Below are 112187 nucleotides of genomic sequence, written 5' to 3' on the forward strand. Positions count from 1 at the left end.
CCGGCCTCGACCGGGAACCCGGCGAGCAGGCTCTGGCAGAAGCCGTGGATCGTTTGGATGCGTACGCCGCCGCCCGGCGCGTCGAGGACGCGGGCGAACAGCGTGCGCGCGCGCGCCAGTAGCGCCGGGTCGTTCACATCCTCGCCCAGCGCGAACAGGTCGGCCTTCAGGTCCGCAGGGGCGAGGCGGACCCAGCGCGCGAGACGGCTGGCGACGCGCTCGGCCATTTCCGCCGCACCGGCCTTGGTAAAGGTCAGGCACAGGATCGCGGCGGGATCGACGCCGCGCAGCAGCAGGCGGAACACGCGCGCCGACAGAACGTGGGTCTTGCCGGTGCCCGCCGACGCCGACAGCCACACATGGCGGTGCGGGTCGCTGGCCGCCGCCTGGTCGTTCTTCAACCGCTGGAGCGCGCGAACCTCACTCACGGCCATACCATTCGTCGCGGCGCATCAGCTGGTCGTAATCGGCATAGGCGGCATATTCGGGCACCAGTTTCGCGACGAATGCTTCGTCGCCGGTCAGGAAGCGGGCGACCGCCTCCTCGAAATGCCGCTTCGCGAGCGCGACGAACTCGGCGGTGGCGATCCGGCCGCCGGTGCCCGCGGCGTTGACCGGGGTGGTCATCTTGCCGAAACTGTCCTTGTCCTTGATGAGCGACCAATATTCGAACGCCGCCGCCGTGCCGCGCACCTGCGGGAAACAGCCGCGCTCGGCCATAAGCCCCAGCAGCCCCAGCTGCAGGCTGTAGCCGGCAGCGACTGCCTTGCCGCTGGGCGCCTTGCCGGTCTTGTAGTCGATGATCGCCAGCGTGCCGTCGGCGGCGCGGTCGATCCGGTCGGCCTTCCCCGACAGCTCGACCCCGGCGATTTCCAGCACGCCGTCGCATTCGACGCCCACGACGTCGCGCCCCTCGGCCAGCTTTTCGTGGGTCAGCGCCGCGACCCAGTCGATCGCTTCGCGCAGGCGCGGCACCCACAGCGCGCGCAGCAGCGGATGGGTGCGCGGGTCGTCGGACAGCGCCTGCAACCGCCGCCGCAGCTTCGCGGGGTCCAATCCATCCTCGCGTGCCCAGCGTTCCAGCACGCCATGCACCGCCGTCCCCCGCCACGCGGCGGTCGCATCGGCATCGACCGCATCCAGCGGCGACAGGCGCAGCATCCTCCGCGCATAAAAGGCGTAGGGATCGGCTTTCATCCGGTCGACCTCGGTCACAGAGATGCGGCGCGGGCGCAGCGCCACCGGCGGGCGGGGTGCCGGACGCGATGCGGCGGCATAGGTAGCGGGCCGGTCGATCGCCCGCGCCCAGTCGCGCAAATGCCCGGCGCGTTCCAGATTGTCGTCGAGCGCCTGCAACCGCAGCCACAGCCGCGACGCGATGGTCGGCGCGGTGGCATCGCGCGCGGCGCGGGTCAGCACGACATCGGGCGCGCCCATCGCCCCGGCAAAGTCATGCGCGGCAAGGCCGATGCGGCGCTCCAAGCCCGGCAGCCCCAGATCGGCGCGGATGCGCGGGGCGAGCCACGGATCGGGCGACGGCAGCGCGGGCCATACCCCCTCATTCAGCCCGCCGAGGATCATCAGGTCGGCGGTCTGCAACCGCGCCTCCAGCAGCCCGAGGATGGCGAGGCGAGGATGCGCACCCTGCGGCGGGCGTACCGCCACCTCGTCCAGCAGCGTGCGCAGCAGCGCGGGCAGGACGCGTGGGTCGACCAGCGGCGGGCCGATCGCCGCCTGTTCCTCCAGCGCGGCGATCAGTTCGGCAGCGGCGCGGCCTTCGGGCCGACTCCACGCCGCATCGCCGGCCAGCGTCGTCGCGGTTTCGCGCAGCACGGTCAGCAACCGGACCAGCGGCTGTGGCCCGGCGGTGAAGACCTCGGCCAGCGGGGTCAGCAGCGGGCAAGCAACCTCCCAGAAGCTCGCCGCCGCCGCGCGGATCGCCGAGTCGCGCGGCTCCCCCTCGCTCAGATGGCGGTCGATCCCGGCCAGTCCCGGCGCGGGCCGCGGCCCGCGCAGCGCCCGGTCGAGGCGACGGACGCCATCGAGCCACACCACCCGCTGTTCCGCTTCGCCGCTCTGGACCAGCGGATGTTTGAGCAGCGACAGCAGCGCAACCGGGGCGAACACCTGGGCCGCCGCCTCGACCAGCGCCAGCAGCAGCGTGCCCGGAGCCAGCAGCGACAGCGGCTGCCCGGCGGAATCGTCGACCCCGACGCCCCAGCGCGCCATGTGCGCCGCGACCCGCCGCGCCAGCATCCGGTCGGGGGTCACCAGCGCGGCGGTGCGGCCCGGCGTCTCCAGCGCCTCACGCAGTGCGACGGCGATCGCCTGCGCCTCCTCGGCCGGGGTCGCCAGCTCAACCATCCGCACGCCCGACAGGCGCCGGTCGGCGGCGGGGACGTCGATCCAGTGATGGGTGCGCTCGGCCGGGCTGAGCGCGGTGGCGATGGCGCGGCTGCGGGTCGGCGTCGCGTCATGCTCGCTCGCCGCCTGCCACCGCACGAATTCGTGGCGGCTGACGCCCATCCGGTCGAGCAGCAGCTTCAGGTGATATTGCGGATGGGTCTCGATCGACCGCCTGCGCCGCCCCGTCACCGGATCGGGCGCATGGGGGCCAAGCGATTCCCATGCCTCGTCCTCCATCGCGAGGTCGAGACCGGGCAGCACGACCATGCCGCGCGGAAGCCCGGCGACGCAGCGCTGGATGCGGGCGATGGCGGGCGCGTTGGTCGCGATGCCCGCCGCGCAGACTAACCCCTTGGGCGGATCGACCGCCCAGCGCGCGCCGAGCCGACCGAGCAGCCGGGTGCGCCGGTCGGCGAGGTCGATCCGCCCCAGCGCCGCCAATTCGCCCGGCCAGCGATCGAGCACGATGCGGAACAGCTCCAGCGACCGCTCCCAATGCGCCGATAGCGTTTCGTCGAGATCGAGGGTGCGCAAGCGCGCCGGATCGATCTCCTCGACCAGCAGCTGGTCGAGCGTCGCGGCAAGGTCACCCGCCAGCCGCACCGCCTCCGCCGCATCGACCGGGCGGCCGGCACGCTGGCGTTCCTCGGTCACCAGCCGGGCGAGGATCATCCGCCGGGCCAGCGGGTCGATCGCGGGCGGGATCGGCGTCTGATCGGCCGGGTCGGCGAAACTGCCGATCCCTTCGTCCAGTTCGGGATCGCCGATCGCGACCAGCCGGGGGAGCAGCAGCCCGCCACCGCTGGCGCGCACGAACGCTTCCTGCACCGTCCGCTTGGCGCGGTTGGTGGGCACCAGCACCATGCCCTGCGCCAGCGCGAGCCGGTCGCCGCCGAACCGGCGGATCAGCCCGACCGCCAGTGCATCGGCGAACGCCCGGTGGATCGGGATGGTGTAGAGGCTGAGGCGGGTGCCCTCAGCCATCGGCAAGGACGGCTTCGGTCATGCCCACCGCCGAAGGGGTGCCGACATCGAACCACAGCCCCTGATGCGCGACGCCATAGGCGCGCCCCGCCTCGATCGCGCGGTTCCAGAACAGGTTGGTCGAGAACGCACCCTCGGGCCAGTCGGCGATGATGCGCGGCGACAGGATCTGCACGCCGGTGAAGACGAACGGTGCCAGCCGGCCGGGCTTCCGGCGGCCGGTGATGCGGCCCGCCGCATCGATATGGAAATCGCCTTGGCCGCGGTGGCCATGTGCCAGCGCCTGCGGCACCAGCAGCAACAGCGCGTCCATCTTCGCGTCATCCCACAGGCTGCTGAGCAGCTTGATCGAATCGACCGGCCCATCGACCCACAGATTGTCCGAATTGACGCAGACGAACGGCTGGTCGCCGATCAGGTCGCGCGCCTGCACCAGCCCGCCGCCGGTCTCCAACAGCTTCGCGCGCTCGTCGGACACCGCGATGTCGATGCCCTTCACCCGGTGCTTGAGATGCGCTTCCATCGCATCGGCGAGGTAGTGGACGTTGACGACGGCGCGCTTGACCCCTGCCCCGCGCAGCCGGTCGAACACGTGATCGATCAGCGGCTTGCCCGCGACCTCGACCAAGGGCTTGGGCCGCATCGCGGTCAGCGGGCGCATCCGCTTGCCCAGCCCCGCCGCCATCACCATCGCGGTTTCGGGCACCGTCGCTTGCGGATGCGGGCGGATCGAACGGAGGGTGGTCATGCAAGTTCCTGCGGATCGCCGCGCTTGGGCGACGGGATGTTGAGATCGAACCAGCGCGCGACCCCGGCGAGCGCCGGATGGGTCAGGTCACGCTCCAGATAGCGCCAGACGCGCGGGCACAGCGCGCCATAGCGCGGCTTGCCGTCGCGCCGCCACAGCCGGGTGAAGATGCCGAGGATCTTCGCATTCCGCTGCGCCCCGAACAGGTGATAGGCAGCGTCGAACCCGTCCCCCGCGCCGGTCGATTCGCGGTAGCGGGCGAGCATCGACGCCTCGACCACCGCCGGCACGTCGCGCCGCGCGTCCTGTAGCAGCGATACGAGGTCGTAGGCGGGGTGGCCGGCCAGCGCGTCCTGAAAATCGAGCAGGCCCAGCCGCGCATCGTCGAGCAACATCAGGTTTTCGGCGTGATAGTCGCGCAGCACGGTGACGACCGGCATTTCCGGCAACGCGTCGAACGCCGCGTTCCATGCCGCGACATAGCCCTCGATATCGACCGACAGCCCCAGCGCATCGCAATACCATTCGATCAGCAGGTTCGCTTCGCGCAGGATGAATGCACGGTCGTACGGTGGCACGGGCGCGGGTTCATGGCGTTGCAGCCGCAGCAGCTGGTCGACGGCGGCGGCGTACAGCCGGCCCTCGCTTTCGGGCGCGGCGTCGACCGTCTCGCGCATCCGCATGTCGCCGAAATCCTCCAGCAGCATGAAGCCGGCAGCGGCATCGTCGGCCAGGATCGCGGGCGCCGAAAAGCCGCGCTCACCCAGCCATGCCGCCATATGCGCGAACTTGCGGGTATCCTCGGGCGGCGGCGCGTCCATCAGCACCGCGCTGCGCCCCGCCTCGATCACGCGGTAATAGCGGCGGAACGACGCATCGACCGCCAGCGGCAATATCTGCGCATCGCCCCAACCGGCGTCGGCAAGAAAAGGGACAGCCGCATCGCGCGGGTTCAGGTCAGCGGCCATCGCCCTTCCCAAGCGTCCGGCACGCGCGCTGTCAAGCGCCGCCCGCCGCCGTCGTCGAACGCGAGGCTCAGCCACAGCGCTTCCGGCCAATGGTCGTCGCCCAGCCGTTCGGGCCATTCGACCAGCAACAGCGCGTCGTCCGCTTCGTCCAGCCCCAGCTCGCGCGCTTCTTGCCGATCCTCGATCCGATAGAGATCGACGTGCAGGACGCTCAGACGCACTTCGGGCGGGTCATAGGGCTGGACGATGGCGAAGCTCGGCGACGGTGCCTCCCCCGCCAGCCCCAGCGCCGCCAGCAGCCCGCGCGCGATACTGGTCTTGCCGGCACCCAGCGGGCCCGACAGCGCGATGACGTCGCCCGGCCGCACCACCGCCGCCAGCCTCGCACCCAGCGCGTGCGCCGCCGCTTCGTCCGCCAGGTGCATCACGGCTCGCGCGGCAGGTCGATCGTGACCAGCGTCCCGACGCCCTTCTCCGACACCAGTTCGATCGTCCCGCCATGCGCCTCGACCGCCTGCCGCGCGAGCGGCAGGTCGAGGCTGAGCGCCCGTTCGCCGACCCGCGTCGCCCCGGCCTGCGCAAAGCGGTCGAACGCGCGCGCCACCGCATCCTTCGACATGCCCGGCCCGTCGTCCGATACCACGATCCGCGCGCGCTGTGCATCGCCATCGACATGCAGCAGCACGCGCCCGCCCTGCCGCAAGCCGCCGATCGCATGGTCGAGCAGATGGCCCACCGCCTGGCGCAGCCGCCGCGCATCGCCCAGCATCACGCCGGCGGTCGGCGCGATCTCGACGGCCAGCTCGACCCCCCGCGCCGCCGCCGCCGCTCGTGCCGCATCGGCCGCTTCGCCCGCGATCATCTTCAGCGGCACCGTGGCCCGCGCGACCGGCGTGCTTTCATTGGCAGTCAGGTCGAGCGTGTCGTCGATCAACCCGCCCAGCCGCTCGACCGACTCCAGGATCGCGTCGGTATAGCGCGCGCCATCAGCGGTCAGCTTGCCGGCATATCCCGCCTGCAACATCTCGGCGAAGCCCTTGATCGAGGTCAGCGGCGTGCGCAGCTCATAGCTCATCGACGCGACGAACGCGGTCTTCACCCGGTCGGCCGCCTCCAGCGCCTCGTTGCGGTCGCGCAGTGCCTGTTCCATCCGCCGGCTGTCGGAAATGTCGAGCATGGTCAGCAGTGCATTGCCATCGGGCAACGGCACCGCGCCAAATTCATAATGCCGCCCATCGGCCATCGCGAACCGGCCCGATCGCTGCATCCGCTGTTGCGTGGCGAAGCGGACCAGTTCGGGGATCAGCGCCGCCTTGCCCGGGCTGGCCAGACTCTCGGCGACCCGCTCAGCCAGCGCATCGACGCGCGGATGGCTGTCGAGGAAGGCGTCGTCCAGGCCCCAGACCTGCCGGAACTTCGCGTTCCAGATCTGCAACCGGCCATCGGCCGCGAACACGCCCAGCGCCTCGAACAGATTGTCGAAGGTCGCGGTGCGGACCCTGAGCAGCGTGTCGCGCGCGCTGGCCAGCTGCACCTGTTCGGTGCGATCCTCGAAGATCAGCAGCAGGCCGCCCTCGGGCAGCGGCTGCGCCACGACGCGCAGGTGCGTGCCGCCGGGCAGATGCCATTGTTCCTCGATCGCGCCCTCTGCCGCGCGGAACCAGTCGCGCCGCTCGGTCTTCCACCCCGGAAAGTCGCGAACCTCGGGCAGGCGCTTCGCCTCGCGCATCCGGTCCAGCACCCGGTCGAACTCGGGCCGGTCGGCCAGCCATTCGGGCTTCATCGCAAAGGTGCGGCCGAACGGCTGGTTATAGAAGACGAGCGTGCGGTCGGGCGCGAACTGCGCCACGCCCGCCGACAGCCGGTCGAGCATCGCGCGCTGTGCCTCGCGGCTGCGCTTCAGCCGGCCACGGGCCTCCTCGATCTCGTGCACGTCGATCGCGAAGCCGCCGGTGCCGCCATCGCGCAGCGGCATGTCATGGACGCGCAGCATCCGCCGTTCGCCACCGATCGTCGCGGGCATCGCCGCCGCCTGCGGCTGTCCCGTGTCGCGCGCGATCGCCGCGCTGGCGAGCGGCCCGCCCATGCCGACGCCCTCGACCAGTTCGACCTGCCGCGCGATCACTTCCGCCGCGTCACCCGCATCGACCGCGCGGACATAGGCGGTGTTGACCATCGCCAGGCGCAGCGTGTCGTCGCGATACCACATCGGCATCGGTGCCGCTTCGATCAGGCTGGACAGCGCGTCGAACGCGGCGCGATATTCCTCTGCCTCTGCGCCCAACGTCGCGATCTCATTATGAAATTCGGTCGCGTCGAAGAACCAGACGAGCACCCCGCCCGGCGTGTTGAGCGCCGCCGGTGCCCGGTCGCCGATTGCGAACAGCGACCGCGCCGAACCGGTCGCGCGGACGACGGTGCGGAACGGCTTGCCCCCGCGCAACGCGGCGGTGATCGCATCGACCAGCCGATCGGCGCTGCCCGGCTCCAGCCCGCTATCGGCATTGCCCAGATCGGCGACCGACGCCGGCAGGTCACTGCGCCCCAATCGGTCGGCCAGCGGCCGGTCGAGCAGCAGCCGCCCATCGGCGCGCACCACCATCGCCAGCGCAGGCGATGCGGACAACGTGGCGCTGAGCGAATCGAACATCGCCCCCGCCGCCGCCGCCTGCCGCCGTGCGGACAGGCCGGCCTGCAGCATCCACGCGCTCGCGCCGACCAGCAACGCCAGCACGACGCCGCTCAGGACGGCCGTCATCAGGGTCAGGGTAATCAAGCAAGCGCCTCGCGGGCAGACGATGGGACGGCAAAAATGGGCACGCCCCTGCCTAGTCGTTACGGCGGGCATAAAAAAGGGGCAGCGCCATGCGGCACCGCCCCTTTGTCGCATACCGGCGGCGGATCGCCGCCGCCGGTCACGACTGTCGTTACATCTTCACCCGCGCACCGGCGAAGAGATACCGGCCAAGATACGACACGGGATAGGTGATCGTACCGATTTCAGGCTTCTGCCCGAAGACGTTGTTGACCCCGCCGAAAAACTGGAACCGGTCGGTCGCGTCGACACTCACGAACACGTCGTGCTGCCACAGCGCCTTCAGATACTTGTATTCGGGTGCCACGACATCGGGGTTGCTCTGATTGGTCAGGTTCGAATAGCGCAGCGTCTTATCAAACCACGACAGGCCATAGTTGATCGTCACGTTTTCGATCGACCAGGTAATGTCGCTGTTGATGGTATATTTCGGCGCACTCGATTCACCGCGGCTGTCGGTCACGTCCGCACCCGGCGTGCCGATGAATTCCAGCTTGTCGAGATAATTGCCGATGACGCGGACGTTGAACTTGCCGATCGAGCCAGCGTCGAAATTGTAATTGACGTTCAGGTCAAGACCGGCCGTGCTGAACCGGGCGACATTCTGCGGCGTAACGGTGAAGCCGACGATATTGCCCGGATTGGCCGTGGCGGAGGCGACATTGGTCCGCGTGATCGAACGGCAGAACACGTTGTCGAGCGTCGCCTGGTCAACGCACAGGCGCGCGATCTCGCCCGGCGTCACGGTGTTGATCGCACCGCGCAGGTTGATGTCGTACCAGTCGGCCCGCACCGACAGCCCCGGAATGAATCGTGGCTGCAACACGGCGCCCGCCGTCCAGGTCGTGGCTTCTTCCGCGTCCAGGTTGGGATTGCCGCCCGAGAAACCCGAGATATTCGCCGTCCGGGCATCCTCGTACGTGGCGGGATTGGCCACGCCGAGGCCGGTCAGCAACGTCCGGCAATTCGCGGCGCGCGACGCGGTGCCGTTCTGGATTTCGCCAACGCTGCACGGATCGGTGATGAACTGGAACGTCTGCGACAGGCCGCTGAACAGTTCGCCGATGTTGGGTGCGCGCACCGCCTTCGAATAGGTGCCGTTGAACGTCAGGTCACGCACCGGCGCATAGGTCCCGTTGACCTTCCATGTGGTCGTGCGACCGATGGTGGAATAGTCGGACAGGCGGACGGCCGCCCCGAAGCTGAGCCGATGGGCGAACCGCGCGTCGCGGAACACCGGCACGTCAAGTTCGGCGAACCCTTCCTTCACGTCATACTTGCCCTCTTCACGACCGAGCGAGTTGGTGAAGGTCAGCCCCTGTGCCGCGAGCGGATCGGGAACGAACCGGCTCTCTTCCTTGCGATATTCGCCGCCCAGCACAAAATTGACCGCACCGCCCGGCAGCTTGAAGAACTGCCCGAAATCGCCCGAGACCGATCCCGACACGACATGCTGACGCAGGCGCGAACGATCCGTCGTGGTCGCCCGAACGAAATCAAGCGCAGCCTGGCTCGGCGCGCCGTCGCCGAACAGGTTGAGCGGCACGCACTCGCCGGGGCGGAAGGTCGTCGGGTTGACGACGCTGCGGCTCGCATAAGGCTGGTCCGGGCGCCAGTTGGGGTCGAGGTTCACGCGGCAGGTGATCTGCCCGTTGGCCGGATTGCGTACCGCGTCCAGCGCCGCATAGAAGCGATCGTTGTAGGTGTTGTTGACGTAGCGGTTCGCCACATTCGACTGGCCGAAAGTATACGACACCTCATAGCTGGCGTGATCGTTGATCTCACCCTTGGCACCTACGACCCCGCGATAGGTTTCGCGGGTGATCGTCTCGCCGCGCTGACCGATATCGAAATTGTCGCGCGTCACCAGCACACCGCCATTGCCCAGATTCGGCAGGCCCGCCGGCAGGAACGGATTGTCGTCCTTGACCAGCAGGTAATAGTCGAACGACGGCTGACCCAGCGTAAACGCCTTGTTGTGGGCGTATTTCGCATCGGCGAACAGCGTCAGCGCCGGCGACACATCGAAATGCGCGATGGCGTTCACGACATGCCGGTCGATCTGCGGCAGCAAGTCGTTCTGATAATCGGCGACGCGGGTGCCGCTGCCGCCCTGCGAAAAGCCGGGGCGCAGCACGGTGCCAAGCTGGAACGGGACCAGCTGACCCGCGCCGTTCACTATGTAATCGGGCTGCCCGTCAAAATCGACATCGATGCCGCCTTCACGCGCGGTATCGTTGTAGCGCACGTCGCGCGTCGGTACGTTGTCGGGGATGCCGTTATTGGCACCACCGGTATAGCCCGGCTTGAATTCGGGATCGTTAGGGTTGCGGTAGAAACCGACCAGATTCGACCCACGCAGCGCGCGACGATCGCGCGACTCCAGCCGGCTTTCCGAGCCATATTCATAGGCGACGGCAACATTGCCGCGACCCTCGGCAAAATTCTTGCCGACCGTGACCGCCAGCAACCGCTTGCCCGCATCGCCATATTCGGTGATCCCGGCCTGCCCACGCGCGGTGATCCCGTCGAAATTGCGCTTCAGGACGAAATTGACGACGCCGGTGACCGCATCCGCGCCATAGATGGCCGAGACGCCGCCGGTCAGGATATCGACCCGTTCCACCAGGTCGTTCGGGATCGAATTGATGTCGATCGCCTGGCTGCCCGGCACCGATGCCACGTGCCGGCGGCCATCCACCAGGACGAGCGTCCGCTCGGTGCCCAGATTGCGAAGGTTCAGCAGGTTGAGACCGGTCCCACCAATGCCGGCGCGGCTGCCCGAATTGTCGGCCGAGGTGGACGAGCCCTGCAATGCCGGAAAGCCGGTCAGAAAGTCGGTGAGGTTGGTCGTACCCGACTGCTGGATCGTTGCTGCACCCAGCGCGATGATCGGGCTGGGCGATTCGAAATCGGTACGCCGAATACGCGTGCCGGTGACGACGATTTCCTCGCCGTTGCTCGCATCGGCAGGCGTCTGTGCAGCGGGGTCCGCCGGGATCGGCACATTGTCGGTGGTGCCGGGCGCTGCGGTCTGCGCGACGGCGGAGGCCGACGCCATCAGCGCGGCGATGACAACGGCACTGCGGGCGACACCGGCACGCAGACGCGACGTTGACTGGTTCATGAAACGGACCCCTTTTTACAAGTTACGCGTATTCTTTATCGATACGCTCTCTTACAGGATTGCAACGCGTCGACATCGGTTCCGCCCCCTTGATACGACGTTTCCGTGACACCCGTTGCAAACGCGCAACAAAAAGGGCGGACACCCATCGGATGCCCGCCCCTTCGGCGCCAGTCTCGCAGCAGCGATCAGTAGCGGTAGTGGTCCGGCTTGAACGGCCCTTCGACCGGCACGCCGATGTACGACGCCTGCTTCTCGGTCAGCTTGCTGAGCTTCACGCCCAGCTTTTCGAGGTGCAGCGCCGCGACCTTTTCGTCGAGGTGCTTGGGCAGAACGTACACTTCGTTCTTGTAGTTTTCGCCCTTGGTCCACAGTTCGATCTGCGCCAGCACCTGGTTGGTGAACGACGACGACATGACGAACGACGGGTGGCCGGTGGCGCAGCCCAGGTTCACCAGGCGGCCCTTGGCCAGCACGATGATCTGCTTGCCATCGGGGAACTTCACCAGGTCGGTGCCCGGCTTCACTTCGTCCCATTCATAGTTCGACAGGGCGGCGATCTGGATCTCGCTGTCGAAGTGGCCGATGTTGCAGACGATGCTCATCGGCTTCATCGCCGCCATGTGCTCGGCGGTGATGACGTCGGCATTGCCCGTCGCGGTGCAGAAGATGTCGGCGCGGGTCACCGCCTCGTCCATCGTCACGACCTCGAACCCTTCCATCGCAGCCTGCAGCGCGCAGATCGGATCGACTTCGGTCACCATGACGCGCGCGCCACCGTTGCGCAGCGACTGTGCCGAACCCTTGCCGACGTCACCGAAGCCGGCGACGCAGGCGACCTTGCCGGCCAGCATCACGTCAGTCGCGCGACGGATCGCGTCGACCAGCGATTCCTTGCAGCCGTACAGGTTGTCGAACTTCGACTTGGTGACCGAATCGTTCACGTTGATCGCCGGGAAGGGCAGTTCGCCCTTCTTCGCGATCTCGTACAGGCGGTGGACGCCGGTCGTCGTTTCTTCCGACACGCCCTTCAGGTTCTTGACCGTCTCGGTCAGGTAGCCCGGACGCTTGGCGATGAACGCCTTCAGCGCGCGCTGGAACTCGACCTCTTCCTCGTTCTCCGGCTCGCCCAGCGTCGCGCCGGCTTCCAGCTTCGCGCCCCACAGCGCGAACATGGTGGCATCGCCGCCATCGTCGAGGATGATGTTGGCGGTTTCATCGCCCCAGTTGAAGATGTCGCCGACATAGTCCCAGTAATCGGCCAGGCTCTCGCCCTTGATCGCGAACACGGGAACGCCGGCGGCGGCGATGGCGGCGGCGGCATGGTCCTGCGTCGAGAAGATGTTGCAGGTCGCCCAGCGGACGTCGGCGCCGAGCGCGGTCAGCGTCTCGATCAGCACGGCGGTCTGGATCGTCATGTGCAGCGAACCGGTGATGCGCGCGCCCTTCAGCGGCTGCGACGCGCCGAACTCGCTGCGCAGCGCCATCAGGCCCGGCATTTCGGTTTCGGCGATCTCGATTTCCTTGCGACCGAAATCGGCGAGGCCGATGTCCTTGATGACGTAATCGGTCTGCTTGTTCGCAATGGCGGTGGCCATGGGATGCTCCTGCGTGGGGCCATGGGCGCACCCATGGCGGATGGCACGCCTCTACCCAGCCGGCCGTCGAAACGCAAATCCTATATAAAGATATCTTTATATGCTGGTGTCAGGCGGTGCCGGCCCCCAGTGCCAGCAGCCGCGGATCGATGCCCGCGCCCTCAAACCCGCCCCGCCACCGCGCACCCGTCGGCACGTCGAACAGCAAGGCGGCATCGCCCGCGACATTCATCCAGCCATGGCGCGACAATTCGCTTTCCAGCTGCCCCGGCTCCCACCCGGCATAGCCCAGCGCGATCAGATAGCGTTCCGGCCCGGTCCCTGCCGCGATGGCGCGCAGCACGTCGATCGATCCCGACAACGCCCATTTGCCCGCGACGTCGATCGTGTCCTGCCCGCCCCAGCTGTCGTCGTGCAGCACGAAGCCGCGCCGCGTCTCGACCGGGCCGCCCAGATGGATCGGCGCGTCGGGCGCCTCGCCCGGTTCGATATCGAGCTGCTTCAACAGCGCATGCAGCCCGAGGCCGTCGATCGTGTCGCCGATGCCGACCCCCATCGCCCCGTCCTCGTCATGGGTGCACATCGCGATCACCGCATGGTCGAAACGGCGGTCGCCGATGCCGGGCATGGCGAGCAATATCTGTCCGGCAAGGAATCGTGTCTGTTCCATCATGGTAACGACGCTAACCGCCGCTGCGGTCGAGCGCCATGGTTGAAAAGGTCCGCGTGCGCTCCCACGCTGCATGACGGCGCGCATGACGTGCCAAGCCTGAAGCGGAGACATTCATGACGATCAAGGTCGGCGACCGCCTGCCCCACGCCACGCTCGCCAAGGTCACGCCCGACGGGCCGGACCAGGTTTCGACCGAGGATTTCTTCGCCGGCCGCCGCGTCGCGCTGTTTTCGGTCCCCGGCGCGTTTACGCCCACCTGCTCGGCACGCCACCTGCCCGGCTTCGTCGATCAGGCAGCCGCGTTCCGCGAAAAGGGCGTCGACGAAATCGCCTGCACCGCCGTCAACGACGCGTTCGTCCTGTCGGCCTGGGCCAAATCGGCCGATGCGGGGGACAAGGTGACGATGCTGGCCGATGGCAACGCCGATTTCGCGAAGGCGGTCGGGCTGACGATGGACGGCTCAGCTTATGGCATGGGCACCCGATCGCAGCGTTATGCGATGCTGGTCAATGACGGCGTGGTCGAGGCACTGCACGTCGAGGCACCGGGTGAGTTCAGGGTCAGCTCGGCGGAAAACCTGCTCGCGTCGCTCTGAAACCATCCGTCGTTTCCCGCCGGCCGTAACGGAACCGGCGGCGACGGTTCGAGTTAGTTCGGTAGTTACGCAGCCATATCGATCAGGAAAGGGAACGTCATGACCTCCACGACGACCACCGACACCGCCAAGGACATCGCCAACGACGTCGCAAACGACGTCGCAAACGACGTTGCCGAAACGTCGGGCACGCTCGCTGAAAAGGCATCGGCGACCTATGCCACGGCCAAGGAAAGCGTGAGCGATGCCGCCGCAAAGTCGCGCGACGTCGTGGCCGATGCCGCCGCCAAGTCGCGCGACGCGGTGACCAGCGCCGCCAAGTCGACCGCCGAAACCGTGAAGGCGCATCCCGGCGCGACCGCCGCGGTCGTGGTCGGTGCCGCCGCCGCGATCGCGGGTGCCGCGTTCGGCGCGTCGAAGCTGATCGAAAAGAAGCGTGAGGCCGACGCGCTGCCGAAGGTCCCGCCTTCGGCCACCTGAACTTCACGTCAGCTTCTCCGTTCATCCTGAGTAGCCATTGAGCTTGTCGAAAGGGCGTATCGAAGGACCGTCGCCGCATGGTGCTTCGATACGGACCTTCGACAGGCTCAGTTCCTACTCAGCACGAACGGGCGGTTCGCTATCGCCCCCCTCTTGACCTGTCGCGGCGGAACGCCTTAGCCACGGTCGATGACGCAGGCTTCCCAAATCGTCGCCGAACTCGATCGGCTCTACACCGCCTCGGTCGCGCGCCTTCGCGCCGCCTTGGACCTCTATCTCACCGATGGCACGCCGCCGCCCTCCTCCGCGCGGGTCGACGGATCGTTTGCCTATCCCGAAATCCGGCTGACCTATCGCGGCAGCAGCGACCGGCCGACGCCGTCGCGCGCCTATGGCCGGCTGACCACGCCCGGCGACTATCGCATCAGCGTGACGAAGCCGGCGATGTTCGCGGCGTACCTAACCGAACAGCTCGACCTGCTGATCGAAAACCACGACGTGACCGTCGAAGCGGTGGCCGGGCGGCAGGAAATCCCATTCCCCTACGTCCTCGATGCCGGCCACGCGCTCAGCCTCGACGCCGTATCGGCGACCGAACTCGCCCGTCATTTCCCGGCGACCGAACTGGCGCATATCGGCGACGAGATCGCCGACGGCCTGTGGGTCAGCCAGGACGAGCACCGCCCGCTGGCGCTGTTCGATGGGCTGCGCACCGACTTCTCGCTCGCGCGGCTGCGGCATTACACCGGCACCCCGCCGGAGCATATCCAGCAGTATGTGCTGTTCACCAACTATCACCGCTATGTCGATGAGTTCGTTCGCTGGGCCGGGGACCAGCTGAAGCCCGCCGCCAATGGCACGCCCAGCCGCTACACCGCGCTGTCGGGCGCGGGCGGCGTGCTGGCGACCGCCGGCGACGATGCCGAGCGGATGGTCAGCGACAGCGCGTGGCGGCGGCACCAGATGCCGGCCTATCACCTGGTTGCGCCCGACGGCACCGGCATCACGCTGGTCAATATCGGCGTCGGCCCGTCGAATGCGAAGACGATCTGCGATCATCTAGCGGTCATGCGGCCCGAGGCGTGGCTGATGATCGGCCATTGCGGGGGCCTGCGCCCCAGCCAGCGGATCGGCGACTATGTGCTGGCGCACGCCTATCTGCGCGACGATCATGTCCTCGACGATGTGCTGCCGCCCGAAATCCCGGTGCCCGCCATCGCCGAAGTGCAGGTCGCCATGGCCCGCGCGGCGGAGATCGTGTCCGGCCAGTCGGGCGACGAGCTGAAGAACCGCCTTCGCACCGGCACCATCGTCACCACTGACGACCGCAACTGGGAACTCCGCTTCAGCCGTTCGGCGCTGCGCTTTTCGCTATCACGCGCGGTCGGCATCGACATGGAATCGGCGACGATTGCGGCGCAAGGGTACCGCTTCCGCGTCCCCTATGGCACGCTGCTCTGCGTGTCGGACAAGCCGCTGCACGGCGAACTGAAGCTGCCGGGACAGGCCAACCGCTTCTACGAACGCGCGATCAACGAACATATGCGCATCGGCATCGAAGCCTGCGAACAGCTGCGCCAGGAAGGCGCCCGCCTGCACAGCCGCAAGCTGCGCGCGTTCAACGAACCGCCGTTCCGGTAAGTTTTCCCACGTCGCCCCGGCGAAGGCTCGGAGATTCCGGCCTTCGCCGGGATGATGCATCAGGCAGCATCACCCGCGCACTGCGCAGCGCAACCCTACACCCGAAACCGGTCGGTCGGGATAGTGGCTTCCCCCGCCGCCGCGCTCTTGTGGAACAGCGCCTTATCCTCCGGACGGAACGCCCAGCGCCACAGGATCGCGAAATAGGTGGCGAGGATGATCGGGATACCGAACAGCATCTCGGCCCATTCGAACCGCTTGGGCAGTTCCATGATCGCCACGCCGATGATCGTCGCTGCCAGTACCGCCCACAGGAACGCCGGGCGGAAATCGCGCACGTTATGCCCCAGCAGCTTCGACAACAGCCCCGATTTCAGGATCGATCCCAAGGCGACCGACAGGCACAGCGCCATCGCCGGCCCGGTCGCCGCGTAATTCTGCGGCAGGCCAATCGAGCGCATCACGAACACCAGCGCAAAGCTCAGCACGACCTGGAAACTCAGCAGCCCGATCGACAGCATCAGGTTGCGGTGCCGCGCGATATAGACCAGCGCCGCCTCCGACACCGCGCCCTTCGCCGCCAGCACTTCGGCGACCAACAGGAACGACAACGCCGCCGCGCCGCTCACGAATTCGCGCCCGACCACGCCCATCACCCCGGTCGCCGGAATGCTGCCCGCCAGCGCCAGCGCGGCCTGTGCGGTGATGATCCAGAACCCGACCTGCCGCACCTGCCGCGCGACCGCGGCCTTATCGTCCGCCGCCAGGCTCTGGGTGATGACCGGGCCGAGGACAGGATCGAAACTGGTCTTCAGCTTCTGCGGCAGCGATGCGACCTGCTGCGCCATGTAATAGATGCCGACGATCGCCGGCCCGAACAACAGCCCCAGGATGAAGCGGTCGACGTTGCGCGTGCCCCATTCGATCGCGTCGGCCCCGGCCAGCGGCATGTTGCGCTTCACCAGCGCCAGCATCGGGCGCAGATGCGGCGACCAGCCATAGGGCAGGCCATAGCTGCGGATGAACGGCACGATCGACGCGACCAGTGCCGCCGCCATCGCCAGCACATAGCTCATGATGAGGCCGTCACGGGTCGAATAATAGCTGAACGCCCAGGCAGCGATCGAGATCGTCCACGGCTCCACCACCGCCCGCGCGGTCACCGCCGCCTTGACGTTCAGCCGGTAGGCCAGCGCCGCCAGGCTGACGTCCGACCACGCGATGGCAAAGACGATCAGCGGCAACAGGCGCTCGAACCCGATCACCTCGCTGTTGGGGTACATGATCTGCGGGAACACGAACAACACGGCGCTGGCCGCGACCGACAGGATGAACGCGACCGCCAGCGCGTCCCACACGACATGCGCGTGCGGCCGGTCGGTCGACGACAATGCCTGCGCCAGCCCCCGCTTCAACCCCAGTGTCGCGACCAGCGCGGCCAGTTCGACCACCAGCACCGCCAGCGCGAACCGCCCGACGATTTCGGGACCATAGATGCGGCCGGCGATAAACAGGAACGGCAGCCGCGCGACGAGCCGCAGGACGAATCCGAACACGTTCGTCCGCCCGCCCTTGGCCAGGGCGGCGATATCGTCGGTCGGCGGGGTCGGCGCGTCGGTCATGCGACGCGCGAAGGATCGATCATCGCGGCCTCATACGCGAGGGCGTGCGCTCCCCATAGCCCCCGTGTACGCTTTGGCCGCGGGGTGCGGCTTGCGGGCAACGGTCGTCGCCGGGAACGATCCGCCGCGCCGCGTCTTCGATCCCCGATGACCGATGGAGACGATCGATGAAGCCGTTCGCAACGATCCTGGGATTGGGCCTGCTGGCTGCCTGTTCGCCGCAATCGGCTCCCGGCAATACCGCCACCGATCCTGCGCAGGCCGGCATGTCGCACGATGCGATGGCGACCCTGAACGCCGGCGACTCCGATGCGACCCGCGGGTTCAAACAATCGATGGCCGACATGATGACCGACGCCCCGGCCTACACCGGCGATGCCGATGTCGACTTCATGCAGCAGATGCGCGTCCACCATGTCGCGGCGGTCGCGATGGCCCGCACCGAACTCGCCCACGGCAAGGATGCGCAAGCCCGTGCGCTAGCGCAGGCGGTGATCGGTGCGCAACAGAAGGAGATTGCTCAGATTGATGCGTGGCTGCGGCGACGGACCTCCGCAGGACAATAAAAGGCCACTGGCAGCGGCGCACGATCCGCGACAATATAGCAAATGGACCGCCGCCACCTGCTAGCGCTCGCGCCGCTACTTCCCTTCCTCGCCTCGGCACCAGCAGAGGCTTGCAGCTATGGCCTACTCTCCACGGCGATATCCGCACGGCGGCGGAAGATCGTCACGACTTTATTCCAACACTGGTGGGCGCGCGACCGGGCGGCCTTCTTGAAAGGCTTCACGGACATCGTGCGATCGGACGGCACGACGATGCCGCCAAAGGAAGCAAAGGCGCTGTACCCGTCCCGATCGGTGTCAGCCGCCACCATGTCGCTCTTCGATCGCTTCTTTGCCGATGACAGCAGGATTCAGCGGATTCAATGGACACTGGACACGCCTGCCGGAATGATCGTCGCCTGTAGCGAGTTCGACAAGGTTTATGACGCGAACGTACCCTGCTCACCGAAACCGGTCCTACACCTGTTCATGGTCGAAATGCCCGGTCTCACCCTTGAAGCCATGACCCATATGGCAATGACGGCGACGCCCCAGTCCGACGTCTTTCACCTATCGGTTGGGGATTAAAGATGCCGGGAGCGCCGCACCCTCAATGTGCCGCGCCCCAGCTCTTGCCCGTCCCGATCTCCACGCCCAGCGGCACCGACAGCTGCACCACCGGCTCGGCCGCCGTTTCCATCACCCGTCGGATCACCGGCGTCGCCGCCTCGACCAGCCCCTCGGGCAGTTCGAACACCAGTTCGTCGTGCACCTGCAACAGCATCCGTACCTCGCTTAAGCCAGCCTCGGCCAGCGCCGGCCCCATCCGTGCCATCGCGCGCTTGATGATGTCGGCACTCGTCCCCTGGATCGGCGCGTTGATCGCGGCGCGCTCGGCACCCTGCCGTTCGTGCTGCACCTTCGACTGGATGCGTGGGAAATGCGTCTTGCGCCCGAACAGCGTCGTGGTGAAGCCGGTGGTCCTGACGCTCTGCGTCGTCTCGGCAATATAGCGGTTGATGCCGGGGAAACGGTCGAAATAGCGATCGATCATCGCCTGCGCCTCGTCCGCGCTCACGTCCAGCCGACCGGCCAGCCCCCAGCGGCTGATGCCGTATAGGATCGCGAAGTTGATCGTCTTGGCCCGGCCGCGCGTGTCGCGGTTGACCTCGCCGAACAGTTCCTGCGCGGTGATGCTGTGAATGTCGTCGCCGCGCTCGAACGCCTCGCGCAACTGCGGCACGTCGGCGATATGGGCGGCCAGCCGCAGCTCGATCTGCGAATAATCGGCCGCGAGGATCACATTGCCCGGTTCGGCGACGAACGCATCGCGGATTTGCCGGCCGACTTCGGTTCGGATCGGGATGTTCTGCAAATTCGGATCGGTCGACGACAACCGTCCGGTCTGCGCACCGGTAAGGCTGTAGCTGGTATGCACGCGCCCGGTCGCCGGGTTGATCTGCGCCTGCAGCGCGTCGGTGTAGGTACTCTTCAGCTTCGACAGCTGCCGCCAGTCCAGAACCTTCGCCGCGATCGCCGCGCCAGGTGAGTCCTTGTCGGCGGCGATCCGCTCCAATTCGTTGACGTCGGTCGAATAGACGCCCGACTTGCCCTTGCGTCCGCCCTTGATCCCCATCGTCACGAACAGCACGTCGCCCAGCTGTTTGGGGCTACCGATGGTGAACTTCGTGCCGGCCAGCTCGTGGATTTCGGTTTCCAGCGCGGCGATGCGCGTGGAGAAATCCTCCGACAGCTTCGCCAGCACGCCGGCATCGACCTTGATCCCGGCCTGCTCCATGTCGGCGATGACGCGGACCAGCGGGCGATCGACCATCTCGTACACCTTGGTCGCCTGTTCGTACGGCAGCCGCGGCTTGAACCGACGCCACAGCCTGAGCGTCACATCGGCGTCTTCGGCGGCGTAGCGCGTAGCGGTCTTCAGGTCGATTTCGCCGAAGCCGACCTGCTTCTTCCCCGTCCCCACCACATCCTTGTACGCGATGCAGCTATGTTGGAGGTGGGTCGCCGCCAGCTCGTCCATGCCATGCCCGTGCAAGCCCGCGTCGAGCGCAAAGCTCATGACGATCGTGTCGTCATAGGGCGCGACGGCCAGCCCGGCGCGCGCCAGCACGATCATGTCGTATTTCAGGTTGTGGCCGATCTTCAGGACGCTTTCGTCCTCGAACAACGGCTTCAGCGTCGCCAGCACGGCGTCGCGCGGCAGCTGTTCGGGCTTTTCGGCGAACATGTCGGTGCCGCCATGGCCGATCGGAATGTAGCAGGCCCGGTTCGGGGCGAGCGCCATGCTGACCCCGACCAGTTCGGCGCGCGTCGCGTCCAGCCCGGTCGTCTCGGTATCGATCGCGACCCAGCCCTGCGCCCGCGCCTCGGCAACCCAGCGGTCGAGCGCCTCCTGCGTCACCACCGTCTCATACGCATCGTGATCGCAGGCCGGCTCGTCGTCCTGCGCGACCGGCGCGGCGGGGGTCTCGACCGGCGTGTCGGCGACCGTGCCGAGCTTGTTGAGCAACGTGCGAAAGCCATGATGCTCTAGGAACGCGCGCAGCGGCGCCTCCGGAATCCCCTGAAGTTCCAGCGCGTCGAGCGGTTCGGGCAGGGCGCCATCGCATTTCAGCGTCACCAGCACCTTCGACAGCCGGGCATTGTCGGCATGCTCGATCAGATTGTCGCGCAGCTTGCCCTTCTTCATCTCCGGCGCGGCGGCCAGCACCGCCTCCAGATTGCCATGCTCGTTGATCAGCTTGGCGGCGGTCTTCGGCCCGACCCCCGGCACGCCCGGCACGTTATCGACACTGTCGCCCATCAGCGCCAGCACGTCGCCCAGCTTGTCTGGCGTCACGCCGAACTTCTCGACCACATGTTCCGGCCCCAGCGTCCGGTTGTTCATCGTGTCGAGCATGTCGACCGACGGATCGGTCATCAGCTGCATCAGGTCCTTGTCGGCGCTGACGATCGTCACCGCCCAGCCCTGCGCCAGCGCCGCCTGCGTATAGCAGGCAATGATGTCGTCGGCCTCCAGCCCGAGCTCCTCGATGCACGGCAGGCTGAACGCCCGCGTCGCGTCGCGGATCATCGGGAACTGCGGCACCAAGTCCTCGGGCGGCGGCGGCCGGTGCGCCTTGTACTGGTCGTACAGGTCGTTGCGGAAGGTCTTCGACGATTTGTCGAGGATCACCGCCATGTGCGTCGGCCCGTCCGCCTTGTGCAGCGCATCGGCCAGCTTCCACAGCATCGACGTATAGCCATAGACCGCGCCCACCGGCTCGCCATGGATGTTCGTCAGCGGCGGGAGCCGGTGATAGGCGCGAAAGATATAGCCGGAGCCGTCGACGAGATAGAGATGGGGCATGGGGGCCAGATAGCAGCGCGGGCGAGCGGGCGCGAGGGGGGACCCGCTTGACTTCGCATGGGCGTACGGGCCAGATTTCGCGCACGGGCCAGCGCGGACGCCCGTTCAGGCGGGCCAACCGCCCAAGCTCCGCTCCATCGGCCGCCTGTGGCGGCCCCTAGGAGCGTACCCCATGGATACCACCCCGCCCCGTCCCCCTGCCCTGTCGCTCCTCGCATTGTTCGGCAAGTTCCTGCGCTTCGGCTGTCTCGCCTTTGGCGGCCCCGTGGCGCAGATCGCGATGCTGCGGCAGGCACTGGTCGAGGAGGAACGCTGGATCGACAAGGCGCGGTTCAACCGGCTGCTGGCGGTGTTGCAGATCCTGCCGGGGCCGGAGGCGCACGAGCTATGCGTCCATTTCGGCGTGCTGGCGCGCGGGCGGATCGGCGGGCTGCTCGCTGGCCTCGGCTTCATGCTGCCCGGCTTCTGCCTGATGCTGCTGGTCGGCTGGCTCTATGTCGGTGTCGTGCAGGGGAGCGGCGCGCCGGGCGGGCTGCTGCTCGGTATCCAGGTCGCGATCCTCGCCGTCATCCTGCGCGCGGTGGTGCGGATCGGGCAGCATGTCGTCGAGGACCGGTTGCTGGTCGCCATCGCGCTGGCGGCGGTCGCCGCGACGCTGGTCGGCGTGCCCTTCTGGATACCGTTGCTGGTCGGCGGCGGCGTCTATGCCGCGAAGGATCGTCCGGCCGTGGCCATAGCGATCGGCTTGTCCGGCATCGCCGCCGCCATCGCCGCGCTGACGATCAGCGCGTCCGCCCCGGTCGCATCGGCGGCGGCACCGCTGACCATCCTCGCGCTCTTCATCGCCGGGCTGAAGGGCGGGCTGCTGACCTTTGGCGGGGCCTACACCGCCGTCCCCTATGTCCGCGCCGATACGGTCGGGCGCGGCTGGATCGGCGACGCCGCGTTCCTCGACGGGGTGGCCTTTGCCAATGTCATCCCCGCGCCGCTCGTCATCTTCGCGACCTTCGTCGGCTATGTCGCGGGGGGCATCGGCGGCGCGCTGGCGATCACGCTCGGCATGTTCCTGCCCGCCTTTGCCTTCTCGCTGCTGTTCTTCGAACGGCTGGAGGGGATCGTCGATGCGCCATCGCTCCGCCACGCGCTGACCGGCGTGGCGGCGGCGGTCGTCGGGATCATCGCCGCGACCTTCGTACAGTTGGGCGTGGCGACCGGCGCGCGGGTGGACGCAACAATAACAGCGGCGGTGCTGTTCGCGGTCGCGCTGGCGATGGCTTGGCGGTTGAAGGGTGGCTGGGTAACGCCGGCCGTCGTTGCGGTCGGGGCGGTTGTCGGGTGGGCGCTGCTGTGACGCCCGCTTGACGGCGACGCCGGCGCGAAGAACACTGCGCGCGGGGGAGACAATCGATGCGTAACTGGATTCTGCCGCTCGCCGCGCTGCTCGCCGCGACGCCGGCCGCCGCAAAGGAATTGAAGGTCGGCCAGCCCGCGCCGCCGATCGAACTGACATTGGCCGACGGGACCAGGACCACCATCGCCGAACATCGTGGCGAGGTCATCGTCGTCAATTTCTGGGCGACATGGTGCGTACCCTGCCGCGCCGAACTGCCGCTGCTCGACGCCTATTACCGCCAGATCAGCAAGCACGGCGCCCGCGTGTTCGCGGTCACCACCGAAGGATCGGTGCCGATCTACAAGATGAAGGCACTGTTCGCCGCGCTGGCAATCACCCCGGCGAAGGGGATCAAGGGCATTTCGCGCGAAGTGCCGGCGGTGCCGACCAACTACATCATCGATCGACAGGGCGTCGTCCGTTACGCGAAGGCCGGGGCGATGGACCTCGACGATCTGAATCGCGAGCTGATCCCGTTGCTGCGGGAACCGGCACCGACGAGTTGAGGAGGTAGCCGCCGGGCTGGCCCGGCCTTGATCCGCGGTTCCGCTTCTTCGCGACTGCCCGGCATAAAAGACCCTTTCGAACAGAAACGGCCCCGGAATCGCTTCCGGGGCCGCTTCTGTTTCTGGTGGCCCGACGTGGCGAAGCCACGTCGTCGGTCCTTGCTTATAGCAAGGCCGGCCGGGCGAGCCTTTAGGCTCGGCCGAGCTTACGCTGCGGCCTTGGCCCGGCTCGCCTTCTTCCGCTCATGCGGGTCCAGATGGCGCTTGCGCAGACGGATGTTCTTCGGCGTCACCTCGACCATCTCGTCGTCGTCGATATAGGCAATCGCCTGTTCCAGCGTCATCTTCTTCGGCGGGGTCAGGCGGATCGCGTCGTCCTTGCCGCCCGATGCGCGGAAGTTCGTCAGCTGCTTCGCCTTCATCGGATTGACCTCGAGGTCATCCGTCTTGGCGTTCTCGCCGATGATCATGCCTTCGTACAGCGCTTCGCCGTGGCCGACGAACAGGATGCCGCGCTCTTCGAGCGGACCCAGTGCATAGCCCTGCGCTTCGCCAGCGCCGTTCGAGATCAGCACGCCGTTCTTGCGGCCTTCGATCTGGCCCTTGTGCGGGCCATACTTCTCGAACAGCCGGTTCATGATGCCGGTACCGCGCGTGTCCGACAGGAACTCGCCGTGATAGCCGATCATGCCACGCGACGGTGCCGAGAAGGTGATGCGCGTCTTGCCGCCACCCGACGGGCGCATGTCGGTCATCTCGGCCTTGCGCAGGTTCATCTTCTCGACGACCGTGCCCGAATATTCCTCGTCCACGTCGATGATGACGGTTTCGTACGGCTCGGTCTTCTTGCCGTCCTCGTCCTCGCCGAACAGCACGCGCGGGCGGCTGATGCCCAGCTCGAACCCTTCGCGGCGCATCGTTTCGATCAGCACGCCCAGCTGCAATTCGCCGCGACCCGCGACTTCGTAGCTGTCGCGATCGGCCGCTTCGGTCACCTTCACGGCGACGTTCGATTCGGCTTCGCGGAACAGGCGGTCGCGGATCATGCGCGACGTGACCTTGGTGCCTTCACGGCCCGCCATCGGCGAATCGTTGACGGCGAAGCGCATCGACAGCGTCGGCGGATCGATCGGCTGCGCGTGCAGCGGCTCGGTGACCTGCGGGTCGCAGATCGTGTTCGACACGGTCGCGACGGTCAGGCCGGCCAGCGAGATGATGTCGCCTGCCTTGGCTTCGTCGACCGGCACGCGGTCGAGGCCGCGGAACGACATGATCTTCGACGCGCGGCCGGTTTCGACGATGTTGCCGTCGTTATCCAGCGCGTGGATCGGCTGGTTCAGCTTCACCGTGCCCGAATTGACGCGGCCGGTCAGGATGCGGCCGAGGAAGTTGTCGCGGTCCAGCAGCGTGACGAGGAAGGTGAACGGAACGTCCTCCACTTCCACCTTGGGCGCCGGAACGTGGCTGACGATCGTCTCGAACATCGGGATCAGCGTGCCTTCGCGCGCGTCCATGTCGGTCGAGGCATAGCCGTTGCGACCCGACGCATAGAGCACCGGGAAATCGAGCTGTTCGTCGTTGGCGTCCAGCGACACGAACAGGTCGAACACTTCGTCCAGCACTTCCTGGATACGCGCGTCGCTGCGGTCGACCTTGTTGACCACGACGATCGGCTTCAGGCCCAGCGCCAGCGCCTTGCCGGTCACGAACTTCGTCTGCGGCATCGCGCCTTCCGACGAATCGACCAGCAGGACGACGCCGTCGACCATCGACAGGATGCGCTCGACTTCGCCACCGAAATCGGCGTGGCCGGGGGTGTCGACGATGTTGATGCGGATCGATTCATCGCTGCCCGGCGGGGTCCAGTCGACCGAGGTCGGCTTGGCGAGAATGGTGATCCCGCGCTCCTTTTCGAGGTCGTTCGAATCCATCGCGCGCTCTTCGACGCGCTGGTTGTCGCGGAACGTGCCGGACTGACGGAACAACTGATCGACGAGCGTGGTTTTGCCGTGATCGACGTGGGCGATGATCGCCACGTTGCGAAGGCTCATGGTATTTCCTGGATCATGCGGGAGTGCAATTGGCCGCGCGCTTAGCGTATTTCCTTGGAAACCGGAAGTCCCCCGTTCGCTGCGCTGCGGCGAGCTGCACGGCCTGTCGGTGCCGCCGCCATTGCAACTGGGCCGTGTATTATCTACCTACCACAGTTGTATCGAGTGGCCTCCGCATGGCATCAAGCGGGCCCAAGTGGAGGATATATGGCGACGCAGACTGAAGAACCCGCTCTGGTGCTGACCCCGCCCGATCCGGTACCGACCGTCGCGCCGGCCAAGGCCGCCGGACTGGTGCCCGTCGACGATACCAAGCGCACCGAACTGCAGCGCCGCGTCGACGACTTCATCGACCAGCTGGTGGCGCAGGACGCCAATTCGCCCGAATTCGGCAAGCGGGTCGATGCGATCAGCAACCTGGGCGCCCGTGAAATCCGCGAGGCCGCCGGCCAGTCGAACCGCTTCCTCGACCGTCCGGTCAAGGCGATGGACCAGGAATCGGGCGTCGGTGCCGACCTGGCCCAGCTGCGCCGCACGATCGAGGACCTCGATCCGGGCCGCCAGGGCAACCTGCTCGAACCGAAGAAGCTGTTCGGCATGATCCCGTTCGGCAACAAGGTGCGGGATTATTTCGACGGCTATAAATCCGCGCAGAGCCACATCGCCTCGATCCTGAAGCGACTCCAGTCCGGCAAGGACGAGCTGCTGATGGACAATGCCGCCATCGACACCGAACGCGCGAACCTGTGGACCGCGATGGGTCGCCTCGAACAGATGATCTATCTGTCGAAGGAGATGGACCAGAAGCTGGAGGATCGTGCCAACGAACTCGACCACAGCGATCCGGCCAAGGCGAAGGCGATCCGCGAAACCGCGCTGTTCTACGTCCGCCAGCGCAGCCAGGACCTGCTGACCCAGATGGCGGTGACGGTGCAAGGCTATCTCGCGCTCGATCTGGTCAAGAAGAACAACGTCGAGCTGGTGAAGGGGGTCGACCGCGCCAGCACCACGACGGTCGGCGCGCTGCGCACGGCGGTGACGGTCGCGCAGGCGCTGACCAACCAGAAGCTGGTGCTCGAACAGATCACCGCGCTCAACACCACCACCGCCAACATCATCGATTCGACCGGCAAGCTGCTGCGGTCGCAAACCGCGACGATCCATGAACAGGCCGCCGCCTCGACCATCCCGGTCGAGGTGCTGCAACGCGCGTTCCAGAATGTCTATGACACGATGGACGCGATCGACACCTTCAAGCTGAAGGCGCTGGATTCGATGAAGACAACCATCGGCACCCTGTCGAACGAGGTGGAGAAGTCGCGCGGCTACATCGCCCGTGCCGAAGGCGCGTCGCAAAATGCGCAGGGCGGCGAAACCTTCAAGCTGGAGGCGATGTAAGCCGATGTCGCGCAGCGACGAGGTTCTCGAACGCGCCAACCTGACGCTGGAGCGCGCCCGCGAACGCCATGGGCAGGTCGCCCCGCGCGCGCGGCGTCGGCGCGAGGCGGAGGTGCTGCGGCGTCTCGGCCGCATCGCCGCCGCCGATGGCGCGATCCTGCTGGCGGCGTTGGTGTTCGGCTGGTTCGTGCCGCTGGGGTTGGGCGGCGCGATGCTGGTCATGGCGCTGCTGATCGCCGCCACCGCGCTGTTCGCGCTGATGCCGGTCACGCGCGAGGTCGCGGTCGAAACGCTGGTGCAGGTCCCGATCAAGTCGCTCCCTGCGCAGACCGAACGCTGGCTCGCGACCCAGCGCCCCGCCCTGCCCGCGCCCGCGATCACGCTGGCCGACGCGATCGGGATCAAGCTCGACACGCTCTCGGCGCAGCTTGCCACCCTCCCCGACGACGAACCGGCGGCGGCCGAAGTCCGCAAGCTGGTCGGCGAACAGCTCCCCGAACTGGTCCGCGGCTACCAGCGCGTCCCCGAACCGCTGCGCCGCGTCGAACGCAACGGCCGCACCCCCGACCAGCAGCTGGTCGACGGGCTGAAGATCATCGACACCGAAATCGCGGCGATGACCCAGCAACTGGCGCAGGGCGACCTCGACAGCCTGGCGACACGCGAACGGTTCCTGCAGATCAAGTATCAGGGCGAGGAATAGGGGCCGTCTACCTTGCCGGTCAGGGCACGCCGGGGAAGGCGATCGGTTCGGTGGAGATATAGCTGATCCGCGCCCCTTCGGCGGTCGGGAGCCGCCGAAACACCCGGGCCTTTGAATCAAAGGCGATCGACAGCTCGCCCGGCCGACGCCAGACGACGCCGATCGCCATGTTCGGAAACTCCATCGCCCGCGCGAGGCCGTGATCGTCATCGGCGACGAACACCTCGACCGCCGCGTCGGGCGACCTGCTCGCCCGGCCGACCCGCACCACCGTCGCCTTTCCGGTCGTCGCCCCGCAATCGCGTTCCTCGACCACGGCATAGCGGTCGCTGCCCGGATCATACGCCTTGTGGATCAGTCCCGACGCGCAGTCATTTGCCAAACTACAGCCGGCCACGCCCAGCGCGCATGACAGGGAAAGGGCGATGCGAAGCATTCGACGATCTTGGCGCGTGACAGGACATCCGGGCAAGACGCCGGATCGCCTCCCTCCCAACCCGCCGTTCTTCATTCCCGCCCCGGAAGGCTTCCGCGAAAATCACTCCTCGTACCCCGGCGAAGGCCGGGGCCCAGTTGGGGGGACATCGGTAAAGTACGGAAATGCCTCCCCAACTGGACCGCGGCCTTCGCCGGGGTACGGGAGTTTTCGGGTAATCGGGCGATCTTCCCAGAGGTCCGGCCTGCGCAGGAAGGTTGCCCTCCAACGAAAGCGTTTTCCTACAAAGCAGCCGACGCCTACCCTCCGCACAGCTCTTTCTCACCGTCGATCCACCGCATCCCGCCAGCTGCGAATGCTGCGCAAGAGCACGCGCTGCACAAAAGCGCCACTAGTGTGAACTTCGTGAACTTTGACCCGAAATCCGCGCTAATAGCGGTCGCGTTCCACATCCCAATAATGCCGCTGGACCATCACCGACGGCACCGGCCGCCCCCGTCCATCCAACGAGGGCCGGAAGCGGAAGGCGCGCTCCACCTGCCGGCAGGTCGCGGCATCGATCGCGCGGTTGCCGCTGGAGCGCATGATCTGGCACTCGCTCGCCCGCCCGTTGGTCTCGACGATATAGCGCACCTCGACCGATCCTTCGAAGCCGTTCTCCTCCAGCTCCGGCGGCAACCGCGCACCCTGCAACGACCCGCCGATTTGCTCGGGCGGCGTGTCGCCCCCGCCGCTGCCGTCGCCATCGCCCTCGCCGCCGCTGCCCAGCCCGTCGCCGACGCCGCCGGCACCGGTTCCCGGCCCGACCCGATCGGTCGCGCCCGACGACGCGTCATTGCCCGGCCCCGCGACCGGGGCGGTGACGACCGGCGGCGGCACCGGCAGCGGCACGACCGGCGGCGTCGCAACGATCTCGGTCGCCTTGGACCGGATATTGGGCGGCGCGGCGCGCCCCTCGGGCCGCCCCTGCCGCACGACCTGCGGCACCGGCGGCGGGGGTGGCGGATCGGGCGGTGGCGGCACGATGTCGAACGTCGCCAGCGTGCTCTGCGCCGTCCGCGCCACATCCACCCCCAGCCCGACGATCAACGCCCAGCCCAGCAGCACATGCAACGCGACGGTCACCACCATCGCGCCGATACGGCTCCGGTCGGGCAGGGTCGTCGTCATCGCCATCACTTGCCACAACGCCGATGAATGGCGGGTGATCCGGTGTCAGCCGATCGATTTCCAATCCCGCACATAGCGCTCGACGAAATCGGTAAAGCTATCCGCTACCACGACAATCCTGTCGCTGACCCGAACGACCTGGCCATAGGTCGGCCCCGGCTCGCACGAGATCGCCCAGGCATGGCACCACATCAGGAGATCCGCGAACAGCAGATGCCGTGCTCCGTCGCCGGGCAGCTCAGGCGCAGGACCGCATCCCTCTTCCTCCGGCAGGTTGCGGATACGTTCCAAAGGCCACCATGTACCCATTTCATGATCCAGACCGCCCTCGGTGATCGGGCAACCGTGCAGGAGATAGGCATGGAAGTCGGCGGGTAACGTCACGTCGTACCGTGCTGCCATCGCCGCCACGGCATCCGGCGAATTGCTTCCGGTCCTCACGTCGCTGCCGGTCGCCTGCCACCACAGGCCGATCAACAGCCGGGCACGATCAGGGCCATCGCCAACCTGCTGAAGAACGGACAAATCCGGCTTGGGGATCGGTGTGACGGCGCGCTGAAAGACATTCAGCAACCGTCGCAGCATCACCTTTTCCCCAACGCCACGATCGCCCGTTCGCGCAGCCGTTCGACCGCCGCGCCGTGGATGCCCGGCGCGGCCGCCATCACGCCGAAAAACTGCGGGCGTGGCTGGTTGAAGCGGAGCTTGCGCCCGATCGCGTCGGTGACGGTCGCCCCCGCCTCCCGCGCGATCAGGATGCTAGCCGCCACATCCCATTCATTGCCCCAGCGCAGCGTGGCGAGAAAATCCGCCTCCCCGCTCGCCACCATCGCCATGCGCAGCGCGATCGAATTGGGCTTGGCCACCATCAACAGGTCGCGATCCGCCTTGGGCAGGGCGTCGACGGGCGTGCGGCTGCCGGCGAAGTCGACGCGCGGGCTAACCGCCAGCCGCTCGCCGTTCATCCGCGCGCCCTGCCCCGCCGCGGCCGTCCAGCGCTGCCGCCGCACCGGCGCGTCGAGCACGCCCAGCACCGGCTGGCAATCCTCGATCAGCGCAACCGACACCGCCCATCCGTCGCGCCCGCGAATATAGTCGCGCGTGCCGTCGATCGGGTCGACGATCCACACCTGCCGCCGCGCCAGCCGGATCGCGTCGTCGGCCGTCTCCTCCGACAGCCAGCCGGCCTCGGGCAACAGCGCGCTCAGCCGTTCGCGCAGCAGCCGGTCGACGCTCAGGTCGATCTCGCACACCGGATTGCCCGGCGCCTTTTCCCATGTCTGGAAATCGCCCCGCCAGCTCGCCAGCGCCAGCGCGGCCGCCTCGCCGGCGATCGCCGTTACCTGGTCGAGCAGGCCCGCGTCAGCCACCCGCCACCGTCATGCCATCGACCCGGATGGTCGGCACGTTGACCCCCTGCCGATGCTCCAGATCGCCCGCCGCGCGCATCGACAGCAGCATCGGGCGCAAATTGCCGGCAATGGTGATGCCCGACACCGGCCGCGTAATCTCGCCGCGTTCGATCAGGAAGCCCGACGCCCCCCGGCTGTAATCGCCGGTGACGCCGTTCACCCCCTGCCCGATCAACTCGGTCAGCAGCACACCGCGCTCGATATCCTCGATCAGCGCCGCGACGCTCCCCGCGCCACCGGCCAAGTGGACGTTGCCGGTCGTCACCCCCGGCGGCCCACTCAACCCGCGTGAGGCATGGCCGGTCGGCTCCAGCCCCAGCTGCCGCGCCGATGCGCTGTCGAGCAGCCACGTCTGCAACACGCCGCGTTCGACCAGCGCCATCGGCGACACCGCCAGCCCCTCGCCATCGAACGGCCGCGCGCGCAGGCCATGCGGGCGATGCGGATCGTCGATGATCGACAGCCCCTCGGGCAGGATCGCATGGCCCAGATGCTCGCGCAGAAAACTGGTGCCGCGCGCGATCGACGGGCCGGAAATCGCGCCCAGCACATGGCCGACCAGGCTGCCGCCGACCCGCGGATCGAACACCACCGGCATCGCCCCGCCATCGATCTTCACCGGGTTCAGCCGCGCCACGGCGCGTTCGCCGGCGCGCCGCCCGACGATTTCAGGCGCCTCCAGCATCGTGCGGTGCCGCGCCGAATGATGGGCATGGTCGCGCTGCATCGCCGCGCCCTCGCCCGCCAGCACGCTCGCGGAAATGCCATGGCTGGTGACGGCATAGCCCTGCGCAAAGCCATGGCTGGTCGCCAGCGCGACAACCGCGCGGCTGTAGCCGGCCGATCCGCCTTCGGAATTGCTGACGCCCGTGACGCTCCGCGCGGCATCCTCGACCGCCAGCGCGGCCTCGCGCAGCAGTTGCGGCGCGACCTCGCCCCCGTCGTCCAGATCGAGCAGCGGCGGCGCGCCGTGCAGCAACCGTTCGGCAGGTGCCAGCCCCGCCCAGCGATCTTCGGGCGCGGCGCGCGCCATCGCCACCACCCGTTCGGCAAGCGCGGCGAGGCCATCGTCGGACAGGTCGGAGGTGGAGACGCTTGCCGATCGATGCCCGACGAACACCCGCAGGCCCAGCTCCGCCCCTTCCGACCGGCCGACATCCTCCAACTGCCCCAGCCGCACCGACACCGACAGCGCGGTATCGGCGACCAGGATCGCATCGGCGGAATCGGCGCCATGGCCAAGGGCGCGGGCGATAGCGGATTGGGCGCGGTCGGTGGCGGTCTGGGGATCGAGCATGGGGGCGAGATGGGAAGCCGGGGCGCTCACGGCAACGCTCATGCCGCCTGTCCCACGGTCAGCAGCCCCAGGACCAGCAGCAACCCGGCATCGCGGTTCGACCGGAACCGCCGCAGCGTGTTTGCCCCGTCGTCGGGCTTGAGGGTCGCCACCTGCCACAGCAGGTGCAGCGCGGCGGGCAGCAGGGCGACCAGCGCCAGCGGCGTCGGGAACACCCGCCACACCGCACCGGCCCAGCAGGCAACGGCGATCACATAGAGCAGCGTCACGCCCGGCCGCACCCGCGCGCCCATCGCCCGCGCCGATGATCGCACGCCGACCATCGCATCATCCTCGATGTCCTGACACGCATAGATGGTGTCGTAGCCGATCACCCACGCGATCGACCCGGCGTACAGGAACAGCAGCGGCGTCCAGTCGCCCACCGCCATCTGCGCCCAGGCGACCGGCGCGGCCCACGAAAACACCATGCCCAGCCACGCCTGTGGCCACCACGTAATCCGCTTCATGAACGGGTACGCCGCAACCAGCACCAAGCTGCCCAACGCGACGATAGCAGCGGTGAAGTTCAGCTGCAGCAGGACGACGAAACCGATCAGGCTGAGAACCACCAGCCAGACCCATGCCGCCTTTAGCGACACTGCCCCGCTCGCCAGCGGGCGGTTCGCGGTGCGCGCCACCTGCCGGTCGAGGTCGCGGTCGACGATGTCGTTATAGACGCAGCCCGCGCCGCGCATCGCGATGCTGCCGAGCAGGAACCACAGCAGCATGTCCCACCGCTCGGCCGCCCGGCCCGACAGCGCCATCGCCCACGCGCCGGGCCAATAGAGCAGCCACCACCCAATCGGCCGATCGAACCGCGCGAGCAGCGCGAACGGCCGGGCGGCGGCGGGCAGGATCGCGATCAGCCCGCGATATTCGGTATCGGCAACGTGCGAAGAGGCTGGGAACGACATGCCGCCCCTGCTGCCACGGACGGGGCGGCTTGCACAGGGCGTTCGTCAGCCCCCAGCGATCGTTCAGCGCTTCGCGGCGGCCTGTGCCTTCGCCTGCTTCGAATAATGGTGGTGCATCGCGATGCAGCCGGCGACCGCGCCCATCTTGCCATGGCCCTTGCCGACCATGTGCCCGGCGACACCACCGGCGATCGCGCCGCGAATGCATCCCTTGGCAAAGGCCGGCTGCGCCGCGACCATCGCAAGGGGTACGGCGAACAGAGCAACGAACCGCATGTCCAGTCTCCATCTAAAGCTATCGAGACGGCATCTACGGACGACGCCCGGCACAGGTTGCGTTAAACTTTCGTCATGTCGCCGGGGCCGCTACGGGGGTGCCATGGACCTCGACCAACTGCTCCGCCATTATTTCGGCACGACCGATCCCGACCAGATGACCGCCGCCGAACAGGATGCGGCGCGCGAGCGGATGGGCATCGATTTCGGCGTGGAGCGCGATCCTTCGCGCCGCTTCGCGCTGTGGACGCTGATGGACGCATTCGGTTTCGCCCCGCCGCCGGCGGAGGCGTTCGAGAAGGACCCGGCATTGCGCGCCGCGGCCGACCGCTATCTCGACGCCGCCTATCGGGTCGAGCGCGATGGGACGCCCGACTGATGCCATGGGTGCTGCTCACCATCGCCGGGCTGCTGGAGATCGTCTGGGCCTATTACATGAAGCTCTCTGACGGCTTCTCGAAACCCTGGCCGACGGTCGCGACCTTCGTCGCGATGTTTGCCAGTTTCGGGTTGTTGTCGCTGGCGATGAAGCAGCTGCCGCTCGGCACCAGCTACATGGTGTGGACCGGCATCGGCGCGCTGGGTGCGTTCGTGGTCGGCATCGCGCTGCTGGGCGAGAGCGTCACGCCGCTCAGGCTGGTCGCGGCGGCGATGCTGCTGTGCGGGCTGGTGCTGATGAAGCTGGCGTCCTAACCCCGCACCATGCCCGCTACCCCCGCCTGGCCGCCCGATTCGTCGCCCCGCCTGTTCGTCGACCAACCACTCGCCGACCAGGCACGCATTCGCCTCGACGGGGCGCAGGCGCATTACCTGCTGTCGGTGATGCGGGTGAAGGACGGCGACGTCGTACGCCTGTTCGACGATGCGACCGGCGAATGGCTGGCGCATGCGACCGAGGTGCGCAAGCGTGACCTGACCCTTGCCGTTGCCGACCATCTGCGCCCGCGCGAGACGGTGCCCGACCTCTGGCTATGCATTGCGCCGACCAAGAAGGGCCGGATCGACTGGGTGATCGAAAAGGCATGCGAGTTGGGCGTCGACCGGATCGTGCCGGTGCTGACCCGGCGGACGGTGGTCGACCGCCTCAACCTCGACCGGCTGCGCACCCATGCTGTCGAGGCCGCCGAGCAATGCGGCCGTACCGCCCTGCCTACGCTGGTCGAACCGGTGAAGTTGCCCGCCCTGCTACGCGACTGGCCCGCCGACCGCGCGCTGTTCTTCGCTGACGAAACCGGCGGCGTGCCTGCGCTCGACGCGATGCGTGCCCGGCCGGGGCCGGCAGCGATCCTGATCGGGCCGGAAGGCGGCTTCGATCCGGAGGAGCGCGAACAGGTCCGTGCCCATCCCCAGGCGGTGGGCATGGCGCTCGGCCCCCGCATCCTGCGCGCGGAAACGGCGGCGGCGGCGGCGACCGCGTTGTGGATGGCGGCGGCCGGCGACTGGTAGCGCGACTATGCCGCATGCAATCACAGCCCTCTAGCGCGCGCCCGTCGGCCCGCGTATGGGCGCGATCATGAGCACGAAGACCGTTTCGGACAGCAACGCAGCGGTCATCGAGGACCGCTCGCAACTGATCGCCTATTTCGCCGGGGGCGAGAAGCCGGCGGAACGCTGGCGCATCGGCACCGAGCACGAAAAATTCGTCTATCGCACCAGCGACCACGCCGCGCCGTCCTATGACGAACCGGGCGGCATCCGCGACCTGCTGTCCGGCCTCGAACGCTTCGGCTGGCGCCCGGTCGAGGAGGGCGGCAAGGTCATCGCGCTGACCGGCAAGGACGGATCGGTCAGCCTCGAGCCCGCCGGGCAGTTCGAACTGTCGGGCGCGCCGCTCGAAAACCTGCACCAGACCTGCGCCGAAACCGGCCGCCATCTGGATCAGGTAAAGGCGGTCGGCGACGAACTCGGCCTCGGTTTCTTGGGGCTGGGCATGTGGCCCGACAAGCGCCGCGACGAGCTGCCGATCATGCCCAAGGGTCGCTACGGCATCATGCTGAACCATATGCCGCGCGTCGGCACCATGGGCCTCGACATGATGCTGCGCACCTGCACCATTCAGGTGAACCTCGATTATTCGAGCGAAGCCGACATGGTGCAGAAATTCCGCGTCGGGCTGGCGCTGCAACCGCTCGCGACCGCGCTGTTCGCCAATTCGCCGTTTACCGAAGGGCTGCCCAACGGCCAGCTTTCGTACCGCTCGCACATCTGGTCGGACACCGATCCGGCGCGAACCGGCATGCTGCCCTTCGTGTTCGAGGACGGGTTCGGTTACGACCGCTATGCCGACTATGCGCTCGATGTGCCGATGTACTTCGTCTATCGCGACGGCCGCTATATCGACGCCGCCGGCCTGTCGTTCCGCGACTTCCTGAAAGGGGAACTGTCGGTCCTGCCGGGCGAAAAGCCGACGATCGACGACTGGGCCGACCATCTCTCCACCGCCTTCCCCGAAGTGCGGCTCAAGACGTTCCTCGAAATGCGCGGCGCCGATGGTGGCCCATGGGGCCGCATCTGCGCGCTGCCGGCCTTGTGGGTCGGGCTGCTCTACGACCAGGGCGCGTTGGATGCCGCATGGGATCTGGTAAAGGGCTGGTCGATCGAGGACCGCCAGCGGCTGCGCGACAGCGTGCCCGCGCTCGGCCTAGACGCGCCGCTGCCCGGTGGCGGCACCTTGCGCGATGTCGCGGGCGACGTGCTGGACATCGCCGGCCGGGGCCTCAGAGCCCGCCGCCGGTTGAGCGTTTCGGGCGAGGACGAAAGCGGCTTTATCGAACCGCTGCGCGAAGTGGTGCGGTCGGGCAAGGTGCCCGCGCAGGTCATGCTCGACAAGTTCGCCGGCGAATGGGGCAGCAACCTGTCGAAAGTGTACGACGAGTATAGTTTCTAAACAGATCCTCCCCGCTTCGCGGGGAGGGGAACCATGCGCAGCATGGTGGAGGGGGGTCTCCACACAACGCAACGTCAGCGCTTGCCGAAAGCCCCCTCCACCATCCGCTACGCGGACGGTCCCCCTCCCCGTTCCGGGGAGGATCGGAAGAGGCTGGTCACCAAACCCCGCCGCAGCATCCAGTTGCTATACGCCCGGTACACCGGGTCCTGCCCCAGATGCCATTCCTCGGTCCGGGCGCGCCAGTAATAGACGCCGCTGACACACGCCAGAATCGCGGTACTCCGCGCCGCCGAGGTCCAGCTATCGGCCGTCGTCAGCACCGGAATGGTCGAAATCCACCAGAACAGGTTCTTCGACAGATACGCCGGATGCCGGCTGAACGCATACGGCCCGTGCGTCAGGATGCCCCGGTGCGTCAGGTTCGAAAACCGCAATCCGAACGCCATCGTCGCCCACGCATAGATCGCGGTCAGCGCGACCAGCACCGCGCCGACGATCCACAGCAGCACCGGATAACCGGCGAACCAGTATGTCCAGTCCGCCGTCCCCGGATGATAATCCAGCGGGCCGCCGTTCGCCATCAGGATGAACGGCGGATAGCAGATCAGCGCCGCCGACCACCCCGCCGCATAGGGCGTGGCGCTGCGGATATGGCTGTCGAGCGGCCGCATCGCGAGGATGTAGCCCGCCGTCGCGAACGCCACGTCGATCACGAACATGAACGTGATGAGCCAGTTCGCCAGCGGCACCGGCCCGGTCAGCACGGCGGAGCGCTGCGTGCGAATGAACTCGCCGAACCCCGGCGGCACGATCGCCAGCATGAAGGCGAGGAAAAACGCCTTCACCGCCCAGCCGCGCAGATGATTCCAGATCGCTTGCGCGTCGATCGGCTCGTCCAGATGCATCGCCCATGCGCCGAGCGCCCAGCAGCCATCCTTCGGATCGACCAGCCGCCGGTCGATCCAGAGCATGTACGGTATCGACAGCACGAACAACGGCACCGCCGCCATCCCGAACACCCACATCGAAAAGGCGAAGCCGCCCTCCCAGTAAAACCGCCCGGTGGCATAGATCGCCGCGATCAGGCCCCAAGTGATCCATAGCCCGGCGAGCTTGGTCAGGCTGATCTCGACAGTCTCGCGCCATGGCCGCACATTCGACCAGTCGATCCCGGTCGACGGATTGCGATGCACCTTGTCGACCAACAACGACCACAGCACCATCGGCAGCGCACAGGCCGCGACGTTCACCAGCGCCGCATAGGGCCCGTCCATCCCGTAATGCCACGCGACCGCGACCCACGCGAGCAGCCCGGCCAGCCCGGCCAGTCCCACGCCCGACGATACCGCCGATGGCGGGCGCTGGTCGGGTTCGGCTTGCGCGCTGATCGAGTTGGGCTGATACATGGGCAATCCGCTACACCCGCGATGGTAAGCATCCGGTGAAGCATATCCTTTTCAAAAGGAAGTATCTGCCCTTGCGTATCGTTCTTGCCGCGTTGCTGCTGACCACCACCGCCCTTCCCGCCGCCGCACAGCAGATCAACCCGCCGGGCAACACCCTGCCCCAGCCGCTGCCGATCGTGGATACCGTCCCCGCCGCGCGCGACATCGATTATCCCGGCACGATCAAGCTGGACGTCGATGCGACCGACACCGTGCAGGGCATCTTCCGCGTGAAGGAAACCATCCCGGTCGCCCGCAGCGGCCATATGGTCCTGCTCATGCCGAAATGGCTGCCCGGCAAGCACGGGCCGCGCGGCGAGATCGAGAAGCTGGCCGGGCTGGTCGTGCGCGCGGGTGGCCGCGAACTGCCCTGGACCCGCGACACGCTCGACATGTTCGCCTTCCACATCGACGTGCCGGCGGGTGCGAAGAATCTCGACGTGCAGTTCCAGTTCCTGACCGCGACGCAGGGTGAACAGGGGCGCATCGTCGTCACGCCTGAAATGCTGAACCTGCAGTTCGAATCGGTCAGCCTCTATCCGGCCGGCTATTACACCCGCCGTATTCCGATCGAGGCGAGCGTGAAGTATCCGACCGGCTGGACCGCCGCATCGGGCCTGCCGTCTAAGGTGCAGGGCGGCGTCTATCGCTATGAACGCACCAGCTACGAAACGCTGGTCGATTCGCCGGTGTTCGCCGGCAAGTATTTCAAGCGCTTCCCGCTGACCGATCGCGTCGGGCTGAACGTCGTCGCCGACAAGCCGTCCGAACTCGCCGCGACCCCCGAACAGATCGCGGCGCACACCCGGCTGGTCGAACAGGCGGTGAAGCTGTTCGGTGCGCAGCATTACGACAAGTACGAGTTTTTGCTGTCGATCACCGACAAGATGGGGTCGATCGGCCTCGAACATCACCGTTCGTCCGAAAACGGCGTGGATCCGGGTTATTTCACCGACTGGAATGCCGGCCCCGGCGAACGCAACCTGCTGCCGCACGAATTCACGCATAGCTGGGACGGCAAGTATCGCCGTGGCGCGGACCTGTTCACCCCCGATTTCCGCATGCCGATGCGCAATTCGATGCTGTGGGTCTATGAAGGGCAGACACAGTTCTGGGGCTATGTGCTGCAGGCGCGCTCGGGCCTAGTGTCGAAGCAGGATACGCTCGACGCCTATGCCGACATCGCCGCAGCCCTCGACGCGCGCGAGGGTCGCCAGTGGCGTCCGCTGATCGATACCACCAACGATCCGGTCATCACCGCGCGCCGTCCCAAGGGCTGGGTCAGCTGGCAGCGCTCGGAGGATTATTACAACGAAGGCCTGCTGGTGTGGATGGAGGTCGACTCGATGCTGCGCAAGCAGTCGGGCGGCACCAAGTCGATGGACGACTTTGCCCGCGCCTTCTTCGGCGTGCGCGACGGCGACTGGGGCGTCCTGCCCTATACGCTGGCCGATGTGGTCAAGACGCTGAACACGATCCAGCCCTATGACTGGGCCGGCTTCCTCGACAAGCGGCTGAACGCCCGCACCGATCGCGCGCCGATCGACGGCTTTGCCGCCAATGGCTATCGCATCGTCTACACCGACACCCCGACGCCGTATCTGAAGGGCCGCGAAAAGAGCGGTGGCGGCGTGTCGCTGCCCTATTCGCTGGGCCTGACCGCGAACAAGGAAGGCAAGGTCGGCAGCGTGACGTGGGGCAGCCCGGCGTTCAAGGCAGGCTTCGAAACCGGCACCACCATCGTCGCGGTCAACGGCACCGCCTACACCCCCGACCGGCTGCGCGATGCGGTCGGCGCGGCCAAGGGGTCGAAGGACCCGATCCGCCTGACCGTCCGCATGGACGATGCGGTGCGCGAGATCGCGATCCCCTATAATGAAGGACATCGTTATCCGCGTCTGGAGAAGGTCGGCGACGGCGAAAACGGTCTCGACCGTCTGCTCACCGCCAAATAAAGACCGCCCCGACCGGTCCCACATCGGGACCGGTTGGACGTGTCCGTGACGATTCCAAGGAAAAGCGGCTTCTCCGTTCGTGAATAACGGGTAAAGGGCGCGTCTACCGCGCTGCAGCGTGAGATGAGGGAGTAGTATTAATGCGCATCGACATGGTGCCGGTCGGCGACGATCCGCCCAACAGCCTGAATGTCATCATCGAAGTGCCCACCGGCGGCGAACCGGTGAAGTATGAATTCGACAAGGCGTCGGGAGCCCTCTTCGTCGATCGCATCCTGCACACCCCGATGCGCTATCCGGCGAATTACGGGTTCGTGCCGCACACGCTGTCGCCCGATGGCGATCCGCTCGACGCGCTGGTCGTGTCGCGCTCGCCCTTCATCCCCGGCTGCGTCGTCCGCGCGCGTCCGATCGCGGTGCTGAACCTCGAGGACGAGGCCGGCGGCGACGAAAAGCTGGTGTGCGTGCCGGTCGATTCGACCTTCCCGTACTACAGCAACGTCGGCGAACGCGCCGATCTGCCGGAGATCGTGTTCGAACAGATCGAGCATTTCTTCACCCACTATAAGGACCTCGAAAAGAAGAAGTGGGTCCGGATCGGTACGTGGGGCGGAGCCGAAGAGGCCAAGCAGATCACGCTCGAGGCCATCGAGCGGTATAACGCTGCCAAGGCCCAGGGCGAGGAACCGCACGACGCCGACGTGGCGAACCGCTGATCCGACGCCTGGGGGGATAGTCATGGCGCAGGCGACGACCGGTAACGGTCCTGCCGCCCCCGGGCTATCCCCCGACGCGCTGCGCGTTCGCGCCGCGCAATTGGGGTTGTTCGAAACCCCGATCCTGCATGCGCAAGTGCAGGACGCAGCCGCGATCGACGCCGACCTGCGCCGCGCGATCCTGTCGCGCGCCGCCGGCCACGCCGATGGCGTGAACCGATCGAATATCGGCGGCTGGCATAGCGACACCGACATGCTGCACTGGGGCGGCCCCGCCGCTACCCGTCTGGCCGACCTCGCCATCCGCATGGCCCGGCGCGCGTCGCATTTCGACGGGCGCGATCCCGCCACCGTCGAATGGACCGTGCGGATGTGGGCCAACCTGTCCCCGCCCGGTGCGTTGAACATGAGCCACGCCCATCCCGGCATATTGTGGGCGGCGGTCTATTATCTCGACATGGGTACCGATCCGGGCGACGGCGATCCCGGCGGCGAACTGTATCTCGAAGACCCACGCTTTCCGGTCACGATGATGCGCCTGCCCGGTTTCCGGATGCTCGGCACCGATGGCCAGCCGCAGTCCAACGAACGCCGCCTGCCGACCCGCGCCGGCGACCTCGTGCTGTTCCCCGCCTGGCTGCGCCACGGCGTGCGTCCCCACAAGGGAAGCCGTGACCGCATTTCGATCGCGATGAACATCGATGTGAAGGGGTAGCGGTTCGGCTTAGCCGCCGCCCTATTTCGCCCGCTTGCGCTTCACCGGCGCGCGCCGCCCGGCCTCGAGCGCCAGCGCCCCCCATTCGCGCATCGCATCGCCATCATCCAGCACGTCGTCGGGCGCCCGGCGATAGTTCATCGTCGCGGTCGTCCCGTCCTTGCGCGCATAGGTGAAACGCTCGCACCCGGCGGCGTCCCAGGTCGCATCGGCCACCGCGTCCGACTTGAACCACAGCGCATCGTCCAGCACGATCGCGAAGACCGTCCCGCCCAGATACAGCGTCGCCCCGCCCATCATCCGGCGAAAGCTGACCTGGCCGACCGGGGCCATCGCCTCCTTTACCCAATCGATCAGCGCGGTATCGACGCTCATGCCCCCGCCTCGCTCTGCACCGCCGGCACCCGCCGCCGGACGGCGACGATGCAGCCCGCGACGATCAGCAGCGCGCCGACCACGGTATAGAGCGACACCGTCTCCCCGAACACGACCCAGCCGGCGATCGCCGCCCACACGAACGCGCTATATTCGACCGGGGCCAGAACCTGCGCCTCGGCCCGTGCATAGGCCCACGCCAGCGCCATGACCGATGCGATGTTGAGCAGCGCCGCCCCGATCAGCGCACCGAATTGCGACGGTGCCGGCAGCGCGCCCAGCCACGGTGCCGCGGGCAACAGCATCACGCCGATGACCAGGCTGGAGAACAGCGCGACTTCCAGCGGTTCGGCGGCCTGCGCCTGTTGCCGCAACAGGATCAGGCTGGCGGCATAGAGGATCGATGCCGCGACGCAGGCGAGACTGCCCAGCACGGCTTGCGTCGACGCGTCCGCCTGCACCTCGCCGCCCGCGATCACCAGCACGCCCATCGACGCCACCAGCGACCCGACGATCGCCGCGCGGCGGATCGTCTCGCCCAGAAAGAACGCTGCCAGGTACAGCGCGATCAGCGGCGCAAGGAACGTCAGCGCCACCCCCTGCGCCATCGGCACCCGCGCCAGCCCCCAGAAGAACAGCACGACCGACGACCCCGCCGCCACGCCGCGCCCGATGTGCAGCTTCAGCACCGCCCATACCGGCCAGCGCCGCCCCTGCGCGACGAACACGACGCCGCACAGCACCGCCCCGGCCACCGACCGCCACAGCACCGCGTTGTATGCGCCGCTGTCGATCGACAGCTGCTTCATCAGCGCGTCCATGACCGTGTAGACCATGATCCCGGCCCCGGCGATGAGGAAGGCGCGCAGCGAGGACGGGGCGGCGGACATGGGGACCTTTCGAGGTTGGCGGGATGGCGATGCTGTCGCGTAGCTGGCCCGGCGATGCAACCTTATCCTCCCCGGCACGGGGAGGGGGACCGCCGCGAAGCGGTGGTGGAGTGGGTGCGCCGGGCAACGCAACGACCCCATATGCCGAAGCCCCCCTCCACCAGCTTCGCTGGCCCCCTCCCCGCGCCGGGGAGGATTTGCAAGACCACCGACCTCCGATACACCGCCCCCATGCCCCTGCACCTCGGCCAGCGCCTTGCCCCTGCCCGCTTCGTCGCCTTTGCCGCCGTGGCTCTTTCCGCCGGATGCTGGTCGGTGCCGGCACTCGGCTGGCGGATCGGCATCCCGCTGGCGTTCGACATCGGCGCGGTCGTGTTCCTGCTGTCGTGCCTGTCGCTGCTGGGTGCCTCGGCCGAGCGGATGCGGCAGGCGGCGATCCGCAACGACGCCAATCGCGGGCTGCTGCTGGTGCTGTGCGCGGCGATCGCCATCGTCCTGTTGACCGCGATCGCGATCGAACTGGGCCAGCGCGGCGCGCCCAGTGCGGGCATCGTCGTGCTGGTCGTCGCGACGCTGCTGCTCGCCTGGACCTTCGCCAACACCATCTATGCGCTGCATTACGCGCATCTGTTCTACACCGCCGACGATGCCGGCAGGGACAGCGGCGGGATCGACATGCCGGGGACCGACGAACCGGACTATTGGGATTTCGTCTATTTCGCCTTCACGCTTGGCATGACTTTCCAGACGTCCGACGTGTCGATCACCTCGCGCACCATGCGCCGCACGGTGACCGGGCATTGCCTGATCGCGTTCGTGTTCAACCTGGGCGTGGTGGCGTTCAGCGTGAACGTGCTGGGGGGATCGTAAATCCTGCCCGCTTCAACCGTATCCCCGCGCAGGCGGGGATACGCATGCCTCGATTACTCCGCCGCCTGCGGCACCACCGCGCTCGCCGCGTCGATCTCCGCCGCCTTCGCCTCGACCAGCTTGACGATATGCTCGATCATGTCGGCGTCCTGCACATGGTGGTCGGTGACACCCGACAGATAGACCATGTGCTTGCCGTTGCCGCCGCCGGTGATACCGATATCGGTCTCACGCGCCTCGCCAGGACCGTTGACGACGCAGCCGAGCACCGACAGCGACATCGGCGTGCGGATATGCTGCAACCGCTCCTCCAGCGCCTGCACAGTGCGGATCACGTCGAAGCCCTGCCGTGCGCAGGACGGGCACGACACCACGCGCACGCCACGATTGCGGATGCCCAGCGCCTTCAGGATTTCGAACCCGACGCGCACTTCCTCTTCCGGCTCGGCCGACAGCGAGACGCGGATCGTATCGCCGATCCCGAACCACAGCAGTGACCCGATGCCGATCGACGACTTGACCGTCCCGCCGACGAAGCCGCCCGCCTCGGTAATGCCCAGATGCAGCGGGCAGTCGACCATCTCCGCCAGCTGCTGATACGCCGCGACCGCCAGGAACAGGTCGGACGCCTTCACCGCGACCTTGAACTCGTGAAAATCATGGTCCTGCAGCAGCTTGATATGGTCCATCGCAGATTCGACCAGCGCCTCGGGGCACGGCTCGCCATATTTTTCGAGCAGATGCTTTTCGAGGGAGCCGCCGTTCACGCCGATGCGGATCGCGCAGCCATTGGCCTTCGCCGCGCGCACGACCTCCGCCACGCGCTCGTTCGATCCGATATTGCCCGGATTGATCCGCAGGCAGGCCGCGCCCGCGTCGGCGGCTTCAAGGGCACGCTTGTAGTGGAAATGAATGTCGGCGACGATCGGTACGCGCGCGGCGCGGGTGATCTGGCGCAGCGCGGCAGTGCTTTCGACATCGGGGCACGACACACGGATGATGTCGGCGCCCGCCTCTTCGCAGCGGCGGATCTGGTTGATCGTCGCGACCGCATCCGACGTGTCGGTGTTGGTCATCGTCTGCACCGTGATCGGTGCGTCGCCGCCTACGGCCACGTTGCCGACCATGATCTGGCGGCTCTGGCGGCGGTGGATATCGCGCCACGGGCGGATCGACATGATGGGTCTCGCTAACAATTGGGTTACTTAACACCCGGTATAGCCCCGCATTGCGTCACGCGAAAGTCGAACGGGAAAGTACAGGTGGCAGAAGGGGTTGGGGCAGCATCGTCGCGGCATTACGGGCTGGACTGGCTCCGGATCGGTGCGTTCGCGGTGCTGATCCTGTACCATATCGCGATGGCGTTCAGCCCGTGGCACTGGGTCGTCACCACCGGCCATGCCTATCGCGCGCTGATCGCGCCGATGGCGGCGGTGACGCCGTGGCGGCTGGGGCTGCTGTTCGCGGTATCGGGCTATGCCAGCGGGGCGCTGGTGGCGCGCGCGGCGACGCCGGCCGCGTTCGCCGCCGAACGGTCGCGCCGGCTGCTGATCCCGCTGACCTTTGGCATGCTGGCGATCGTACCGCTGGAAATGTGGGTGCGCGTGCTGGAGGGCGGTTACCCCCATGGCTATCTGCGCTTCTGGCTGGTCGATGGCTGGCGCCTCGGTAGCTTTTACGGGGTGGAGTTTCCCAGCTGGGAGCATCTCTGGTTCCTCGTCTATCTATGGACCTATTCGATGCTGCTGGCCGCGTTCGTCGCGACGGCGGGGGCCGCGCGGCGGTTGGACCGGATCGCGGATTGGCTGTCGCAGGGGTCCCGGCTGCTCTGGGCACCGATCGCGCTGATGACCGGCATCCGCCTCGCCGCGCTGTTCGTGGTGCCGGAGGGTCAGGGGCTGCTGCACGATGTCGCCGGCCATTCGCAATATCTGCCGCTGTTCGCGCTGGGCTTCCTGATCGCGCGGCGGCCGTTGCTGTGGCGATCGCTGCACCGCCACGCCGCCCCGGCCCTGCTGCTGGCGCTGGTCGCGGGCGGGATCGTCGTGTCGGTCGAGCTGCACTATCCCGGCGACGTCGTACCGCCTCACCTCGCCATGGCGGCCAACCGCGCGGCGCGATCGGTCATGGGATGGGCGATGGTGGTGACGCTGTTCCAGCTGGCCGACCGCCACCTCAACCGCGACCATCGCTGGAGGGGAGCATTGGGTCGCGCGGTATTCCCGGCCTACATCGTGCATCACCCGGTGATCGTGCTGGTAACGTGGTTCACCCTGCCGCTGGCGCTCGGGCCGTGGAGCGAAGCCGCGCTGCTGCTCGCCGCAACGCTCAGCGCCTGCGTCCTCGCCTACGCCCTTGCCCGCGCGGTGCCGGGCATCGGCACCCTGCTCGGCGTACCGGCCCCGACCCCGAAGGGTGGCAGGGGCCACGCGATCTGCTAGGTCCGGCCGCCCGCCCAAGCAGGACAACGACATGCCGACCGATTCCCCCCGCCCCTGGACGCTGCTGGTACATGGCGGTGCCGGTATCCTGACCCGCGAGACGGTCAGCGCCGAAACCGACGCCGCGGCGCGCGCCGGGCTGGACGCCGCGCTGGCCGCCGGTGAGGCGGTGCTCGCCGCCGGGGGCGAAGCGATCGATGCGGTCGAGGCGGCGGTGCGCGTGCTGGAGGACGACCCGACCTTCAATTCGGGGCGCGGCGCGGTGTTCACCTTCGACGGCACCATCGAACTCGACGCGGCGATCATGGACGGTCGCGACCGTTCGGCCGGCGCGGTGGCCGGCGTCACGCGCAGCCGCCATCCGGTCACGCTCGCCCGTGCGGTGAAGGACCACAGCCCCCACGTCTTGCTGGCGGGCAAGGGTGCCGACACCTTCGCCGCCGAACAAGGGGTGGAGGCCGCCGATGCCGACTGGTTCATGACGCCCGAACGCCGCGCACAGCTCGATGCGATGAAGGCGAACCCCGATGGCTGGTTCGACGTCGACATGAAATATGGCACGGTCGGCGCGGTCGCGGTGGATGCGGCGGGCCACGTCGCCGCCGCGACCTCGACCGGCGGGGTCACCGGCAAGCGCTGGGGCCGGATCGGCGATTCGCCGTTGATCGGGGCGGGCACCTATGCCGACGATCGCGCCTGCGCCATGTCGGCGACCGGATCGGGCGAGTTCTTCATCCGGGTGGGCGTCGGGCATGAGATCGCCGCGCGCATCCGCTTTACCGGCGAATCGATCCAGACCGCCGCCGACACGGTGCTGGCGGAAACGCAGGCGATGGGCGGCACCGGCGGCGTCATCGTCGTCGGCCCCGACGGCGATGCGACGTGGAGCCTGACGACGCCCGGCATGTTCCGCGGCCGCGTGTCGCAGGGCGAACAACGCCAGGTCGCAATCTATGGCGACGAAGGATGAGCGGCCTTACCGGCCTGCACCATGTCGCGATCATTGCCTCGGACTATGACCGGTCGAAGGCATTTTATGTCGAGGCGCTGGGCTTCGCGATCGTCCGCGAAGTGTGGCGTACCGAGCGCCGCTCGTGGAAATGCGACCTGACGATCCCCGGCGCGCAGATCGAGCTGTTCACCTTTCCCGAAGCCCCGCCCCGCCCCTCACGCCCCGAAGCGCTGGGCCTGCGCCACCTCGCCTTCACCGTCGTCGATATCGACGCAGAGGTCGCGCGACTGGCGCACCACGGCATCGTCTGCGAGCCCATCCGGATCGACGAGCATACCGGACAGCGCTTCACCTTCTTCGCCGATCCCGATGGCCTGCCGCTGGAACTGTACGAAACACGTCGCGCATAATGCTGGGCGCTTGCGGCGGCGGGTAAAGCGGGTATCCCGAACCCCATGATTCGTCGCCTGCTCCTCGCGCTCGCCTGCCTGTTCGCTGCCTCCCCGGCCTATGCCTATTGGGAATTCGGCCATGAAAGCGTGGCGACGATCGCGCGGCTGAACGTGCGCCCCGAAACGCGTCGTGCGATCGAACGCATCCTGCAACATCAGGCGCTGCTCGAAACGCCGACCTGCCCGGCGCGCACCATCGAGCAGGCAAGCGTGTGGGCCGATTGCGTCAAGCCGCTCGGCGAACGCTTCAGCTATGCCTATGCGTGGCATTACCAGAATGTCGACGTGTGCAAGCCGTTCGACCTGAAATCGGCGTGCAAGGACGGCAATTGCGTATCGGCGCAGGTCGAACGCGACGTGAAGCTGCTGAAGGACCCAAAGGTCCCGATGCGCGAAAAGGTGATGGCGCTTGCCTTTCTCGTCCATTTTGTCGGCGACATGCACATGCCGCTCCATGCCGGCGATCGCGGCGACCTGGGCGGGAACCGGGTGAAGGCCGATTACGGCGTTTACGGTCCCGAACGGTTCAACCTGCATTCGATCTGGGACGGGCCGCTGGCCGAGCGTGCGATCACCACGCCGCCCTCCATCTTGCGCACCTATACCGCCGCCGAACGGGCGCCGGTGCAGGCGGGCAGCGTCGAGGACTGGAGCCGCGACAGCTGGGAAGTCAGCCGCGATTATGCCTATGCCTCGGCGTACGGCGGGGACGCCTGCGCGCCGAAGAGCAAGGAGCGTGTCCATCTCGACGACGCCACCATCGCCCGGCTGGTGCCGATCGCGCAGGATCAGGTGAAGAAGGGCGGCCTGCGCCTCGCCCGGCTGCTCGACGAAGCACTCGGCTGAGCGGGTGTCCGCGCGGCCATTGCGCCGCGCGCGATCCCGTGTCAGCTTGGCCCCTGACCCGACCGCGACCACGCGGCGGACGAGGATTGGGGGCAGGATGCGACTTTACGCGACGATCGGGGCGGCCTTGTTGCTGACCGGCTGCGGCTTCGGGCCAGCGACCGGCGGGCCGGAACTGCTGGTAACCGGACCCAGCGAGGCGGTCGCCGCCTTTGTCCGGCAACAGGGTGCACAGGTCCCCAGCCGCGCAACGACCTTTCCAGAGACGATCAGCGACGGCAAATCGCGTGCGCGCGTGCTGATGCCGGTCGGGACCGGTACCGCGACGATGCAGGCGGTGGCCCGCCAGGCGAGCGGCGCCGGGCTGACGACGGCGATCGTCGCCGCGCACTGATCCATGGCCCGCCCCGGCGACCGCGACGAACCGAAGCCGGGGTTAACCATTTATTCGGCCATCGGGTGCGAAGCCGGTGCCATGATCCGGATCGGTCGCATGCTGTGGATTGCGCTGCTGTTGGCGATCGGATCGGTGTGCGCGCCGCCGGCCCATGCGCAGGCCGGCACGATGGGCAATGTCGGCCGCGCGATCGCGACCTGCATCAGCCGGGTTCGGCCGGGCGATACCCCGGCGGGCATGTTCGCGCGTCCCGACCGGTTCGACTGCACCACGCCCCAGTCGGCGCTGGGGCCGGGCGATTTTTGGGTCCTGTCCGACCCGTTGCCATCCCCGGACGACGCCGACGCCGCGATTCGCGTACGGCAGGTCAGTCTGTGGCAACGCCAGATGACGCTCTATGCGCAGGCCGCCGACGGCCGGATCGTCGGACAGTTCGCCGACGAATTCGGCATCGGCCGGCGGCTGCGGCTGGGCGCGGTGATCGAACATCGCTTCGTGCCCGCCGGCGCCCCCTTCACCCGCCTGCTGTGGCGGATCGACGGGGCGAGCAACATGCGCGGGCTCGTGCTCGGCCCGCGGCTGGCGACCGATGCGCAGAGCGTCCGCTCCGACGTACTGCTCGCCGCGCTCTATTCGGCCTTTGCCGGGCTGGCGCTGGGCCTGCTCGTCTATAATTTCGCGCTGTGGCGGGTGCTGCGCCATGATTTCCAGCTCGCCTATTGCGCGCTGCTGGGCTGCCTGCTGCTCTATGCGCTCAGTTCGTCGGGCGCGATGGCGTGGCTGCTGCCGGAAATGTCGAACAACCGCCGCATCCTGTTCAGCTACATCATGCTCTGCTGCGGCATGGCCACCGCCCTCGCCTTCTGCGCGTGCTTCTTCGAAGCGCATGTGCTGGACGGCTGGCCGCTGCGAGCGATCCGCGTGGTGATCCTGGCGTTCTGCGGCATCGCCCTCGCCTTCATGGCGTTCGGCCCCCAGGCGATGGCGATGCTGGACCGGCTGTTCTCGGTGACGATGCTGCTGTCGCCGATCGCGGTGCTGGCGGCGCTGGTGCGGGCATGGCGGCGGCGCAGCGCCTATCTGTCGCTGTTCGCGCTCAGCTGGGCCGCGCCGCTGGGGATGCTGGTCGCCCGCTCGCTCTACAATCTCGGCCTGTTGCCGTGGAGCTTCTGGGTCGATAATTCGACGATCCTCGCGATGACGATCGAAACGCTGCTGGCCAGCGTCGCCATCGCGTATCGCATGCGTATGCTCAGCCGCGAACGCGACGAGGCGATCCGGCAGGAAGCGATCAGCCGCGAACTCGCCGATACCGATCCGCTGACCGGCCTGCTCAACCGGCGCGCCTTCCTTGCCCGTGCGATGTCGTCCGATGGCACGCGCACGCTGATGCTGTTCGACATCGACCATTTCAAGCAGGTCAACGACACGATCGGCCATGATGGCGGCGACGAGGTGCTGCGCCTGTTCGCGCGGACCCTGCGCTACCACGCGCTGCCCGGCGTCCTGGTCGCGCGCATGGGGGGCGAGGAATTCGCGCTGCTGGGCGAGGACACGATGCTGCCCGATGTCGACGTGATGCTGGCCAGCATCCGCGCCGTGCGGCTGCCCTTCGACCTGCGCATCACCAGCAGCATCGGCATCTGCCACGGCCCGCTGGCCGACGAAAACGACTGGAAACGCCTCTATCGCATGGCCGACAAGGCGCTGTTCCAGGCCAAGGCCGCCGGGCGCGATCGCGTCGGTCGCGCCGCACCGCTGCCGATTGCCGCCTGACAGCGATTACCCGTGGCGCAACCCGGCTTGCATGCGCCGCAACCGTTGCTTACACCTATGTAAATGAGCAGCGCCGCCCCCGTTCCCGATCGCTACGCCCACCCCGTCGCGTGGGAGACGCCGTTACCGCCGATGTCGATGGTGACGCTGTTCGAAGAATCCGCCGCCCGCCGCGGCGACGCCCCGCTGATCGATTTCCTCGGCCGCCACTACAGCTATGCCGAAACGAAGAACGGCGCGGATCGCGTCGCCTGCGGCCTTGCGGCGATGGGCTATGGTCCGGGCGACCGCATCGGGCTGTTCCTGCCCAACGTGCCGCATTATGTCGCGGCCTATTACGGCATCCTGAAACTCGGCGCGACGGTGGTAAACTTCTCGCCGCTCTACACGGCGCAGGAATTGGCGGCGCAGGTCGAGGATTCGGGGACCAAGCTGCTCTTCACCCTGTCGGCCTCGGCACTGCTGCCGACCGCGCTCAAGGTGCTGGAGAACAGCTCGCTCGAACGGCTGATCGTGGGATCGGTCGCGGGTGCGCTGCCACCAGCCAAGTCGCTCTTCTACCGCTGGTTCCGCGCAAAGGAGGTGACGCCGCGCCCCGCCGATCCCCGCGTCACCGCCTTTTCCGCGCTGATCGCCAATGACGGCGGCTGCGGCACGCCGACGATCGATCCCGAACGCGACCTCGCGCTGATCCAGTATACCGGCGGCACCACCGGCAGTCCCAAGGGGGCGATGCTCAGCCACGCCAATCTGTCGGCCAATGCGCGGCAGGTCGCATGGCTCGACCCCGATGGCCCGACGCCCGGCGAACGCATCATCGGCGCGCTGCCGATGTTCCATGTCTTTGCCAACACCTGCGTCCTCAACCGCACGGTCGTGACCGGCGGAGAGATCGTGATGCTGCCCCGCTTCGACGCCGGACAGGTGCTGGCCGCAATCACCCGCACCCGCGCCACCGCGATGCCGGGCGTGCCGACCATGTACCGCGCGCTGCTCGACCATCCCCGCCTGCCCCAGACCGACTTCTCCTCGCTGCGCTTCTGCATTTCGGGCGGCGCGCCGATGCCGCCCGAACTGAAGGAACGCTTCGAGGTGGCGACGAAGGCGACGTTGGTCGAAGGATACGGCCTGTCCGAAAGTTCGGGCGTGGTATCGTGCAACCCCTATGCCGGCCCGCAACAGGCCGGCAGCATCGGCCAGCCGATCGCGCAGACCCGCGTGCGGCTGGTCGACAAGGAAGAGCCGACCCGACCCGCGCCGGACGGCGAACCGGGCGAGATCGTCGTGGCGGGGCCGCAGATCATGTGCGGCTATTGGCATCGCCCCGACACCGACGACACGACCTTCTGCCTCGACGCCGACGGCACCAAATGGCTGCGCACCGGCGACGTTGGCACGATCGACGAGGGCGGCTTCATCCGCATCGTCGACCGGTTGAAGGACATGATCGCGGTCGGCGGGTTCAAGGTGTTTCCGAGCGAGATCGAACGCATCCTCTACCACCACCCCGCCATCCGCGAGGCACTGGTCGTCGGCCTGCCCAACGATTATCGCGGCGAAAGCCCCCACGCCTATGTGACCCTGGCCGAGGATTCGGAGATCACCGGCGAGGCGCTGAAGGCGTGGCTCAACCCGCAACTCGGCAAGCATGAGCGCGTCGACGAAGTGGTCGTCCGCCTGACCCTGCCGAAAACGATGATCGGCAAGCTCAGCCGCAAGGACCTGATCGCCGAGGTGATGGCGGAGCGGGGCTGATCGGCCACCCTTCCGACCGCGCCCCAAATCCGGTAAGGGCGCGGCCATGACCACCCCGAAAACCTTCTACGTCAAATCATTCGGCTGCCAGATGAACGTCTATGACGGCGAACGCATGGCCGAACTGATGACGGCCGAGGGCATGACCGCGACCGACGACGCCAATGCCGCCGATCTGGTTGTGCTCAACACCTGCCACATCCGCGAAAAGGCGACCGAGAAGGTCTATTCGGATATCGGGCGTCTGCGCAAACACGGCTCCGACCCGATGATCGCCATCGCTGGCTGCGTCGCGCAGGCGGAGGGGCAGGAAATCGTCCGCCGCGCCAAGGTCGACGTGGTCGTCGGCCCGCAGGCCTATCACAACCTGCCGAAACTGGTGGCGGATGCGGCGGCAGGCAAGCCCGCGCTCGACACTGACATGCCGCCCGAATCCAAGTTCGGCCACCTGCCCGCCCGCCGTCGCAGCGGCCCGACCGCATTCCTGACCGTGCAGGAAGGGTGCGACAAATTCTGCACCTATTGCGTCGTGCCTTACACGCGCGGCGCCGAAATCAGCCGCTCCTTCGACCGAATCGTCGATGAGGCCAAGGCGCTGGTCGATGGCGGTGCGCGCGAGATCACGTTGCTGGGGCAGAACGTCAACGCCTGGACCGATGCCGACGGTCGCGGCCTCGACGCGCTGATCCGCGAACTCGACCGCCTGCCCACCCTCGAACGCATCCGCTACACCACCAGCCACCCCAACGACATGACCCAGGGGTTGATCGACGCGCATGGCGATGTCGAGAAACTGATGCCGTTCCTGCACCTGCCGGTGCAGGCGGGCAGCGACCGCGTGCTGAAGGCGATGAACCGCAGCCACACCGCCGACAGCTATCTGCGCCTGCTCGACCGGGTGCGCGCCGTCCGCCCCGACATCGCGCTGTCGGGCGACTTCATCGTCGGTTTCCCCGGAGAAACCGAAGCGGAGTTTCAGGAGACGCTGCGGCTGGTCGATGCGGTCGGCTATGCACAGGCATACAGCTTCAAATACAGCCCCCGCCCCGGCACCCCCGCCGCCGACATGGCCGGCGAAGTGCCGCTGGAGGTGATGGACGAACGGCTGCAACGCCTGCAAACGTCGCTGCTGCGCGATCAAAAGGCGTTCAACGACGCGACCATCGGCCGCACCTGCCATGTGCTGGTCGAACGCGCCGGGCGCCATGCCGGACAGATGCTGGGCAAGTCGCAATGGCTGCAATCGGTCCATTTCGACACCGACGCCCGGATCGGCGACATGGTGGAGGTGGAGATCGTCGCCGCCGGCCCGGTATCGCTGTCGGGGGTCGAACGGGTGCGGGCGGCGGCGTGACCGACGCGCACGCGCTGGCGGCGCGCGACGGCATTCCCGACGACATCGCCTATCTGCGCAGCGCCTATCCCAAGGGTGACTGGGCGAAGCACGTCAATTTCGGCGAGCTGTGCAATTTCTGGCTGCACGTCCACCAGTCGTTGCGGGCCGAGGGCGCGGCGGTCGAGCGGATCATCGCCGACTTTCGCGAAGGCCAGCTCGACGCCCGCGCCTTTCCGCAGCGCTTCGTGCCTGCGCTGAACCAGTTCCTCGGCCATCTCGACGGGCATCACCGGATCGAGGATGCGGTCTATTTCCCGAAGTTCCGCGCGCTCGACCCGCGTATGCAGCGCGGCTTCGACCTGCTGGAATCGGATCACCACGCGATCCACGCCGCGCTGGAAACCACGGTCGGCAGCGCGCGCGGCCTGCTCGCCAGCCTGAACCAGCCGCAGCGTGACGCGCGCGCCGCCGACGAACACGCCGCCCACGCCGTGACGCTGACCGCCCTGCTGCTGCGCCACCTCGCCGATGAAGAGGATCTGGTGATCCCCGCGATGCTCGAACATGGCGAACGTCGCGTCGGATGAACGGTTGAACAAATAAATCAGCAATTTGATATATTGTATCAGCAACCAAATTGCCGGGATCGCATTGCACGCCGCGGAATGCTCTCATTCACGGAAAACCCATCATGACGACCCCAGCCAAGGGCTATGCCGCACAGGCGGCCGATGCCAAGCTCGCCCCCTTCTCGTTCGAACGCCGCGATCCGCAGGCGAACGACGTTGCGATCGACATCCGCTATTGCGGCGTGTGCCACAGCGACCTCCACACCGCGCGCGGCGAATGGCCGGGCACGCTCTACCCCTGCGTTCCGGGGCATGAGATCGTCGGCACGGTAACCGCCATCGGCAGCGACGTGACGAAGTTCCAGGTCGGCGATACCGTCGGCGTCGGCTGCATGGTCGACAGCTGTGGCGAATGCCCGTCGTGCCATGAGGGCGAGGAGCAATATTGCACCGGTGGCGGGTTCGTCGGCACCTATAACGGTCCCGACCCGGTGCTGGGCGGACACACCTTTGGCGGCTATTCGGACCATATCGTCGTCGACCAGGACTTCGTGCTGAAGGTCAGCCATGACGAGGGCGACCTCGCCGCCGTTGCCCCGCTGCTGTGCGCCGGCATCACCACCTATTCGCCACTGAAGCACTGGGGCGTCGGGCCGGGCCAGAAGGTCGGCATCGTCGGGCTGGGCGGTCTTGGCCATATGGGCGTGAAGATCGCCGCCGCGATGGGGGCCGAGGTCTATGTCTTCTCGACCTCGCCGAACAAGCGCGACGACGCGATCCGGCTGGGTGCCAAGGACCTGATCGTGTCGAAGGACGCCGACGCCATGGGCGCGCATGCCGGCAGCTTCGACTTCATCTTGAACACCGTCGCCGCTGCCCACGACCTCGACCAGTTCCTCGGCCTGCTCAAGCGCGACGGCACGATGACGCTGGTCGGCGTGCCCGAAACGCCGCACCCTTCGCCCTCGGTCGGCACCCTCGTGTTCGGTCGCCGTTCGCTGGCCGGCTCGCTGATCGGTGGCATCGCCGAGACGCAGGAAATGCTCGATTTCTGCAACAAACACGGCCTGACCGCCGATATCGAGATGATCGACATGGCCGATATCGAAGCCGGCTATGACCGGATGCAGAAGAGCGACGTGAAGTACCGCTTCGTCATCGACATGGCGACGCTCGGCTGATGTCGCCTGGGGGATGCGGGAGCGACCTGCATCCCCCACGCATTTATCGCTGTCCCGCTGCCTTCGGCTCTGCCACACTCCCCGGCGATGCAATTGCGCCGCCCCTGGCTCCCCCTGCCGCTTTCGTGCGTTGAAGGGTGGATGCGCGACCTCCATCCCGTCACCATCTGCTTCCCCGGCCGGGCGCACCTTGCGTTCCGGCCGTTTCGCGAAAGGATCGCATGAGCCGCAAGCCCGTCCCCGCCCAAGCCGGTCAGCGCGCCCGCGCCGAAATCAGCTTCGACAAGCCGCAACTCCTCTCCCGCCTGTTCGGCGAGTTCGATGCCAACCTGCTGGCGCTGGAGGAACGGTTGGGCGTCTATATTACCGCGCGCGGTGATCGGGTCGGGATCGAGGGGTCGGCGGAGGCCGTCGCCCATGCGCGCGAGGTGCTGAACGAGCTCCACCGCCGTATCCTGCGCGGCGAAGAGGTCGATCCCGGCCTGATCGATGCGGTGATCGCGATGTCGGCGCAACCCGCGCTCGACGGCATCTTCCGTGCGGAAAGCGGTCAGGGCGCGCCCTCGATCATGATCCGGACCCGCAAGAAGACGATCATGCCGCGCACCGCCGCGCAGGCGAGCTACATGCACCAGCTGCTGTCCAACGACATCATCTTTGCGCTGGGGCCGGCGGGCACCGGCAAGACCTATATCGCGGTCGCGCAGGCCGTGGCGCAGCTCATCACCGGCAGCGTGCAGCGCCTCATCCTCTCGCGTCCGGCGGTGGAGGCGGGCGAGAAGCTTGGCTTCCTGCCCGGCGACATGAAGGAAAAGGTCGATCCCTATCTGCGCCCGCTCTACGACGCGCTGAACGACTGCCTCCCCGCCGAACAGGTCGAACGCCGCATCCTGTCGGGCGAGATCGAAATCGCCCCGATCGCCTTCATGCGCGGGCGGACGCTTGCCGACGCCTTCGTCATCCTCGACGAAGCGCAGAATACCACGCCGGCGCAGATGAAGATGTTCCTCACCCGCTTCGGCCAGAACAGCCGCATGGTTGTATGTGGAGATCCCAATCAGACCGACCTCCCCGGCGGCGTCCAGGCGTCGGGCCTCGCCGACGCCACCCGCCGGCTGGAAGGGATCGAGGGCATGGCCTTCGCCCGCTTTGGCGCGGGCGACGTCGTGCGCCACCCGATCGTCGGTCGCATCGTCGAGGCCTATGAGGGCAAGGACGCTTGATGCCGGGTATATCCCGTATTAGCTTGCAGGATATACCGTTGTAGAGGTCGCCATGGCGTCGCTGTATATCAAGGACCCGGAAACCGCCGCGGCGGTCGCGCGCGTCGCCAAACGGCTCGGCACGAGCAAGACTCAAGCCGTGCGCGATGCCATTCGCCGGGTGGAAGATGATCTCGACAAGGCGACGCCACGCCAGGATCTGCGCGAGTGGATGCGGGAATATCGCGCGAAACATCCGCTTCCCCCTCCAACCGGACTGCAAGCGGACAAGGCGTTCTACGACTGGCTGTCGGGCGAGGAAGACATCGTTGACCCTGTTCGTTGATGCGTCGGCGCTGGTCGCGATGATCGCAGGCGAACCGGATGGCGAGGTGCTGATGGTCCGTTTGATGGACGATCCTGACCCACTCTGGTCGGCGATGACCGAATGGGAAACCGTACTCGCCTTGTGCCGTTCGTATCGCTACCCGATCGAACGCGCCCGACAGGAGGTACGCGACACCGCGGCGGCCGCGGCGTTACGCCGGGTCGATATCGGAAGCGACGAATCACGGGTCGCGCTCGACGCCTACGACCGCTACGGCAAAGGCCGCCACGACGCGAAACTCAACATGGGCGATTGCTTTGCCTATGCCTGCGCCCGTACCAACAACGCCACATTGCTCTACAAGGGCGACGATTTCGCAAGGACCGACCTCAGATGATCGACATCGCCGTACAGGCAGAGGCCGACTGGCCGCAGGATCAGGATTGGGAGGCGCTGGCCACCCGCGCCGCCACCGCCGCGATCGGTCGCACCCCGCAGGCCGCGTGGCTGACCGATCCGGCGCTGATCGAGGTCGCGATCCGGCTGACGTCGGATGAAGAGGTCCACACGCTCAACCGGCAATATCGGCACAAGGACAAGCCGACCAACGTCCTGTCCTTTCCGATGATCCAGCCCGACCTGCTCGATACCGTCACGCAGAACAGCGACGATGGCGAGGTGTTGCTGGGCGATATCGTCCTCGCCCACGGCGTCTGTGCCGCCGAGGCGGCGGAGCGCGGCATTTCCGTTGCCGATCACGCCACGCACCTGATTGTCCATGGCTGCCTGCATTTGCTAGGCCATGACCATCAAAATGATGCCGAGGCGGAAGCCATGGAGGCGATCGAGCGTTCCACGCTCGCCGAACTCGGCCTGCACGACCCCTATCCCGTTACAGAGGACTGACACGACCATCATGGCCGACGTTTCGACCAGCACCACGCCCGGCGACAGTAGCAGCTCCGAAGGGGGCATATGGCGGGGCCTGCGCTCGCTGATCTTCGGCACCGACGCCAGCGAGACGCTGCGCGAACGGATCGAGGAAGTCATCGCGGCGCATGAGGACGAAAACGATGCGCCGGTCGCGGGCGACCTTTCGCCAATCGAGCGGAAGATGCTCCGCAACATCCTGCATTTCGGCGAGCGTGATGCCGGCGACATGGGCGTACCGCGCGCCGATATCGTCGCGCTGGAGGAAAACACCCCCTTTGCCGATGTCGTGAAGCTTTTCGCCGAAGCCGGGCACAGCCGCCTGCCGGTATACCGCGAAAAGCTGGATACCATCGTCGGCATGGTCCATGTGAAGGACGTGTTCGCGATTCTGGCAAAGGGTGAGGAGCATCCCCCCACCGCGATCAGCCTGCTGCGCCAGCCGCTCTATGTCCCGCAATCGATGGGCACGCTCGACCTGCTCGCGCAGATGCAGGCCAGCCGGACCCACCTCGCTATCGTGCTCGACGAATATTCGGGCACCGACGGGCTCATCACGATCGAGGATCTGGTCGAGGAGATCGTCGGCGAGATCGAGGACGAGCATGACGAGGCACCGACCGACCTGTTCGTGCCGCTGGACGGCGGCGCATGGGAAGCCGATGCGCGCGCCGAACTGGAGGACGCCGCCGAACTGATCGACCCGCGCCTCGGCGAAGTCGAGGAGGATGTCGAGACGCTGGGCGGCCTCGCCTTCGTCCTTGCCGGCGAAGTTCCGAAACAGGGCGCGTGCCTCGACCACCCGTCGGGCTGGCGCATCGAGATCGTCGCCGCCGACACCCGCCGCGTCCTGCGCCTGCGCCTCCACCCGCCGCTGCCGGTCATCGAGGAATAGGCGGGCAGGCGCGATGATGGATGGCGCGGGGGCACGGTGACGTTGCCCCTCTGCCTGCCAGACCGCTACCGCCGGTGATCGCTGCAATCGATCATACGGGGTGGAAATCCACGTTTCTCGCTTGCCATCATCTGGACGTATTATTGCGTTACAGGGTGATGGTACGCGAAGCGACTGGTTGCGGATGAAACCAGCGCTGAAGGCGGGGTCATCCCAACGGATACGAATCGGGTGCAGTCGCGAGACGCGGCGCCGGCGTTGGCCGCGCCCTCTCTGACGGCATCCGACAGGCCGCCGGTGCTACTCCCTTGGCATCGGCGGCCTTCTCCCTATTCCAGTCAATGCCGGTAGCGCCGGCTGATGGACAGCCGAACGCCGCGTCGGCCACGACGCACCGCACCAAAGGGCGGGCCAGTGTCGCATCGTCCTTTCCGTACCGGTCGCAAAACGGTGCGGGGTCCAACCCGCAGGGCACGAACCCGCCGCGCGCGACAATCGGACGCCGCCCCCTTCCCCCGGTCCCCCTGCCGCCCTATTCAGCTTCCATGCGCAAACATGCCATCCGTTTCGGAATCGTCCTGCTGGTCCTGATCGCGGGACTCGTCTTTTACCTCACCCGGCCCGACCGGGCGGAACTGAGCGAAAACGCGGTCGCCGGCCGCACCCCGCAACTGTCGCAGGTGCGCAAGCAGACGATCCCGACCGTCCGCATCGCCGAACCGACCGGATGGAAGGACGGTCAGACCCCGACCGCCCCGGCCGGCCTGCAGGTGCAGGCGTTCGCCAAGAGCCTCGACCATCCGCGCTGGCTCTACCGGCTTGCCAATGGCGACGTGCTGGTCGCCGAAACCAACAGCCCCCCGCGCGAAGGCGGCGGCATCACCGGCTGGTTCATGCGGCTGTTCATGGATCAGGCGGGTGCCGGCACCCCTTCGGCCAACCGCATCACCCTGTTGCGCGATGCCAATGGCGACGGCGTAGCGGAGGGGCGCTCGACGCTGCTCAACGGGCTGAATTCGCCGTTCGGCATGGTGGTGGTCGGCGACTGGCTGTACGTCGCCAACACCGACGCGCTGGTCCGCTATCCCTTCCGCGTCGGACAGACCCGCATCACGGCGGGGGCGGAAAAGATCGTCGACCTGCCCGGCGGCGGCAATCACTGGGCCCGCAACGTCATCGCCGATCCCGATGGCAAGTCGCTGTACGTCAGCGTCGGATCGGCCTCCAACATCGCCGAAAACGGGCTGGAGATCGAAAAGAACCGCGCCGCCATCTGGCAGGTCGATCCGGTAAAGAAGACGTTCCGCATCTATGCCGCGGGCGTGCGCAACGCCAACGGCATGGCGTTCGAACCGCGGACCAGGGATTTGTGGGCGGTCGTCAACGAACGCGACATGCTCGGCTCCGACATGCCGCCCGATTACCTGACCAAGGTCGAATTCGGCGGCAACTATGGCTGGCCGTGGCATTATTGGGGCGGATATATCGACGATCGCGTCCAGCCGCAGCGCCCGGACCTGCGCCAGTATGTCGCCCGCCCCGACTATGCGCTGGGCGCGCATGTCGCCCCGCTCGGCCTCGCCTTTACCAGCGACATGCGGCTGGGCCAGCGGTTCGGCAACGGCGCGGTCGTCGGGCTGCACGGATCGTGGAACCGGGTGCCGCCGTCGGGCTACAAGGTGATCTATGTTCCGTTCGCCGCCGATGGCAGCTTCCCGGCCAAGGATGCGAAGCCGGTCGACCTTCTCACCGGGTTCCTGTCGGCCGATGGCAAACAGGCGTTCGGCCGTCCGGTGGGGGTCATCGCCGACCGCACCGGCGCGATGCTGGTGGCGGATGACGTCGGCAACGTAATCTGGCGCGTCAGCCAGCCGCTGTCGGCGCGGTAAATCCCTGACCGTCATTCCGGCGACAGCCGGAATGACGAAAGGTACCAGCGGCCTACTTCAACAGCGCCGGCCCGTCGCGGCCCAGCTTCTCCTTGATCTTGTTGGCGAACATCGCCAGCATCGGCGGCAGGTCGAGCACCGCATGGACATGGGCGTCGTGCATTTCGCAACGCGCCTTGACCACCTGCCCCATGCCGCTGACCGTGAAATGCAGCGTGTCACCGTCCCAGCGCTTGTCGTGCATCACGCCGCCGGGGATCATGTTCGCCAGCTTGTCGATCCCGCCATCGATCCGCTGCCGCACGCCTGCGCGGCCCAGCTGGTGGGGGATATCGACTTCGACCGGTTGGTTCATGCAAAACTCCTCTTCGCATCGCATCTAGTGTGCGACGCTCTTCGAAAACAGGTTCATCACGAGGACGCCGGCGATGATGAGGCCCATGCCCAGCACCGCCGCCCCGTCCAGCCGCTGCCCCTGCCACCCCCATGCGATCCCGGCGACCAGCACGATCCCGACCCCGGACCAGATCGCATAGGCGATCCCGGTCGGCATCGTGCGCAACGCCAGCGACAGGCAGTAGAAGGCGACCGCATAGCCCGCGACGGTCACCAGCGAGGGGCCGAGCTTCGTAAAGCCGGCGGTCGCGCGCATCGTGGAGGTGGCGATCACTTCAGCAACAATCGCTATGGCAAGCCAGGTGTAGGCGGTCATCGGGTTGGCGATAGCACGGAAGCGCGAAGGTCGCCCGTGGTTCTCGACAAGCTCGAACTTAACGAGGGTAGGTTCGAGCCTCTCCCCACCACCCCGTTCGGTTCGAGCAGCTTCGAGCTTGTCGAGAAGCATCTGTCGAGAACGCGCCGCCCAACCGCACCCCGCTCTCGACAAGCTCGAACCAAACGGATTGGTTGAAGGCGCATCGCACGCCCCCTTGCACCCGCCCCCTGCACCTAGGATATGCAGCGCCGTGCCCGCTCTTCTCGCCCTGCTCGCCGGCCTGACCTCGGCCCTTGGTTTCGCGCCGCTCGGCTGGTGGCCGGTGACGCTCGCCGCGCTGGCGCTGTGGCTGTGGGTCGTCCACCGCGCGCCGACGCTTAGGACCGCGCTGTGGCGGTCGTGGCTGTTCGGCGTCGCGCATTTCACGGTCGGCAATAACTGGATTCAGCACGCGTTCGATTTCCAGGACCGGATGCCGCCCGCGCTCGGCTATGTCGCGGTGGTCGGCCTCGCACTGTATCTGGCGATCTATCCGATGCTCGCGGGCGGGATCGCCTGGAAGCTCGGGCGACGCAGCGAACGCCCCGACCTCGCCTATGTCGCGGTCGCCGCCGCCGCATGGATCGCGACCGAATATGCGCGCGCGGTGGTCTTCACCGGCTATGCGTGGAACCCGATCGGCGTGGTCTGGGTGCCCACACCGCTACGTAGCGTAGCCACCGTTACGGGCACCTACGCGCTGTCAGGGCTGACCGTATTGCTCAGCGCCGCGCTGTTGCTGCCTCGGCCAAAGGTCCGCGCGGGTGTGATCGTCGCCCTCGCGCTGCTGATGCTGCTCCCCGATCCAGCGTCGAAGCCTGTAACGGTCGCCGCCACCGCCCCCCGCGTCCGCGTCGTCCAGCCGAATTTCCCGCAAGAGGCGGTGCGCAGCCCCGGCTATGACGAACGCCTGCTCGACAAGCAGATCGAGCTGTCGGGCACCCCCGGCCCCGCCTCGCGCCTCGTCGTCTGGCCCGAAGGCACGGTCAATTTCTACCTCGAGGACGGCTATCCGTTCGACTGGTATCGCCAGTCGCCGTTGCTGCTGCGTGCGAAGATCGTCAGCGTGCTCGGCCCCCGCGACGTCGCGCTGGTCGGCGGTACCGCGCTGAACTTCGCGCGCGATGGCCAGCTGGTCGGCGCGGGCAACTCGGTCTTCGCGCTCACCCCCGACACCCGCATCGCCGGGCGATATGACAAGGCGCATCTGGTGCCCGGCGGCGAATATCTCCCGATGCGCTCGCTGCTCCAGCCGCTCGGCCTCTCGCGCCTCGTGATGGGCGATATCGACTTTGCCCCCGGCCCCGGCCCGGCGACGCTGAGCCTGCCCGGCTTCGGACAGGTCGGGATGCAGATCTGTTACGAGATCATCTTTTCGGGCCAGGTCGTCGATCGTACGCACCGCCCGGCGTTCCTCTTCAACCCGTCGAACGACGCATGGTTCGGCGCCTGGGGTCCGCCGCAGCATCTGGCACAGGCGCGGCTGCGCGCGACCGAAGAGGGGCTGCCGATCCTGCGCGCTACCCCGACCGGCATCTCGGCGGTGATCGATGCGTCGGGCGCGCTGGTCGCCACCATCCCGGCGGGCCGCGCCGATGCGATCGAGGTGCCGCTGCCCGCCCCCCATGCCCCGACGCTGTTTGCGCGGGTCGGCAACTGGATGGCGTTGCTGGCGATAGTTTTGCTGTCCGCCCTCGCGATTGCCATCCGCCGCCGCGCGCGCTAGAGCCGCGACATAAGGAAAGCTTTATATGCGGCATGGCAACGGCCGCACGCTTTCCCTCTAGCCTAGAGGAAGTCCATGCGTTCCAATTATCTCTTCACCTCGGAATCGGTTTCCGAAGGCCATCCCGACAAGGTCGCGGACCAGATTTCCGACTCGATCGTCGACCTGTTCCTGTCGAAGGACCCCGAAGCGCGCATCGCCTGCGAAACGCTGACCACGACCCAGCTCGTCGTCCTCGCCGGTGAAATCCGCTGCAAGGGCGTGTTCGAAAACGGCGCATGGGCGGACGGTGCCCAGGACGAGATCGAACGCACCGTGCGCGAAACGGTGAAGGCGATCGGCTATGAACAGTCGGGCTTTCACTGGGAAACCTTCCGCTTCGAAAACAACCTGCACGCGCAGTCGGCGCATATCGCGCAGGGCGTCGACGCGTCGGGCAACAAGGACGAAGGTGCCGGCGACCAGGGCATCATGTTCGGCTTCGCCTGTGACGAAACGCCGGACCTGATGCCGGCGACGCTGGACTACAGCCACAAGATCCTCGCGAAGATGGCCGCCGATCGCCACGCCGGCACCGCCCCGTTCCTCGAACCCGATGCCAAGAGCCAGGTGACGCTGCGCTTCGAAAACGGCAAGCCGGTCGCCGCGACCGCGATCGTCGTCTCGACCCAGCATGCGCCGGGTTACGACAACGGCGAGAAGGAAGCCGAGCTGCACAATTATGTGAAGTCGGTCGTCGCCGAGGTGCTCCCGGCCGAGCTGCTGTCGGACGCCACCGAATATCACATCAACCCGACCGGCAGCTTCGAAATCGGCGGCCCGGACGGGGACGCCGGCCTGACCGGTCGCAAGATCATCGTAGACACGTACGGCGGTGCTGCCCCGCACGGCGGCGGCGCGTTCAGCGGCAAGGACCCGACGAAGGTCGACCGTTCGGCGGCGTACATCACCCGCTATCTGGCGAAGAACATCGTCGCTGCCGGCCTTGCCAAGCGCTGCACGATCCAGCTCGCCTATGCGATCGGCGTGTCGAAGCCGCTGTCGCTGTACGTGAACACCCACGGCACCGGCACGGTCGGCGACGACGCGATCGAAACCGCGATTGCCGGCATCGCCAAGCTCGGCGGCCTGACCCCGCGCGGCATCCGCACGCACCTGTCGCTCAACAAGCCGATCTATCGCGCCACCGCCGCCTATGGCCATTTCGGCCGCAAGCCCGAAGGCGATCTGTTCCCGTGGGAAAAGACCGATCTGGTCGACGACCTGAAGGCCGCACTCGCCGCCTGATCCCGCTGGACAGCATTTGCGAAAAAAGGGAGGTTCGCCGGCGACGGCGGGCCTCCTTTTTTATGCCGCCGCGCAAGGGGGATGCGATGCGAACCATGACGGCACTGCTGGCAATGGCCCTCACCGCGCCCGCCATGGCGCAGACGACGCCGGTCGAGACTATCTCGGCAGAGGATCGCGCGGCGCTGGACCGCACCACCGAACGCGGCCGGTTGCTCGCCGCCTATGACCGGGTGGCGTGGCTCGGCACCGATGATGTGCAGAAGCGCCTGCCCGACTGGCAGCAGAAGCTGGGCGGCTGGATCGTCGAAGGGGCGGCCGCATCGCCGACGCTGATCTTCCATGACCGGTCGCAACCACCGCGTGCGCTCTACACCGCGCGGCTGATCGGTGGAAAGCTCGCCGAAGCGACGCTCGTCACCGGCGACGCGGCGATACTCTCCCCGGCCCAGCTCCACCTGATCGCGGCGCGCGACAGCGCGGCCAAGGCGATCGGTGCCGCCAGGCTGCTGCCTTGCGGCCCCGCCTTCAACAGCGTCGTCGTCCCACCCACTACGCCCGATGGCGTGACCTCGGTCTATTTCCTGTCGGCACAGACCAAGGCGGACGACCTGCCGATCGGCGGTCATTACCGGGTGGACGTCGCCGCCGACGGGCGCGCCGGTGCGCCCTACGCCTTCTCGAAGGGTTGCATGACCGTGCCCCCGCCCCCCAAGGGGCAGCGCGGCGTGGGCGCCGTGGTATCGACCCTCACCGCCCCGCTCCCCAACGAAGCGCACAGTTTCGTCGTGGAGGCGTATCAGCGGCGGCTCTACGTGGTCGTCCCGCGGGGCGGCGACCGAATGTTCGTGCTGAGGCCCGGTATGCCGACCAGCCTCGTACCGACGACCACCGCCAGGCCGGAAACGGCACCGAAGCCCGCGGCATAGGCAGAACCGCCCGCCGACCGTCACCCCGGATCAGGTCCGGGGCGGCAACGCCGGACACGACACCCGACTCCCCTCGACATTCCCCCGAAACTACGAAAGGTTCGCGCGCGACGGACGGCTGCCGAACGGCCGCCAAGGGGGGATCATATGCGGAAATGGATGGCTGTGCTGACCGCGGGAATGATGATCGCGGCCCCGGTCGCCGCGCAGCAGGTCGGGGCACCGGTCGGCGCGAAGGCGGGCAAGCCTTATCGCTTCAAACATAGCGGCATCACCGCCCCCGCCGAACTGGACGGGATGAAGCGCGTCGACGTCCGCCAGCTGGGCGACGACGAACTCGACGTGTTCGCCGTCTATCAGGACGGTCCCGACGCGATCAACGTCTATGTCTATCGCACCTTGAGCGGCAGCGTGCCGGTGTGGTTCGACCGCGCTCGCGCCTCGATCGAACAACGCAAGGAGATGTTCGGCAATGTCGCGCCGGTGGTCCCGACCGCCTTCACCCCGCCAGGCCAGTCGAGCGCCAGCGGGCTGATGGCGGGATGGACGCTGACCAAGGCGCCCTATAGCGGCACCGCGCTCGCCATCCTGCCGGTCGGCGAATGGCTGGTGAAGGTGCGCTATAGTTCGACGAAGCTCGACGGCGCGACCGTCGCGGCGCGTATCCCGGCGGTGCTGGGCGCGCTCGAATGGCCGAAAGCCATCCCCGCCGCCCCCGCCGCCGCGCCGGTCACGGACTGTACTACCCCGCTTGCCTTCGCAGCGAACGCCGCGCCGGTGACCGATGCGAATGCGCTGCAAACCGCCGCGCTCACCGGCGGGCTGGTCGCCGCCGCCGAGGGCGAGAAAAGGACCGGCGCTGCCGCCACGCCGGCAGCCTGGTGCCGCGACCCGGCCCCTGCGCAGGTCGGTGCCGCCTATCGCCGCGACGGCGCGACCGACGGCTATCTGCTGGCGATCAGTGACAGCGGGCGCGGCTTTGCGGTCGAACCCGATGTGATCGCCCGCGAAGTGGGGGAATCGGAGGGCAGGAAGGTCGCGCAATGGTCGGTCGCGCTCTACGAACCCGGATCGATCGCCATCTATGCACCGATGACCGCCCTGCCCGCGCCCGACACGCTGATCGCCGCGCTGAACCGCCCGATCCTCGCCCGCACGACGACCTGGGGCAAGAAGCGTAACGTCACGATCAATCCCGAATTCTTCAAATAGGGCAACCGGCCCGGCGGGTCGCTTTCCTACACCCCGCCGGCCTGTCATGCTCGCCGATGCTCTTTGACATCGCAAAACGACGCCGTAGCGGGCCGGACTACGAGCATATCCGTTCGTGCTGAGTAGGGGCTAGGCTTGTCGAAGACCCGTATTGAAGCACTTGGTCGCGGTCCTTCGATACGCCCCTTCGACAAGCTCAGTGGCTACTCAGGACGAACGATTGAGCCTGGAGGTCATCAGGCTCCAAAGGGCGGGGCGCAAAACGTGGCAAGTGTGAACTTTGTGAACTTTGGCCGGCGGGTTTCAGACAATACACTGTTTACTAACGATATTCTTTCCAGCCCCGATTGGCCGGCAACGCCGCACGGATCGAGCCATTTCCCAAGATCGTCACCCCGGGCCTGACCCGGGGTCCCGCTTCTTCTCAGCGCCGCAAGAAAGCGGGACCCCGGCTCAAGGCCGGGGTGACGATGGGCGCTCCGCCGCCGGCAGCACCCGCGCGACGATCGCCTCCGCCGCCCAGCCGATCAGCGCCCCCACCGCGACGTCGATCGGGAAGTGGGTACCGCGCGGCACCTGGATCGCGGCGATGCCGGCCGCCGCCGCCTGTACCGGCACCGCCGCGCCCGGATATTCGCGCGCCACCGCCCGCGCGACCGCGACGGCACCGGCGGTATGGCCGGAGGGAAAGGAGTTTTGCGGCCCCTCGTCCCGGTCGCCCGGCGTCGGGCGATGCGCCTCGCGACTGGCGAACAGCTTGGGCCGTGCCCGGTCGACATTATGCTTGATCGCCGCCTTGACCAGCGTGGCGAGGCCGTGCGCCGCCAGCATGCGGACGCCCGTCCGCGTCAGCCGGGCATCCTGCGCAATCAGCCCGGCGGCGATGGTGGTCAGGTTGATCGCGACCATCGGCGGCTGGTCGGCCACTTCGCTCAGCGCGCCGGCCACCTGTACCACCGGATGATGGCGCAACTCGGCAGCCACGCCGTGCCCGACATCGATATCGGCATCGACCAGCTGCTTCGCCTTGTGCCTTGCCTCGCGCTTCGCCTGCTTCTTCTTGCCCATCGCCCTCCAACCCGTGGGGATCGAGGAAGCTCCCCGTCCGCACGGCCCACCGACACGACTTGTCGACATGGCGGCTTGGCGGGTAGGAGCGCGGCGATGAACGATCCCACCACCATCCGCCGCCTCTATGGCCGTCGTCAGGGCCACAAGCTGCGCCTGGGGCAGGCTGCCCTGGTCGAGGACCTGTTGCCGCGCGTCTCGGTCCCCGATACCGGCCCGCTCACCGCGCAGGTCCTGTTCGGCGACGACCGCCCGGTCGAGGTGGAGATCGGCTTCGGCGCGGGCGAGCATCTGGCGGGACAGGCCGGCGCGCGGCCGCACCACGGCTTCATAGGCTGCGAACCGTTCCTGAACGGCGTGGTCGGCGCGCTGAATCACATCCGCGACGACGGACTTGCCAACGTCCGCCTGCATATGGGCGACGCGCTGGAGGTGATCGAACGCTTCCCCGATGGCGCGCTGGAGCGGGTCTATCTGCTCCACCCCGATCCGTGGCCCAAGGCGCGCCATGCCAAGCGGCGGATGATGAACCACGGCCCGATGGACCTGATCGCACAGAAGCTGCGGCCGGGCGGCGAGTTCCGCCTCGGCACCGACGACCCGACCTATTGCCGCTGGGCAATGATGATCATGGACCAGCGCCGCGACTTCGTGTGGCAGGCGCAGACCGCCGCCGACTTCCTCACCCGACCCGCCGACTGGCCCGAAACCCGCTATGAGCGCAAGGCCCGGCGGCAGGGGCACGAGGTCTGGTATTTCAGGTACGTCCGAGTCTAATGCCCTCCTAAAACGCTCCGCCCCTCTGGAGAGAGCAGGTATCTGACTTCCCGCTGTTCCCTTGCCGTTCTCCTACATTCCCGCTAGCGTGATTGCCGGGTGATTGCCAACGGAGGCAGGGACGTGGCGACAGGCAAGGTGACAAAGCGGAGCGTTGACGCTCTCAGGCCCGGCCCTGCGAGGACGTTCCTATGGGACGATGACTTGAAGGGGTTCGGCGTGAAGCTGACGCCAGCCGGGGCGCTGTCATATGTCCTGCAATACCGGATGGGCGGACGCGAGGCGAAGACACAACGCTACTCGATTGGCGCGCACGGCTCGCCGTGGACGCCTGCCACGGCGCGCACAGAGGCTGAACGCCTACTGACGCTCGTGGCGCGGGGGATCGATCCCAGCGAAGCCGACCGGAAGCGCCGCGACGATGCGGTCAACTTCGCCTTCTCTGCCTATGCCGATCGCTTCCACGCCGCTTGTAAGGGCGACGGCTGGCGCGCGCTGGTCGGGCGCTGCCTGCGCCTCCACGTCAAGCCGGTGCTTGCCAGCAAGGCGCTTCCGGCAATCACGAAAGCCGATATAGTCGCGGTGTTCGACGCCATGCCAGCCGATCAGCAGGCGAACCGGCGCAATACCTTCGCTGTTCTGCGCCGCCTCTTCCGATGGGCGATCAGCCGCGGCGATCTGGAACGATCGCCCATGGAAGGCATGGAAACGCCCCCAGCCGTTAAAGCGCGCGACCGGTGGCTTTCCGACGACGAGCTGGTGCGGGTCTGGAATGCCGCCCCCGCCTGCCATCGTTGCTTCGGGTCGATAGTCCGCCTGCTGATCGCGACCGGTCAGCGCCGTGAGGAGGTGACTGGCATGGCATGGATAGAATTGGACCGTGCGAAGGCGATGTGGCGCATTCCCGGTGAGCGAACCAAAAACGGCGAGCCCCACCACGTGCCGCTTAGCCGACTGGCGATTGAGACGATCGACACGATCGCCAAGGCGGACAAATGGCCTCGAAAAGGACTGGTGTTCACGACGACGTCCGGCGGCCCGTTCACGGCGCATTCCAGAGGCAAGAGGAAGATCGACGCGCTACTACAGGCGGACGGCGGCGAACCAATCGCTGAGTGGCGACTGCATGACTTACGCCGTACGCTAGCGACCGGGTTCCAGCGACTGGGCGTCAGGTTCGAAGTGACTGAAGCGGTACTCAATCACCTGTCCGGCGCGCGATCCGGCGTCGCTGGTGTGTACCAGCGGCACGAGTGGGCCGACGAGAAGCGCGCTGCACTGGACGCTTGGACATCACACATTGAACGGATCCTCACCGAAACAGACGAGACCAACGTAATCGCGCTCGCCGCAAGGCGGGCGTGATGCTGGGGCGGCTAGGGTAGCTCCCGAAGAGCCGGTTTCCGCCCGGCCTGCCGCCCCTTCCATCCTGCGGACGCTCTGCGGAGGGCGATATGATTGACTGGGACAAACCCGACAGCTGGTACTGTCCGGTGCCAGAGCTGCGTGCTGTGCCCGAGATCTTCGAGACACTCGGGAAAAAGATTTACGGGGCCGAGTGGACAGGCCGTGAGCGTGAACTTTGTAAGCCGCCGGTGCTGCCGAAGCCCGCCGAAGTCTATGCAACGGTAGAGACGCCCCTATACAAAACGTCGGTCAAACTTGGGCGTACCAGCGCCATTCCCCCCACCGCGCCCGGTTCGCCTCCGTTGGTTGAGGACCAAGTGGCAGATTTTGTCGCTTACAATCGGAACGCTGCTTACGCAGCGGAGCTGGTCGGTGCGCCGGACCCTCGCGATGTTCCAGTGACATTCGCCCAGTGGTGCGCGGCTTTCGACAAAGCCGAACACGAACGTCTGCTTTGGGACCAGGCGGCACGTCGGCGGAAGATTGTCTTCACCTTCATGCACCGCCGCGCAGCAGCCGGTGATCTGGTATTTTGCGCCTTTCACCCGGATACCGGTCGTAGGGAGACGCTGGCCGCTGACGTCTGGGCCTGCCAGTTTGATACTGTACGGGCACGGTTCCTCCGGGGCGCGTTCAGTTTCCGATACCCGACTGCGGTTCCGCCTACCGACCCTGACAGTCTTGTCCTGTTCAATCGATCGTTCGACCTGAAAATCTATGCGACGAACAGCTGTATCGCGGAGATCCTTAGACGAACCACATTCGAAGAGACCTCTACATCAGTTCAAGACGTAGTAGGGAGAACGGCAGACGCGCTGCTGCAAGTCGCAAATGCAGCTACGGCCCCGGCCGCGACGGCGACGGTTGCGGCAGCAGCTCATGACGGGCCATTGGTTGACGCTTCGGTTCAAGCGCCCGCGAAGCCCGTCACTACAGCAGACATTCAGAGCATAGTGGAGAGGTGTGTCGCTGATCGATTAGGCGTTGAACCGACGCGCAAGGCCATCAAAGAGGTCTTTCCTCTAAGCCGGATCCCGCGCACTCGCGTTCGCGCCCTTCACGCCGAGACATGGACGGCAGCTTATGGAGACGCACCGACTTCGGGAGCAAATTCGCGGGCGGCGATCTAGGAATTCGCCACGGCGAATTACGGCGAATTACAGCGAAATAGTCGGCGAATTCGTACACTTCCAAATTCCCTCCTGCCCCCGGCACTCCGCCGGGTGGCGTGGAGACGCTAGATGCAGAAACTGTTGACGACCGTGGAGGCCGCCCCGCTCTTCGGGGTCACGCCGAAGACGGCAGAGAATTGGCGGTGCATGGGTGTGGGCCCGGCATTCGTGCGTGCAGGACGCCGCGTCGTTTATGACCCCGCCGACATTGCAGCCTGGATCGCCAAGCACCGCGCGACGTCTACATCGCAGCCGGCCGCCGCGTGATCGATGCCCACAGCATCGGCACCGGCGCCGCAGCCGAATAAGAGGAAGGGCCGGACCGCCACAGTCCAGCCCCTCCAGAATCTTCATCACGTCAGCAGGATCGTAGATAGCGCAGCGGTTCTCCGCCTGCAACGCCTGTCGGCGATCGGGATCATCGGATCGCGTGCAAATCTCATCGCCACTCTCGTTTGGGAGATGTCGCATGGCTGATCACAGTCAGGCCGACGCCAGGCAGACCTTTGTTCTGCTGCGTGACATCCGCTTCAGCCCGGAGGGAAGTCCTTTCTCTGCCGAATGTTTGGTGGAGCCGAAGCCCTTGACCAACAAACAACGCGAATTCGTCGCCGAAGTGCTGGCAGCGCATCGCTTGTCGCTGCCGGTGGACGGAGGTGAAGAATGAGCCGCCGCAAAACCGACACCAGCACCGCCGCCTACAACGGTATTGTGCAGGCGTCCGAACGCTTGCGTGCGATCGTCTACCGGACGCTCCATGCGAATCCGCAGGGTCTGACTGTCGACGAGACGTGCACCATCGCGGAATATCCCCGCTACAGCCTCCAGCCGCGGTTCACCGAGCTGCGCGACAGGCGGGTGATTACCGACACGGGTATGCGTCGCCGGAACGTCAGCGGCGCGAAGGCTATCGTCTGGAAGATCACCGATCGGGAGCAAGGCGCATGAGCGGTCTCGTCACGCCCGAAGCTGGCGAAATGCTGATGCTGATGGCCGACGAGGTCGTTCTGCCGAGCGATTGGGACGTGTCCGGGGTCTGGCTCAACGCCGCGCAGAACCTCGCGCGGTTCCTCGTCGATCATAAGGACCGGCTCTACATCGATGGCGCAGCGCTGCTCGTTGTGATCGGTGGGATGCTGATCGTGATGGCGAAACGCGAACGGGAGGCGTCGGTCACGACCGACGCCTTCTTCAACGGCGAGGGGGGTGCGAAGTGACCAGCAACATCATTTCGCTCGCTGATCGCCAGTCTCAAGCGGTACGGGACCGAGCTGCTGAAGCAGTTCGCGCCCATCGCGCCACCATCAACGGCCGCCTGACGCTCGGCCACCTTCTGGGCGAGGGGTCGGGACCGAAGGGGACGATCCACGTCATGAGCGATGGCGACGGGGCGTTCGTGGTCAGCCATGAGAGCGCCAGCGGCAGTAGCTGGGGCGGCAATCATGGTCCGTTCGCGACGGTCGAAGCTGCGGCCTCGGCGGCATCGGCGCTGAACATCAACAGCTATGAGCGCGGGTGCGACGTCGTCGTGCACGACACACCCGCCGCCGGCCAGGAGGACCTGTAATGGGTGCCGCCGAAAGCATGAGTAGCGCGCTCATCGATGCCGCGCTGGAACATGCCGCTAAGGGTCGACCGGTCTTTCCCTGTAATCCTGAAACGAAGCGTCCGCTCACTGCGCGCGGTTTCAAGGATGCGACGACTGACGCGCGAGTCATTGTCGGCTGGTGGCACAGGTGGCCGAACGCCATGATCGGGGTTCCGACCGGAAGCGCGATCGGGGCATGGGTTCTCGATATTGACGACCCGGCAGCGTTCGAAGCGGCTTGCGATATACCCTTGCCGTCGACGCGACGCGCAACCACGGGGAAGGGGTATCACCTCTACTTTCGTTGGGACCCGGCACTGCCGATTATCAACGCGCAGCGCACGCAGAAAGGCTGGGGCATTCCCGGTCTGCCGGGTGCGGACGTTCGGGGCGAAGGCGGTTACGTAATCGTCCCGCCGTCGATGCACCCATCGGGCAAGCCCTACGTGTGGGCGTCCGAAGAGGACGCCAGCGAAGCGCCGAGCGATCTTGTCGAGCTGGTCCGCAACCGCAAACCGATCGCCGATCCGGTTGAGGCAGTACCCGGTGCCCCGCCGGTGCCGACACCGGCATTCGACCATGGCACGAAGGCCACCGCCCTCGCAAAATACGACACCGACACCGCCTATGGTCTCGGTGCACTGGATCGCGAATGTGTGGCCGTCGCCGTCGCATCGCCCGGCGCACAGGAGGGCACGTTGAACAACGCGGCGCTCAAGATCGGCGCGCTGGTTGGCGGAGGCGAACTGTCGTTGCGAACCGCAACCGCCGAGCTGGTCCGTGCCGGGCTGTCGATGCAGTCGGGCAACTCGGACGATCCGTGGACGCTGGAGGCGATCACGACGAAGGTCGATCGCGGGTTGCAGGCGGGCATGAAGAAGCCGCGCACTGCGCCAACCGCCGTTATCAAGGGCAACCGCGAGAAGCGCGTCGCCGCGAACGATGGTGCAGAAGTGTCGGAAGACACGATCGCCCTCGCGTTCACCGCCCAACATGGCGGTTCGCTGCTGTATGACCACAATGTTGGGCGCTGGTTCCAGTGGGACGGGACACGTTGGCAGATGGACGAAACCGACCTGGCGTTCGACTTCGCGCGCGCGCTGGCTCGGCAACTTGGCGATGGCGTGCGCGCTCTTGGCCGCGCTGCGACGGCAGCGGGTGTCGAGAAGATGGCCCGCGCAGATCGTTCGCACGCTGTCACCAGCACGACATGGGACACCGACCCATATTTGCTCGGCACGCCCTCAGGCACGATCGATCTTCGCACAGGCGAACTGTCCGAGCCGGATCGGACGCAGCGCATTACGAAGCTGACGGGCGCGGCCCCGGCGCATGGCCGGCCCGAAGTCTGGTTGGAGTTTCTGCGGTCGTCGCTGGCCGATGACGAAGAGATGATCCTGTTCCTGCAATTGTGGTGCGGATACTGCCTCACGGGGCTGACGACGGCCCATGCGCTGCTGTTCATCTATGGCCCGGGCGGCAACGGTAAGTCGGTCTTCCTGAACACGCTTATCGGCATCATGGGCGACTATGCGGCGACGGCTGCCATGGACACGTTCGCAGAGTCGCGGAACGATCGTCACTCCACCGAACTGGCGATGCTGCGTGGCGCTCGACTGGTAACGGCCAGTGAGACGGAAGAAGGCCGCGCTTGGGCGGAAGCCCGCATTAAAGCTCTGACCGGCGGCGATCCGATCACCGCCCGCTTCATGCGCCAAGACAACTTCACGTTCCGGCCGCAATTCAAACTGACGATTGCAGGCAACCATGCGCCTGCACTGCGCAACGTCGACGAGGCGATGCGCCGGCGGTTCAACATCGCGCCGTTCGTCATCAAGCCCGCGAACCCCGACCGGGAACTGGAAACCAAGCTAAAGGCGGAATGGCCGCAAATCCTCGCGTGGATGATCGCGGGATGCCGCCGGTATCTGCAGGACGGCCTCAACCGTCCCAGCGCGATCGTGGCTGCTACGAACGAGTATTTCGCCGATCAAGACGTGTTCGGCCAGTGGTTCGAGGAACGGTGCGTCCTCCGGCCCGGGGCGTTCGAGGCGGCAACCAAACTCTACGGCGATTGGGAAACCTACGCGAAGGCGCATGGTGAGGTGCCGGGGACTGCCAAATCGTTCGGCGCCGCCATGCGCAAGCGCAATCTGGTTTCGAAGTCGTCGCGGCTGCTGGGGTCCCCGCAGAAGATCTACACCGGCGTCGAGCTGCCATCGGCGGCGGTCGCCAACCACGGGGCGGACTGACAGGCGTAACGCGTGTAACCGATGTAACTCAATTTCCTGTTCCACCATTCACGCGCACGCGCACGCGTACCAGGAGGAACGGATTTTCCGGTTACATCGGTTACATGCGTCACAGCCTGCGGTGGTTTGCCCTCTCTGTTCGACAAATCTCAACCGAATAGGACCATCAATGACCGACACGAAGAAGGCTCACGTCGGGGTGACCAGGATTCCCGGCAAGACCGTGGAGTACACCGCCGCCCGGAACGAATTAGAGCCGGAGGTCCGGCACGGCTACCTCGCGACGAAAGCTTCGTCGGACCTCTTCCAAGGCGTCACCGCCGACGTGGCCGGCCTCGCGGAGGCGATGCGCGACATGTCGGCCGAGGTCGCTGGTCAGGACATGTCGACGGTCACGCGACTGCTCACGGCCCAGGCGCTTAGCCTCGACGCCCTTTTTACCCAGATGGCACGGAAGGCGCACGCCAACCTCGGCCACTACCCCGATGCCGTCGAACGGTATCTGCGGCTGGGGATGAAAGCGCAGGCGCAGTCCCGTGCGACGCTTGAGGCGCTCGTCAAACTTCACCAGCCGCGCGAGCAGACTGTCCGGCATGTGCATGTCGGTCCTGATGGCCAGGCCGTTTTCATTGAGAACTACAACGGAGGGATGGGCCATGCACGATTCGACGGACGGCCCCATGCACAAGGCGCATCAGGCCCCGCGCTGCTTGGCGAAGACGCGTCGGGGAACGGAGTGCCAATCCCCGGCGGTGCGGGACAAGCGCCGGTGTCGAATGCACGGCGGCGCACCCGGCAGCGGCGGGCAGCCCGGGAATAGCAACGCCCTGAAACACGGCGCCCGGTCCAAAGAATTGAACGATAGGACGCGCTGGGTCCGCGAGATTGCGGCCGCGCTTAGTGCTGGCATCCTCAACGAACCTTAACAGTCCGAAATTTACTCTATTTTCGGGGCGCCCAGAATATGTATTTGTGGAGTATCTCTTCTTTACTTTTCGAGATCGAAAAATCCCCTCTCCGGTTAAGAAAGCAGCCTCTCACGCTGTCAATCACCGATCGTGCGAGTGCAACAAGTTCTCTGACATCAATCAGCGTCTGGGTACTTGGCCCCAATCCGGCAGCGGTCCCGTCCCATGGCTTGCTAGCAAGCGCTACTGGACTTCCCATCCCCGGCTTATAGCGGAAGATGTACCACTGTCCGGAATTGTCTCTGTTGGTCAGTGACCCATCATGATAGATTCCGTTTCTGAATGAGTATAGCGCCTTAGTTTCGGCGCCATTGGGCTGATAACCTGCCCAATAGTAAAGCGCTTTTTTGATGCCAGACGCATTTACATCGGGGTAAGGCTGTTTGCTACTATCCGAGTAAGTCGAACCCATTTGATCCAAGATTGCAAAAGCACACATAACTGGCGCGTAGTTTGACAACTTCTCAAGACCGACAGCCTGCCCCATCTCATTTTCGACTTCATGCAAACACGATCGAAGAAGAAAGTCATTTGCTTCGGTATACATCGACCTCGAAAGGTGAGCTTCAACGATATCATCGTTATCGAACGCTGCGAGATTCTTTTGAACTATAGACATTCCCAGTCACTACCCCCTGTTAAGCACCGAAAGGATAAGATACTCGCTATCGGGTCGGAAATACCGGCCCCCGCACCGTCATCGCTGCCGCATCATAGGGCTGCTGCAACGCGACTACATCGTCATAACTGCCGCGCAGCCACGTATCGCAATCCTCCGGCCGCAGGATCGTTATCATAGCCTTGGGGTGAATCGGCGCGACCAGCTCGTTCGGATCGCAGGTCACCATCGTGAAGCCCGCGCCGTCAGCGGTTTGCTGCCAGAACCCAGCCGCGGCGAACGTCGGCTGGTCGGTCACGCTGAACCACATCTCCCCTTTCAGCGCCGGCTTCCCGTCGCCAAGGTCGTGCTTGTCCGGAGTCCATTCGCAGAACTCGGTGAGGGGCACGAGGCAACGGTTCGCCGGGTCAGCCGCCAGCTTGCGCCACTGCGGCAGCTTCAGGTTGCGGACGTTCGTCATCGGCCATGGTGCCTGTCCGCCCAGCACGTCCCACGACATGATGTCCCAGCCGCGTTCGCCGTCCTTCTCGCGGATGACATAGGCGCGACCCTTGGGACGCAGTTCTTGCGGATTGAACCGGTTGTCGCGGGGGCGTTCGGGGAACAGCTTCGCGGCTGATCCGAACAGATCGGCGGGTTCGCCGGCGAATCGAGCGCGGTTGCACATGTCACCTAGGGTAGGCAGCTAGCCGATCTCGACAAGGGGTACGGATCAATCGGCGTCGACGCTAACCGTGCCGAAACGGTGTCGCTGCGAACGATCATTTTCCGCTGTTCCGAACCATGATTTGTTGACCATCGTCACACATTTAGGCATAGTATCGGCACGCGCCCATTCGCTGGCAGAGCAGTGAAAGCACGTTTCCTCAGAATGGAACGGAGCGGCGCATGTATCTCGAACAGCACAACGACGACCTGAACCACGGCATGCCACATGGTAGCGCCGTGCGTCGTCTTTTCACGCGCGAGGATGCTATGCAGAAAATCCTGAACGACAAGACATTCTCTTTCCGAGGGAACGGGATCCTGTTCGCAGCCGCCCATGAGCGCGCACGCCGTGCGAACATGACCTTTGCGGAGTTCTGCCGGGCGGCGGTTCGCGATGCGGTCAAGGATCAGGCGGCATGATGATTGATATGGTCATTCCCGATTGTGAGGAAACACCACCCCCGATTGTTCGGACTCAGCAGAGCGCGGAGAGCGTCGCGGCCGCACGGTGGGATTGGGAATGCCAACGCCTTTGCGCCACGCAACTGGTTCTCGATCTTGCTGCTTATCTAGGCGGGCGGGTCCCGGCAGACGAGATGTGGGAGGCCATGCAGCGTCTGCCGGCTGAGCTGTTGGACATGCTCTACACCGCCGATGGTTGGGCGAAGCTGAGCGAATACCTCCAGATTGGATCACCATTCCCGCCGCTCCCCTACGCACCGACTGTCCACTGAGGTAGCCACATGCCGTTCGGAACCCTGCCCCTATCCTCCTTCGCTGTCGGCCCGCGCGCCACGGCACTCTACAATCCCAACGAACAGGCGGTGGTGCCGCAGAGCCCCATGGGCATGATGTTTCGCGGCTTCGGCGGCCAAAAGCCCATGCAACAGGCGTCGGCGGCGTTCGGCTTTAACCGCCAGCCGTTCACGACGCCGCCCTACAGCCCCGGCGCACCTGTCGGGCCGGACACGCCCGCGCCGCTCATAGGCAGCTTCAACCCGACGTCGGCCCAGAACGGGGCGGCTGGCGCGCCAGGGGGCTATGTCGAGCCAACGGCTGGTCAGCAGCGGCCGAAGTTCTTCGGCAAGGGTGGTGCTGGCTGGGACGTCCTGTCGAGCATCGGCGATAGCCTAATGATGCTGAGCGGCATGCCTGGTGCAGCCGAACTGGTGGGCGCACGTCGACAGGCGCAGTCGCAGGCGCAGGCCCGCCAGTGGCAGGTGCAGGACCGCGAACGCGAACGGCAGTTGGAGAATCAGCAGTGGCTGGAACGGCAGATTTGGGAACGCGAGCACCCTAAGCCGATCAACAACGATACGGCAGCCGACTATGAGTTCCTGAAACAGCGACTGGGACCGGAGGTCGCCGACCAGTACCTGCGCAATTTCGCGGCTGGACCGATCACGGCGGTCGATGGGTTCGACGCACAGGGCAACCCGACGAAAACCTTCGTGCCGCGTGGGTCGCTTGGCGGGGGCATGATGCCGGGCGGCGGCGCTGGCCCCGACCTCGACCCAGCACCTACGCGGCCAGTCGGCAAGTTGCGTCCGCCACGGGGAGGTGCGCCCTCGCAAGGGGGCGCTTCGTTTCGCTGATCCCTTCGGCGCACCGGGGCGGGTAACTAGTGGGCGCAGGACGGTCGATGGTAACCGGGCGGTCGGTGGTGTCCCTAACAGCAGCCACCTGCGCGGCGATGGCGTCGATCACGTCGGGACAACGATCGCCGCCCTCCGCACTTACTACGGCCCCAACGCCCGATTCCTCGACGAAGGGGATCACATCCACACCACGTTGCCCGGATACGGGCGAGTTCCATACTTTGGCCGGCGCGGGTCGGCGGGGAGACGATGATGCAGCAGCGGTTGATGGAGGACGAAGCCGGCAACCTGTGGGAGGTCGACAGCAACGGTGAGGCGATCCGGCTAGCGCAACGCGCGCGTCGTGCCCCCTCCCCGGCTACGATCACGACGCAACGCGACCCTTTCGAGGTCAGCCGCGAACAGCGGGCGCAGGCGCAGGACGCTCGGGCGAACGCCAATGAGGATCGAGCTGGGCGCCGGGAAGACCGGCAAATCGACCAGCAGCGGCGCACAAACGAGATTGAAACCCAGAAACTGGGTAACACCCGGTTCGACAACCTGACGGTGCTGCGCAAGGAGTTCGATGACCGCAAGGAGGTCCAGAACTTCAAGACGGTGTTGCCGATGATCGCCGGGGCGATGCGGATCGCTGACAACCCCAAGGCGACGGGCGCGAACGACCTCGACCTTATCTACACCTTCGGCAAGGTCATGGACCCCGGCTCGGTTGTTCGCGAGGGCGAGCTAGCGCTGGCGTCGAACACCGGCAGCTTTGCGCAGAACCTTGAAGCGGCTGTCGAGAAGCTGCGCAGCGGCGAGAAGCTGCCCCCGGAAGTACGGCACAACCTCGCCGAAGCGATGCGGCGGCGCGGTGTTGAGTTCTCGCGGGCCTACAACCAGACGCGGCAAGATTACACTGACCTTGCCGAACGGAACGGTTTTGCGCCGCAGGATGTGATCGGTCGCCACCCCGCCATTCCGTACCAGCAGGCCGAAGCGGACTTCACCAAGCGGCAATATCGTAACCTCGACGGTTCGCTGGGACCGGCACCTGTGGGGATGACGAACACCGTGGGCAGCGGTGCCGCTCCGATCGGCCCGCAGGCAACGTCGTTCGCTCCCAACAACGTGATCGACTTCGCGGCCGGCCTAAACGGCGGGAAGTACGCGTTCATCAAGGGCGGCGGGCTGACGTACAACGGCAAGGAAGTGCCGGTGTCGGAGACGATCGCGAACAGCGAGCCATACCGTGAGGCATACCGCGCGCAGTTCGGCGAGTATCCGCCGCTGACCGTTGATATTGAAGCCGGGCAGGTCACGCCAGGCGCGCAGTCGGCGCTGGACCGTCAGCGCGACACGTTCGGTGGCGGTGTGGATGCCGTAGGGCGCGGCATCGCCGATACATTCAGCGTAGGCCTCGCCGACCCGTTCGCGGCAGCAATGAACACCCTGACCGGCGGCGGTACGTTCGCCGACAATCTCATTCGCCAACGTGGCGTGAGTGCTGCTGACGAGCGGGTCAATCCGGGTCTTCGCATGACGGGGCAGGTTGCCGGAAGTATCCTGCCCTTCATGGGCGCATCACGCCTTGGGGCGGCGGCTCTGCCGTCGCGCCCGATGCTCGGGGCGGGCATTGCGGACACCGGCCTTGGCGCGTTCTACGGGGGCGCGTCGAACGACAAGGACCGCCTGACCGGCGCGGCTGTCGGCGGTGCTGCCGCCCTGGCAGGTAATCAGTTCGGACAGCGTGTTCTGGCCCCCGCTTTCCGGGGCGTTGCGGGGTGGCAGTTCGGTCAGCGGTTCGGGCGAGGCGTCGCTGCAGCGTTCGACCGTCCGTTTGTCCCGCCGCCTGTCCGACCGGCTGCGGTTGACCGTACGATCGCCGGCAGCGCCAACGCGAACATTGATTTGATCCGTTCGACGCTGGACGATGCGGAGCGATTGGGACTTCCGATGTCGCTTGCCGACACCTCGCCCCAGCTTCGCACGCTGGCCGGCAGTGCCGTGCGCCGTTCGCCAGATGCACGCGCCTTCGCTGAACAGGCATTGACGCCCCGGTCGCTGGGAGAAGGCGGCCGGGCAATTCAGGCCATCCGCCGCGACTTCGGACCAGCCGTGAACATGCGGGATGAACGCGACAGCATCCTGGGGGCCGGCCGGGCAGCATCCGCGCCGCTGTACGATCAGAGCTATGGCGCGCCGATTGTGTCGACCCCCGAACTCGATGCCGTGCTGAACACCCCCTTCGGGCAGCAGGCGATCAGCCGGGCGCGCACCATTGCCGCGAACGAACGCCGCGACCCGACCGGCGCGGGGTTCAGCCTGGACGCCGATGGCAAGCCGGTCCTGAACCCGATCCCGATCAACCTGTATCAGCGACAGGCGGAAGCCCGTTCGGCGTTCGACGCCGCACAGGAAGCGCATCGGGTTGCACTGCGCATGAAGGGAGCCGACACGAACGCGACCCGGCAGACGCTGGTTGCGGCCCGCGAGGCGATGCAGATTGCCGACCGCGCGCTAGGATCAGCCCCAGCCGCCGGCACTGCCGCCACGCAGCGAGGCTACACGACGCAGACGCTCGATTATGCCAAGCGCGGCATGGACGACATTCTGGAGAGCCAGCGCGACCCGATCACAGGTCGGCTTAGTCTCGACGAAGCCGGCCGGGCGCAGAGCGGAGTGCGTAGCCAGTTGCTGGCCGAAATGGACCGGTACAACCCGTTCTATCGCGATGCCCGCTCGACCTATCAGGGCTACGCGCGGCAGGCGGACGCTCTGACTTCGGGCTACAGCGCCACGCGGCCTAGCGTCGGGGTCGACGACCTCAACACGATGACGGCGCGGCTGGGGCCAGAAGAACAATCGCGTTTCGGCCAAGGCTACAGTACCGGCCTTACCGAGCGGATCGAAAAGCAGTCGTTCACCGGCAACCCGTACACCGCGATTGCTGGCAGCAGCGACGACCAGGCCAAGCTGTCGGCTCTATTCCCGGAAGGCACCCCAAACTTTCTCCGACAGGGTGAACTGGAGAGGCAAATGGGGCTGACCAAGTACGAGACGATTGGGGGGTCCCCGACCGCAGGCCGCGCCCAGGCGGATCGGTTGCTGGATCCTGCGTTCGGCGTGCAGGCGCTGGCCGAAACCGGGCTTAGCATGGCGACAGGCGTTCCGCCGATCGGGGCCATGGCTGGTGCAGTCCGGCGCGGGTTAGGCGAGCGGTTCAACGTCACTATGGGGCAGAAGAAGGCGGCAGCTATAGCTCCCCGCCTGCTGGCACCGGATCCGGTACAGGCCCGTGCCGAACTGGATGCGTTGGTCCAGGCCAGCGATGCCTACAATACGTACAGTCGGCGCACGAACCGCCTGCTGGGTATGTTCGGGCGCGGGTTCGGCCTGCCGGTTGGAACGACCTTTCTGGCCGACTGAACGGTTCTACGTCCGCTTGTCAGGGTCGAACAAGTTGGGCCACCGCCACATAGCGAGCGCGGTTCCGACCGCGCTTCCTATCGCCATCGCCAGCATACCTGTCGTCACTGCCGTCCCCCTAAAAAGCTGCTAAGTGGGGAGCGTGAGGGCAGATTGCGAAGGTGGTGGTTATGATAGCGACGGTGCTGCTGCTGACGATGGCGATGCAAGGCCCAGGGGCAACGGTGAACATGCGCGGCGTCGGCGCAGTGACGTGTGTTACCGCCCTACAGGCTGAGAACCGCGTGGCTTCCGAAAACTGGATCGCGGGCTACTGGGCGGCGTGGGACATGGCGCGCATTGACAAGGCCGCCCCCCTCGCCGCCGCGTCAGACTTGAACGGAATCGTTGCCGAGGTCGAACGGGAATGCCGAAGCGCGCCCATTCATTCACTCGTAGCGGCTACCATGGCTGCCAGGGTAGCCGTCCAAGCCCGGTCACGGCGCGGCGGTTAGGGTTCCTCCATCAACGGCCTTCGCGGACGCGCAGCATCTGCTGTCGATGGTATTCCGAGAGGCGGTCGTTGTCCGGGATCATGATCTGCCGGGCGGCGCGATCGAACCGATCGACATTCCGCAGCACGTCGGCTGTTTCGGCTGGCAGCCTCGCGACCGGCAGCCCCTGCAGGCCGGTACGGAACGCGATCGCAGCTTTGATCGTGGGCATCAGCGCATCCAGTGCTTCCTCCATCGCCAACCGTTCGGCCGATGCCTCTTCCAGCGCCACGTCGGTTAGTTTCCGCTTCTCGTCGATCCGCTCCTTCTCCCGCTTGAGCCACGCAGCTTGCCTTCGGACCCGATCCCGATCCTCAGACATCTGCCGCCGTTCAATTTCGTAGGCCGCCTTCAGCCGGTCCAGTTCAGCAGCCTTTTCTGCTGATTCTGCTTGGCGCTGCCGGTCAGCTTCCCGGTGCTGCTCTGCAACCCGATACGCCTCTGCCTCGGCTGCCGCTGCTGCTGCCTTTTGTTGATTGAGATCGGCGAGTTCGGATGCGTAGGGACGATACTTCGCCTTGGACCCCGACAGACCCCGCTTCAATCCGAGGGAAGCCATAGCCTCAGCATACTCGTCATGAACTTTCTGGAACTCACCGGGGCCTGCCACCGATCGTCCGTTCAACGTCCACGTCATGCCTTGCGCCGGTCGGCGCTTGAAGATCCGCTGCACCAGCGGGACGACGACAACGTGCATGTGCGGCGTGTATTCGTCGATGTGCAGCACAATCGACGCAACGCGATGGGCACCCCACATGCGCTTTGCAAACTCGAACGCCCTTGCAATCCACGGTCCGACCGTACCGTTGCGCGTCCAATCGAAGAAGTCGTGGGATGCGGTGAGGATCGCTTCATAAGCGATTGCCGCGTTCTTGCGCAGGCGATCGGGATCAACACCGTGACGGACGAGCAGCGCCCTCACATCCGCGACCAAGTCGCCGGACCCGTGCAGGTGAATCGGCTTCGGCATCGCCGGATCACAGTGCGGCTCAGGGACAAGCCGGCAGTTATGAGAGTTTACGCCCTCCATCTGCGACCAAGACTTGATCGGCCCACGATCATTGAAAGCAGCAACGCTGAACAGATCACCCATCACATCCTCCTTGCGATGGGTATAGTGTCAACGGTTGCTAGCGGCTCCGTAAGACCCCCCTTGAAATATATTTCCGCGTGTTAACACGCATCGTGGAAGCCGGGTAAGACGTCTCAGCACGCTACTCGAATTCGCTATGCCTATTAGCGGTTTTGTGAAGTGGCGAAGGCTATGGGCGGAAGGAAAATAGGGCAGGAAATTGCGCTAAGCGCGCCGGACCCCCTCGCCGCCCACAGGACCGGGCTCGCCAGCGTCGAGAAGGATCAATCCGGCACCAGCTATCGCGCGTTCGACCGCTGTTACCGACGCGGCATTGACGACCTGCCCTGCCTCAAAGCGTTTGATGGTAGCCGTTCCCAGCGACGACGCTGCTGCCAGCTCGGCGACTGACCAACCCAGCAGCGCTCGGGCTGCACGACACTGATCCGGCGATACCATCATGATCTATTTAGCATCAGGAAACGCTTGCGCGCCAGTATAATCACTGATACCGATTAGGTCAGAACGGCCGAACAAGGAGCTTGAGCCCTCCGTGTCCGGCCTGACCACCACCGTTCCAGGAGAACGATTATGGCTGTAAAGACCCTAACGCCCCACGTGCGTCCGGCCAAGACCGTGCGTGCAATTCCCGCCCTGACCGTCGTCGCAACGAAGACCGTCGATATGGCGCGTCAGCACCTGCGCACCGGCAACCCCGGTGCCTATGCTCGCCTGCTTGCCGGCCATCATCGGGCATCCTCGGCGCGCCAGCAGGAAGCGATCGAAGCGGTGATCGCCGCCGATGCGTGCCAGCGCCTGTTCGCCCGGAATGCCGTCAACGGCTGCCTCGTTGCACGGGAGGGTTGACCCATGCTCGCTACCCGACGCAACCTGATGGCAGCCGTTGCTTTCCTGCCGATCGCAGCATGTCCGGCAACGGCACCCGCTGCAACCGCGACCTCCGCAACGATCCCGACCGAACCGGACCCCGCGTGGGATCGGATTTACACGACGTTCCAATTGGCCGACGCGAACCAGCGCGCGCTCTACAGCGTGTTCGCTGAGCGGGAGGCTGAATGGGACGCGGGCAAAGCCGAGCAAGAACCGGAACCTAAGCCGATCGAGTCCCCAGAGTTCGACACGTCTCTGCCTCTCCAAGAGGCACTGACGGCTGCTGTCGGACCTGAGTGGTTGGCGAGCTGGGAAGCCCGCGAGGCCGAACACAAGGCATGGAAGGCGCGAGACGATGCCGGCTATGCCGCGTTCATCGGCGATACCGAGACGCGCTGGGAGGCAGCCGATGCGGCCTGCAACGAGGCGTTGCGGGCGCTGATCGAATACCCCGTCGCGTCCCTTCCCGCGCTTGCGGAAAAGGCGGACGTGATCACAGCGCGGTTTGGTGACCTGATCGACGGCGACGATGCGAAGGTACTGGTTGCCGACATTCGCCGCCTCGCTGGCATGGAGGCGTGATCATGTCGAACCCTTCCCGTGTCGCCATGCTGGCGCAGCTTCGCAACGCCGTGGCGGGCGACATTGCCGCTGCCGACGCCGCAGCGAACGACCGCAACAACCCCGACGCCGTTTGGGCGCAAACCTCGCTGGACAACGCCTGCCAGAACGACGAGGCAATCACTCGCCTGATGCTGGGGCAGAAGCCGGCGTCCCTTGCGGACGCGCTCTCGCTCCTGATCGCGATCACCGAGGCAACAGACCTCCTCATGGACTTGGCCTGCGAAGCGCCAGCCGAAAGCAAGCTGCACGACCTCACAAAGCTGGTCGAGCGCGCCGCCGCCAACATCGCTCTGTTCTGTTTCACTCCCAGCCCGGCATTGACCTCGCAGGAACAGCGGGCGCTGCGGTCCATGTCGCGTCGGTTCGACCTTCAGCCCAACACGGCCGGCGGGGAGGCATGACAATGGCGAGCATCACCGACACTGCCAGAGCGTTCCTTGCCATCGGCGGGCGCGTCTGGATCGGCCCCGACAATGCGTTGGGCGCGATGCTGGACGTTGAGAGCGTCTATTCTCTCAGCCTGCCTGACGCCGAGAGCGAGCGGCGGCGCGGGATCGGGCGCGCGTTCCTGTCCGCCAAGGCAGCAGACCCGCGCGCGGTCGCGACGCTGGTCCGTGAGTACGGCCAGTCGCAAGGCCCGTTCATTGTGTGGGAGGCCTGACCCATGGCCTACGCCACCCAACCTGCGCTTCGCAGCGCCACCACCTCGTTCGACCCACGCGCATGGCTATCGGCCTTCGTCGGGATCGGCGGCGGCTACGCTCTGGCGTCAGGCCGGAAGCTTTGGCTGGTTGTGCAGGACTGCCCGGCGGACGACCTGACGCCGGTTATGGCCCAAATCGTGGGCAAGCCCGATCGTGCCGAGGCGATCCGTTGCTTCATCGAAGCACAGCAGAACGGGGAGTCGCACTGATGGCCGACATCATCAAGCGCGCCCTGTCCGTGATCGAACCTTGGTACAACTGGGGTTCGGTGACGGTTGAGCGGCTGGACGCGGTTAGCGAGGACCATGGCAACGAAGGCGACGTGTCGTTCTTCGACCTGCAATGGTTCGGCCTCCACCTGTCGTTCCAGATCGGGCGAACCCCCGCGAATGCGACGGCTGGGCAGATTGCCAACCGCGCCCGGTATCGCGCCGAGGCGGCGCAGCGGCAGTCAGAGCGGACACAGCGTCGAGCCGCATGGGAAGCCGCCCACACCGCCTACACCGAAGCTCGCGCCCACTTCGAGGCGTTGCCGATTAGCACGCCCGACGAGGACGCGGCTTGTGACGTGTGGGTCGAAGCAATGGACCGCCTGATTGAGGACGTGCCGGCCCCCAATGGGAAGGCCCTCGCAATCAAGGTCGAGTTGGCCGCTTCCCGCGACATTCCCTTTCACCCTGAATGGACCGCCGCCATCGCAGCCGATGCGCGTCGCCTCCATGCGGAGGGCTTCTGACATGGCAACCGATCCCAAGACCAAGCTTATGACCCTGTTCGCTGGACGCAATCTGCTGTCGCCCATGGAGCAGCACGAGGCCAAGCAGCCCCAGCCGATCGCGCTGGAAATGTTCGACAGCGTACCGGCATGGGCGACCGTTTGCGCCGCCGACAATGATCACAACGCCCCATTGATTCAGTCAGGGGAAGTCGTCGTTGCCGAGCGCGGGCGTTGGGTTCCGGTCGACGGCGGGCTGTTCTTGATCGAGTACGTATCCGCCCCGGCCACGCAGTTCGATTACGAGAAACGGCATTGCCGGATCATCCAGACGCGAGAGACGGAACACGGCTGGTTCGCTGGCGGCATCCGCGCTGGACAGCGTGGGGCCTTCGTCGCGAGCGATGGACCCTACGCCGATCCCGTGAAGTTGGGCGAGAAGCTGATAGGCCGGGTCGTCGGCATCCTGCGCACCGCGTCGTTTATCGACCGCATGGCGACGGGGGAGCGGTGACATGGCCGCTGCAAAAGCCCCTCTGTTCGATCCCAGCCGAACGCCTCCCGACAGCCTGAATGCTACGAAACTGGATCATCCGGCTCGCTCTATCCCTGTTCAGGAGGCGCGCGAGCTGTTGGGGATCGCATGGGCAGCCTATGACCGCGCCCGCGCCGAAGAACGGGACGGCTTAACGCTGCGCGACCCGGCTTGCGTCGAGCGCTGCACCCGTTGCGGGCTGGAATGCGCGGTAATTCTATCTGGTTTGCGGATGGCGCACCGGGATTATCGTGACGCATTGGCGGCGGCTGGCCCGGTCCTTTCGTTCGGCGGCACGGTGTATTCCGCCATGGCAGGTCGGGCGTGACCTACCTTCCACCCACATTGCTTGCAGAGTTCCGCCGCCGCGCCCGCATCGGCCAATCGTCGCGTTACATCGCTTACGCCATGAGCGTGAGTTACGACGATGTTCGCCGCTGCATACGGCCCCTCACAGCCCGAGGCAGGCTTTATGCCCGCCATACTAGGGTAGGGAGTGGCAAATGACCGCCCTGCTGATCTATCCCGGCCGCGCCGCCGTACTGCCGATAGAAGCCGTCCTGTCGGCGATACCTCAACTCCCCCGCCCTGCCCTCAACCGGCTGGTGGCACGCATGATCGACCGCCTCGACGACATGGATGGCGACCCGGACCTCGAACCGGACGCCGACGGTGAAGATACCCACGATCAGGAGAAGACCGACGACTAGCCTCGCGGGCCATATGGCCCCAGTTCCCCGCCAGCCCTTCCCGCTGATCGATAACCGGTCAGCGGGTGTCGGCCGTACCCACCACTTCCGCGAAAGCTTGGCGTTGTCCGAGCGCTTCGGCGACGAATGGTGGTTGCCGATCTACCGGCGCGCGTTCCCGTCGCTCCGGTCTGCGGTGGCGGTCAGGAACGACGGCTGGGCGCAGCGTGGTGGCATCGATCGACTGCTGACGCTGGCGTGCGGTCGGACCTATACCGTCGACGAAAAGATCCGCACCGAAGACTGGCCGGACGTCCTGCTGGAACGCTGGTCGGATGAAGCGGCACGGTCGCCAGGGTGGGTGCAGAAGCCGTTGGCGGCGGACTTCATCGCCTATGCCCACGCGCCAGCCGCTACCTGCGTCCTGCTTCCGGTCCCCTCGCTACAGCGCGCTTGGCGGCAACATGGCCGGCAGTGGATTGGCCTGTACGGCCAGCGTCGCGCCCGCAATGCCGGCTACACATCGGTCAGCGTGCCGGTGCCTCGTGGGGTGTTGATGCAGGCTATCGTCGAAGCGATGTTTGTCAGTTGAGAAGCATACTGAGTTAATGGTACGCAGCAACCCGTTCTGCGTTTTGGACATGCTTCGCGATTGCGGCCACCGACGTACGCGGCTGCACCTTCACATCGAACTTTGACCCCTGCGCCCAAAGGTCATCCATCATATCAGTTAAAAGCGTATGATGCCGTTCGTCATACTCTGGGTCAGATTCGTCCCGGTGATAAACGATCATCTCGTGAACGCGCTGATGATCAATACGTGTTGCCTCGTCCTCTTGGTGCTGTGCCAGATCCAACATCAGCCGCTTGATATGGTCAATCATCGGCCTCGGGCGGGTGGGCTTTAATGTCGCGAAATTTGCGACCACCTTTTGCCCCGCAAAGCCTATGAACACCTTTTGAGGTGCTGGTCGCCTTTGACGACTACGATTGCGAATGTCCGAACTGAAGAAGCTAGCAATATCAGGATCTGCTTGTTCTACCTGCCGGTAGACAAGTAGCGGAAGCCGATCATTGTCGGCCTGCGCCTCAATCGCATCGGCCGCAGACGCGACGTCCTCCTCACTTGCCGTCGCGACCGGCTTCTGTGCGAGGTGAAGCGAGGACGTCGCCTCCAACCATAGATCGGCCAGCCGTTGCATAGAAGGAGCTTCACCGCTCCTGACGGGACCGAGTGAGATGCCTGAGAAGGGGAAGCGCGCCTCGCTGAGCGCGTCCTGCCCTTTTGTCACAAGCGCCGCACGCAACGCTGCAACAGCCGCTTCCTGTGCCATCAGCGCCGTTGCCGCAGCAGGCCCGAACAGACAGTTGAGGCGCTTACCAGCGTTCGCCGTAGCGATGTGAAATTCCATTCCCGATACCGCTACTACCGCAAGTACCAGACGCTCGACACTATCAGGATTCGGCGTAAAAATGACGGGGGCCCACACTCCCCGACGCAGGGCGCGCTTGCTGGGAAAGTCGGTCAGCGAGAACATGTCGGTCATATTAGCAGCCCAAGGGCGTCTGTCGACTGCTTGGGGACATAGGGTACCCGCTCACGAAGAAACGAAATGAGGGCCGGCAGGTCGTTTCCGAGGAGACGATCAACGCTATTTGCCCGCACGATGCCGCCTAGCGTCGGCTGACTTATTGTAGCCGGAGCCCCAGCGGCTTGGACCACTAATTCCGATTTTCGCGCTTGGGTCAAATACGGGGTCACCCAATCCGCCAGCCTATTCGTGTAAGAGACTTCCGGCCTTAGATCGGACGGTGTCCACCCAGGCCCTGTGAAACTGTATCCGTGGTCAATCAACCATACTTCATCAGCGCTTCCGAAGAGGAAGTTGCCTCGGTGCCGGTCGATATTCGCAATCCATGTATCGAAGCCGTAGAGCGTCCCTAGCCCGTCCCATTTAGTCACTCGCGACATAATTTCGGGAAGAAGGCTATCGGATGCGTCTCGTATCATTTGCAAAACCGGACCAGCCGGCATCGCCGTCGATGCGAACACAATGTGATCTTCAGTGTCCTGCAAACGGATGTTCGTTGCGGGAAGATCGGCTTTCGCCGCCCGTGCGACTATCGGCGTAGGTATCGGTAGCCCGAGACGAAGCCCGATGGCGGCAGCCAGAACCTCATTGGCCAGTTCCCGAAGAGGTATGTCCTTAATGAAGGCGCGCGCGATCGAACCGTCGTTCAGCAGCACCTGACCACGCCACGTCGGGTTCACATTCTCGTTGAACTTGAACGGCTCAGCACCCTCAAGGACGACGCCATACTGCACAGCGGCAGCGGGAAGCGCATCTTGCGGGGCCGAATTATCGGCCGACTCGGTTGGCGCTTCATCGTTGTCGTCCATTGGGGGCAATGGTAGGCGGCGCATCTGCTTGGCGGCAAGCCCCGCGCCATTCTTCGGCAGCTTGTAGAGTTCCAAAAACCAAATGGTGCTTACCCGGTGATTGCCAGCCTCGACAATCCCCCTCCCCATCGGAGGAAAAACCCAGCATTTCCGAGCCTCACAGCCCAAACGATACCTAAAATGTGGTATTTCCGCTACGTGCGGGTCTGAGCATCACACCGCGACCGGGCTGGCGACCCGGCCGCCTTCGCCGAAGATGCGCAGGTACCGGGCGACATCCTCCGGCTGGCCGGTCGCCTTGGCCGGATTGTCGGACAGCTTGACCGCCGGGCGCCCATTGGCGCTGATGACCTTGCACACCAGCGAGATCGGCTCCAGCCCCTCGCCGCCCAGCGGGTCACAGCCGCGGAAATCATTGGTCAGGTTGGTGCCCCAGCCAAAGCTCATCCGTACCCGCCCATGGAAATGGCGATAGGTCGCCATGATGCTGTCGACGTCCATCCCGTCGGAAAAGATCAGCAGCTTGGTACGCGGGTCAACACCCTGTTCCTGCCACCAGCGCAGGATTTGCTCGCCCCCCTCGATCGGCGGCATGCTGTCAGGGCGAAAGCCGGTCCAGTCGGCCAGCCAGTGCGGCGCATTGCGCAGGAAGGCGGTGGTGCCGAACGCATCGGGCAACGCGATCAGCAGGTTGCCGCCATAATGCCGCCGCCACTCCTCCAGCACGCGGTACGGCGCAGCGGCGATGCCGGCATCGTCCTCGGCCAACGCCGCCTCGACCATCGGCAGTTCGTGCGCGTTGGTGCCGATCGCCTCGACGCCCGCCTGCATCGCCAGCAGGACGTTGGAGGTGCCGACGAACCGGTCGCCCAGCCCCTCCTGCAGCGCCTCGACGCACCAGCGCTGCCACAGGAAGCCGTGCCGCCGGCGGGTGCCGAAGTCTGACAGGACCAGATCGGGCAGGTCGCGCAACCGCTCCACCTTGTCCCACAGCCGCGCCTTGGCCCGCGCATAGGTCACGTCCAGCGCAAAGCGGCCATGCTCGCGCAGGGCCGTCCGCGCGCGCAGTTCGTTGACGATGGTGAGCGCCGGGATTTCCCACAGCGACGTCTCTGCCCATGGCCCGTCGAAATGCAGCTCATACTGCCCGTCGCGAACCGACAGCTCATAGGGGGGCAGCCGAAACCGGCCGAGCCAGTCGATGAAGCCCGGGGCGAACATGCGCTGCACCCCGTAGAAGCTGTTACCCGCCAGCCAGATGAGCTCCTGCTTGGAAAAGCCGACGGTGCGGGCATGGTCCAACTGGGCGCGCAACTCGCCCTCGTCGATCACCTCGGCCAGCCGCACCGACTTGCTGCGGTTGATGACGGCGAAGGTCGCATGAACGTCGGGGTGCACCTCCCGGATCATCTGCACCATCAGCAGCTTGTAGAAATCGGTGTCGAGCAGGCTGCGCACCACCGGGTCGAGCCGCCAGCCATGGTTCCACACGCGGGTCGCAATATCGGTCATCACCATCGGTCAGCCTTTCCAAAGCCGGACGGGACGTGCAGCGAAGCACAGCCACCGCCCCGGCGCATCTTCCCCCGTACCGCGCAATCCGCCCGGTTCCAGCAGGTTCGAGGGAAACCGCCTTTCATCCGCTTTACATATATTCGATAAGAATATATGTAAAGCGGATCAAGGAGAACCATCATGCGTGACCTGATCGTCGTCGTAGATACCCAGGCCGATTTCATGCTGCCGGACGGCGCGCTGCCGGTGCCCGGCGCGGATGCGATCGTCGGCCCGCTGGCCGAGTGGCTGGCACGGCGCACCGCGGCCGACACGGCGGCGATGGTGTTCACCTTCGACACCCATTTCGCCGACACCTATCCCGCCAGCGCCGAAGCGGCACTGTTCCCGATCCACTGCGTCAGGGGAACGCCGGGCTGGCGCAACCTGCTCGATCCGCTGTCGATCGCGCCCGGCATCCCCTGCCGGACGCTGGAGAAGGGCGTTTTCGACATGTGGGCCGAAGACGGGCTGCTGGTCGTCGACCCGCACGGTGCGCAGCCGCCGATGGCACGCGACGCCTTCTTCCTCGATTTGCGGCGGCAAGGGATCGACCGGGCGATCGTGGTCGGCGTCGCCGCCGATTATTGCGTGCGCTGGGCGATCGACGGACTCGTCGCGCGCGGATTTTCGGTGGTCGTGCCCGCCGATCTGACTCGTGGGATCGATCGTCCGATCGAACAGGTCCTTCGCGAGGATTTTGCAGACCGTCCCGTTTCGACCTGATCCCCCGCGAACGCTCTGGTTGGGCGAATTCGTTGTTAGTGTGTCGCGCGAATTATTGTGATAGACGCCTTGTGATAAGGGCCGACGCCCCAACAAGGGATTGTTAATGCCGCACATTCTCGTCGCCGACGATCATCCGATGTGCGCGACCGCACTGGGGATGGCGGCACGGGCGGTCGACCCCGGCATTACCAAAGACTGTGCGACGACGCTGGCCGAAGCGGAAGATCTGGTCCGCAGCACTGCCTATGATCTGATCCTGCTCGACCTGATGCTGCCCGACGTACAGGGATTTGCGGGGCTGGCGATGCTGCGGGCGATCCGCCCGTCCGCGACCGTCGCGATCGTTTCGGGTCGGGAGGAACCGGCGGTGATCGCGCAGGCGCATGCGCTGGGCGCCAAGGGGTTCATTCCCAAATCCTCGACGATCGATCAGATGATCGCGGCGATCCGGGCACTGCTCGACGGGCACGACTGGCTGCCGGCCGATATCGCAGCTGCCAGCCACGCGGATCGCCGGGTCGACCTGGCCGAACGCATGGGCACCTTGTCGATCGCGCAGCTCCGCGTGCTGCGCGCCATCGTGAACGGCCATCAGAACAAGCAGATCGCCTATGACCTGCAGCTCGCCGAGCCGACCGTGAAGTCGCATCTGTCGGCGATCTTCCGCAAGCTGGGCGTCAGCAACCGGACGCAGGCGGTGCTGGCACTACAGGCGTTCGACGCGGAGAACTGACCGCGATCAGGCCGCCGGCTGCATCGCCCCCTGCGCGGCGGCTATCACTTCCTGCGCGCAATGGTCCAGCCGGTCGATCATCGCCGGGTCGGCCGTCGCGTCATCCGCCAGCCCCTCGATCTCCGTCAGCGCCGCGATCAGATGCGCGGCCCCCATGCTTGCCGCCGCACCGTGAAAGGCATGGGCCTCGCGCCGGGCCAGATTGTTGCGGCCATGGGCCAGCAGCGTCCGCAGCCGCGCGGGCACCCGCCGTGCATCCTCGATCAACAGGGCGAGCAGGGTGTTGCGCTGCTCGGCGCCCAGTGCATCGGTCAACGCGCGGATGCGCAGCGGATCGATGACGCCGGAAGCCTGCGACGAAGCCGGCGTATGGCGCGGCGCGGTCGCGTTCCGGTCGAGCAACATGCTCAGTTGCGCCATGTCGATCGGCTTGGTCAGCACCCCGTTCATCCCCGCCCGGGTGATGTCGGCACGGCGTTCGTTCGACAGGTCGGCAGTGATCGCGTGGATCGGAACCGCAGCCCCCGCCCCGCTCCACGCCCGGATGGCGCGCGTCGCGGCCAGTCCGTCCATCACCGGCATCTGGACGTCCATCAGCACCAGATCGACGGGATTCCCCGCAGTCGCCGTGACATATTCGACCGCCCGCGCCCCGTTTTCGACCGCCACGACCTGATGCCCCAGCCGGCGGACGATTTCCGCCAGCAGATAGCGGTTGGTGTCGTTATCCTCCGCCACCAGCACCGTCATCGGCGGGCTGCGGTCGGGTTCCCGCGTCGCACGCGGTATCGCCAGCGCGTCGTCGGCCGCGTCGGCGACGGTCGCAGCGGACGGGAGCGGGATGTCGAACCAGAAGCGCGATCCGGCACCCGGACGGCTGGCGACCTGAATCCTGCCGCCCATCGATTCGACCAGCATCCGGCTGATGCTGAGGCCAAGCCCGGTGCCGCCATAGCTGCGCGTGGTCGACGCATCCGCCTGGACAAAGGGTTCGAAGATCGCCTCCAGCCGGTCGTCGCGGATGCCGACGCCGGTGTCGGTGACCTGGAACCGCCACAGGTCGCCATCCTCGCGCGCGGCGCTGATGCGGACCGACCCGGTGCGGGTGAACTTCACGGCATTGCCGACCAGATTGGTCAGCACCCGCTGCAGCCGTGCCGGATCGCCGATGACCTGACCGGCCGGTGCATCGAACATGATCGACAGTGCGTGCTTGCGCGCCTCCGCCGCGAACAGTCCGGCCGCCGTCTGCAACAACGCCCGCGGTTCGAAGGCGATCGCCTCCGGACTGGCATGCCCGCCCTCCAGCTTGGAGAAGGTCAGCACGTCGTCGACGATATCGGACAGGGTACGTCCGGCGGCCTCCAGCGAGTCGAGATGCCGCATCCGCTCGACGCGATCGGGCGTGTCGCGCAACAGCTGTACCGCCGCGAGGATCGACGTCAGCGGGGTGCGGATTTCATGGCTGATCGTCGCGGTAAAGGTCGCCTTGGCCGCCAGTGCGCGTTCCGCCTCTTCGCGTGCGGCGCGCAGATCGGTCATCGCCGCGACATGTTCGGTCACGTCCTGGAACACGCCGAACAGGCCGACGATGCCCGCCCCCGGCGCGGTTTCCGCCTGTCCGCGCGACCGGACCCAGCGCATCTCGCCATCCGCGCGCACGACGCGGGCGTCGAATTCGAACGACCCGCCATTGGCGATCGCCACGCCGATCCGATCGCGCACCATATCCCGGTCGTCGGGGTGATAGAATCGGATGGCGGTGGCGATGCCGGGTTCGCAATTCCCCTCGACACCATGGATGCGAAAGACCTCGGGCGACCAGAACAGCCGCCAGTCGGCGAGGTTCAGCCGCCAATGGCCCATGCCGGCGGCGCTTTCCGCCATCGCCAACAATCGCTGCTGTTCCTCGAGTTCGTCGAAGGACGTGACGGCGCCGCGTTCGGCCGCATGGCGATCGGCGATGTCGCGGATCGATCCGATCACCTCCGCCGAAGCGGGATCATTCCCCACCAGCCGGAACGCCCCTTCCAGCCACAGATAATGCCCCTCGCGGTGGCGCATCCGGTACCGCACCACCAGGCTCTCGCCGGTCGGGGTCAATGCCGCGAGACAACGCTGCACCCGGTCGCGATCGTCGGGATGGATCAGCTGGAACGGACTCTGCCCCACCAACTGCTCCGGCGGATAGCCGAGCAGCCGTTCCGATCCCGACGACGCATACCGGCGCAGCCCGTCCGCACCGAGCCGGACGATCAGGTCGGTCGAATGATCGGCGAGCAGCCGCAGGTGCCGTTCATTGTCGCGGATTTCCCGCAATCCCAGCCACTGTTCGTACACCAGCGCCGCGACGGGAAAGGCCGTCAGCGTGAAGGCCCCGATGAACAGCTGAAGGTAGAGGACACGATCCGCCGGCGTCATCATCAGGTCGGCGATGGGGCCGATGCCCCGCACCGTGCAGATCGTCGCGACGATACTGACGGTGATCGTCGCTGCCGCCGCCCCGGCGAAGCGGTACAGCAAAGCGGCGAACACCCCGCAGGGCAGCAGCAGGAACAGCACGGGATAGCTGCTCATCGTGAACACGATGCCGGTCAGCGCGGCGGTCAGCGCGACGACGACGATGATGGAGGGGGAGAGGACCTCTAGTTCCTCCGACACCGCCCGCCGCGTCGCCTTCAGCGCCGGCAGCAGCACGATCAGTCCCATGGCGTTGGCCGCAAACCACTGGGTCGCGACAAGCGAGGTGACAGCGCCGAACATCAGCAGGCGGAACTGCATGAACAACGCGGTGAGCAGCCCCGCCCCGGCAAGCGCGATCACGACGATCGTCACATAACCGCGCAACATCCGCGGATCGGGACGGACCAGCCGGATCATCGAGGCGACGAAGGTGATGCTGATGAGGTCGATCAGCCCATAGCCGACCATCAACCGCCAATTGTCATAGCGCCATTCGTTCGCCAGCACGAGCGCGATGCCGGTGATGCACAGCAGCGGCGCCGATTGCGACCGGGGACGCCGGATCAGCGTCGCCGTGGCGATCGGATTGGCCAGCCACAACAGCTCGGCACCATCGAGCCACTGGCTGGCACACAGCATGAGCGCGGCAAGGCCGTAGATCAGCAGGCCATAGGCGATGGCGAGCAGCGCGGTGCGCGGCATCGACAGCGGCCGGGCAGGCGACGCCGCCCAGGCCGGTTGCCGGGATGCCACTCCATCCGAAATTCCCGATTCGCCGATCACGCGCCATGGTATCAAGGATCGCGCCAACCGACGATCCGTCACGTCGCCGCGGCCGGATCGCCCTCCGGCACCGCAGCGTGGCCGCTATGCGCCCAACGCCCGGCGAACATCCGCCCGATCCATGCCGGCAGGCCCGGCGGCAGGAACAGCCAGTCGCGGATCGCGGGTCCCCGATCGGCGCCGATCGCCCGCTTGTACCCGCTGTCGCCCGCACCCCAATCGACGCAGGCGATGCCGTCGTCCAGCGCCCGGACGAGGTTGCGGTAATAGAGCAGCCGGCCGGGCGAATGCTTGGCGAAGCGCGCATCATAGCTGTTGGCGATCGCATATTTCAGCGCGCCGGCATTCAGATCGAACGAGAATGCCGCCGGTTGTCCGTCGACCCGCAGCAGCGCGGCCCACATCATGTCCGCGATCACCGGGTCCTGCGCAGCCGCGCGCCAGAAGCGGCCATGGCCACCGGCCGTGAACTTGGCGTCGCTGCCATCGGTTCGCGTCGCGATCCAGCTGGCATCCTCGACCGTCGCCAGCGCATCGAATGCCCCCGGCGTCCAGTCGCGCCCGGACACGAACGACCAGTCGGGCACGCCCGTGTCGGCCAGATGCTTTTCGTGGAACCGGTTCTTGCGCAGCGTCGAATTACGCGGCCACGCCCCCTCGGCCTGCTGCGCCCGCATGTCGAGCAGATAGCTGTCGGCGACGAAGCGCGGCAACGCCCGCCAGCCCCCCGCAGTGGCCGCAGCCTGCACCCCCTCGAGCAGTGGATCGCCGTCATAAATCGGCCCCAGCCGGAACCCGCGCGTCGTGCGGCGTGCACCGCCCAGCAGCGCGGCGAAATCGGCGGCGGTGGCATCCGCCGCGACCGGGCCGCTGCGAAAGGGCCAGTAACATCCCGGCACCTGGCCAAGCCGCAACCATGCCGGCCCGAGGCCGATCAGCGGCAGCGCGATCACCGGTCGCTCGCCCCGTTCGACCAGCAGCGTCCGCGTGCTCCCGCCATAGCTTTCGACCGCCGCCGCATACCATTGCCGGCGCAGGAAGCGGTGCGTCTCCGGCGCCTGTGCGGCAACCATGTCGATCGAATCGGCGAGTCCGTCGACGACGCGGGCGACAGGCTGGGCGGCAGCGGGCGGAGACAGCATGAAAGTGCTTTGCCACGAACCTGTTACGATCTGGTAGCGCCGTCATTGCGCAGAACATCAGCCCGATTGCGCAGCCTTGCCCCTGCTCGGTGGGCAAGGCATATCGATCCGGTGGAATTCGAACCTGTCCTGTCGACCGTCGCAAAGACGATCCAGACCGCCATCGCGCCGGTCTTCCTGCTGGCCGGGATCGGGGCGATCCTGAACGTGATGGTGGGCCGGCTGGCCCGGATCGTCGACCGGGCGCGCGACCTGGAAAAACTCCATCCCAGTTCGACCGGCCCGGAACATGCCCGGCACGTCTTCGAACTGCGGCTGCTCGACCGGCGCATCCGCATCATCAACAATGCGGTGTTCCTGGTCGTGCTGTCGGCGGTCGCCAATTGCAGCGTCGTCGCGATGCTGTTCATCGCCGAACTGCTCGACCTGGGGCTGGGCAAGGCGGTGGCGATCAGCTTCGTCCTGTCCATGCTGCTGCTGATCGGCGGGCTGGTGTGGTTCCTGTTCGAAGTGCGGCTGTCGGTCCATGCGATCCGGGTGCGCGCCGAACTGCTGGAGCGTGAACGCGCATGACGCCACGGCACGAACGGACCTTGTTGCAGGCGGTGGTCGCGCTGGTGTGCATCGTCCCGTTCGGCGCGTCGATCGTCGGCATCCTGCACGGCGCGGCATGGCTGCAAGGCGATCCGGCGACCGACATGGACAGCCATTTCCGCTATCTGTCGGGACTGTTCCTGGGGATGGGCATCGCCTTTGCCAGCTGCATTCCCGACATCGAGCGCAAGGGCGGCCGCTTCCGCCTGTTGGGGACGATGGTCGTGATCGGCGGACTGGCGCGGCTGCTGTCGCTGGTAACGGTCGGCGTGCCGTCGACCGGGCATCTGGTCGGGCTGGGTATCGAGCTGGGCGTCGTGCCGCTGGTGCTGGCATGGCAGACGCGCGTCGCCCGCCGCTGCCGCACCTGACCGGCACCCCGAACGCCCGTCAGCGCGCGACCGGCTCCAGCGCGCTGGCCGCTACCCAGCCTTCGGATCGCGCCTGCCGGTCGGAGGGATAGATCACCCGGACATTCGCGCCCGACCGCGCGGCGATGCCGACCACATCGCCCTTGACCACATAGGCCTTGCCGGCAGGGGCATCCGGCCGCGCGCGCAGCGGCACCTTGGCCAGCCGGACCCGCGCAAGGTCGCTCCATCCGCCAGCGCCGGTGCGCGACAGCTCCAGCCCCTTGGGATCGTCGAGGAACGGTCCCGCCACCTGCGCACAGCCCGACAGGTTACCGCTGCCCGGCAGGGTCAGCCGCACGCCGTCGCCCGTCGGATCGATCCGCCCGACCGGCGGGCGCGTCGCGCCATAGGGGGTGGCCAGCGCGCGGATCGTCGCGCCGCGCGCGTCCACCCGACCGGTCACGACGAAATCGCAGCGCCGGTCCCGCTCCCCTTCCATCAGGAAATGCCCGACGACCCGCCCATCGGGTGCCACCGCCAGCGACAGCCCTTCATACAGGCCGGAACGCAGGGTCGATGCGGCGGGTGGGCGGGCCTCGGCACAACCGGCTATCAGCAACAACCCGACGGCAACCAAAGATAAAGTCTTCAAACCTTGCCTCCCAATGCCTTGTATTCGCGGGCGAACTGCTTGTCATAGGTGCCATAGTCGTCGCCGTTATAGGCGCGCGCCATGCCGACGAAATCCTTGCGGCGCAGCGCCGACACCATGCCCGGTGTCTTGATGCAATAGCCGACGAACGCGTCCAGTTGCCCGCGTTCGCCCGCCTTCATCGCCTCGACAAAGGCGAAGACGTCCTTGTATCCGCATTTCCAGTAATTTGCGCCGAGCACCTGGCACATGCCCCACGACGTCGATTGCAGCGCGGCATCGGCGTCGAGCGCCATCGCCTCGCGCAGCGTCCGCCACGCGGTGGCGTGGTCTTTGTTGTTCTTTTGCCACTGCCACCCGGCCTTCGTCTTGTAGGGGTAGGAGAGCAGCGGGTGCGTCTCGTCATATTTCTTCTTGGTCAGCTTGCGGAACCAGTGCCCTTCGAACGCGATCTTGGGCAGGCCGTCGGCGCCGAAACCGGATCGACCGCCCGATTCGACGGTGGCGAGCGCCCGGACCAGCAACGGGTCGATATCGCGGCCCAGCCGTGCCGCCGCATCGATATAGTCGCGATCGGTCAGCTTGCGCGCCGCACCGCCGCTGCCCCCCGCAGGCGCGGGGTTGGCCGGCGCCGCGCCCTTGCCGGCGGTGCGCCCGGCGGGCGACGGCGCGCTGACCCGGCGTTCACGGCTGCGATCGGCGAACAGCGTGCTCCACGCACCGGCCATCGCGCGTTGCAGATCGGCCAGCTGCCCCTGCGCCCAGCTCGTCCACGACTGGTCGGCATCGGCCGGCGGGGTGACGCGACGCGCGCGCATCCGCTCGCCCGCGCGTGCCAGCAGCATCTGCAGCGTGCGCCCTTCGGGATCGACCCGCCCGTCGGGATGGGGATAGCGCAGTATCTCCCGCTGGAACCGGTTGATGCGGTTGACCAGCGCCGGGTCGGACCGCCCGTTTTCGGGCAGGGTGGCGCGGGCGTCGATGACGTTGAACAAATGCTGGACGGTACGCACGTCGGCCGGACGATTCGCCGCGCGACGTCCCGTTCCCACCGGTGCGCTCAGCAAGCCGCGAGCAGCCATATCGTTTCTCCGTTGTACGGCGAACATGGATTGCCGGCATGATCACCCCGACCGGCACCATGACGCAACCCCGCCGGGCCGAAAAAATAGTGGCACTGCCCATTTAGCCACTTGCTTTTCCCGAAGGCGGCAGAGGTCCGCGCGTCGCGGCAGGGCCGCCACCGCGGACCCGATCCGTTCCCCGTCGCGCGCAAAATTTAGCCGCTTGCGCCGGGGCCGATTTCCTACAATTAGTGGTGCCGATGGCGGCGCACCCGCTAGACATAGTATAACGCCGACCGAAACCGGTGACGCGCCCTTTGCGTCGCCGGGTCTCGTTCGGGCCGGCGACACGCCGATTTTTGTACGCAGGGGCATCCATTCCCCGCCGAACACAGGAAACGGGACGATGACCTTTCAGGATAGTCAGGACGCCCAGATGAACGAACTGCAATTCGCCGATCCGGCCCCCGCCGCCCCGGCCCCCGAGCGCAACAGCCGCACGGTCGACGCGCTGCTCCACGCGGTCGAGGTCGATCATTCGCGCGACGCGCTGCTGACCGATTTCGGCAAGGATACGCTGAAGGACCGCTATCTCCTGCCCGGCGAATCGTACCAGGACCTGTTCGTGCGCGTGGCGTCGGCCTATGCCGACGATGCCGATCATGCCCAGCGGCTGTACGACTATATCTCGAAGCTGTGGTTCATGCCCGCCACACCGGTCCTGTCGAACGGCGGCACCGGTCGCGGCCTGCCGATCAGCTGCTATCTGAACTCGGTCCCCGACAGCCTGGAAGGCATCGTCGAGACATGGAACGAGAATGTGTGGCTGGCCTCGCGCGGCGGCGGCATCGGCACCTATTGGGGCAGCGTGCGCGGCATCGGCGAGCCGGTCGGGCTGAACGGCAAGACCAGCGGCATCATCCCGTTCGTCCGCGTGATGGATTCGCTGACGCTCGCCATTTCGCAGGGGTCGCTGCGCCGTGGGTCGGCCGCCTGCTATCTCGACGTCAGCCACCCGGAGATCGAGGAGTTCCTCGAAATCCGCAAGCCCAGCGGCGACTTCAACCGCAAGGCGCTGAACCTGCACCATGGCGTGCTGATCCCCGACGCGTTCATGGAAGCGGTGCGCGACGGCACCGAATGGGAGTTGAAGAGCCCCAAGGACGGATCGGTTCGCACGACGGTCGACGCGCGTTCGCTGTTCCAGAAACTGGTCGAGACCCGCCTCGCGACCGGTGAGCCCTACATCGTGTTCAGCGATCACGTGAACAACACGATGCCCAAGCATCACCGCGACTTGGGCCTCAAGGTATCGACGTCGAACCTGTGCAGCGAGATCACGCTGCCGACCGGCCGCGATCACCTGGGCAACGACCGCACCGCCGTGTGCTGCCTGTCGTCGTTGAACCTCGAAACCTGGGACGAATGGAACGGCGACAAGCGGTTCATCGAGGACGTGATGCGTTTCCTCGACAACGTGCTGACCGACTATATCGAGCGTGCGCCCGACGAGATGGCGCGTGCCCGCTATTCGGCGGAGCGCGAGCGCTCGGTCGGCCTCGGCGTCATGGGCTTCCACTCGTTCCTGCAGGCGCGCGGCCTTCCGTTCGAAGGCGCGATGGCAAAGGCGTGGAACCTCAAAATCTTCCGCCATGTCGCCGCGCAGGTGAACGAGGCGTCGATGCACCTCGCCAACGAGCGCGGCCCCTGCCCCGACGCCGCCGACATGGGCGTGATGGAGCGGTTCAGCTGCAAGATGGCGATCGCGCCGACCGCGTCGATCAGCATCATCTGCGGCGGCACCAGCGCGTGCATCGAACCGATCCCGGCGAACATCTACACCCACAAGACGCTCAGCGGCTCGTGGTCGGTCAAGAACCCGTATCTCGAAAAGCTGCTCATCGCGAAGGCGAAGAACAGCGACGCGGTGTGGAATTCGATCCTCGAGCGCGGTGGATCGGTCCAACATCTCGATTTCCTCAGCCAAGAGGAAAAGGACACCTACAAGACCAGCTTCGAGATCGACCAGCGCTGGCTGCTCGAACTGGCGGGTGACCGTGCGCCGTTCATCGACCAGGCGCAGTCGCTGAACCTCTTCATCCCGGCCGATGTCGAGAAGTGGGACCTGCTGATGCTCCACTATCGCGCGTGGGAGCTGGGCATCAAATCGCTCTATTACCTGCGGTCGAAGTCGGTGCAGCGCGCTGGGTTCGCAGGCGGCGTCGAGGCGGACAATACGTCGGAACTGGCCAAGTTCGATCTGGGCGAGACGACCGATTATGACGAGTGTCTCGCATGCCAATGATCCCCCGGATCATCGGCCATGTGCTCGACACTCTGGCCTGTCAGTAAGCGGGTCGCCCTGCCTTGCCCAAGCAAGACAGGGACAGACCACGGCGGGCGTCTGACGACGTGGTCGCGGGACGCTGATCCCTCTCCCGTTGGGAGAGGGAGGGAGCCGCTTCAGCGGCGGAAGGGTGAGGGCGATGCGCATGTATCAGCAGCAACCGTCCGGAACGGTCGACCGCGCCCGCGACCTGCGTCGTAATGCAACCGATGCCGAGAAGAAGCTCTGGGCAGGTCTGCGCCGCGCCTTCCCTGAACTGCGATTCCGGCGGCAGGTGCCGGTCGGACCTTATTTCGTGGATTTCCTGAGCGTGCGAGCTGGTTTGGTCATCGAAGTGGACGGCGGGCAGCATGATGCCGATGCGGCCTATGACGCGCGTCGGACGGTGGTGCTGAACCAGCAGGGGTTCCGTGTGGAACGCTTCTGGAACGACGACGTGCTGACCAATCTCGACGGGGTATTGCAGCGGGTGGCTGCGCTGGTTGCTGACGTGCGTGAAGGCGAGTCGGCATGATGCCGCTCGCCCTCACCCTTCCGCCGCTGCGCGGCTCCCTCCCTCTCCCGTCGGGAGAGGGAAAGACGTCAGATGGCCGAACCGTCCTCTTCGGTTTCGAACGTCACCGCCACATCGGCGTTGGCGCTCAGGCGGACGGTGTTGCCCTCGACCTCGGCGACGAGGCCGCCGTCGATATAATGGTGATGCCCGGTATGTGCGCCCTGCGCCCCTTCGACATCGGCACCGCTGTCCTTCTTGGTCAGCTTGATGCGGTCGCCTTCGACGCGATCGACGGTACCGACATGGACGCCATCGGCACCGATGACGTCGGCATGTTCGTTGATGTTGCTGAGATCGGCCATGTTTCTTCTCCGTTGGGGGCGGCGGTGAAACGCACGTCCGCGCACTTGGTCGCATGACCGCGAATGTCCTCATCATGTTGTCGGTCGCGCTGGTATCTGGCGCGGTCGGGCTGTGGCTGCTGCTGCGCCTGCGCTCACGCGCGACGGCGCAGAGCCGCTACGCCCATGGCATGGTCGGGGTCATGGCAATGGCGCTGGGGATTATCCTGACAATCTTTGGCATTGCGCAATGGTCGTGGGGCAGCACGCCATGAACCGATCCGACCCTATCCCCGCAAAGGCGGGGGTCCAGAGCCACGAGCGACGACGTTCGCAACCCTAGGCTCCCGCCTGCGCGGGAGCACCATAGATTTCCAGAACAACCCAGTTTCCCCGGAGTAACCCATGTCGCTCACCGAAGCCCGCAAGCAGTACAAGCCGTTCGAATACCCCTGGGCGTTCGATTTCTGGAAGCGCCAGCAGCAGATCCACTGGATGCCCGAAGAGGTGCCGTTGGGCGAGGATTGCCGCGACTGGGCGCAGAAACTGACGCCGCACGAGCGCAATCTGCTGACGCAGATCTTCCGCTTCTTCACCCAGGCGGACGTCGAGGTGCAGGACTGCTACCACGAGAAATATGGCCGCATCTTCAAGCCGACCGAGGTCAAGATGATGCTGGCCGCCTTCTCCAACATGGAGACGGTGCATATCGCGGCGTACAGCCACCTGCTCGACACGATCGGCATGCCCGAGAGCGAATATGGCGCCTTCCTCGAATATAGCGAGATGAAGGACAAGCACGACTATCTGCAGAATTTCGGCGTCGATACCGACGAAGACATTGCCAAGACGCTGGCGATGTTCGGCGGCTTTACCGAAGGGTTGCAGCTGTTCGCGTCGTTCGCGATGCTGATGAACTTCCCGCGCTTCAACAAGATGAAGGGCATGGGGCAGATCGTGTCGTGGTCGGTCCGCGACGAGAGCCTGCACTGCGAAGGCATCATCAAGCTGTTCCACGCCTTCTGCAAGGAACGCGACTGCATGACGCGCAGTGTCCGCGACGACATTGCCGATATGTGCCAGACGACGGTGCGGCTGGAGGACAACTTCATCGATCTCGCCTTCGAAATGGGCCCGGTCCACGGGATGACCGCGAAGGAAATCAAGAAGTATATCCGCTACATCGCCGACTGGCGGCTGGGGCAGCTGGGCATGAAGCCGATCTACCTGATCGACGAACACCCCCTGCCGTGGCTGGCGCCGCTGCTGAACGGCGTCGAGCACGCCAACTTCTTCGAACAGCGCGCGACCGAATATTCGAAGGCAGCGACGCGCGGCAACTGGAACGAGGTCTGGGACGGCTTCGACAAGCGCCAGAAGGCCAAGGTCACCGCGCCGGCGAACGAGGAAGCTGCCGGCATGGGGGATATGTTTGGGGGCGTTGCGGCGGAATAAGCGCCGGGCAAGGGGTAGTGAAAGCTACCCCAAGCCGCACAAGGCGCGGCCGGCCGGCGGTGCCTGCAGCACCGTCCGACGGCATGGGCTTTGCCCATGTCGGCCGCCCAAAGTTCACTAAGTTCACACTCGTGCGCTGTCGCCGCGCCGGGCAAGCGGCAGCGCAAGCTGCCCCGAGCCTCAAGGCGCGGCCGGCCGGCGGTGCCCGAAGCACCGACCGACGGCATGGGCTTTGCCCATGCCCGCGCTCCAAAGTTCACTAAGTTCACACTCGCCACGCGGTTTGTGCGTGATGCGTTCGAACCGTTCAAAGAGCGCGGGGCGTGGCGTCCCGGCGACACGATGCCAAGGGTCGGTCGTGTAGGACAGCGGGAAACGCCCTTCCGTCCCCCCGGCCCCCGCTACCTCGTAGCGGTAGCGAGGAAGAAGCGGGACCGCGGGTCAAGCCCGGGGTGACGTGCGGGCCACGCTACCGCCCCCGCCGCACCGGCGCGCGGAAGTCGGCGGGTTTGTCAGCCACCCAGCGCACGAACCTGGCCACCGCCGGCACCGCCCGCAGCGCGTCGAGATCGGCGAGCGGGCCGGCGAGTTCGGCGTTGGTGGCGCTGGCGTGGATGGTGCGGTGGCAGATGGGGTGGAGCGGCACCGTCTCGCGCCCGCCTTCGCTCCTGGGCACGCGGTGGTGCCATTCGACCTGCGCGCCGATCGGGCGGTCGCACAGCGCGCAGGCGAGCGGCGCTTCGGTGCGGGCCGCCAGTGCCTCCGCCGCCATCAATCCTGCCTTGCGCTTTACCCGTCCGGCCATGCACGAAGAGATCGGGCGCATCGCCGCAATTGGCAAGTGTTTCGACTGGTCGCTCCGAAGATGAACGCCAGATGAAGGAACCGCTACTGTGCGACACGGGTTACAGCCCGGCAAGTTCAGGAAAAGGGAGAACCCCCATGAACCGCACGACTTTGTTGATCGCCGCCGCCACAAGCGCGGTGATCGCGACGCCAGCGCTGGCCAAGGACCGTCGGACGGTACCGGTGTATTCGGACTATAATCCCTATTATCTGGATTATAAGACCGACATCTCCGAAGCGAAGCGCGAGCTGCGCAAGGATTTGGCCCGTGCCGACGATGCCGCCAGCCGCAAGGACGCGTGGGCGGAATATCATCGGGAAGTGGCCGATGCCCGCCATGATTTCCGCAAGGAGATGGCCGAACGCGGCATGATCGTCCGCAACGGGCGGGTGACGGTCGAAGAGTAACCGCGGCACAGCGGTCCTACGGGAGAAGGCCGTCGGGTTCGCGCCCGGCGGCCTTTTCAATATATCCTGTCGAACTGCCAACCGGTCAGACGGAGCATCGCCATGCCGGTGGATCGGATCGGTCCTTGTTCCGGATAGAAGCGATCGACCATCTTGTAGCGCTGGCCAACGGCGCGTTCGACGATCCATTGCGATCCGTCCATCCCGTTGGTGCATTCATCGGTACCGGAGGCCATGCCGAGCGGGTTGTTGGCGACCAGCCGCCGTCGCAAATCCGCCGTCTCCTCCGCCGTCAACTGTCGATCGAGACGCCGCTTTATCGTGCCGGGCGCGTACCCGCCCTGCCCGGTCAATTCGGTGGCGATCAAACGACCCCGCGCAGCCTGCATATTTTCGATCCGCACGATGACAGGCGCGTGGTTTGTTCGCAGCCACAGAAATCGCAGTGTATCGCCCCGACCGGCTCTAGCCTGCTGGAATAGCGAGGGTTCCTGCGCGGCACGCAGATGCTTGGAATACCATTCGCGGCGATGATCGGAAAACCGTGCGAACGTCCGTTGGAAGTTCGGGCAATAGGTTTCCAGCCGTTCGTAGAAGGGCGGGAAATATAGCGGCGTCGACGTTGCCTGCGCCAGCGCGAGTAACCCCGTCCACACCATCGTCTCATCCTCGTGGCGAAGCGACAGCCTTCCACGGAACCGCCACGCATGCAACCGACGAACAAAAGGCCCCGGACGAACCCGTCCGGAGCCTTTCGCGATACGCAATTACCGGGGCGGGTCCCGATACGCCGGACCCGCCCGAAACTGGCACGATGCTTAGAAGTGGGTCGTCAGACCCAGCATCGGACGGAAGCTGTGGGCCGAACCGAAGGTCGACACTTCACCGCGCAGGCGGACGCCCGAGTTGCCGGTGATGCCGCCCAGGCCAATGTCCTTCGGTCCGACTTCGAAACCGGCGCCATAGGTCATTTCGTTATAGTCGCGGCTGTCGTTGCCGAAGCGCGCGAAGTTGACCCAGCGATAGCCGACCTTGCCGTAGATCAGGCCCGAGTCACCGGCACGGACGCCGAAACGACCAGCTGCGCCGTAATCCCAATCGATGTCGCCCGACACGCCCTTCGAGACGCTGCCTTCGGCACCGACGAACACCGGGCCCAGCGGCACGTTGAAACCGACGATGCCTTCGACCAGGGCGCCGTTCAGCTTGTCGTTACGCGCGACGAGCGGGATGCCGGCCTTGGTACGCTCGGAGTCGAACTGCTCCCAGCCGCCCATCACGGCGACATACGGTTCGAAACCGATGCCGCTGGTGCCATCGGGCGCGGTCACGGCGGGGGCGGGTTCGGTCGTCGGAGCGTCCTGCACCACGGTGGCGTCCTGCGCGAAGGCGGGAGCGGCCGTGAAGGCGACGGCGGCAGCGGCGATGGTGAAAAGCTTACGCATACAAAACCTCATCAGCGTTTACGGTCCCGACGTCGAATGGTGCGCCGGTTTATCCGTGGCTCCTCTGAACCCGAAAACCGGCAAAGTGTTGCATCGCATTGCAACATGCGCGTCATCAAATCGGATACTGTTGCTTCCGGGCAACGGTATCTGTCACCGAGATGAACGAACCGTGGCCGGGGTGCCCGGACCATGGTTACAATGTGGCAACAGCGGCACGGCGGCGGGGCACGGTGCCTGCAACGATCGCCGTGCCGATGGGTTGGGAACGGTATACCCAGACGCGAATCGGAGGGCAAACAGCCTATGCGACCCCGGATCATCATCGTCGGTGCCGGTTTCGGCGGCATCGCGGCGGCGCAGGCACTGCGGCGGACGGATGCCGAAATCACCCTGATCGACCGCACCAACCACCATCTATTCCAGCCCTTGCTGTATCAGGTCGCGGGTGCCGCGCTGTCCCCCGCCGACATCGCGACGGCCAATCGCGAGCTGCTGCGCCGCAATAAGAATACCCGGATATTGATGGCCGAAGTCGCCGGGGTCGACGCGGATCGGCGCGCGGTGTGCCTTGCCGATGGCCGGCGCCTGCCGTTCGATCACCTGATCCTGGCGACCGGCGCGGCCTATAGCTTCTTCGGCAACGATGCGTGGCGCGAGCATGCCTATGTGCTGAAATCGATCGACGATGCCCTGGCGATCCGCGCCGCGCTGCTGAGTGCGTTCGAGCGGGCCGAGCAGTGCGACGACCCGGCGGAACGGCAGCGGCTGCTGACCTTTGCGGTGGTTGGCGGCGGGCCGACCGGGGTCGAGCTGGCCGGTACCATCGCCGAACTGGCGCGCACGACGCTGGCGCGCGACTTTGCCGCGATCGATCCGCGCCGGGCACGGGTGGTGCTGTGCGAGATGGGCGACCGCATCCTGACCGCGTTCGACCCGCCCTTGCCGCAGGCGGCGCGCGCAATGCTGGAATCGCTGGGCGTCGAGGTCCGGACGGGGGAGAAGGTGCGCGAGATCGACGCGCGCGGGCTGACCGTCGGCGATCAGCGGATCGATGCGGCGGCGGTGCTGTGGGCGGCGGGAACCGAGGCGCGGCCGGTGGCAACGTGGCTGGCGGCGGACGCGGCGCGCAATGGCGCGGTGAAGGTCGCGCCCGATTGTTCGGTGCCGGGCCATCCGGACATCTTCGCGATCGGCGACGTGGCGAGCTTCGATGGCGGCGACGGCCCCCTGCCCGGCCTGGCCCCGGTCGCTAAGCAGCAGGGGCGTTTCGTCGGCCAATTGCTGGCTGCGCGGATCGCGGGGAAGCCCGTGCCCGACCGGTTCCGCTATCGCGACTATGGCACGATGGCGGTCATCGGGCGGTCGCGCGCGGTGGCGGAACTGGGCGGGTGGAAGCTGAAGGGCTTCGTCGCATGGCTCGCCTGGTCGCTGGTGCACCTGATGCTGCTGGTCGATTTCCGCAGCCGTGTGTCGGTGTACGTCCATTGGGCGTGGTCGTGGTTTACCTATGGCCGGGGCGCGCGGTTGCTGACCGGCTATGCGCCCGAGCCGGGGGACAAGCCACGTACGGCGGGACTGCCGGAGATCGAGGCGGAGGTTCGGGCGGCGGAATAGGGTTCGGTGTGCCCCTGGAGTATTATGATGTCAGGCCTGCCCGTTTGTCCTGAGTAGCCACTGAGCTTGTCGAAGGGGCGTATCGAAGGACCACCACAGGTGCTTCGATACGGGTCTTCGACTTCGCTCAGCCCCTACTCAGCACGAACGGGCAGGTTTCATGTCATCAAGGTCCAAAACACAGAACGGCCCGCCCGCAACAGGTGCGGACGGGCCGTTCCGTTCACGTCACCGCAGATCAGCCGACGCGGTTGCCCGCCATCGGGAAGCTGCCGAACGCACCCGCGCCGACCGTGCCGGAGATGGTGTCGCCATCGACGGTCGCTTCGCAATCGAGCGTCATCGGCATCGGCACGACGATCGCGACCTTCCAGCTCAGCTTGTCGCCATCGACCTTGCCGTCGGTGATCTCGGTCGATCCCATCGCCCCGGAATAGGTCCCGGTGAAGCTGCTGCCGTCGCTCTTGACGTTCAACGTCGCCTGCTGGTCGCCCATCGGCGACTTGGTGATCGTGTTCCAGCTGCCATCGACATTGGCCATGTTCGCTCTCCTTACTTCGCCGGGGTGGGGGCGGTTGCCGGCGTTGCCGATACCACCTCCACCGGCAGGCCCAGCCCGTCAAGCTGCGGACGGACGACCTTCGCATCGCCGACCACCACATAGACGAAGCGGTTGGGGTCGATTGTCGCGCGTGCCGCAGCGTCAAGCTGGGCCGTGGTCAGCGCGCGATATTTTTGCGGCAGGGTCGCCTGGTAATCGTCCGGACGGCCGAGGAAGTCGTTGTTCCGCATCGCCGCCAGCACCGCGCCCGACGTTTCATAGGTCCCGGCCAGCTGCCGCGTCTCGCCATCGATCGTGCGGCGGAATTCGACCGGCGTGACGCCGTTCTTGCCCAGGAAGCCGTTGATCTGTTCGCGCAGCGACGCAATCGACGCCCCGGTCTTGTCCGCCTGCACCGGTGCGGAGATGACGTAGGGCACCGCATTTTCCATCAGGCGATACCCCCCGCCCGCACCGTACGACCAGTGCTTGGCTTCGCGCAGGTCCATGTTGATCCGGCTGAGGAAGCCCGAGCCGAGCACGGTGTTGGCGGTGGTCGCCGCCAGCGTGTCCGACTTTGCCTGCACCGGCGTCATCTGCCCCGCGACGATCAGCGACTGCGGTGAATTGGGCCGGTCGACCAGGACGATCTTCGGCGCCGTCGTCGCGCGCTGTGCCGGGAAGCGCTTGGTGCCGGCCGCACCGGTCGCCTGCCAGTTGCCGAGCGAGGCGTTGAGCGCTGCCTGCACCTCGGCCAGCGGGCGGTCGGACACGACGAACACCTTCGCCTTGTCCGGGCGCAGCCACGCGCCGCGCCATGCGACCAGATCGTCGCGCTTCATCGCCATGACCGCCGCGGGATCACCCACGCCCGCCGCCAGCTTCGCATACGGGCTGTCCGTGCCATATAGCAGCGGCGGCAGCGTCATGTCGGCAAGGCCCTGCGGATTGGTCCGCTGCTGCCCGATCTGCGCCAGCACCTGCCCGCGCACTCGCTCCAGTTCGTTCGCGTCGAACGCCGGGTTGCGCAGCACGTCGGCGAACAGCCCGGTCGCGCTGGTCAGATTGGCGCTGGGCACTTCGAAGCCGATCGTCGTCTGGTCGGGCGAATTGCCGCCCGACATGCTCATGCCGAGCTTTTCCTTGGCCTCCGCCATCGCGATCGAATTGCGGGTGGTGGTGCCTTCGTCGATCAGCGCCAGCGTCATGCCGGCGGTGCCGAGCTTCCCCGCCACGTCGGCGGCGGTACCGGCGTCGAACACCATCGACACCTGCGTCACCGGGACGGCGATACGCTGGGCATAGACCAGCTCCATGCCGTTCGACAAGCGGCTGTGCGTGACCTTCGGGAATTGCAGCGCGGCACCGCTGTCGGCGACGCCCGGCATGGCGCCGCGCGTGCCCTTGAACGGTACCTCGGCGGCCGGAGCGGCGGGTGCGGCGGCAACCGCCTTCGCTTCCTCATAGCCCTCGCGCTGCCCGTTCTCGACGATCAGCGTATAGGCCGGGCGCGACATCCACTTCTGCGCGGCGGCGCGCGCGCGATCCGGCGTCATCGTCGCCAGCGCGTTCAGCTCCTTCTTGTAGAAGCCTGGATCGTTCGAATACAGCTGCCCCGACGCCAGCGTCACCGCCTTGCCGCCGAACCCGCCGACCGATTCCAGCCCGCCGATGGTGCCCGATACCTGCGTCGTGGCGACGCGCGCCACTTCGTCGGCGGTGGGGCCGGTGCGCAGATAATCGGCGATCATCTGGTCCAGCTTCGCCTCGACGACCTCGGTCTTGACGCCCGGACGGACGATCGCGCGGACGATCAGCATGCCGGCCTGCGACAGCGACTGAACGCCGGCCGAGACCTGCACCGCCAGCTTGTCCTTCTTGACCAGTTCATTGTCGAGCCGCGACGAGGCGAGGCCGCCAAACGCGCTCATCGCGACGTCCAGCGCCGGCGAATCGGGATCGTTCAGGCCCGGCACCGGCCAGACCTTCATGATCATCGTCGCGGCGACATTATCCTTCATCACCTCGCGCACCGGGGCGGCCAGCGTCGGCACGGTGATCTTCGGCAGGACCGATTCCGGCCCCTTGGCGATCTTGCCGAAATATTTCTCGACCAGCGGGCGCGCTTCCTTCGCGTCGATATCGCCGGCGAGCACCAGCACCGCATTGTTCGGGCCATAATGGCCGCGGAACCAGTTCTTCACGTCCTCCAGGCTGGCGGCGTCGAGGTCGGCCATCGAACCGATCACCGAATGGCGATACGGGTGCCCCTGCGGAAAGATGCCCTCGGTCATCTTGTAGCGGACGAGGCCGTAAGGCTGGTTGTCGCCCTGCCGCTTTTCATTCTGCACGACGCCGCGCTGTTCATCCAGCACGCCCTGCGTCACCGCGCCGAGCAGATAGCCCATGCGGTCGGATTCTAGGAACAGCGCCCGGTCGAGCGCGGGCTTCGGCACCGTTTCGAAATAGTTCGTGCGGTCGTAGCTGGTGGTGCCGTTCAGGTCGGTCGCCCCGATCGAGCGCAGCGGATCGAAGAAATCGCCCGGCGCATTTTCCGACCCATTGAACATCAGATGTTCGAACAGATGCGCAAACCCGGTCTTCCCCTCCGGCTCATGCTTCGACCCCACGTCGTACCATACCGACACCGCGACGATCGGCGCCTTGCGATCGGTATGGGTGATGACGGTCAGGCCGTTGGGCAGCGTGAACTTCTCGTAGGGAATGTCGACCGGCGCGACCAGCGCGGACAGCGGCGCGGCCTTTACCGGCGGCGCGGCGGGCGCGGGCGCCTGCGCATGGGCGGCGGTTCCGGCAAGCGCAGTGGAAGCGAGCAATACGGCAGCGACGGTACGAAACATGGAACCCCACCCATTATCGATAAACGGAATGCAGGTGTATGGCGTGCGCGGGACACGCGCAAGCCGGTTCCATTGCCCAAATCGCGCCGACGCCTTGCGCGTCTGTAACATATGATGTCGCCGGAGCGATCCGGTCGATTGGCTGTTTTC

The 112187-nt window shown here is 66.3% G+C and carries 115 protein-coding genes (1 of these 115 only partly in view); 72 read left to right on the plus strand and 43 right to left on the minus strand.

Annotation, left to right across the window (positions count from 1 at the left end):
- The 9 genes from addA to ASE58_RS02200 form a co-directional block, all read right to left on the minus strand.
- Window positions 1-434 carry the beginning of a double-strand break repair helicase AddA gene (gene addA / locus ASE58_RS02160; RefSeq protein ID WP_055817480.1) on the minus strand. It extends 2992 nt beyond the left edge of the window, so 434 of the gene's 3426 nt are visible here — the first part of the coding sequence; the start codon lies at window positions 432-434; the stop codon falls past the left edge of the window.
- Entirely contained in the window at window positions 421-3390 is a 2970-nt protein-coding gene (addB, locus tag ASE58_RS02165) for a double-strand break repair protein AddB (RefSeq protein WP_055817482.1), read from the minus strand. The genes addA and addB overlap by 14 nt, the downstream gene beginning before the upstream one ends.
- The gene (locus ASE58_RS02170; protein ID WP_055817484.1) at window positions 3383-4138 is read right to left on the minus strand and encodes a nucleotidyltransferase family protein; all 756 of its coding nucleotides are present in this window, start codon (window positions 4136-4138) and stop codon (window positions 3383-3385) included. The genes addB and ASE58_RS02170 overlap by 8 nt, the downstream gene beginning before the upstream one ends.
- Window positions 4135-5106, minus strand: a complete 972-nt coding sequence (locus tag ASE58_RS02175; protein WP_055817487.1) for an aminoglycoside phosphotransferase family protein — start codon at window positions 5104-5106, stop codon at window positions 4135-4137. The genes ASE58_RS02170 and ASE58_RS02175 overlap by 4 nt, the downstream gene beginning before the upstream one ends.
- On the minus strand, window positions 5091-5531 hold the full coding sequence (tsaE, locus tag ASE58_RS02180) for a tRNA (adenosine(37)-N6)-threonylcarbamoyltransferase complex ATPase subunit type 1 TsaE (protein ID WP_055817489.1): 441 nt from the start codon (window positions 5529-5531) through the stop codon (window positions 5091-5093). The genes ASE58_RS02175 and tsaE overlap by 16 nt, the downstream gene beginning before the upstream one ends.
- On the minus strand, window positions 5531-7864 hold the full coding sequence (locus tag ASE58_RS02185) for a sensor histidine kinase (RefSeq protein WP_055818126.1): 2334 nt from the start codon (window positions 7862-7864) through the stop codon (window positions 5531-5533). The genes tsaE and ASE58_RS02185 overlap by 1 nt, the downstream gene beginning before the upstream one ends.
- 169 nt (window positions 7865-8033) lie before the next feature.
- The gene (locus tag ASE58_RS02190; RefSeq protein ID WP_055817490.1) at window positions 8034-11048 is read right to left on the minus strand and encodes a TonB-dependent receptor plug domain-containing protein; all 3015 of its coding nucleotides are present in this window, start codon (window positions 11046-11048) and stop codon (window positions 8034-8036) included.
- Window positions 11049-11236: 188 nt separating this feature from the next.
- Window positions 11237-12646, minus strand: a complete 1410-nt coding sequence (gene ahcY, locus ASE58_RS02195) for an adenosylhomocysteinase (RefSeq protein WP_055817491.1) — start codon at window positions 12644-12646, stop codon at window positions 11237-11239.
- Window positions 12647-12755: 109 nt separating this feature from the next.
- A complete protein-coding gene (locus ASE58_RS02200) occupies window positions 12756-13316 on the minus strand; it encodes a YqgE/AlgH family protein (RefSeq protein WP_055761561.1) in 561 nt (186 codons plus the stop codon).
- Between the two features lie 116 nt (window positions 13317-13432).
- Between ASE58_RS02200 and ASE58_RS02205 the strand changes: the two genes are divergently transcribed.
- The 3 genes from ASE58_RS02205 (at window position 13433) to ASE58_RS02215 (ending at window position 16036) form a co-directional block, all read left to right on the plus strand.
- Window positions 13433-13915 carry a peroxiredoxin gene (locus ASE58_RS02205; RefSeq protein WP_055760290.1) on the plus strand — a complete coding sequence of 161 codons (483 nt, stop codon included), beginning with the start codon at window positions 13433-13435 and terminating at the stop codon, window positions 13913-13915.
- A 99-nt stretch (window positions 13916-14014) separates the two neighbouring features.
- Window positions 14015-14395, plus strand: coding sequence for a hypothetical protein (locus ASE58_RS02210; protein WP_055817494.1), 381 nt, complete (start codon window positions 14015-14017; stop codon window positions 14393-14395).
- 189 nt (window positions 14396-14584) lie between these two features.
- On the plus strand, window positions 14585-16036 hold the full coding sequence (locus tag ASE58_RS02215) for an AMP nucleosidase (protein ID WP_055760285.1): 1452 nt from the start codon (window positions 14585-14587) through the stop codon (window positions 16034-16036).
- 95 nt (window positions 16037-16131) lie between these two features.
- On the opposite strand, the gene ASE58_RS02220 is transcribed toward ASE58_RS02215, so the two are convergent.
- Window positions 16132-17658, minus strand: coding sequence for a lipopolysaccharide biosynthesis protein (locus tag ASE58_RS02220; RefSeq protein WP_055760282.1), 1527 nt, complete (start codon window positions 17656-17658; stop codon window positions 16132-16134).
- Between the two features lie 167 nt (window positions 17659-17825).
- Between ASE58_RS02220 and ASE58_RS02225 the strand changes: the two genes are divergently transcribed.
- Entirely contained in the window at window positions 17826-18224 is a 399-nt protein-coding gene (locus tag ASE58_RS02225; protein WP_055817496.1) for a DUF305 domain-containing protein, read from the plus strand.
- Window positions 18225-18266: 42 nt separating this feature from the next.
- Entirely contained in the window at window positions 18267-18791 is a 525-nt protein-coding gene (locus ASE58_RS02230; protein ID WP_055817498.1) for a hypothetical protein, read from the plus strand.
- 22 nt (window positions 18792-18813) lie between these two features.
- Here the strand turns inward: ASE58_RS02230 and polA are convergent, their stop codons facing one another.
- Window positions 18814-21573, minus strand: coding sequence for a DNA polymerase I (gene polA, locus ASE58_RS02235; RefSeq protein WP_055817500.1), 2760 nt, complete (start codon window positions 21571-21573; stop codon window positions 18814-18816).
- 172 nt (window positions 21574-21745) lie between these two features.
- Here polA and chrA point away from each other — a divergent pair, with 172 nt between their 5' ends.
- Both chrA and ASE58_RS02245 read left to right on the plus strand, forming a co-directional pair.
- Entirely contained in the window at window positions 21746-22924 is a 1179-nt protein-coding gene (gene chrA, locus ASE58_RS02240) for a chromate efflux transporter (RefSeq protein ID WP_055817502.1), read from the plus strand.
- Window positions 22925-22980: 56 nt separating this feature from the next.
- The gene (locus tag ASE58_RS02245; protein WP_055817504.1) at window positions 22981-23472 is read left to right on the plus strand and encodes a TlpA family protein disulfide reductase; all 492 of its coding nucleotides are present in this window, start codon (window positions 22981-22983) and stop codon (window positions 23470-23472) included.
- 206 nt (window positions 23473-23678) lie between these two features.
- Here ASE58_RS02245 and typA read toward each other — a convergent pair whose 3' ends face one another.
- Window positions 23679-25523, minus strand: a complete 1845-nt coding sequence (typA, locus tag ASE58_RS02250; protein ID WP_055760264.1) for a translational GTPase TypA — start codon at window positions 25521-25523, stop codon at window positions 23679-23681.
- A gap of 207 nt (window positions 25524-25730) precedes the next feature.
- On the opposite strand from typA, the gene ASE58_RS02255 reads away from it, so the two are divergent.
- Window positions 25731-26921 carry a toxic anion resistance protein gene (locus tag ASE58_RS02255; RefSeq protein WP_055760260.1) on the plus strand — a complete coding sequence of 397 codons (1191 nt, stop codon included), beginning with the start codon at window positions 25731-25733 and terminating at the stop codon, window positions 26919-26921.
- 4 nt (window positions 26922-26925) lie between these two features.
- A complete protein-coding gene (locus ASE58_RS02260; protein ID WP_055817506.1) occupies window positions 26926-27624 on the plus strand; it encodes a hypothetical protein in 699 nt (232 codons plus the stop codon).
- A 19-nt stretch (window positions 27625-27643) separates the two neighbouring features.
- On the opposite strand, the gene ASE58_RS02265 is transcribed toward ASE58_RS02260, so the two are convergent.
- The 7 genes from ASE58_RS02265 to ASE58_RS02295 all read right to left on the minus strand — a co-directional run bounded on the left by ASE58_RS02265 (window position 27644) and on the right by ASE58_RS02295 (window position 33171).
- The gene (locus ASE58_RS02265) at window positions 27644-28006 is read right to left on the minus strand and encodes a hypothetical protein (RefSeq protein WP_156347564.1); all 363 of its coding nucleotides are present in this window, start codon (window positions 28004-28006) and stop codon (window positions 27644-27646) included.
- Window positions 28007-28489: 483 nt separating this feature from the next.
- The gene (locus ASE58_RS02270; RefSeq protein ID WP_082467622.1) at window positions 28490-29230 is read right to left on the minus strand and encodes an energy transducer TonB; all 741 of its coding nucleotides are present in this window, start codon (window positions 29228-29230) and stop codon (window positions 28490-28492) included.
- 45 nt (window positions 29231-29275) lie between these two features.
- Entirely contained in the window at window positions 29276-29815 is a 540-nt protein-coding gene (locus tag ASE58_RS02275) for an SMI1/KNR4 family protein (RefSeq protein ID WP_055817509.1), read from the minus strand.
- On the minus strand, window positions 29815-30600 hold the full coding sequence (locus ASE58_RS02280; protein ID WP_055760247.1) for an inositol monophosphatase family protein: 786 nt from the start codon (window positions 30598-30600) through the stop codon (window positions 29815-29817). Before ASE58_RS02280 ends, ASE58_RS02275 begins: the two co-directional genes overlap by 1 nt.
- A complete protein-coding gene (locus tag ASE58_RS02285) occupies window positions 30593-31939 on the minus strand; it encodes a TldD/PmbA family protein (protein ID WP_055817511.1) in 1347 nt (448 codons plus the stop codon). Before ASE58_RS02285 ends, ASE58_RS02280 begins: the two co-directional genes overlap by 8 nt.
- Before the next feature lie 38 nt (window positions 31940-31977).
- Window positions 31978-32895: a 4-hydroxybenzoate octaprenyltransferase gene (gene ubiA / locus ASE58_RS02290; RefSeq protein ID WP_055817513.1), complete on the minus strand. Its 918-nt coding sequence runs from the start codon at window positions 32893-32895 to the stop codon at window positions 31978-31980.
- A gap of 63 nt (window positions 32896-32958) precedes the next feature.
- Window positions 32959-33171: a hypothetical protein gene (locus ASE58_RS02295; protein ID WP_055760240.1), complete on the minus strand. Its 213-nt coding sequence runs from the start codon at window positions 33169-33171 to the stop codon at window positions 32959-32961.
- 103 nt (window positions 33172-33274) lie between these two features.
- On the opposite strand from ASE58_RS02295, the gene ASE58_RS02300 reads away from it, so the two are divergent.
- From ASE58_RS02300 to ASE58_RS02315, 4 genes are all read left to right on the plus strand, one after another.
- Window positions 33275-33550: a hypothetical protein gene (locus ASE58_RS02300; protein WP_055817515.1), complete on the plus strand. Its 276-nt coding sequence runs from the start codon at window positions 33275-33277 to the stop codon at window positions 33548-33550.
- Window positions 33550-33864 carry a DMT family transporter gene (locus ASE58_RS02305; RefSeq protein ID WP_055817516.1) on the plus strand — a complete coding sequence of 105 codons (315 nt, stop codon included), beginning with the start codon at window positions 33550-33552 and terminating at the stop codon, window positions 33862-33864. The genes ASE58_RS02300 and ASE58_RS02305 overlap by 1 nt, the downstream gene beginning before the upstream one ends.
- A gap of 9 nt (window positions 33865-33873) precedes the next feature.
- Window positions 33874-34617: a 16S rRNA (uracil(1498)-N(3))-methyltransferase gene (locus ASE58_RS02310; RefSeq protein ID WP_055817518.1), complete on the plus strand. Its 744-nt coding sequence runs from the start codon at window positions 33874-33876 to the stop codon at window positions 34615-34617.
- Window positions 34618-34684: 67 nt separating this feature from the next.
- Window positions 34685-36058, plus strand: a complete 1374-nt coding sequence (locus ASE58_RS02315; RefSeq protein ID WP_055818130.1) for a glutamate--cysteine ligase — start codon at window positions 34685-34687, stop codon at window positions 36056-36058.
- A 107-nt stretch (window positions 36059-36165) separates the two neighbouring features.
- On the opposite strand, the gene ASE58_RS02320 is transcribed toward ASE58_RS02315, so the two are convergent.
- Window positions 36166-37467 (minus strand): methyltransferase family protein, encoded by a 1302-nt coding sequence (locus ASE58_RS02320; protein WP_055817520.1) that lies wholly within the window; start codon window positions 37465-37467, stop codon window positions 36166-36168.
- Window positions 37468-37538: 71 nt separating this feature from the next.
- Here ASE58_RS02320 and ASE58_RS02325 point away from each other — a divergent pair, with 71 nt between their 5' ends.
- The 3 genes from ASE58_RS02325 to ASE58_RS02335 all read left to right on the plus strand — a co-directional run bounded on the left by ASE58_RS02325 (window position 37539) and on the right by ASE58_RS02335 (window position 40892).
- Entirely contained in the window at window positions 37539-39461 is a 1923-nt protein-coding gene (locus tag ASE58_RS02325; RefSeq protein ID WP_443024629.1) for a M61 family metallopeptidase, read from the plus strand.
- A 140-nt stretch (window positions 39462-39601) separates the two neighbouring features.
- A complete protein-coding gene (gene ppa / locus ASE58_RS02330) occupies window positions 39602-40177 on the plus strand; it encodes an inorganic diphosphatase (protein ID WP_055760226.1) in 576 nt (191 codons plus the stop codon).
- A gap of 22 nt (window positions 40178-40199) precedes the next feature.
- Window positions 40200-40892 (plus strand): TIGR02466 family protein, encoded by a 693-nt coding sequence (locus ASE58_RS02335; RefSeq protein ID WP_055817522.1) that lies wholly within the window; start codon window positions 40200-40202, stop codon window positions 40890-40892.
- A gap of 21 nt (window positions 40893-40913) precedes the next feature.
- Here ASE58_RS02335 and ASE58_RS02340 read toward each other — a convergent pair whose 3' ends face one another.
- On the minus strand, window positions 40914-41267 hold the full coding sequence (locus tag ASE58_RS02340; protein WP_055817524.1) for a TfoX/Sxy family protein: 354 nt from the start codon (window positions 41265-41267) through the stop codon (window positions 40914-40916).
- On the minus strand, window positions 41264-42157 hold the full coding sequence (locus tag ASE58_RS02345) for a DMT family transporter (RefSeq protein WP_055817526.1): 894 nt from the start codon (window positions 42155-42157) through the stop codon (window positions 41264-41266). The genes ASE58_RS02340 and ASE58_RS02345 overlap by 4 nt, the downstream gene beginning before the upstream one ends.
- A 231-nt stretch (window positions 42158-42388) precedes the next feature.
- On the opposite strand from ASE58_RS02345, the gene ASE58_RS02350 reads away from it, so the two are divergent.
- Window positions 42389-43027, plus strand: a complete 639-nt coding sequence (locus ASE58_RS02350; protein ID WP_055817528.1) for a DUF1345 domain-containing protein — start codon at window positions 42389-42391, stop codon at window positions 43025-43027.
- Between the two features lie 53 nt (window positions 43028-43080).
- On the opposite strand, the gene ispG is transcribed toward ASE58_RS02350, so the two are convergent.
- Window positions 43081-44205, minus strand: coding sequence for a flavodoxin-dependent (E)-4-hydroxy-3-methylbut-2-enyl-diphosphate synthase (gene ispG / locus ASE58_RS02355; RefSeq protein ID WP_055817530.1), 1125 nt, complete (start codon window positions 44203-44205; stop codon window positions 43081-43083).
- An 84-nt stretch (window positions 44206-44289) separates the two neighbouring features.
- Between ispG and ASE58_RS02360 the strand changes: the two genes are divergently transcribed.
- The 16 genes from ASE58_RS02360 (at window position 44290) to ASE58_RS02435 (ending at window position 59976) form a co-directional block, all read left to right on the plus strand.
- Complete coding sequence (locus tag ASE58_RS02360) at window positions 44290-45468, plus strand: acyltransferase family protein (protein WP_055817532.1); 1179 nt, start codon at window positions 44290-44292, stop codon at window positions 45466-45468.
- A 31-nt stretch (window positions 45469-45499) separates the two neighbouring features.
- Window positions 45500-46438, plus strand: coding sequence for an isoaspartyl peptidase/L-asparaginase family protein (locus tag ASE58_RS02365; protein WP_055817534.1), 939 nt, complete (start codon window positions 45500-45502; stop codon window positions 46436-46438).
- Window positions 46435-46830, plus strand: coding sequence for an SMU1112c/YaeR family gloxylase I-like metalloprotein (gene gloA2 / locus ASE58_RS02370; protein WP_055817537.1), 396 nt, complete (start codon window positions 46435-46437; stop codon window positions 46828-46830). Before ASE58_RS02365 ends, gloA2 begins: the two co-directional genes overlap by 4 nt.
- A 45-nt stretch (window positions 46831-46875) precedes the next feature.
- Window positions 46876-47718 (plus strand): S1/P1 nuclease, encoded by an 843-nt coding sequence (locus tag ASE58_RS02375; protein ID WP_055817539.1) that lies wholly within the window; start codon window positions 46876-46878, stop codon window positions 47716-47718.
- Between the two features lie 97 nt (window positions 47719-47815).
- Window positions 47816-48112, plus strand: a complete 297-nt coding sequence (locus tag ASE58_RS02380) for a hypothetical protein (protein ID WP_055760197.1) — start codon at window positions 47816-47818, stop codon at window positions 48110-48112.
- An 81-nt stretch (window positions 48113-48193) separates the two neighbouring features.
- Window positions 48194-49891, plus strand: a complete 1698-nt coding sequence (locus ASE58_RS02385) for a GGDEF domain-containing protein (RefSeq protein WP_235513461.1) — start codon at window positions 48194-48196, stop codon at window positions 49889-49891.
- A gap of 63 nt (window positions 49892-49954) precedes the next feature.
- On the plus strand, window positions 49955-51646 hold the full coding sequence (locus tag ASE58_RS02390; protein WP_082467553.1) for a long-chain-fatty-acid--CoA ligase: 1692 nt from the start codon (window positions 49955-49957) through the stop codon (window positions 51644-51646).
- A 46-nt stretch (window positions 51647-51692) separates the two neighbouring features.
- Complete coding sequence (miaB, locus tag ASE58_RS02395; protein ID WP_082467555.1) at window positions 51693-53000, plus strand: tRNA (N6-isopentenyl adenosine(37)-C2)-methylthiotransferase MiaB; 1308 nt, start codon at window positions 51693-51695, stop codon at window positions 52998-53000.
- Window positions 52997-53569 (plus strand): hemerythrin domain-containing protein, encoded by a 573-nt coding sequence (locus ASE58_RS02400; RefSeq protein WP_055817541.1) that lies wholly within the window; start codon window positions 52997-52999, stop codon window positions 53567-53569. Before miaB ends, ASE58_RS02400 begins: the two co-directional genes overlap by 4 nt.
- A gap of 104 nt (window positions 53570-53673) precedes the next feature.
- The gene (locus ASE58_RS02405; protein ID WP_055817543.1) at window positions 53674-54732 is read left to right on the plus strand and encodes an NAD(P)-dependent alcohol dehydrogenase; all 1059 of its coding nucleotides are present in this window, start codon (window positions 53674-53676) and stop codon (window positions 54730-54732) included.
- A 221-nt stretch (window positions 54733-54953) separates the two neighbouring features.
- Entirely contained in the window at window positions 54954-55955 is a 1002-nt protein-coding gene (locus ASE58_RS02410; protein ID WP_055817545.1) for a PhoH family protein, read from the plus strand.
- Window positions 55956-56007: 52 nt separating this feature from the next.
- Window positions 56008-56280, plus strand: a complete 273-nt coding sequence (locus ASE58_RS02415; protein ID WP_055817547.1) for a type II toxin-antitoxin system VapB family antitoxin — start codon at window positions 56008-56010, stop codon at window positions 56278-56280.
- Entirely contained in the window at window positions 56264-56659 is a 396-nt protein-coding gene (locus ASE58_RS02420) for a type II toxin-antitoxin system VapC family toxin (protein WP_055817550.1), read from the plus strand. The genes ASE58_RS02415 and ASE58_RS02420 overlap by 17 nt, the downstream gene beginning before the upstream one ends.
- Window positions 56656-57168 (plus strand): rRNA maturation RNase YbeY, encoded by a 513-nt coding sequence (gene ybeY, locus ASE58_RS02425; protein WP_055760180.1) that lies wholly within the window; start codon window positions 56656-56658, stop codon window positions 57166-57168. The genes ASE58_RS02420 and ybeY overlap by 4 nt, the downstream gene beginning before the upstream one ends.
- A gap of 10 nt (window positions 57169-57178) precedes the next feature.
- Complete coding sequence (locus ASE58_RS02430; RefSeq protein ID WP_055760178.1) at window positions 57179-58087, plus strand: hemolysin family protein; 909 nt, start codon at window positions 57179-57181, stop codon at window positions 58085-58087.
- A gap of 545 nt (window positions 58088-58632) precedes the next feature.
- A complete protein-coding gene (locus tag ASE58_RS02435) occupies window positions 58633-59976 on the plus strand; it encodes a PQQ-dependent sugar dehydrogenase (RefSeq protein WP_055817552.1) in 1344 nt (447 codons plus the stop codon).
- 52 nt (window positions 59977-60028) lie between these two features.
- On the opposite strand, the gene ASE58_RS02440 is transcribed toward ASE58_RS02435, so the two are convergent.
- Window positions 60029-60331 carry a polyhydroxyalkanoic acid system family protein gene (locus ASE58_RS02440; RefSeq protein WP_055760170.1) on the minus strand — a complete coding sequence of 101 codons (303 nt, stop codon included), beginning with the start codon at window positions 60329-60331 and terminating at the stop codon, window positions 60029-60031.
- A gap of 24 nt (window positions 60332-60355) precedes the next feature.
- Entirely contained in the window at window positions 60356-60688 is a 333-nt protein-coding gene (locus ASE58_RS02445) for an SMR family transporter (protein WP_055817554.1), read from the minus strand.
- Window positions 60689-60941: 253 nt separating this feature from the next.
- Between ASE58_RS02445 and lnt the strand changes: the two genes are divergently transcribed.
- The 4 genes from lnt to ASE58_RS02465 all read left to right on the plus strand — a co-directional run bounded on the left by lnt (window position 60942) and on the right by ASE58_RS02465 (window position 65884).
- Window positions 60942-62456 carry an apolipoprotein N-acyltransferase gene (gene lnt, locus ASE58_RS02450; protein WP_235513462.1) on the plus strand — a complete coding sequence of 505 codons (1515 nt, stop codon included), beginning with the start codon at window positions 60942-60944 and terminating at the stop codon, window positions 62454-62456.
- Between the two features lie 75 nt (window positions 62457-62531).
- The gene (metK, locus tag ASE58_RS02455; protein WP_055817556.1) at window positions 62532-63743 is read left to right on the plus strand and encodes a methionine adenosyltransferase; all 1212 of its coding nucleotides are present in this window, start codon (window positions 62532-62534) and stop codon (window positions 63741-63743) included.
- Window positions 63744-63829: 86 nt separating this feature from the next.
- Window positions 63830-64672, plus strand: a complete 843-nt coding sequence (locus tag ASE58_RS02460; RefSeq protein WP_156347566.1) for a hypothetical protein — start codon at window positions 63830-63832, stop codon at window positions 64670-64672.
- 159 nt (window positions 64673-64831) lie between these two features.
- On the plus strand, window positions 64832-65884 hold the full coding sequence (locus ASE58_RS02465; protein WP_156347567.1) for a hypothetical protein: 1053 nt from the start codon (window positions 64832-64834) through the stop codon (window positions 65882-65884).
- 453 nt (window positions 65885-66337) lie between these two features.
- On the opposite strand, the gene ASE58_RS02470 is transcribed toward ASE58_RS02465, so the two are convergent.
- Window positions 66338-66952 (minus strand): phosphatase PAP2 family protein, encoded by a 615-nt coding sequence (locus ASE58_RS02470; protein WP_055817562.1) that lies wholly within the window; start codon window positions 66950-66952, stop codon window positions 66338-66340.
- Window positions 66953-67048: 96 nt separating this feature from the next.
- Between ASE58_RS02470 and trmB the strand changes: the two genes are divergently transcribed.
- The 9 genes from trmB to ASE58_RS17390 all read left to right on the plus strand — a co-directional run bounded on the left by trmB (window position 67049) and on the right by ASE58_RS17390 (window position 74148).
- Window positions 67049-67729: a tRNA (guanosine(46)-N7)-methyltransferase TrmB gene (gene trmB / locus ASE58_RS02475; protein ID WP_055817564.1), complete on the plus strand. Its 681-nt coding sequence runs from the start codon at window positions 67049-67051 to the stop codon at window positions 67727-67729.
- A gap of 138 nt (window positions 67730-67867) precedes the next feature.
- Complete coding sequence (locus tag ASE58_RS02480; RefSeq protein ID WP_235513486.1) at window positions 67868-69094, plus strand: tyrosine-type recombinase/integrase; 1227 nt, start codon at window positions 67868-67870, stop codon at window positions 69092-69094.
- Between the two features lie 89 nt (window positions 69095-69183).
- Entirely contained in the window at window positions 69184-70266 is a 1083-nt protein-coding gene (locus ASE58_RS17750; protein WP_156347568.1) for a hypothetical protein, read from the plus strand.
- Between the two features lie 111 nt (window positions 70267-70377).
- Window positions 70378-70575 (plus strand): helix-turn-helix domain-containing protein, encoded by a 198-nt coding sequence (locus tag ASE58_RS17385; RefSeq protein ID WP_082467557.1) that lies wholly within the window; start codon window positions 70378-70380, stop codon window positions 70573-70575.
- Window positions 70576-70777: 202 nt separating this feature from the next.
- Entirely contained in the window at window positions 70778-70975 is a 198-nt protein-coding gene (locus ASE58_RS17755; protein ID WP_156347569.1) for a hypothetical protein, read from the plus strand.
- The gene (locus ASE58_RS02485) at window positions 70972-71256 is read left to right on the plus strand and encodes a hypothetical protein (RefSeq protein ID WP_055817566.1); all 285 of its coding nucleotides are present in this window, start codon (window positions 70972-70974) and stop codon (window positions 71254-71256) included. The genes ASE58_RS17755 and ASE58_RS02485 overlap by 4 nt, the downstream gene beginning before the upstream one ends.
- Complete coding sequence (locus ASE58_RS02490; RefSeq protein WP_055817569.1) at window positions 71253-71525, plus strand: hypothetical protein; 273 nt, start codon at window positions 71253-71255, stop codon at window positions 71523-71525. The genes ASE58_RS02485 and ASE58_RS02490 overlap by 4 nt, the downstream gene beginning before the upstream one ends.
- Entirely contained in the window at window positions 71522-71875 is a 354-nt protein-coding gene (locus ASE58_RS17760; RefSeq protein ID WP_156347570.1) for a hypothetical protein, read from the plus strand. Before ASE58_RS02490 ends, ASE58_RS17760 begins: the two co-directional genes overlap by 4 nt.
- Window positions 71875-74148 carry a phage/plasmid primase, P4 family gene (locus tag ASE58_RS17390; RefSeq protein ID WP_082467559.1) on the plus strand — a complete coding sequence of 758 codons (2274 nt, stop codon included), beginning with the start codon at window positions 71875-71877 and terminating at the stop codon, window positions 74146-74148. The genes ASE58_RS17760 and ASE58_RS17390 overlap by 1 nt, the downstream gene beginning before the upstream one ends.
- A 250-nt stretch (window positions 74149-74398) precedes the next feature.
- Here ASE58_RS17390 and ASE58_RS18515 read toward each other — a convergent pair whose 3' ends face one another.
- Entirely contained in the window at window positions 74399-74806 is a 408-nt protein-coding gene (locus tag ASE58_RS18515) for a hypothetical protein (protein WP_082467561.1), read from the minus strand.
- A gap of 22 nt (window positions 74807-74828) precedes the next feature.
- Here ASE58_RS18515 and ASE58_RS18520 point away from each other — a divergent pair, with 22 nt between their 5' ends.
- The gene (locus ASE58_RS18520; protein ID WP_082467628.1) at window positions 74829-75074 is read left to right on the plus strand and encodes an HGGxSTG domain-containing protein; all 246 of its coding nucleotides are present in this window, start codon (window positions 74829-74831) and stop codon (window positions 75072-75074) included.
- Window positions 75075-75090: 16 nt separating this feature from the next.
- Here the strand turns inward: ASE58_RS18520 and ASE58_RS17770 are convergent, their stop codons facing one another.
- Together ASE58_RS17770 and ASE58_RS02510 are read right to left on the minus strand one after the other, a co-directional pair.
- The gene (locus tag ASE58_RS17770) at window positions 75091-75663 is read right to left on the minus strand and encodes a hypothetical protein (RefSeq protein WP_156347571.1); all 573 of its coding nucleotides are present in this window, start codon (window positions 75661-75663) and stop codon (window positions 75091-75093) included.
- Between the two features lie 118 nt (window positions 75664-75781).
- Window positions 75782-76402 (minus strand): SOS response-associated peptidase family protein, encoded by a 621-nt coding sequence (locus ASE58_RS02510; protein WP_055817574.1) that lies wholly within the window; start codon window positions 76400-76402, stop codon window positions 75782-75784.
- A 221-nt stretch (window positions 76403-76623) separates the two neighbouring features.
- On the opposite strand from ASE58_RS02510, the gene ASE58_RS02515 reads away from it, so the two are divergent.
- Genes ASE58_RS02515 through ASE58_RS02530 form a run of 5 tightly spaced genes read left to right on the plus strand, consistent with a single transcriptional unit; the run spans window position 76624 to window position 81449 of the window.
- Window positions 76624-76863, plus strand: a complete 240-nt coding sequence (locus ASE58_RS02515) for a hypothetical protein (protein ID WP_055817577.1) — start codon at window positions 76624-76626, stop codon at window positions 76861-76863.
- Window positions 76860-77177 (plus strand): hypothetical protein, encoded by a 318-nt coding sequence (locus tag ASE58_RS02520; protein ID WP_055894729.1) that lies wholly within the window; start codon window positions 76860-76862, stop codon window positions 77175-77177. The genes ASE58_RS02515 and ASE58_RS02520 overlap by 4 nt, the downstream gene beginning before the upstream one ends.
- 9 nt (window positions 77178-77186) lie before the next feature.
- Window positions 77187-78038 (plus strand): hypothetical protein, encoded by an 852-nt coding sequence (locus ASE58_RS02525; RefSeq protein ID WP_156347572.1) that lies wholly within the window; start codon window positions 77187-77189, stop codon window positions 78036-78038.
- Window positions 78004-78294 (plus strand): D-Ala-D-Ala carboxypeptidase family metallohydrolase, encoded by a 291-nt coding sequence (locus tag ASE58_RS18525; protein ID WP_200909281.1) that lies wholly within the window; start codon window positions 78004-78006, stop codon window positions 78292-78294. The genes ASE58_RS02525 and ASE58_RS18525 overlap by 35 nt, the downstream gene beginning before the upstream one ends.
- A complete protein-coding gene (locus tag ASE58_RS02530; protein ID WP_055817583.1) occupies window positions 78294-81449 on the plus strand; it encodes a hypothetical protein in 3156 nt (1051 codons plus the stop codon). Before ASE58_RS18525 ends, ASE58_RS02530 begins: the two co-directional genes overlap by 1 nt.
- 504 nt (window positions 81450-81953) lie before the next feature.
- Here ASE58_RS02530 and ASE58_RS02540 read toward each other — a convergent pair.
- Complete coding sequence (locus ASE58_RS02540; protein ID WP_055817586.1) at window positions 81954-83075, minus strand: plasmid recombination protein; 1122 nt, start codon at window positions 83073-83075, stop codon at window positions 81954-81956.
- A gap of 570 nt (window positions 83076-83645) precedes the next feature.
- On the opposite strand from ASE58_RS02540, the gene ASE58_RS02545 reads away from it, so the two are divergent.
- The 10 genes from ASE58_RS02545 (at window position 83646) to ASE58_RS02585 (ending at window position 87804) form a co-directional block, all read left to right on the plus strand.
- Window positions 83646-83921 carry a hypothetical protein gene (locus ASE58_RS02545; protein WP_156347573.1) on the plus strand — a complete coding sequence of 92 codons (276 nt, stop codon included), beginning with the start codon at window positions 83646-83648 and terminating at the stop codon, window positions 83919-83921.
- 3 nt (window positions 83922-83924) lie between these two features.
- A complete protein-coding gene (locus ASE58_RS17775; protein WP_156347574.1) occupies window positions 83925-84527 on the plus strand; it encodes a hypothetical protein in 603 nt (200 codons plus the stop codon).
- A 2-nt stretch (window positions 84528-84529) separates the two neighbouring features.
- Window positions 84530-84970: a hypothetical protein gene (locus tag ASE58_RS02555; protein ID WP_055817592.1), complete on the plus strand. Its 441-nt coding sequence runs from the start codon at window positions 84530-84532 to the stop codon at window positions 84968-84970.
- 2 nt (window positions 84971-84972) lie between these two features.
- Window positions 84973-85230 (plus strand): hypothetical protein, encoded by a 258-nt coding sequence (locus ASE58_RS02560; protein WP_055817594.1) that lies wholly within the window; start codon window positions 84973-84975, stop codon window positions 85228-85230.
- A 3-nt stretch (window positions 85231-85233) separates the two neighbouring features.
- Window positions 85234-85482: a hypothetical protein gene (locus tag ASE58_RS02565; protein WP_055817596.1), complete on the plus strand. Its 249-nt coding sequence runs from the start codon at window positions 85234-85236 to the stop codon at window positions 85480-85482.
- Complete coding sequence (locus ASE58_RS02570) at window positions 85482-86009, plus strand: hypothetical protein (RefSeq protein WP_055817598.1); 528 nt, start codon at window positions 85482-85484, stop codon at window positions 86007-86009. Before ASE58_RS02565 ends, ASE58_RS02570 begins: the two co-directional genes overlap by 1 nt.
- Window position 86010: 1 nt before the next feature.
- Window positions 86011-86502, plus strand: a complete 492-nt coding sequence (locus ASE58_RS02575; RefSeq protein ID WP_055817600.1) for a hypothetical protein — start codon at window positions 86011-86013, stop codon at window positions 86500-86502.
- Window position 86503: 1 nt separating this feature from the next.
- Window positions 86504-86851: a hypothetical protein gene (locus tag ASE58_RS17780; RefSeq protein WP_156347575.1), complete on the plus strand. Its 348-nt coding sequence runs from the start codon at window positions 86504-86506 to the stop codon at window positions 86849-86851.
- A gap of 175 nt (window positions 86852-87026) precedes the next feature.
- Window positions 87027-87233: a hypothetical protein gene (locus ASE58_RS02580; protein WP_055817602.1), complete on the plus strand. Its 207-nt coding sequence runs from the start codon at window positions 87027-87029 to the stop codon at window positions 87231-87233.
- A gap of 103 nt (window positions 87234-87336) precedes the next feature.
- Window positions 87337-87804 carry a hypothetical protein gene (locus ASE58_RS02585; RefSeq protein ID WP_235513463.1) on the plus strand — a complete coding sequence of 156 codons (468 nt, stop codon included), beginning with the start codon at window positions 87337-87339 and terminating at the stop codon, window positions 87802-87804.
- Window positions 87805-87817: 13 nt separating this feature from the next.
- Here ASE58_RS02585 and ASE58_RS02590 read toward each other — a convergent pair whose 3' ends face one another.
- From ASE58_RS02590 to pncB, 3 genes are all read right to left on the minus strand, one after another.
- Window positions 87818-88759 carry a hypothetical protein gene (locus ASE58_RS02590; RefSeq protein WP_055817604.1) on the minus strand — a complete coding sequence of 314 codons (942 nt, stop codon included), beginning with the start codon at window positions 88757-88759 and terminating at the stop codon, window positions 87818-87820.
- On the minus strand, window positions 88756-89688 hold the full coding sequence (locus ASE58_RS02595) for a HipA family kinase (RefSeq protein ID WP_156347576.1): 933 nt from the start codon (window positions 89686-89688) through the stop codon (window positions 88756-88758). Before ASE58_RS02595 ends, ASE58_RS02590 begins: the two co-directional genes overlap by 4 nt.
- Window positions 89689-89826: 138 nt before the next feature.
- Window positions 89827-91131: a nicotinate phosphoribosyltransferase gene (gene pncB / locus ASE58_RS02600; RefSeq protein ID WP_055817609.1), complete on the minus strand. Its 1305-nt coding sequence runs from the start codon at window positions 91129-91131 to the stop codon at window positions 89827-89829.
- A 177-nt stretch (window positions 91132-91308) separates the two neighbouring features.
- On the opposite strand from pncB, the gene ASE58_RS02605 reads away from it, so the two are divergent.
- Together ASE58_RS02605 and ASE58_RS02610 are read left to right on the plus strand one after the other, a co-directional pair.
- The gene (locus ASE58_RS02605; RefSeq protein ID WP_055817611.1) at window positions 91309-91893 is read left to right on the plus strand and encodes a cysteine hydrolase family protein; all 585 of its coding nucleotides are present in this window, start codon (window positions 91309-91311) and stop codon (window positions 91891-91893) included.
- Window positions 91894-91999: 106 nt separating this feature from the next.
- Window positions 92000-92629: a response regulator transcription factor gene (locus ASE58_RS02610; RefSeq protein WP_055817613.1), complete on the plus strand. Its 630-nt coding sequence runs from the start codon at window positions 92000-92002 to the stop codon at window positions 92627-92629.
- A gap of 6 nt (window positions 92630-92635) precedes the next feature.
- Here ASE58_RS02610 and ASE58_RS02615 read toward each other — a convergent pair whose 3' ends face one another.
- Window positions 92636-95845 carry an ATP-binding protein gene (locus ASE58_RS02615; protein ID WP_156347577.1) on the minus strand — a complete coding sequence of 1070 codons (3210 nt, stop codon included), beginning with the start codon at window positions 95843-95845 and terminating at the stop codon, window positions 92636-92638.
- A 68-nt stretch (window positions 95846-95913) separates the two neighbouring features.
- On the minus strand, window positions 95914-97017 hold the full coding sequence (locus ASE58_RS02620) for a GNAT family N-acetyltransferase (RefSeq protein WP_055817617.1): 1104 nt from the start codon (window positions 97015-97017) through the stop codon (window positions 95914-95916).
- Between the two features lie 111 nt (window positions 97018-97128).
- On the opposite strand from ASE58_RS02620, the gene ASE58_RS02625 reads away from it, so the two are divergent.
- Window positions 97129-97590, plus strand: coding sequence for a DUF2721 domain-containing protein (locus tag ASE58_RS02625; RefSeq protein WP_055760134.1), 462 nt, complete (start codon window positions 97129-97131; stop codon window positions 97588-97590).
- Entirely contained in the window at window positions 97587-97982 is a 396-nt protein-coding gene (locus ASE58_RS02630) for a DUF4345 domain-containing protein (protein WP_055817619.1), read from the plus strand. The genes ASE58_RS02625 and ASE58_RS02630 overlap by 4 nt, the downstream gene beginning before the upstream one ends.
- 19 nt (window positions 97983-98001) lie before the next feature.
- On the opposite strand, the gene ASE58_RS02635 is transcribed toward ASE58_RS02630, so the two are convergent.
- Both ASE58_RS02635 and ASE58_RS02640 read right to left on the minus strand, forming a co-directional pair.
- Complete coding sequence (locus ASE58_RS02635) at window positions 98002-98586, minus strand: hypothetical protein (RefSeq protein ID WP_156347578.1); 585 nt, start codon at window positions 98584-98586, stop codon at window positions 98002-98004.
- Between the two features lie 26 nt (window positions 98587-98612).
- Complete coding sequence (locus tag ASE58_RS02640; protein ID WP_162233496.1) at window positions 98613-99698, minus strand: N-acetylmuramidase domain-containing protein; 1086 nt, start codon at window positions 99696-99698, stop codon at window positions 98613-98615.
- A gap of 388 nt (window positions 99699-100086) precedes the next feature.
- Here ASE58_RS02640 and ASE58_RS02645 point away from each other — a divergent pair, with 388 nt between their 5' ends.
- A complete protein-coding gene (locus ASE58_RS02645; RefSeq protein WP_055817626.1) occupies window positions 100087-101985 on the plus strand; it encodes a ribonucleoside-diphosphate reductase subunit alpha in 1899 nt (632 codons plus the stop codon).
- A gap of 181 nt (window positions 101986-102166) precedes the next feature.
- The gene (locus ASE58_RS02650) at window positions 102167-102541 is read left to right on the plus strand and encodes an endonuclease domain-containing protein (RefSeq protein WP_055760117.1); all 375 of its coding nucleotides are present in this window, start codon (window positions 102167-102169) and stop codon (window positions 102539-102541) included.
- 68 nt (window positions 102542-102609) lie between these two features.
- Here ASE58_RS02650 and ASE58_RS02655 read toward each other — a convergent pair whose 3' ends face one another.
- Window positions 102610-102885 (minus strand): DUF2171 domain-containing protein, encoded by a 276-nt coding sequence (locus ASE58_RS02655; protein WP_055760115.1) that lies wholly within the window; start codon window positions 102883-102885, stop codon window positions 102610-102612.
- Between the two features lie 53 nt (window positions 102886-102938).
- Between ASE58_RS02655 and ASE58_RS02660 the strand changes: the two genes are divergently transcribed.
- Together ASE58_RS02660 and ASE58_RS02665 are read left to right on the plus strand one after the other, a co-directional pair.
- Window positions 102939-103139: a hypothetical protein gene (locus ASE58_RS02660; RefSeq protein ID WP_055760112.1), complete on the plus strand. Its 201-nt coding sequence runs from the start codon at window positions 102939-102941 to the stop codon at window positions 103137-103139.
- Between the two features lie 130 nt (window positions 103140-103269).
- Window positions 103270-104319: a ribonucleotide-diphosphate reductase subunit beta gene (locus ASE58_RS02665; protein ID WP_055817628.1), complete on the plus strand. Its 1050-nt coding sequence runs from the start codon at window positions 103270-103272 to the stop codon at window positions 104317-104319.
- A gap of 469 nt (window positions 104320-104788) precedes the next feature.
- Here the strand turns inward: ASE58_RS02665 and ASE58_RS02670 are convergent, their stop codons facing one another.
- Window positions 104789-105091, minus strand: coding sequence for an HNH endonuclease (locus tag ASE58_RS02670; protein ID WP_055818148.1), 303 nt, complete (start codon window positions 105089-105091; stop codon window positions 104789-104791).
- Between the two features lie 170 nt (window positions 105092-105261).
- On the opposite strand from ASE58_RS02670, the gene ASE58_RS02675 reads away from it, so the two are divergent.
- Complete coding sequence (locus ASE58_RS02675) at window positions 105262-105573, plus strand: hypothetical protein (protein WP_055817630.1); 312 nt, start codon at window positions 105262-105264, stop codon at window positions 105571-105573.
- A gap of 56 nt (window positions 105574-105629) precedes the next feature.
- On the opposite strand, the gene ASE58_RS02680 is transcribed toward ASE58_RS02675, so the two are convergent.
- Window positions 105630-106232 carry a hypothetical protein gene (locus ASE58_RS02680; RefSeq protein ID WP_055817632.1) on the minus strand — a complete coding sequence of 201 codons (603 nt, stop codon included), beginning with the start codon at window positions 106230-106232 and terminating at the stop codon, window positions 105630-105632.
- Between the two features lie 159 nt (window positions 106233-106391).
- Window positions 106392-107018: an outer membrane protein gene (locus ASE58_RS02685; protein ID WP_055760097.1), complete on the minus strand. Its 627-nt coding sequence runs from the start codon at window positions 107016-107018 to the stop codon at window positions 106392-106394.
- 306 nt (window positions 107019-107324) lie between these two features.
- On the opposite strand from ASE58_RS02685, the gene ASE58_RS02690 reads away from it, so the two are divergent.
- A complete protein-coding gene (locus tag ASE58_RS02690; protein ID WP_055817634.1) occupies window positions 107325-108635 on the plus strand; it encodes an NAD(P)/FAD-dependent oxidoreductase in 1311 nt (436 codons plus the stop codon).
- Between the two features lie 238 nt (window positions 108636-108873).
- Here the strand turns inward: ASE58_RS02690 and ASE58_RS02695 are convergent, their stop codons facing one another.
- Together ASE58_RS02695 and ASE58_RS02700 are read right to left on the minus strand one after the other, a co-directional pair.
- Window positions 108874-109176, minus strand: coding sequence for a hypothetical protein (locus ASE58_RS02695; protein WP_055760091.1), 303 nt, complete (start codon window positions 109174-109176; stop codon window positions 108874-108876).
- Window positions 109177-109187: 11 nt separating this feature from the next.
- Window positions 109188-112037 carry a M16 family metallopeptidase gene (locus ASE58_RS02700; protein ID WP_082467571.1) on the minus strand — a complete coding sequence of 950 codons (2850 nt, stop codon included), beginning with the start codon at window positions 112035-112037 and terminating at the stop codon, window positions 109188-109190.
- Between the last annotated feature and the right edge of the window lie 150 nt (window positions 112038-112187).

The sequence above is a fragment of the Sphingomonas sp. Leaf9 genome (assembly GCF_001421355.1).
GTDB lineage: Bacteria > Pseudomonadota > Alphaproteobacteria > Sphingomonadales > Sphingomonadaceae > Sphingomonas.

Bases quoted from the DNA above. Each gene is read 5' to 3' on its own strand.
- addB (WP_055817482.1), bottom strand. From the start codon at position 3,390: ATGGCTGAGGGCACCCGCCTCAGCCTCTACACCATCCCGATCCACCGG.
- ASE58_RS02170 (WP_055817484.1), bottom strand. From the start codon at position 4,138: ATGACCACCCTCCGTTCGATCCGCCCGCATCCGCAAGCGACGGTGCCC.
- ASE58_RS02175 (WP_055817487.1), bottom strand. From the start codon at position 5,106: ATGGCCGCTGACCTGAACCCGCGCGATGCGGCTGTCCCTTTTCTTGCC.
- tsaE (WP_055817489.1), bottom strand. From the start codon at position 5,531: ATGCACCTGGCGGACGAAGCGGCGGCGCACGCGCTGGGTGCGAGGCTG.
- ASE58_RS02185 (WP_055818126.1), bottom strand. From the start codon at position 7,864: ATGACGGCCGTCCTGAGCGGCGTCGTGCTGGCGTTGCTGGTCGGCGCG.
- ASE58_RS02190 (WP_055817490.1), bottom strand. From the start codon at position 11,048: ATGAACCAGTCAACGTCGCGTCTGCGTGCCGGTGTCGCCCGCAGTGCC.
- ahcY (WP_055817491.1), bottom strand. From the start codon at position 12,646: ATGGCCACCGCCATTGCGAACAAGCAGACCGATTACGTCATCAAGGAC.
- ASE58_RS02200 (WP_055761561.1), bottom strand. From the start codon at position 13,316: ATGGAACAGACACGATTCCTTGCCGGACAGATATTGCTCGCCATGCCC.
- ASE58_RS02205 (WP_055760290.1), top strand. From the start codon at position 13,433: ATGACGATCAAGGTCGGCGACCGCCTGCCCCACGCCACGCTCGCCAAG.
- ASE58_RS02210 (WP_055817494.1), top strand. From the start codon at position 14,015: ATGACCTCCACGACGACCACCGACACCGCCAAGGACATCGCCAACGAC.
- ASE58_RS02215 (WP_055760285.1), top strand. From the start codon at position 14,585: ATGACGCAGGCTTCCCAAATCGTCGCCGAACTCGATCGGCTCTACACC.
- ASE58_RS02220 (WP_055760282.1), bottom strand. From the start codon at position 17,658: ATGACCGACGCGCCGACCCCGCCGACCGACGATATCGCCGCCCTGGCC.
- ASE58_RS02225 (WP_055817496.1), top strand. From the start codon at position 17,826: ATGAAGCCGTTCGCAACGATCCTGGGATTGGGCCTGCTGGCTGCCTGT.
- ASE58_RS02230 (WP_055817498.1), top strand. From the start codon at position 18,267: ATGGACCGCCGCCACCTGCTAGCGCTCGCGCCGCTACTTCCCTTCCTC.
- polA (WP_055817500.1), bottom strand. From the start codon at position 21,573: ATGCCCCATCTCTATCTCGTCGACGGCTCCGGCTATATCTTTCGCGCC.
- chrA (WP_055817502.1), top strand. From the start codon at position 21,746: ATGGATACCACCCCGCCCCGTCCCCCTGCCCTGTCGCTCCTCGCATTG.
- ASE58_RS02245 (WP_055817504.1), top strand. From the start codon at position 22,981: ATGCGTAACTGGATTCTGCCGCTCGCCGCGCTGCTCGCCGCGACGCCG.
- typA (WP_055760264.1), bottom strand. From the start codon at position 25,523: ATGAGCCTTCGCAACGTGGCGATCATCGCCCACGTCGATCACGGCAAA.
- ASE58_RS02255 (WP_055760260.1), top strand. From the start codon at position 25,731: ATGGCGACGCAGACTGAAGAACCCGCTCTGGTGCTGACCCCGCCCGAT.
- ASE58_RS02260 (WP_055817506.1), top strand. From the start codon at position 26,926: ATGTCGCGCAGCGACGAGGTTCTCGAACGCGCCAACCTGACGCTGGAG.
- ASE58_RS02270 (WP_082467622.1), bottom strand. From the start codon at position 29,230: ATGACGACGACCCTGCCCGACCGGAGCCGTATCGGCGCGATGGTGGTG.
- ASE58_RS02275 (WP_055817509.1), bottom strand. From the start codon at position 29,815: ATGCTGCGACGGTTGCTGAATGTCTTTCAGCGCGCCGTCACACCGATC.
- ASE58_RS02285 (WP_055817511.1), bottom strand. From the start codon at position 31,939: ATGCTCGATCCCCAGACCGCCACCGACCGCGCCCAATCCGCTATCGCC.
- ubiA (WP_055817513.1), bottom strand. From the start codon at position 32,895: ATGTCGTTCCCAGCCTCTTCGCACGTTGCCGATACCGAATATCGCGGG.
- ASE58_RS02295 (WP_055760240.1), bottom strand. From the start codon at position 33,171: ATGCGGTTCGTTGCTCTGTTCGCCGTACCCCTTGCGATGGTCGCGGCG.
- ASE58_RS02300 (WP_055817515.1), top strand. From the start codon at position 33,275: ATGGACCTCGACCAACTGCTCCGCCATTATTTCGGCACGACCGATCCC.
- ASE58_RS02305 (WP_055817516.1), top strand. From the start codon at position 33,550: ATGCCATGGGTGCTGCTCACCATCGCCGGGCTGCTGGAGATCGTCTGG.
- ASE58_RS02310 (WP_055817518.1), top strand. From the start codon at position 33,874: ATGCCCGCTACCCCCGCCTGGCCGCCCGATTCGTCGCCCCGCCTGTTC.
- ASE58_RS02315 (WP_055818130.1), top strand. From the start codon at position 34,685: ATGAGCACGAAGACCGTTTCGGACAGCAACGCAGCGGTCATCGAGGAC.
- ASE58_RS02320 (WP_055817520.1), bottom strand. From the start codon at position 37,467: ATGTATCAGCCCAACTCGATCAGCGCGCAAGCCGAACCCGACCAGCGC.
- ppa (WP_055760226.1), top strand. From the start codon at position 39,602: ATGCGCATCGACATGGTGCCGGTCGGCGACGATCCGCCCAACAGCCTG.
- ASE58_RS02335 (WP_055817522.1), top strand. From the start codon at position 40,200: ATGGCGCAGGCGACGACCGGTAACGGTCCTGCCGCCCCCGGGCTATCC.
- ASE58_RS02340 (WP_055817524.1), bottom strand. From the start codon at position 41,267: ATGAGCGTCGATACCGCGCTGATCGATTGGGTAAAGGAGGCGATGGCC.
- ASE58_RS02345 (WP_055817526.1), bottom strand. From the start codon at position 42,157: ATGTCCGCCGCCCCGTCCTCGCTGCGCGCCTTCCTCATCGCCGGGGCC.
- ASE58_RS02350 (WP_055817528.1), top strand. From the start codon at position 42,389: ATGCCCCTGCACCTCGGCCAGCGCCTTGCCCCTGCCCGCTTCGTCGCC.
- ispG (WP_055817530.1), bottom strand. From the start codon at position 44,205: ATGTCGATCCGCCCGTGGCGCGATATCCACCGCCGCCAGAGCCGCCAG.
- ASE58_RS02365 (WP_055817534.1), top strand. From the start codon at position 45,500: ATGCCGACCGATTCCCCCCGCCCCTGGACGCTGCTGGTACATGGCGGT.
- gloA2 (WP_055817537.1), top strand. From the start codon at position 46,435: ATGAGCGGCCTTACCGGCCTGCACCATGTCGCGATCATTGCCTCGGAC.
- ASE58_RS02375 (WP_055817539.1), top strand. From the start codon at position 46,876: ATGATTCGTCGCCTGCTCCTCGCGCTCGCCTGCCTGTTCGCTGCCTCC.
- ASE58_RS02380 (WP_055760197.1), top strand. From the start codon at position 47,816: ATGCGACTTTACGCGACGATCGGGGCGGCCTTGTTGCTGACCGGCTGC.
- ASE58_RS02385 (WP_235513461.1), top strand. From the start codon at position 48,194: ATGATCCGGATCGGTCGCATGCTGTGGATTGCGCTGCTGTTGGCGATC.
- ASE58_RS02390 (WP_082467553.1), top strand. From the start codon at position 49,955: ATGAGCAGCGCCGCCCCCGTTCCCGATCGCTACGCCCACCCCGTCGCG.
- miaB (WP_082467555.1), top strand. From the start codon at position 51,693: ATGACCACCCCGAAAACCTTCTACGTCAAATCATTCGGCTGCCAGATG.
- ASE58_RS02405 (WP_055817543.1), top strand. From the start codon at position 53,674: ATGACGACCCCAGCCAAGGGCTATGCCGCACAGGCGGCCGATGCCAAG.
- ASE58_RS02410 (WP_055817545.1), top strand. From the start codon at position 54,954: ATGAGCCGCAAGCCCGTCCCCGCCCAAGCCGGTCAGCGCGCCCGCGCC.
- ASE58_RS02415 (WP_055817547.1), top strand. From the start codon at position 56,008: ATGGCGTCGCTGTATATCAAGGACCCGGAAACCGCCGCGGCGGTCGCG.
- ybeY (WP_055760180.1), top strand. From the start codon at position 56,656: ATGATCGACATCGCCGTACAGGCAGAGGCCGACTGGCCGCAGGATCAG.
- ASE58_RS02430 (WP_055760178.1), top strand. From the start codon at position 57,179: ATGGCCGACGTTTCGACCAGCACCACGCCCGGCGACAGTAGCAGCTCC.
- ASE58_RS02435 (WP_055817552.1), top strand. From the start codon at position 58,633: ATGCGCAAACATGCCATCCGTTTCGGAATCGTCCTGCTGGTCCTGATC.
- ASE58_RS02440 (WP_055760170.1), bottom strand. From the start codon at position 60,331: ATGAACCAACCGGTCGAAGTCGATATCCCCCACCAGCTGGGCCGCGCA.
- ASE58_RS02445 (WP_055817554.1), bottom strand. From the start codon at position 60,688: ATGACCGCCTACACCTGGCTTGCCATAGCGATTGTTGCTGAAGTGATC.
- metK (WP_055817556.1), top strand. From the start codon at position 62,532: ATGCGTTCCAATTATCTCTTCACCTCGGAATCGGTTTCCGAAGGCCAT.
- ASE58_RS02460 (WP_156347566.1), top strand. From the start codon at position 63,830: ATGCGAACCATGACGGCACTGCTGGCAATGGCCCTCACCGCGCCCGCC.
- ASE58_RS02465 (WP_156347567.1), top strand. From the start codon at position 64,832: ATGGCTGTGCTGACCGCGGGAATGATGATCGCGGCCCCGGTCGCCGCG.
- ASE58_RS02470 (WP_055817562.1), bottom strand. From the start codon at position 66,952: ATGGGCAAGAAGAAGCAGGCGAAGCGCGAGGCAAGGCACAAGGCGAAG.
- trmB (WP_055817564.1), top strand. From the start codon at position 67,049: ATGAACGATCCCACCACCATCCGCCGCCTCTATGGCCGTCGTCAGGGC.
- ASE58_RS17750 (WP_156347568.1), top strand. From the start codon at position 69,184: ATGATTGACTGGGACAAACCCGACAGCTGGTACTGTCCGGTGCCAGAG.
- ASE58_RS17385 (WP_082467557.1), top strand. From the start codon at position 70,378: ATGCAGAAACTGTTGACGACCGTGGAGGCCGCCCCGCTCTTCGGGGTC.
- ASE58_RS17755 (WP_156347569.1), top strand. From the start codon at position 70,778: ATGGCTGATCACAGTCAGGCCGACGCCAGGCAGACCTTTGTTCTGCTG.
- ASE58_RS02485 (WP_055817566.1), top strand. From the start codon at position 70,972: ATGAGCCGCCGCAAAACCGACACCAGCACCGCCGCCTACAACGGTATT.
- ASE58_RS02490 (WP_055817569.1), top strand. From the start codon at position 71,253: ATGAGCGGTCTCGTCACGCCCGAAGCTGGCGAAATGCTGATGCTGATG.
- ASE58_RS17390 (WP_082467559.1), top strand. From the start codon at position 71,875: ATGGGTGCCGCCGAAAGCATGAGTAGCGCGCTCATCGATGCCGCGCTG.
- ASE58_RS18515 (WP_082467561.1), bottom strand. From the start codon at position 74,806: ATGGCCCATCCCTCCGTTGTAGTTCTCAATGAAAACGGCCTGGCCATC.
- ASE58_RS18520 (WP_082467628.1), top strand. From the start codon at position 74,829: ATGCACAAGGCGCATCAGGCCCCGCGCTGCTTGGCGAAGACGCGTCGG.
- ASE58_RS17770 (WP_156347571.1), bottom strand. From the start codon at position 75,663: ATGTATACCGAAGCAAATGACTTTCTTCTTCGATCGTGTTTGCATGAA.
- ASE58_RS02510 (WP_055817574.1), bottom strand. From the start codon at position 76,402: ATGTGCAACCGCGCTCGATTCGCCGGCGAACCCGCCGATCTGTTCGGA.
- ASE58_RS02515 (WP_055817577.1), top strand. From the start codon at position 76,624: ATGTATCTCGAACAGCACAACGACGACCTGAACCACGGCATGCCACAT.
- ASE58_RS02520 (WP_055894729.1), top strand. From the start codon at position 76,860: ATGATGATTGATATGGTCATTCCCGATTGTGAGGAAACACCACCCCCG.
- ASE58_RS02525 (WP_156347572.1), top strand. From the start codon at position 77,187: ATGCCGTTCGGAACCCTGCCCCTATCCTCCTTCGCTGTCGGCCCGCGC.
- ASE58_RS02530 (WP_055817583.1), top strand. From the start codon at position 78,294: ATGCAGCAGCGGTTGATGGAGGACGAAGCCGGCAACCTGTGGGAGGTC.
- ASE58_RS02540 (WP_055817586.1), bottom strand. From the start codon at position 83,075: ATGGGTGATCTGTTCAGCGTTGCTGCTTTCAATGATCGTGGGCCGATC.
- ASE58_RS02545 (WP_156347573.1), top strand. From the start codon at position 83,646: ATGGCTGTAAAGACCCTAACGCCCCACGTGCGTCCGGCCAAGACCGTG.
- ASE58_RS17775 (WP_156347574.1), top strand. From the start codon at position 83,925: ATGCTCGCTACCCGACGCAACCTGATGGCAGCCGTTGCTTTCCTGCCG.
- ASE58_RS02555 (WP_055817592.1), top strand. From the start codon at position 84,530: ATGTCGAACCCTTCCCGTGTCGCCATGCTGGCGCAGCTTCGCAACGCC.
- ASE58_RS02560 (WP_055817594.1), top strand. From the start codon at position 84,973: ATGGCGAGCATCACCGACACTGCCAGAGCGTTCCTTGCCATCGGCGGG.
- ASE58_RS02565 (WP_055817596.1), top strand. From the start codon at position 85,234: ATGGCCTACGCCACCCAACCTGCGCTTCGCAGCGCCACCACCTCGTTC.
- ASE58_RS02570 (WP_055817598.1), top strand. From the start codon at position 85,482: ATGGCCGACATCATCAAGCGCGCCCTGTCCGTGATCGAACCTTGGTAC.
- ASE58_RS02575 (WP_055817600.1), top strand. From the start codon at position 86,011: ATGGCAACCGATCCCAAGACCAAGCTTATGACCCTGTTCGCTGGACGC.
- ASE58_RS17780 (WP_156347575.1), top strand. From the start codon at position 86,504: ATGGCCGCTGCAAAAGCCCCTCTGTTCGATCCCAGCCGAACGCCTCCC.
- ASE58_RS02580 (WP_055817602.1), top strand. From the start codon at position 87,027: ATGACCGCCCTGCTGATCTATCCCGGCCGCGCCGCCGTACTGCCGATA.
- ASE58_RS02590 (WP_055817604.1), bottom strand. From the start codon at position 88,759: ATGACCGACATGTTCTCGCTGACCGACTTTCCCAGCAAGCGCGCCCTG.
- pncB (WP_055817609.1), bottom strand. From the start codon at position 91,131: ATGGTGATGACCGATATTGCGACCCGCGTGTGGAACCATGGCTGGCGG.
- ASE58_RS02605 (WP_055817611.1), top strand. From the start codon at position 91,309: ATGCGTGACCTGATCGTCGTCGTAGATACCCAGGCCGATTTCATGCTG.
- ASE58_RS02610 (WP_055817613.1), top strand. From the start codon at position 92,000: ATGCCGCACATTCTCGTCGCCGACGATCATCCGATGTGCGCGACCGCA.
- ASE58_RS02620 (WP_055817617.1), bottom strand. From the start codon at position 97,017: ATGCTGTCTCCGCCCGCTGCCGCCCAGCCTGTCGCCCGCGTCGTCGAC.
- ASE58_RS02630 (WP_055817619.1), top strand. From the start codon at position 97,587: ATGACGCCACGGCACGAACGGACCTTGTTGCAGGCGGTGGTCGCGCTG.
- ASE58_RS02640 (WP_162233496.1), bottom strand. From the start codon at position 99,698: ATGGCTGCTCGCGGCTTGCTGAGCGCACCGGTGGGAACGGGACGTCGC.
- ASE58_RS02645 (WP_055817626.1), top strand. From the start codon at position 100,087: ATGACCTTTCAGGATAGTCAGGACGCCCAGATGAACGAACTGCAATTC.
- ASE58_RS02650 (WP_055760117.1), top strand. From the start codon at position 102,167: ATGCGCATGTATCAGCAGCAACCGTCCGGAACGGTCGACCGCGCCCGC.
- ASE58_RS02655 (WP_055760115.1), bottom strand. From the start codon at position 102,885: ATGGCCGATCTCAGCAACATCAACGAACATGCCGACGTCATCGGTGCC.
- ASE58_RS02660 (WP_055760112.1), top strand. From the start codon at position 102,939: ATGACCGCGAATGTCCTCATCATGTTGTCGGTCGCGCTGGTATCTGGC.
- ASE58_RS02665 (WP_055817628.1), top strand. From the start codon at position 103,270: ATGTCGCTCACCGAAGCCCGCAAGCAGTACAAGCCGTTCGAATACCCC.
- ASE58_RS02670 (WP_055818148.1), bottom strand. From the start codon at position 105,091: ATGGCGGCGGAGGCACTGGCGGCCCGCACCGAAGCGCCGCTCGCCTGC.
- ASE58_RS02675 (WP_055817630.1), top strand. From the start codon at position 105,262: ATGAACCGCACGACTTTGTTGATCGCCGCCGCCACAAGCGCGGTGATC.
- ASE58_RS02680 (WP_055817632.1), bottom strand. From the start codon at position 106,232: ATGGTGTGGACGGGGTTACTCGCGCTGGCGCAGGCAACGTCGACGCCG.
- ASE58_RS02685 (WP_055760097.1), bottom strand. From the start codon at position 107,018: ATGCGTAAGCTTTTCACCATCGCCGCTGCCGCCGTCGCCTTCACGGCC.
- ASE58_RS02690 (WP_055817634.1), top strand. From the start codon at position 107,325: ATGCGACCCCGGATCATCATCGTCGGTGCCGGTTTCGGCGGCATCGCG.
- ASE58_RS02695 (WP_055760091.1), bottom strand. From the start codon at position 109,176: ATGGCCAATGTCGATGGCAGCTGGAACACGATCACCAAGTCGCCGATG.
- ASE58_RS02700 (WP_082467571.1), bottom strand. From the start codon at position 112,037: ATGTTTCGTACCGTCGCTGCCGTATTGCTCGCTTCCACTGCGCTTGCC.